Origin of the sequence: Vibrio penaeicida (assembly GCF_019977755.1) — a bacterium.
Lineage (GTDB): Bacteria > Pseudomonadota > Gammaproteobacteria > Enterobacterales > Vibrionaceae > Vibrio > Vibrio penaeicida.
Map to the genome: position 1 here is coordinate 692,059 of NZ_AP025145.1, position 115,343 is coordinate 807,401.

Here is a 115,343-nt window from a genome sequence, read left to right on the forward strand (position 1 = left end):
TACGGATGATCACGTAGAAAGCTTACATAAGAAAATGGCAGCGGTTCTATTAGGGGCTGATAATGCCTCTCAGCTAACACTGATTTTGGCTCACCCAGATTTGGCGGGCAAAGCGGCAATCAATGGCGAACTGACGCAAGCCTCCACATCAGAACAAGCTGGTGCAGGTATCGACCAATGTACTGCCGAAGAATTTGAAATGTTTAACGACTTCAATCAACGATACAAAGAGAAATTTGAATTTCCTTTCATCATGGCGGTTAAAGGAGCAAACCGCTTTCAGATTTTAGATGCGTTTGAACATCGACTAGACAACGCTGTGGAGACTGAGTTTTCAACAGCATTGAATGAAATCAACAAAATAGCGCTATTCAGATTATTAGAGATGTAGCGTTTACCAAAGGAGGGATAGGGATATGCCCTTAAATATCAGTAATTTTGTCAACTTAGCGGATGAGAAGTTAGGGGCGAAAGCGATTTACGCTACCGATGATTTTTTCGCAGATAAGAGCCGGCTAATCCAGCGACAAGAGCCTGTTTGGAAAGAAGGGCTGTACGACGACAACGGAAAGTGGATGGATGGCTGGGAGAGCCGTCGAAAAAGGGAAGAAGGGCACGATTACTGCGTGATCCGGCTTGCAATGGCGGGCGAGATTTCAGCGGTAGACATCGATACGCGTTTCTTTACAGGAAACTATCCGCCTTCTGCATCCATTGAAGCATGCTATTGCCCGATTGGCGATCCAGACGAGCACACCTATTGGGCTGAAATTCTGACTTCTGTTGGGCTACAAGGCGATCAGCAACATCTATTTCCTATCGAAGCTGGCAGCAATTTCACCCATGTCCGTTTGAACATTTTCCCAGATGGTGGCATCGCACGTCTTAGAGTGTACGGTTTGCCAGCGGTGGACTGGAACCAGATAGACGTACTACAAAGTATTGATTTGGCTTCGGTTGCCTACGGAGCAAGAGCGCTATCTTGCAGCGATGAGCATTACGGTAACAAAAGCAATTTATTGGGTCCTGGTCGTGGCGAGAATATGGGAGACGGTTGGGAAACCGCCAGACGAAGAACGCCAGGTAATGATTGGGTGATTGTGGCGTTAGGTCATGCGGGAAATGTTGAAAAAATTGTCGTGGATACCGCGCACTTCAAAGGTAACTACCCCGATACGTGCTCTATTCAGGCGGCCTTTGTTAAAGGTGGAACTGACGAGCAAATCGAAACGCAAAGCCTTTTTTGGCGTGAGTTGTTACCTTCACAAAAACTCAGTGCGGATGCCATTCATGAGTTTGAGTCGCAAGTTAACCCAATTGGACCCGTCACGCATATTCGCCTCAATATTTTTCCGGATGGAGGGGTGAGCAGGTTGAGAGTGATTGGGACAAAAGTGGGAACATCATGCCAGCTTGCAACGGGTCAAAGCTCGGCTGGCTTGTCTCATATGGTTGAAAGTGATTGATATGTCGAGCACAACAAAAGCAGCGAATGAACTCAAAATCGAGGTGCTTTCAAAAGAAGCCTTTGCCCCTTTTGGTGATGTGATTGAAGCCGATAATCGCGAGTTTTTCTTTATCAATAATGGCTCTACCAAGCGGTTTCACCAGTTAGCAAAGGCAGACACAGAAACCTTTGGTGGAAATACCATTATCAGTATTTTTGAAGCCACCCCACTCGATTACCCTTTGCAGATCCGAATGCTAGAACGACACCCTTTAGGGTCGCAAGCGTTTATGCCTTTGCTTAGGCACCCGTTTTTAATCGTTGTTGCTCCTTTCGCTGAGAAACCCGAACCAACAGCTATCAGGGCATTTATCAGTAATGGCAAACAAGGGGTGAACTATCATAAAGGTATATGGCATCACCCAGTCTTAGCGCTGAACTCAGATGATCAATTTTTGGTGGTCGACCGAAGTGGGGAAGGGGATAACTGCGATGAGTACTTTTTCCCTGAATCCGACATTCGAACGTTATCGCTTTCTTCCGGAATATTACCGAAGTAACTCGCGACTAAATGACTACCGACCACAAAGGAGTGTGAGATGGATCCACATGTAACAGAGTGGCTGAACTTAGTGATTCGCTGGGTTCACATGATTGTAGGCATCGCATGGATTGGTGCTTCTTTCTATTTTGTTTGGCTTGAAAACAACCTCAACAGAATCAACCCCAAAACGGGGTTAGCTGGCGATTTATGGGCTATCCATGGCGGGGGGATTTACCACCTAGAAAAATACAAATTAGCGCCTCCGCAAATGCCGGAAAAACTGCATTGGTTTAAATGGGAAGCGTATTTTACGTGGATAACGGGCGTACTTCTCCTCGCGATTGTGTACTACCTAAACGCCGAAATTTATTTGATTGCGCCCGGTTCTGGGCTCAGTTCCATGCAAGCTATTGGCATCGGTGTGGGCGCACTTGTGGCCGGTTGGTTTGTTTACGACGTTTTGTGTGATTCACCCTTGGGGAAAAAACCGTTGTTGCTCGGTATCATCATCTTCGTTTTGCTGGTGGCATCAGCTTACGGTTTAACACAGGTGTTCAGCGGACGCGGTGCCTACATTCATGTTGGGGCGATAATAGGCACCATCATGGTGGGCAACGTATTTCGAATCATCATGCCAGCGCAACGTAATTTAGTAAGCGCTATAGAGAAAGGTGAAACTCCTGATCCCAGCTTACCTGCGAAAGGGCTGCTTCGATCACGTCATAATAACTACCTCACGCTGCCAGTGCTGTTCATCATGATCAGCAATCATTTTCCTAGTACGTATGGTTCTAGCTGGAATTGGCTGATTTTAGCAGGGCTTGCGGCATTCAGTATTTTGGTTCGTCACTACTTTAACACTCGTCATGGAAGTCAAAAGTTTGCGTGGACCCTGCCTGCTGCGGCAGTTGGGATGATCACGTTAGCGTTTGTAACATCGCCAGTTAGCAAGCCAGTTGCTACGCAATCTGCTTCGATAGAGCGATCCGTTACGAAAGAGCAGTCCGCTACGGCAGAGCAATCGGCGGCTAATCCCGTGAAAGTAAAAGAGACAATGTTCACCAAGGTACATTCCGTGATACGCGAGCGCTGTACGGTGTGTCACTCGGCTAATCCGACACACGTGGCGTTTCAAACGGCACCAGCAGGAGTAATATTGGATACGCCCACAGAGATCCAAAATAATGTTGACCGCATTGTGGCGCAAACTGTCACGACACAAGTGATGCCGATAGGTAACTTGACTCAAATGACGGATGAAGAACGCACCTTGATTGGGGATTGGGCTTCAAAGGGGGCTCAAATTCACTAGGGTTTACTGAGTTTTCTCGGTCAAATTTACTTCACTTCATTGATATAGCAGGGTTAGGCAGTAGCCAAGCGTCGGCAAGATGCTATATTACTTGAATATATTCATATTTATTCAAGTGAGGGAGTGGAATGATTTCTAAATGGGCGCAGCGTTTTTTTCAAATGGCGGAGCTGGTGGGGTCTTGGAGTAAAGATCCGTCAACGCAAGTCGGCGCTGTGATAACAAAGCATAACCGAATTGTTTCAGTTGGCTTTAATGGTTACCCACATGGTATTTCAGACAGTGCAGGAACCGATGAGCGCGACATGAAGTATTTGAAAACACTTCACGCCGAAGAAAACGCGATTCTATTTGCAAAACGAGATTTGGACAATTGTGAAATTTGGGTGACACATTTTCCATGCCCTAACTGCGCCGCCAAAATCATTCAAACGGGCATTAAAGCAGTACATTGTCCGGAACAAACGGAAGATTTTCTTTCGCGTTGGGGCGACAAAATTCAAGTTAGCCAAGGAATGTTTGAAGAAGCTGGGGTTGAAGTGGATTGGTTACCGCTTAATGACCTGAATTTAAAAGACTCTTAACTGGCTAAAATATTCTTAGCAGAAAAAAATGCGGCTCATGAAGCCGCATTTTTTGTATCGTGATTTTTACGGTGATTCTTTCTGAACATAGTCAAACAGTTGGTCGGCTAAACGAGTCAACGTCCCCTTTGGTGGATTCGTGTGGGAAAAGGTACGAATGCCGTAAATGCCCATCACCAAAAACTCCGCTATTTCGTTGCAGTCTCTTTCATCAGCAATTTCACCCTGCTTTTGAGCCTGTTCGAGTTTCAACTTAATAGCGTGTCGCCATTTACCCATTAAACCTGAAATAACGCTTTCTACTTCTTCATCTTGCTGAGAAAGTTCGCTAAGTGATTTTTGTAGTAAGCAATCTTTAATTTCTTCGCGTTCACATTCATCAACGACCGAAGCCAAATACCCTTTCAACGCGCTTAATGTCGAGCTTTGCCCTTCAAAGTGTGCTTCAAAAGATGTTTGGCTCTCGACACCGTATTGATCCAGTGCGGCCAGCAGCAATCCACGCTTGTTAGTAAATGCGCAATAAATAGACCCTGGGTGCAACCCCGTGGCACTTTTTAAGTCTTGCATACTGGTTTTGGCGTAGCCCTTAGAAATAAAGACTTCCATTGCCGATCGTAATACTTCCTCACGATCGAATTCTGCACTGCGCATCTTGGTACTCATAAAAAACGTAATAGGCGCATTCTAATTGACTTTGAACAATCATTCAAAAAAAATACTTGAACAATTGTTCAAGAAAGTACTTGAATGAATGTTCAAGAAAGGCTAACTTGAACGCGTATTCAAGAAAGGACAGAACAATGACCGAGAAATTATTCGAATCGTTTCAACTAAATAGTACGATTACCTTACAAAACCATATCTTGATGGCACCGCTAACTCGTTGTATGGCAGACGACGAATTAGTCCCAACCGACGCCATGGTGGAATATTACGCAAGGCGTGCAAAATCGGGTTTGATTATTTCAGAAGCAACAATTATTCGACCAGATGGTCAGGGCTACCCGAACACACCTGGAATTTACACGCCAGAGCAAATTCAAGGTTGGCGCAAAGTAACCGATGCAGTTCATGCAAAGGGCGGCAAAATTTTCGTTCAGCTTTGGCACACTGGTAGAGTCGCACATCCGTATTTTTGGGGTGGTGAGCATGCTCTCGCCCCTTCAGCAATTGCTGTAGAAGGCACAGTGCCTAGAATGCGCGAGCTTTCGTATGTCGTTCCTAAACCAGTCAGTAAAGATGAGATCAGCCAGCTTGTAGAGGATTTTGCTCAAGCCGCTTCCAATGCGATTGATGCTGGATTTGATGGAGTGGAGATTCATGGCGCAAATGGCTATTTGATCGATCAATTCTTACACTATTCTAGCAACACGCGAGAAGATGAATTTGGCGGCAACGCTGAAAACATGGCGCGTTTCCCACTGGCTGTAGTGGATGCGATTTCAGCCCGAATTGGTGAAGACAGAACGGCGCTGCGCGTTTCTCCTGCGGCGTACTTTAATATCGACAGTGATCCACGAGATCGCGCTGTGTTTGATTACTTCCTTGCAGAGCTAGACAAACGTGATATTGCTTACCTGCATATTGGGATTTTTGATGACAGCACAGAGTTTGATTATTTGGATGGAACGCCAACAGCTTATTTAAGAAAACACTACGGCAAAACGTTGGTAGGAAATGGTAGCTACAGCGCGGAATCGGGCAGTGCGGCTATTAAAGCCGGGAAATTTGATCTATTAGCAATTGGTCGCCCATTTATTGCTAACCCAGATTATGTGGAGCGTGTGGAAAGTGGAGAAACGCTGAAGGAGTATTCAGAAGAAATGCTGAGTACTCTTTATTAAAGGTATCTAATAGCGCTAACTGTAAAAGCTTTCTATTAGAGTCATTTTCTAATGATTCCAAGAGCCGTTTGCTTTCCTGCAAACGGTTCTTTTTTATCGGCTCTTTGAAGCACTATGAGAAAAATGCGATGAACATATTTTTGATGCTCTCAAGTCGTCCCATTTTTAGGATCTAGAATCCAAACCTCAGAATTTTCCGCAACTTGGAGATATATTGACTATCTTGAAAATGGTAGATAACCGTTAGTAGAAGGGCAGCCAATGGAAGCATTAAAACTGTCGTGTCAATGTGGCAAAGTGACAGGGAAAATAAATCATATTACCCCAAAGCTAGGTAACCGCTTGATTTGCTATTGTGCGGATTGCCGGCAATTTGCGTTAGAGATGGATAGAGAAGAAGAATTGACCTCGACAGGCGGTGTCAATTTAATTCAAGTGCCTTTAAACCATTTTGAATTGGAATCCGGTCAGGAGCATGTCGCTTGCTTGCGTTTATCTCGCAAAGGCTTATATCGGTGGTATACCACCTGCTGTAACACAATGATGGGTAATACACTCAAACCAGAAACCATTCCGTTCATCGGTATTCTTGAAACATTCGTAGACGATAGCGAAAACATAACTCAAAAAGCCGGACCGATATTGGGCGGTGTAAATATAAAAAGCGCATTGGGCGATCCTTCATCTGAGCTTGTGGAAATGAAGGGAGAGAAGAGAATATTGATTCGCTGTATCCGTAAAATGTTGGGATGGAAATTAACCAAGAAAGGGCATCCCAACGTGCTTTTTGATGATGATTCTAAAGCCATAGTAAAGCCTAATGTGTTGGGCTAGTTTAGCGGCTTACACCATGTGGCTTAGTTCCACGTGACTTATTTCCACGTAACTTGGCGCACTGGAACGCTTCTACCCACGGCAAGTAAAAGGCTTGCCATTCATCTTCACAGCCAAATTGTTCTCTGAAATCGGCATAAGACCAAACCCATAACTCGGTAGGCGTCATGGTTTCCATATTGAAAGGCGAGGGTTGATTGCGGAGCGATTCAGTAACGGGCCACAAAAAATCCTCGTCAGAAAAAAAGGCAATATTGTGTTCGTCCTTGTTCTTATCTCTGGTGAATAGCCGTAATGTTCCACTCTTAACCCAAATCACAGTGAGCCAACGATTTCCTGAAGCCAACAAAAGTTCACCGGTAGTCAAATGCCGATGTTGGGCTAGGGCATAAATCTTAGACTGTGTTGGTTGAGGTAAGCCACAAAAGTGTGGGCAGTGCAGCAAGAATGTGTCACCCATAGTCGCTCCATGCTTGTGTAAGGGCTAACCTAAGTGTGACACATAAGGCTGAAATTTCCTGTGATATTGATGTTTTTGTAATTTTTGAGAGGCGACGCTTTAGCCACTATACCTGATAGCGACAAACAAACATTTCCGCAGATTCTTCCGCAATGATGCGCATTTCTTCCTTGGATAATTCGCTTTTCATGCCCATCAGTTGGGGCCAAAATCCACTGCCTTTAATGAGGCTGTGAAGCTGACTGTTCGCGAATTCGACATCCAGAGGCTTAAGACGTTTGTCTTCTACGGCGGATTTTATCCAGCGATGAATAGCGGTTTCCTGAGCGGAAATCTTTTCGATTTCTTTTTGGAGTTCTTCGGAGTTGTAGAATAGGTGCCCAAAGGCAACACGAGACAAATCTAAATATTCTCGTGATCCAATGAATTCTAGCTCCATATTAAGCAGCGCGACCAATTGCTCTTTCAAAGGCTTATCTGACTGATATTGAACTTCGATATCGACCATGGCTCTTTGCCAAAGATCCGACACCAAATGCATCACCAATGCTTCTTTAGATGCAAAGTGGTTATAGACAGTGCGTTTCGAGACGCCTGCAATGTGGGCGAGTTTGTCCATGCTGGTGGATTGAACACCAAATTCTTTGAATGCGCTTGTGGCTGCTTCTAATATCGCTGCCCGTTTTATCTCACTGCGAGTCTTCTTTTTTTCAGCCATGTCTTTCTTCTCGATCATGCTTACGTCGTATAAAAGTGGGAATTGAAATTATTTTACACTGATCAGTTTACTTTTTAAATCCTCGTTAGTAAACTGCACCGTGTAGTTTACTTTTGTTGTGTGTGTTTGGTATTTCAATATGAAACGTAGAATCTTATTAGTTATAGGGGTAATAGTTATGGCAACTGCTGGCATTACAATCATGTCGTCGAGTAATGAAGATGGAAAATTTGTAAATACGGATACTCGCTATGAAACGGATTCTTCGAACATTTGGCAAATCACCAAAGCGTATGTAAAAGTGAATCGAATTACGCCTACACCGTCTACAGAAATTCCGGTATTACCAGTAACACCAGAACAGCTCAGTGCATCGCATGACGCTATGTACAGGCTGGGTCACTCGACTATTTTGATGAGGTTAAATGGCAAGTTGATTTTAACCGACCCAGTGTTAAGCGAACGAGCATCACCAGTGCAATGGGCGGGTCCAAAGCGCTTCCACGAAAGCCCGATTAGTGGGGAAGACTTACCTGAAATTGAAGTGGTGGTGATAAGCCATGACCATTACGATCACTTAGACAAAGACGCAATCAAACTGTTAGACAGCAAGGTAAAGCGTTTTCTAACGCCTCTTAAAGTTGGTCAGAGAATGATTGAATGGGGAGTTAGCCCAGATAAAGTGATTGAAATGGATTGGTGGGATGAATACTCCGTTGAAGGCATTAAATTTGTGGCGACGCCGTCGCAACATTTTTCAGGAAGAGGGTTGTTTGACCGCGATAAAACGTTGTGGGCGAGCTGGGTGATTCAAAGTGAAACACGCAATCTGTTCTTTAGTGGAGACAGTGGCTACTTCAAAGGCTTTAAACAAATTGGTGAGAAGTACGGTCCGTTTGATGTCACCATGGTTGAGACTGGTGCGTATAACGAACTTTGGAGTGATATCCATATGATGCCAGAAGGGAGCATGCAAGCTCACCTAGATTTGAAAGGTCGTTATATGATGCCAATACATAATGGCACCTTTGATCTGTCACTTCATGATTGGTACGAACCGTTTGAACGTGTATTAGACTTGGCAACACAAAATGAAGTGACGCTTCTAACACCGAAGTTCGGACAAGAGATTGCGCTAGATGACGTGCCAGCCACACCGCATTGGTGGCGAGAAGTAGAAGCAGAAAAACACTGGGATGAAGGTGAAGTCGCGAAAAATACATTAAGTTTCAATTAATTTTGGTCTATTGAATCTTAATTAGGTTTTACCAAAATAGTATCCTTGTTGCGTATGTATACCCAAGCGTCTTGAGGCGCTGGGTATAAGCTTTGCTAACGCATCTATTGAAATGCAAGGAGGCTATTATGATGGACCAGATGGCGATTTCGAGTTACTTAGGTTGGTTTCTAGCGTTATTGTTCGGTTACCCATTTGTGCTCGTAGGTTTACAATTAGCCGTGTACGAGGAACAAAAACGTAAGCGTGTAACATTCTGGTTTAACTTGGTATTTGCCGTCGTCATTTTGAGTGTCTTGGCATACCACATGCAAACAGAGATCGTCTATGGTGAGTCTTTGTTGGAAGCCTGGTACTCACTTAACCCAGAAGACCGACCTAAATAGTATCAGCTATGAACAATAGAACATCTTTCTAGTCATAATTTTATCGCGAACTCAAGCCTATTCAATCGGTAATTCAGACAGGCACTTTCTACATAGGCAAGTACCTGTTTTTGTTAACGCACTGGTGTCTCTTTTTTCTAATTCGAAACACCAACAATGCGAACCGCCTGCACTTATTTCACAAAACGTCGAGCTGCCACATTGGGAACACTCGTGTGTGGTTTGCTGACCCGATAGTTTATCCATCACATCGGATCGTTGTTTTTCTGATTTATCTTTCCAACCAATAATTTCATCGATTGTTCTTAAACAGCCGCTGCAAATTCCAGCGTTATTTTTGCAGGCTGCGACACATGGTGACTTCATTTTTGTATGCTCAGGGCTTTATTTTGTATGCTCAAGGCTATCGGTTAAATGCTAAGAGCTATTGATTATTTACTCACGCCGCGATTATATACCGAGCGTTGGTTTGGTGCGAGGTCGATTCGGTTGTTTAACTTGTGCAAGTATGGCAAGACTTGGTCTGGCTCAAGCACAGGCTCAGGCTAAATAGATAGGAAAGGGCTATTTATCGTCGTGTATTCTTTCTAGTGCTTCCACACGTCGAATTTCTGTTTCGGAGAACGTTTGGCTTCTAAGCGAGTCTATCGATTGTTGTTTGTCTGATTCGTTACTGGGTTTGTTATTAATGGCGTCGCGCTTGGCTAGATAATCCTTCATTCTTTTGTCGAACTGAGCTCTTTGAGAGTCTAACTTTGCTAATCGGTTAGCAGCTTCTTCCCCCACTAATTCTACTCTCGCTAAGTGCTTTTGTTGGTCGGAATAGCCATCAAGCGTGTTTAATCGTTGTACCAAGGCGGCATTTTTTTCGCTTCGTTGGATATAATCGGGTTGGTTGGCAAGGTATTGCTCCCATTGACGTTGGAAATCGGCTTCACTTGAAGCTTGATTTCGCAGTTTCAATTTCTCTAGTGCCATTTCTCGAATGAGGTTTTCGTCGGCAAAGTAATCTTGCTGTTCCTCTTCACTAAACAAGCTGTTTTGAACTTCTAAAACCTGCTGGTGAATCGCCAGTAATGCATCGTAATTTAATTGCTCAAATTCCAAAGGTTCCAACTGGCTGAGGGCTTCTTTGTAAGCAATAAATTGATCAAATGAATCGCTGTTCACTTGGATACTTGGGTCTAACGTCGAAAATCCAGTACTGCTTTGTTTTATCTCTTCTAATGGCTGCTCTCCCATTGTCGCCAAGAAATAATCTATTACTTTACGGGATGATTCTTGATCAACTTCAGTACCTTGAAGTGAGCCAAATTTCTTGTTTACTGCATCGTTACCCTCTCCTATGTCTTGAGAAAGAAAAAAGACCGCCGCCAGACTCCCCGAGGCGATTATTATTGCGATGAATAAGGCGATCTTTTTCATAATTAGGTACCTTTTTGCATTAGCGTTTACGTTTTACTTAACGAGAGTACAGGTTACAGCCCTTGATTCTTCAACCTGTTCGCTTGTTGCCGATATACAGTAACAGGATCGGTTTCAAAGAGGTGATGAATACCCAGCAAACCGTTAACTTCATCTAGGTGGTTCATTCTGTAGTTGTCTCTGATAACGTAGCCCAAGCGGCTGCTGCAGCGTCCGACTAGTCCATCATTAGGTTCACTAAATGCTAACCCCAATACACCTAAAACCGCATCGGATGGATCCAATACATTGGTTACTGTCGAGGTACCACTCCACGAGTAGTAATAAACGCCGTTACTTGCTCGTTTTGCACCTTGACCACAGCGCGATGTAGGAACACCTTCGGGGTAATGCCTATTGAATTTCAAAGAGCCTTTAGTGGTAAGCGATGCCAAAGAACCCAATGGATCTTGTGGCAGTGATGTTCCGCCAGACAGCACACTAATTAGGCCTGAAAGCCCTCTAGCAATTTTCACTGCCAGCGCTTCCGAAATAGAGCCCGATGGTATTGTTCCTCTGACAATATCAGCAATAGTCGAGCCCTTATTTACTCCACCAACACTGGTGACAGAAGCCACTATGTCGGGGCGAACAGAGGCAACATAACGTGAGGTAGGGCTGCCGTGGCTATGCCCGATCAAGTTTACTTTTTGTGCGCCAGTTACAGCCAGAATAGCTTCTACCTGCGACAAAAGTTGTTCGCCTCGGGCTTCTGAACTGTTCGTTGCAGAAACTTGTGCGACATAAACCTTTGCGCCACTTTTGGTCAACGCTTGAGGGACGCCGAAGAAGTAATCGACCCCCGCCAGTCTGTCGAATCCAAACAAGCCATGTACAAGGACGATAGGGTAGTGAGTTTGTGTATAACCGGATTGGGTTGCCCCTCCGGCGCTAGCACCAGCCCAACTGAATGCGCTAGTGGAGAGCAATAGAGCGATTGTGAGTATCCTTTTCACTTCGTTTTCCTCTACAAGTTAGACCTCGGATGAGTTAATAGAATGTATATAAATTGTTAGTGAAAGTTTGTTTTAAAAATGAGAACTGTGAACGAGACTAAATTTTTGGCGAGTAGAAGTCGGAATATTTCAATGAGAGTGACAATGCAAAAATAAATTTATAACAGTGAGTTATCGACTTACTTAAACGTAATTGGGTAGATGTTCGCCAATAATGCGTGTTCGAAGATAGGAGAAATTGAGCTAAAAAATAAAAACCTACTGGCAAGGTTGTGTTTGAAACATCACCAGTAGGTTGAGAATGTGAACTCAGATTAGCGTTTATAGGTGGCTAGCAGCGTGACACTCCTAGCAGCAGTTTGATGTTGAAGACGTGCGTTCTGCTTTCTTAATATTGAAAGCGGGTTGGGCTTGGCAGCAATCGCTGTCTTGCGTGCAACATTCTGCTCCTTTGTCGTCGCAACAGTCTTCATTTGGGTTACAGCATACTTTTTTACCTAACTCTGTTTCATCAGAGAGATAAAACTGAGTGAACTTGTTCAGGAAGTCATCAGCGACAGACTTTTCTGCTAACCCCGTTTCCATAAGTGCTTTTTGCCACTTTTGTACTCGTGGCAGACCACTCAAAAAGTCAAAGCGCGTATGTTGTTTCACAATGTCGGTACGGTGCAACAGGGGCAACCATGCGATGTCTACGTTACTTAACTCTTTGCCATTGAAGAATGCACCATCAGATAATGCTTTCTCAGCAGATAGGAACTTCTCGGCTTTTTCAAACACCGAAACGAGTTTTGCACCACGTTCTTGCAGTGCTGATTCGTCTTTGCTTCTCATTGTGCCGCATTGAGTCAGGTAGTGTTTTGTTGCTTGGTAGCTCCATGCACGGCTAATAGCTTTTTGTTCTGGTGTTAATGTTGGTTGCAGTGGTGCCGCGATATCGTCGATGTACTCCGCTATCGCATCAGACTCAAACAGCGCTTGACCTGAATCTGTAACCAGCAAAGGGACTTGCCCATTAGGAGATAGTTCTAGGAACCAGTCAGGTTTGTCTTTTAAGCTGATGTATTCGATCTCATACGGTAATTTTTTCGCTTCTAAAAGCGCGGTGACACGTTGAACAAATGGGCAAATAGTGAAGCTAATAATTTTCATATAGTTAACTCTTTTCTGATTAGTGGGTCGAGAGACCCTAAACTTGTTTGTATATCTAAGACGAACAGGTTTCAGAAAAGACGAAAAAAAGACGATTTTTTAGAAAATTAAATTAGGTCAACAGACCCTAGCAACTCTTACAACCTTTTGATTTTGAATCACAATCGACTAGACTCCCTTGTTTGTTCAACGTGAGGTGACAGCAATCTTCAAATTGTTTCCTGAGTTCTTGGCGTGCTTTCGATACTCGTGACTTTAATGTGGAATAACTGAGGTTTTGAGAAAGAGCGACCGCTTTTTGAGATTCTTGCTCAATGTCCACCGCCCAAATTAATTGGGCACTTTGCTCGGGTAAATTTTGTATAAATGGTAACAAGCACTTAGAGAATTCTTTTTGCATTTGATTCGCATCTTGTTCATACCAAAGATCTTTTTCTTCAATTGCTGACTGGCGCTTTGAGCGGCGGTAGAAATCCATGATGGCATTATTGGCAATTTGAAATAACCAAGACTTTAAGCTGTCCCAGTTTTGGACTTTATCCAAATTCTCATGCGTTTTAATCAGCACATCCTGCAAGATGTCATCGACATCATCAGGGTTAGGTACTCTGGAATGCAAAAAGGCTTTTAACCCCTGCTGATATTCGTGCCAAATCGTTTCTATATTCTTCATTTCAGTATTCACATTTTGAGTGCTTAAGGCTAACAGCTTCTAGCTTTCTTGAACGGGCTCAAAGTCATTTTTTGTTCTGTTCGCAAATGCAACTAAAGAGAGCATAACGGGCACTTCGACCAATACACCCACGATAGTGGCTAATGCTGCCCCAGAATGAACGCCAAACAAACTGATGGCAACGGCAACAGCCAACTCAAAAAAGTTTGATGCTCCAATCATTGCACCTGGCGCTGCAACACAGTGTGGCTGACGTGTTTTCTTCATCCAATAATACGCGAGAGCAAAGATAAGATACGTTTGAATGAGTAACGGAACAGAAATGAATAGGATGTCTACTGGATTACTTAAAATGGTGTTCGCTTGAAAACCAAACAGCAAAACAACGGTGCCGACTAAACCTAAAATTGATAAAGGTTTAATGGCTTTGCCAAGCCTATCTACTTTGGTCGGGTTATTGAGCACTTTTCGAGTCATTGCCCCCGCGACCAATGGCACAATGACGAAGAGAGAAACAGAAAGCAGAAGTGTGTCCCAAGGCACCGTTATGTCTGTCATGCCCAGAAGAAGGGCTGCAATCGGTGCGAAAGCGACGACCATAATGATGTCGTTAATCGCGACCTGGACAATGGTGTAATTCGCATCCCCCTTGGTTAGTTGGCTCCACACAAAAACCATGGCTGTGCAGGGGGCGACGCCAAGCAAAATCATACCTGCGATGTATTGTTCTGCTAAATCCGAAACAATCCAGCTCCCGAAGACATAGCGCATGAAAACAACGGCAAGCAACGCCATCGTAAAAGGTTTGATTAACCAGTTAATGACAATGGTGATCAACAACCCTTTTGGTCTTTTATGAACACTTTTGACTGATGTGAAATCGATTTGCATCATCATTGGGTAGATCATTAGCCAAATGAGAACAGCAATAACCATATTAATTTGTGCATATTGCATGGCGGCTAGATACGAGAAAAGCTCTGGGAATAGGTACCCACTCACTATGCCCAGAATCATTCCTAGACCAACCCAAACACTTAAAAATCTCTCGAAAATTCCCATGGTGAATCACTCTTCTTTAGATAAAACAGACGCGCATTTGCGTTTTACTACGCAGGCTTACGTTAGACGAACTAAATGACAATTTGATGGTGTCTGGGGACATCTCAACATGCATCAGTATGGCATCTACTCACTAGTTAAAATTGCATATATGTATATCCATATATTATGCTTATCATATTGCTTGTCAAACTTTAAATGATGACGTGATGATGTCGTAGGCTACTTGACGATAAGTTTGTATTTTCGGTATTTTGAAAGGAGAACTGCCTTGAAGGTGTATTTCTTCTCCCTTGTCATAAAAGATTAATAATTTTTAATAAGTTAGCGTGAGTCTATAAGCAATAAGGATTTTTGGGAAATAGAGGTCTGCTTATGCTGGTCTCATCGGTATGAGTACATTTGCAAAATAACGATATTGTAATTACATTGAAATCATCTTGTAATATTTAAATGGGTGGGAAAATGCAGCATCAAGAAATGATCCAACATTCACATTTTGGCGTGATCAGCCGAACCGTTCTGTTTTCACTCATATCTGTCATCGGTGTTTTGACGCTTATATGAGTTTAGAAGAAAAGTGAAATGAGTTTAGAAGAGAAATAACCCCCAGACTTCGATATCGAGCTCTGGGGTTTTTTATTGCCTGTTACCTTGAATGCCACTTAAGCTGCTCTGGTTGGTTTTAAGTCCAGTAGTTATTTGCAGCAGCAACCGTTTGAAAGTTGATTGCAATAACTTGAGAGGCGGCGATTAAGTTCTCGGCGTTGTCAGCGTAGACAGGTCGGATCTTTTCTCTTACTTCTTCGGACGGTTGCGTGTACTTAACCCCCATCCTCGACATTTTTATTGCAAGTTGGTAGCCATCTTCAGGCGTACTCGTTTTTAATGTCGCTAACCATTTATCACTCATCACTTCTTCCTTTTTGTATTCATTTTGCTCGCTCACTATGTTGTTAGTGTGCGAACAGTTTGTCAACTAATAATAAGCTTACGAATATTTTGTCTATGATAGTGTGCATGCGTATAATGATGGTTACGAATGAAAACTTGGAGAATCGGGTGGCAGTAGCAGAATTAGATCGACAGCTGTGTTTTGCTCTATATTCAACATCCAATAAGCTGACATCAACGTACAGGGAGTTACTTGAACCTCATGGTTTAACCTATACGCAATTTGTGGTGCTGATGGCATTGTGGAAAGAAGATGAGATTTCAATTAGTCAGCTAGCGAAGACAACAGAACTCAGCAAGGCAACCATGACGCCGCTGTTGAAACGAATGGAAGAGAAAAATCTTATTCGTCGGGAGCAGCTTGCGAATAATGAACGCCAAAAATCCATTGTACTAACGGATTTAGGGAGGGAGCTTTCTCAAAATAGCTCCGACATTACAGATAAGGTTTTTTGCTCAACCCGTTTAACTCAGGAAGAGGCAAATTCTATGATCCAGCTGTGTAAGAAGGTCAGAATACAAACAAACGAATAAAATTTGCTAATCGATACAGGCGTATTCAATTGCTGCCCGTGCTAAAAGCCGAGTGGAGTCTAATGTTGGGAGCGGGGAGTTTTCGTCGCCCAGTACAATGGGAAGCTCGGTGCAACCCAAAACAACGGCTTCACAACCCTGAGATTTAAATTCTTCAATCACCTTAAGCAAATATTCGGTGACATGGCTTGGAGTATGACCAAGTACCAGTTCATCCATGATTAAACGGCCAATCTCTTTTCGCTGCAATGCATTGGGCAATACCACGTCTATATCTACGCTTCGCATACTATTTGGGTAGACATCGCTTTCGGTTAGCCATTGCGTGCCTAAAACGCCGACTTTACGGTAGCTTTGATGTTTGGCGTATTGAGACACCACATCCGCAATATGTAACCAAGGAAGTGATGAGGATTGCTCTACCAAATCGAAAGCTTGGTGAATGGTATTGTCCGGACAAATAACAAAATCAGCGCCAGCGGCCTTGAGCTTTTCAACGGAAGTTAACATAAGGTCGACAATTTGTTTCTTCGACCCTTGATTCAGAGCATCAACATATAAAGATAGAGAAGGGGTGTGCATCGCGATATCTGGATGTTGATAATGCCCCAATTTGGCAATGCTTTCGCTACAAATCGTTGTATAGCAGAGCGCAGCGCCTTCTGCTGAACAACCAACAATTCCAATGCTCTTCATTTCCGATCTCCTTCATTGATGTGTCTCCTGCCTATAAACAGACATGGGGATGTGTCGTTTATTTTCAATACAAACGGGCTAACAAGGTATTAATCTAACGTTCTCAAACAAGCCTGAAGGAAAAGAAAATGAAATTAAAATATACCATTCTCTATGTAGAAAATGTGGCAAAAACACTGGCGTTTTATGAACGCGCCTTTGGGCTTTCACGTGCGATGCTCCATGAGGGGGGAGACTACGGCGAGTTGGATACGGGTACTATGACCTTGTCATTTTCGTCGCTTGACCTGATGGGTAAGCTTGGAAAAGGGGCTGTACTGCCCAAGCGAGGACAACCCAGTTTTGAAATAGCATTTGAAACGGATAATGTGCCGGAGTCGCTACAGCAAGCCTTGGATGCGGGCGCAGAACTTGTTCAGCCTGTAGAGCACATGCCTTGGGGGCAAACTACGTCTTATGTACATGACATAAATGGCTTTTTAATTGAAATTTGCTCACCAGTGGCAGAGAGTTAATACCCATCATCAAAAAGCTGTGCTTTGATGTCTTCTCGATTAAAAAGCTGAGTTGGCGTAACACCTAACCAGCTTTTAATCTCTCGGCACATATGAGCTTGGTCTGAATATTGAAAATCGTAGGCAATGTCGGAGTAATTTCCGCTCAATATTATCGCTTTGGCACACTGGCGAACTCTGGCTAATCGAAACCAAAATAGCGGCGTTTGATCGGTGTGCTTTTTGATGGTTCTTTGCAGCGTTCTTACATTTACACCAAGCAACAATGCTATTTGCTCAATACTCCCCATTTCCTTGCGAATGCATTCAAGTGCTTCAGCAACGTTTGAGTTAACTGTGGTTGCTGATTCAATTCTATCAATAAGTTGATCTCTTGAATCCCAGCATGGAAGCAGTTTATTCGTTTCAACGTTGGAAACATTGCATCCTGGCTGAAGTCGAAATCCCACCATTGCGGTTCCCGCGGTTATATCGATTGGTGCAGTATTCGTATAAAGAGGAGAGACATTGATTTGCGCTGGCGTATTACCCGTAAGCGTAACGATGACATCCTGACACCCATCTGGAATGATGAAAGCTCTTTTATTTTCAACGGCTTTTGATTGCCATGTGTCTATAATGTGGGAAGAATACATGCGCTTTTTGGGTGTCTACTGAACTATAGTAAGGTTAACACATCATCGAATCTAACATAGAGATAACGTAAGTGAATGACGATATTGCAGTGATCCACGATATTCAAGCCAAAGAATTTCGAATTGAAGTCGCCCCTGAGAGTTGGGCTAAAGTAACCTATCGCCAAGAGGGGGACGTCTTTTATGTCGATCATTCCTCCGTGCCTGAAGCGTTGAGAGGTCAGGGTAAAGGCGCGGTGATGATGGAAGCAGCGTTGCTGGAAATTGAAAAGCTAAATGTGAAAATAGTGCCGGAATGCAGTTACGTTAAGCACTATGTCAACAAACATGAAAACTGGCATCATTTACTGGCTGAGTAAACTCATCTGTTTTTCTTAAAAAATACGAGTAATAAAAAGGATGGGATCCCATCCTTTTTTGTTTTCGATAGCTCTAAGAATTGAGCAAGTAGTCCAATCCGCCCTTAATTGAAGCGACTTGCGCATCGTTACATTCTTCGTCTGTCACTTTTGGGCTGTCGGGGTACACTTCTGTCGTAGTGCCGTATTCACAACCAGTAAAGCCGCTGCACAGCCCGAGTTTACTTGTTGGGTAATTGATCACACCATGCTGCACGACGGGCGAGCCGATAATGTTTCCATTATCGTCTGGTGGAGCAATATGAGTGACCTTTTCAACCGCTTGAATGATGGCAGTTTGAAAATCTTCGTTTGGATTTTCTGTATCTCCAACCAAGTAAAAGCCATCTGGAACCAGGTCCTCGATGTAATCTAAGCCGTCGCGTGCGGCAAGTGCGGGACGAAACTCGGACTCGTCTGTGTCTGTGGTTTCATGCAAATCAATATGGGCGTAGATGTCGACACCTAGTGATTCCACCATCGACATTAGGTTTGCTGATTCCTCTGCAGGAGAATCTTTGTAAAAGGAACGATTAGGATCCACTGCGTTTGGATTCCAACGGTTTATGGTTTCGTAACCCCATGGGCTGACACAAGGGGCAACTACAATATTAAAGTGCTTTTCATATTCATTGCCGAGTAGCGCTAGGAACTTAAGTGCGCCATGAACACCGCTTGTTTCATAGCCATGCACACCACCAGTGACCAAAATGGTCTTGCGGCTAGCATCCCAAGTTTTACTTTTTACCGCGTATAATGGGAATTGCTCTGGGTTATAGCTTAGTGCACCATATTGGAATACATCGTATTGGTTGCGTAACGCATCAATTTTAGTGACGACGTCACGTTTGTAGCTGCGCTTTATTGAAACTGAATCTAGCCATGCTTTTTTTTCTTCTTCTCCCCAAGCTGTTCCTTGAGTGCCAATAGGGTATTGGTAGCCACTTTTCATTGTTCACCTACACGTTTATTACGATCCATTTGTAAGGCAACAAGTATACTGAAGCCACCTCAAGATACTAGGTTCAGTAAACTCTTAATCCTATATATTGAGATAGGTGGGTATATACATCAGTTCCACATAACAAAGACCCCCAACGATATTGGAGCAATACCATTGGGCGTCTTTGTTAATGAACGGCTTGAAAAGCAACACTTCTTAGAAAGCTAGAAAGCTAGAAAGCTAGAAAGCTAGAAAGCTAGAAAGCCTATTGAGTGACTATTTGAAAGGTATTCAGCTCTTTACGGCTCATATAGTGCATATTATCTGCATCAGCCGATTCTAGAGTGAAGAAATAAAACTCTTCCGGTTTAGGAAGCTCAATGAGCTTGTAAAATTGAATATAGGGTTGATGGTCACGGTGAGTTTTCGGTAGCTCATTTCCCTGATAGTCACCAGAAGCCCAACTATGAACACCAATATAAGCGTTTTTGTCTGCGGTTCGAGTTGTACCGGCTAAAAACAGATCCGTTCCACCAGAGGCGACACCACCTCGAACAACATTACCTTCATCGTCTTTTTGATTTAACGCTCCAGAAACGTGCGTATGTAACTTTAACGAGTGAATCAGTGTTGCGAGCTTCAAATTGGTTACGTCGTCTACCGAACCACCAACGTCTAAAAAGATCAGTTTATTCAGGTTGGGGTGGTCGTCTAACATTTCTTGTGCAGCCAGCAGTGTTCCATCACATATTACGCCCGTTATTTCGGCTGTTGAGCCCGACTCCATAACGCGAAATATCGTGGCATCCAAATTACTCATACCAACTTCTTCCAATAATTCTGGCGTACAGGTTGATGCGTATTCCTTGGGGGGTAATTCAGCGTATGCAAAGTTGGACAACCCAAAAAGTGATGCAAGAATAATAGTGCGTAAGCGCTGTGGCTTTGGTTTTAGAACGCGCAGAGGATTCAGAATGCGCAAGGGGATCAAGTGGCATAGCGGTTTCATGATGAAAATCTTCGTCTGATAAAAGGACAATGTTTTTTTTAACAGATCACAAGGTGAGAAACTATCAGCGTGGTGTAAGCCTTTGTCAGGATTACAAACAAGTTTTGTATCCAAACTATTCAAATAGAATTACTTATCTTTAGCTCGCTTGAATATCGATGAAGTAGGCAGCAATGTTGCTGCCTGTTATGAGGAGATACGATCTAAACATCGTAAAATGGTGCAGGGTCGACTTCTATGTCTCTGGGGGAGATAGCGCTTTCGATTTTGATATTGCCGCTCTTAAGATCCACAAATGCAACATCGGTAAAGCGCTTAAACTTGCGAGAATAGAAGCATTTCACCACTGGTTTAAGAGGTTGTTGGCTGTTCGAAGTCCAAGTTATGCCTACTCGACCATCGCTTAATTCCACTAACGACCCAACTGGGTAGACACCAATACAGTTGATGAATTTGTACACCAACTCCTGATCGAGGTGGAAGGGGGTGAGGCTCAGCAGTATTTTAAACGCTTCGGCTGAACTCATGCCAGCCTTATAACAGCGATGTGCAGTAAGGGCATCATAGATGTCAACAATACAACTCATTCTACCGTGAATAGGAATCTCGTCGCCTTTCAAACCATTTGGGTAACCATTGCCATCAAGCTTTTCATGGTGCATTAAGCAAACGTCTCTGCTGACTTGGTTTAATCCCTCGACATTATCGATGATCTCACCTGCATAGACTTGATGAAGCTTCATATGCTCAAATTCTTCAGGCGTTAATCTGGCTGGCTTGTGGAGAACTTTATCATCCACTTTGATTTTACCCACATCGTGAATGATTCCGCCAATCGCCATATCACGAAGCATCGTTTTATCCATGCCCAAGGATTTGCCAAACGTTACCAGTAAACATGCGACATTAACCGAATGTTCGAGTAAGTAAGAGTCTTTGTTTCGAAGGGCTGAAACACATTTAATAGCATCGGAATCAATTAGCACGGTTTCAATGACATCATCAGCCCATTCTTCGAGCGCATCAACCTCGAAACTGTTTCCTTCAAAAGTCTCCGTCAACAATTTTTGCGCTAAACCTTTGGCTTCGGCAATCAGCTTTTTTGCTTTGTTTTGTCTGATCTCGCGGCTGGGCATTTTTTTTGAGCGTGCAGGTGCGACCTCGCTTGAGGCTTTCTTATCGTCTGAACTGCTTGCATTGGCAACAGGTTTGAAAACGCAATTGCTGGCGGACAATTTTTCATCCACCCATGCGAAACGAACACCACTGTCCACCAATTGAGCTATGGCTTTTTGAGTTGAAACGCGACCAGCATTGGAGAGGTTTACCCGTTCACTTTGCTCAATTCCCGTTACAAACATTCCTATATTTAAGTGTTCAATTGCGATCTTTATAGAGTTTTCAGGTTTGTATTGCATCAATTGATAACCAATAAGCGCCATTAAAATTAGGAAAATACATGCTATGTGAACAGTATTTTTGTGGTCCTACTACGGCTTAGTTGAAATTATTCTGAATCCCGAGATTCCATGCTCGGTACATACTCAAGTTTAGGTGATCTCTCACAATTTTGGAGAGAGCCATTACAAAAAAACAAATCTTTATTGAGATCTATATCTTGTTTCTCATATATGTGATGAGCCGATTAATAAAAACGAAATAATGTAACGGAAACTAACTGTTGTTATAAGCATTAATATAAGCAATAGAAAAGTCACATATTTTACACGGTTTTATATAACTATGCTGTTTAAATAATGTTTATCTAATGTATTTTGAGTGCATATTTATGTACCAGTGATGAACTTTTCCATCACTTTTTTGAACCCAAAGATCGTTGTTATAAAGCACTATTTTGCCAGTCACTGAAATGTGTATGGTGCTTTCATCAAATGTATTCAATTTAACGAAAGGATCGGCAGTGATTAAGAAGGGGGGTGTGTCATTGAGTTTTTCATCTTCAACAACGAACTCACCACCAACAATATAGTAGTGGTAAATAGGATCGATAGAAGGGTCACTTGATATAACTTTATACCCAACAAAAGAAAAAGGTTGTTGAAGCGGTTGATTCACAACTTGTTTGTCTAACCGGTTTGTCGGTGGAAGAAAAATCCACGTAGAGATTAGACCAATGACTAAGGCCAGCAAAGAAAGCCCAATTTTTAGTGAACGCATTGTTTACTTACTCAATGCTTTGAGATGTATTAAAACATCGTTCAATGAAGGCATGACGTGATGTCCCATGGCTTTTATTTCTGAACACGGCTGCACTAAGTCAGGAATTTGGAAGGTACTCATGTTTGCTCCAACAGCAGAACGCACACCGTTATTGGAATCTTCAAATGCGAGGCAGTGCTTAGGATCTACCGCAATTCGATTTGCGGCTAATAAGTAAATCTCTGGATCTGGCTTACCATTTGTTACTTCACAGCCTGTTGTGACGTTTTCAAAATATGTATCTAGACCAGCCAAACGCAGTTTGACTCTTGCGACTTCTTTACCTGTCGATGTTGCAACAGCCAACTTAATATTTTTACTTTGAAACCACTCCAGAAGGTCGAACACTCCTTCTTTGACCGGGATAGCTTGATGCAGGACAACATCGTCGTAGTGTTTTTTCCATTCACCATGCAACTTGGAATATTCGATATATTGGTCATAAGCTGCACGTAAAGTTTGTTCAATACCCGCTGAATTTCGCCCGATGATCGAAGGATAAACATCGTCCAGAAACGGAATATCCAATGTATCGCATGCCTGTTTAAAAATGGACATACACACACGCTCCGTATCGAGAAGGAGCCCATCCATATCGAAGATTGCTGCTTGATAATTCATATATGATTGAGTTAGTTGGGATTGAAGTCACATTGTGACACAGATTATTACAAAACCGCAGAAAAAAGTGACCTATCACCATCGGGTGTTGATGACCCTTTCCACACCTTTAACATTTGATATAGAGCAATAAATACCGGCGTTAACATACCCCCGAATTCAGATGTTATGAGCGGGTCTTCTAATTTGTACTTCAAACTTGTATTTGTCTGCTCGGTAAAGAGTTTTACAAAATTCAATGGGGGTATTGTTAGCGGCCATCATTCTACGTTCTATCAATAAGCCAGCACTATAGGGGGCAACATTGAGTAAAGCGGCTTCTTTAGGCTCGACAACCGTTGCTTCAATAAACTGATCGGCTTGATTTAAGGACAACTGGTAGTCACGTTCCAAAATGGTATAGAGCGATTCGGATGTAAGGCGCTCTGGGTCGAATTTAGGCAAAAGTTGGCATGGAAGGTAGACGGTCTCCATCGCCATTGGCAGTTCATTCGCGTAACGAATTCGTACCACTTTATAGACCAGCTCAGAGGGTGAAACATTAAGCATTTGGCTTATTTTTGCACCAGCAGAAATCGTTTCAGTGGAAATGATTCGGCTTGATGGCTTTAGCCCTTTTGCCAACATCTCTTCCGAGAACGAACGCAGTGATAGCTGTTTTGTTTCGGGTCGGTCTGCTACGAAATTTCCAGCTCCAAGCTTTCTTACGATCCGCCCCTCAGCTTCCAATTCGAGTAAGCAACGCCTTAACGTCTCCCTTGCCACATCGAATCGCTTACTGAGTTCACGCTCGGAAGGCAGCCGCATACCCGGCGAACTATCCGCAATAAACTTCATGAGCTCGTTTTTAACATTCGCTCTCTTTGTCATCAATATTTCCTTAAATCGGTATAGACCAATAACATCATCCTAATGAACGTTAGAGCATGACTCAACCCAAAATTAGCCATATTTTATAGAAAGCATCAATTAAAATGATTCTTGTATCAATAATGAAACATTAAAGAGATGTAAAGGGATTGTAAAAATAGACCATATGATCTAATTCTATAGGTGAAGTATTGAGCAATGTGTTTTAAGTGAAGCTCAATATGCAACCTACAATTAGGGTTATGGACGAAACGGAGAATGGACATGATTCGTAAATCAGTAATGAAAATCGCTACACTTTCTCTGGCTGTTATGTGTGCCAGTCAGGCTTCAGCGACAGTCACGGTGCTTGGATGGCCAGGTGGCCCAGAGGAAACGGCATTAAGAAAAGCCATTGAAATGTATAACGCGCAGAGTAGCGTGAGTGAAAATGACAAAGTTGAAGCGTTATTCTTCAACCGCGAAGGGTTCTGGGATAAGTTGCAATCCGATCTTGCTGCTGGAACTACAGAGTTTGATATCAATCTTACTGCGACCTATTCACTCGGGCGCTACTCACCTTATATGGAACCGATTACGCTAACCACAAACGAAGCGTATGACGATAAAGTGCTTACCACCATGCAATACGAAGGCAAGCAATATGGTGTTCCTACCGACTTGTCGCTTCATTTCATGTACTACCGCTCCGACTTAATTGACACATTGCTTTCGAATGAAAGTTGGAAGAAAAAATACCGTGCGCTTGCTAAAGAAGAGTTTGGTAAAGAAATGGACCCAGTTGCGCCGCAAGATTGGACTTGGGATGACTATAAAGTGACAGCTCAATTTTTTGCCAAAAGACAGAATTCAAAGAGCCCTGTTCGCTACGGCACGGTTTTACAAATGAAAAACCTATTGTTCAACATGATGGTTTGGCATTCGGCAGCCAAAGCGTATGGCGGCAATTGGTTAGATGCAGACGGAAAAGTGGTGGTGAATTCTGCGGGTTACCGCAATGCGCTTGAGCGATACCGAGATCTTTACGATGCAGGCACTTCTCCAAAAGATTCACTCTCTTATGAATATGCAGAAGCCAACGCTGCCTTTGGTGCCGGCCAAGCGGCGACAATGCTCCAGTGGAATGCTGCGGCAGGCGACCTAACCGACGCCAGTAAAAACCCAGCCATCGCTGGAAAAGTAGGCATTGCGCCACCACCGAAAGGTCCAAATGGGCGATTCACTCATGTTCATGGCCTTGGTTTTGGTTTGAACAAAGCATCCACTAACAAACCTGGTGCACTTAAGTTCTTGAATTGGCTTGCGACAGCTGAAGCTGCCAAAGCCTATGCATTGGCAGGCGGTAACCCTGCGCTGAAAGAAAACGTTGTCGACGATATCGTTGCGCAAAGACCGGATCTGAAAACATTGGGTGAATACGCGGGCAGTTACGGCTTCGTAATGAATGGCGGTACATCTGGCAATGCGCTTACGGTCTATGAAGTGCAAGCAAGGGAGTTTACTGGGTATTGGGCTGATCAACAGAGCTTGGATCAAGCCTTAGAGAATACCGAAAAAGCCATGAAAGAGCTGCTGAAGTAGCGAATAATCGGAGGTAGGTCATGTTGTACTGCCTCCCAGAATAAGAGTGGATAGTATGCTTCAAGCCCCTAATCACGATAAACAAAGCCGACTGTTTACGTTGCCTTTGGTGTTGTTCCTGATTTTATTTCTGGGATTTCCTTTGGTTGCCGACCTTGTATACAGCGTGTCGAGAGTCACATTTGAAAACCTTCGTTCCCCCGAATTACAAGGTTTTAAGAATTTTGTTGATGTTGTTAACGACCCGCTGTTTTGGAAGGCAACCCATTTTTCATTCAAATTTGGTTTTGTCACCGCACTGATTGAATGCAGTTTGGGATTGTTTCTTGCGGTGTATTTAGCCCCATTGCTGAAAAAGCACCCCTGGTTGATGGCAATACTCATGATGCCAATGATGGCAGCGCCCGCGTTGGTCGGATTGATGTATCGCCTAGTGTTACATGAGTTTGTTGGTCCTGTTCCGTTTTACTTGTGGGAATGGTTTGGTGATAGCCCCGCATTCTTAGATGCAAACAATGCCATCTACACATTAATGACGATCGAGATCCTGCAATGGACGCCTTTTGCCGTTCTTTTGTTTCATGTTGCCTACCAAGCCATACCTGAAGACGTTCGCAAGGCAGCCACATTAGATGGTGCCCATGGTCTGAAATTGTTTTGGAACATCGAATTGCCCTTTATGAAACTTGCGTTATTTACCGCACTGTTTGTTCGGTTTATTGATGGATTTCGAGTGTTCGACAACGTTTATGTGTTAACGGGAAGTGGCGCAGGGGGCTCGACCACCAGCCTTTCTATATACGTTTATCTCGCGTTCTTTAAGCAAGGCAATATTGGTAAAGCGGTGGCGGCTTCCATGTTGCTATTGTTTGTGACTTTTGCGGTGCTCTTTGCACTCAATTACTTCTCTTCGAAGAAAAAAGGAGCGCAGTAATGATAGGTCGTTGGATTATATTTATTGTCGCAGCGCTGTTGATGAACTTCCCCGTGCTTGTCACTTTGCTGACGTCGTTTAAATCAAACGCGGAAATCGCAAGCAATGCCAGCTTGTGGGTGGAAAGTTGGACAATGGAAAACTACGTTCAAGTCTTTGCCATCTCTGATCGATTCGATGTTATTGCGTACTTAATGAATAGCGTTGTGGTTGCAACAATAGGGGCGGTGTTGCCGTTGCTGTTTTGTTTTCCAGCCGCTTACGTCATGGTGCGAAAGGGTTATGGCACACGCATTCTTATGCCGGCTGTCATTAACCTGAGAGCGGTGCCCCTTATTATTTTCGCGATTCCTCTTTATATGATGTATCAACCTTTGCACTTACTCGATAGCAAATTGGGATTGGGTTTGATACTGGCGATTGTGAACTTGCCGTTAGCGCTCATGATGTCGATAAACGCCATTCACGACATTCCAGCCGAACTCGATAAAGCCTCTTTAGTGGATGGTGCAAGCCCATTTACCTTCTTGAAGAGTGTCGCCATTCCTATGTCCAAACCTGTGCTAGCGACCACGTTGATTTTCGGTTTCATTACGGCATGGAACGAATTCTTATTTGGATTAATGCTGACAACCAAGGATGCCGTGCCATTAACGGTGGGGGCTTCGTTCTTCTTTGCTGCTGGGGGCGGTGGCGTCCAATGGGGAGTAGCCGCAGCCGTGATGGTGATTGGCACGTTACCTCCGACTTTATTGGGGCTTTTGATTTATAGGCAAATTGGTCAGTCCGTTATGGGCGGTGCAGTGAAAGGATAACAGTATGAAAAAGGATCATAGTGAAGCAGTACCTGTAATAAATGCGCTGTGTGGTGGATTGGTTGTATCTTGTCAGCCAGTTGAAGATAGCCCAATGGATCGCGATGACATCGTACTTGCTTACGCAAAAACGGCGATCTTAAGTGGTGCGAATGGGTTACGGATTGAAGGGGTGAATCGTCTTGCATTCGTACGCCCTCATGTTGAGGTGCCAATCATCGGGATCGTTAAGCGCGATTTTGAACAGTACCCAGTACGAATTACAGCCATTGAGGACGATGTGCTCGGCTTAATTAACGCAGGTGCAGACATTATTGCGATAGATGCGACGATGCGGAAGCGACCGGTCCCGTTTACCGAACTTGTCACGCTTGTTCAATCGCAAGGGAAGTGCGTAATGGCGGATTGTTCAACGTTTGAAGAAGGCGTAATGGCCTCGGAATTAGGATGCGACTTAATCGGTTCCACGTTGTCTGGATACACCACAGATAGTGTTCCAAATGACCCCGACATTTCCCTTGTGGAGCGGTGGGTTGAGCAGGGATTCAGAGTGATGGCTGAAGGGCGCTACAACTCGCCGAAAGCCGTCGAAAGTGCACTAAAAGCAGGCGCATGGAGTTGCACTGTTGGTACCGCAATTACCCGACCAGAGTTGGTGACGGAATGGTTTGTTGAGCATGCTCGATCAGGGTATGAACAGAGGAAAAACAACCAGCAAGCCAATTCGCTTAAGGGTTAAGCAGCGAAATTGTTTAAGCAACGAAATTCTTTAAGCAACCAAAAGTTAATTAGCCCAATAATTCGGTAGCCAATAGAACGAGCAGCCAATAAAAAGTAGTAAAAGGAAAACACGATGTCATCACTTCGATTGCAGCAAATAAGAAAAACGTACCCCAATGCAGAGCAAGAAACGCTTAAAGGGATCAATATCGCCATAGAATCGGGAGAGTTTCTTATTCTGGTCGGTCCTTCTGGCTGCGGAAAGTCTACCCTGATGAATACGATTGCTGGGTTAGAATCCATTAGCTCCGGCGAAATTTTTATTGATGAGCAAGAAGTGAGTGCCGTTGAGCCGAAAGATCGCGACATTGCTATGGTCTTCCAATCGTACGCGCTGTATCCAAACATGACCGTGTTCGACAATATTGCTTTCGGGCTGAAAATCCGGAAATGGGAAAAAAGCCGAATAGAAGCTGAAGTTCGTCGTGTTGCCGACATGCTGCAAATTGACCATTTATTGGATCGCAAACCTGCGCATTTGTCCGGAGGCCAGCGTCAGCGGGTGGCGATGGGGCGAGCACTTGCACGTAAACCCAAGCTCTACCTGTTCGACGAACCTTTATCAAATCTCGACGCCAAACTTCGTGTGGATATGCGTACGCAAATTAAGCGCTTACACCAGCAGCTGCAAACCACCATTGTCTATGTAACACATGACCAAATTGAAGCCATGACGCTGGCAGATCGCATTGCGGTGATGAAAGACGGCGAAGTGCAGCAGCTTGGTACACCAAAGGAAATCTATAAGCAGCCTAACAATCTGTTTGTAGCCGGATTTATGGGGTCGCCCTCGATGAATTTTATTGAGGTAACAGTAGAACTTGATTCGTCTGATAACCCCTTATGTCAGCTTAACGGAGCGCAAGGCAGCAATAATCATATCCAGCTACCTGTTGGGCTTCGAAAGTATGATGGTGAAACACTTATCATGGGTGTGCGACCAGAGGACATCCAAGTGGTCGAACCTAGTGTTGTTAATGCGTTGTCACTAAGCGCAGAAGTGTTAGAACCAACCGGACCTGATGTGCTGGTTACGTCAAAGATAAATGAGATGGAAATTATTGCGCGCTGCCCTGCGGAAGCTGACCTAAAAATGGGCGAAACATTTTCAGCGGTATTGGATATCAGCAAAGCGGTATTCTTCGACAAAGCGACTGAATTGAGAATCGAAACCTAGTGAGTATGCGTGTCTCTAGAGCCAAAATAGTTCAAGAGACACGGGCATGTTTAAGTGGAACCTGCATATGCTTTTTACGAAACTCTCCTATACGCATAGTGCTTACAAGTAAAGTAAATAGTCCGAATAGAAGCCTTAGTACGTATCAAAAAGCCCCGACTGATAATCTCGGATGGTTTGCTCGATTTCTTCCATCGAATTCATAACAAAAGGCCCGTAGTGAACAATGGGCTCATCAATAGGCTGCCCAGCAAAAATTAACGTTCCTGTTTGCCCTTGCGAACGAATTTCCACGGTTTCTCCTGCAGACAATAATGCCATGTCACCTTGTTTAACAATACGATCGCCAACGGTAACGTCTCCTTTGTAGGCATAAACCATCATGTTAAATTCAGCAGGCGTAGCCAACGTGACTGAAGCGTGCTGTGGGGCGCGCCAATCGGCTACAGTTGCTGGTACACCGGTCTTACTGAGTGGACCTTGTAAAGCTTCGCCATCTACGACCAAATCGCCAGCAAGTAACCGAATCAGGCTACCATTCTCCGCGTCAAACTCTGTCACCATTTCGGGTTGGAAGTCGAAATACTGAGCGGGTTTCATTTTGTCTTTCGATGGTTGGTTTATCCAAATTTGGAAACCATGCAAATTGCCGTCTTCCATAATGGGCATTTCGCTGTGTATCACACCTCTGCCAGCGGCCATCCACTGTGCTCCACCGCTTTTTAACTCACCGACGTTTCCCATGTGATCTCTATGCTGGAAATGACCTTCCATCATATACGTGAGTGTTTCAATGCCTCTATGCGGATGCGGTGGGAAGCCGCCAACGTAGTCTTTTTTGTCGTCGGACTTTAATTCATCAACCATCAAAAACGGCGAGAACGCCTGATTGTTGAACCCAGCTACACGGCGAATTTTTACTCCATCTCCATCGGATGTTGCCTTTGAAGAAATGATCTGACGAATTTCTCTGGTGGACATATTTCACCTCATATGAACTGCGATTAATGCTGTCAGTATAAGGTGCCAACATCATCAAGATGATAGGAAGACTTTGAGAGAGTTGTTCGAAAAATTTGAATGACAAGAGACGGCTTGTCATTCAAAAATCGCAGTGCTTACTTTCTTTGGTCTGTTTTTTTACTTCCTATTACCAGCTTCTTGCACCTTATTTTCTATTTATCCGCCACACAGAGAAAACCACTAAACCCATGCCTATCGCATGATAAATCGTAAAGGCCTCATCGAGCAGCGTGATGGCAAACAGAGCAGTAATGGAAGGACCGATGTTGCTGGTTACGCTCAAGATTGAAGGGGTTAAGCGAGCCATGGCTGCCGCCATAAAATAGGAAGGCACAGCGGTGCAGAACACTCCTATGGCAATACCAAGAATAATCAGTTCTGAGCTGAGTTCGGACAGTGCCACATCTTGATAAAAGTGCTGGCCCATAATCGCGACACCAGCGCTTGCCATACCGACACTGTTGAACAGTTGGCTACCCATATTGCTGATGAGCTTTTTGCTTAGAATCAAGTAGATTGCAAAAATCAGTGCTGAACCCGCCGCCATCAAACTGCCCAACCACACTTTGTCGCCCATATGCTGCATGTCGTGAGTTACGATAAATGCAACACCGACGTAACCCAAAAAAATCGCGGTGAGTGTTTGCGGCTTGGGTTTCTCCTTCATGAATATCCAGCTGATCGCGACAACAAATGATGGGAATAGGAAAATCACCAATCGCTCCAGTTGCGCTGAAATATATTCCAGAGCAAGAATGTCGAGCAGGGCAGCGAAGTAGTAGCCAAGCACACCGATCAGCGCAGCTTGCCAACCAAATTTTTTAAGAGATTGTCGAGACGATGGGTTGCGACACAGCCAGAAAAGAATAACCAGATACAAAGGAAGCGAACTCACTGCTCTCAGGCTCATAATAGACGTGGCGTCGCCACCAAAATCATAAGCGAGCTTGATTAAGACTGGCTTAATCGAAAACATAGCGGTGCCCGCCAAAGCAAACATAATGCCTTGTCGATATTGTATGGATGGTTCTGATATTGCTGTGGTGCTCATTTCTCATTCCCTAGTTAAAGCGTTCCCTAGTGTAAGAACGGTGGGCTGTGAGAAATGGCGCTTGATTCCGGCTGCTTCACTCACAGCCAGACATAGAAAACTCTACCGACTGATTGGCATTAGTGAAAGGAGCCAGAGTGATAGAGTGCAAGGGTTCATGGGTAATAGACCTTAATGGTAGTCACTTTTTAACCTACCGAAGCCCATCCATGATGGCAAGTGTTTTATGCAAGGTAATTAACTTGTTGCACAGTAAAGATCAAACAAAGACCACTGACGTCGCCTTTTTTTCTCGTTACTATAAATCCGCAATTAAGTTATTGAGCTGATTGCGTAATACCCATATGGGTAGTACCCAAGCATTTTAAGATCAATTGGGTAGATAAATAAAACATAGGTAATTACCGATGAATATAACTAAAGAAGAGCGGGAAGCCGTTTACAAGACCATTTTTTGCCGCCGGGACGTTCGCAGTGATTTTAAACCAGATGTCATTCCTGAAGAGGTGCTTATGCGTGTGCTTACTGCCGCGCATCATGCTCCTAGTGTCGGCTTTTCACAGCCATGGGACTTTGTATTGGTTACCAATCCGGAAATTAAATCGGCGATAAAACGCGATTTTGAAGAAGCGAACGCATTCTCAGCAGAGCAATTTTCTAAAGATAAGCAGTCGCAGTATAAATCGTTCAAGTTAGAAGGAATCATGGAAGCGCCAATGGGGATATGCGTAACGTGTGATAGAGAACGAAACGGACCAACTGTGATTGGTAGAACGGTTAAACCAGAAATGGATCTGTATAGCACAGTATGTGCCGTTCAGAACCTTTGGTTGGCTGCAAGAGCGGAAAATCTAGGGGTTGGATGGGTGAGTATCCTTAATGATGACGCGTTAAGAGAAACACTCTGCATTCCTGAAAGAAAAGCCATAGTCGCGTATTTGTGTATCGGTTATGTCGATCAGTTTAAAAGTAAACCAGAGTTAGAAACCGCAGGTTGGCTGCCTAGAAGTAGCTTGGATTCTGTTATTCATCGCGATTATTTCAAACGCTAGTTTTAGATAAGGAAGTATTTGAGCTTTTAGTGTAATAAAACACGGGAGTTCCCGTGTTTTATTTCGACCATGTTTTATTTCGATATAGCACTCTAGCTGTATTAACGACGTCATGGCACGCTTTATTAAACAGCAGAGGCAATGCCGTCATTCGGTTTATCCAAATCCAAAATCAGTGGAACGCGGATTTTAAAACACGCGCCTTGCTCGTTCTCTGTAACGCATTGGATGCTGCCTTTTAGAAGTTGTACAACCATATTGTAGACAATGTTAGCGCCTAAACCACTGCCTCCGCCTCCGCGCTTAGTGGTCACAAATGGTTCGAATATCTTATCTTTCACGGAATCGGCAATGCCCTTTCCGGTATCTCGGTATACGATATTGAGATGCTCATCCTCAGTACTGATGTGAATATAAACGTTTCTAGGACCATCCCAGTGGTCAAATCCATGGCGAATACTGTTTGTAATTAAATTGGTGAATATCTGAATGTAGGAACTTGGATAACTTTCGATATCGATATCGTGAGAACAATCTAGGTGCACTGCCATTTTTGCCACTCGAACTTCGTGAGATAAAGACAGCAGCAGTTTTTCTAGGATGTCTTTTAGGTTGAATTCATACGCTGTCTGACTGGTTTGGTCGACGGCCACTTCTTTAAAACTACTCACCAGTTTTTCAGCTCTTTGAAGATTGGTGGTTAAGATTTCGGTTGATTGTTGCAACGAAAGAAGGACTTTAGAAAACTGTGCCTTTGAAAGGTTACCGGATTCGAAACCTTTACGCAGTGTTTGAACGTTCTCTTCGAGAAAACTCGTCGCGGTGACACTGATACCAAGAGGTGTGTTGATTTCATGAGCAATACCACCTACCAAGCCACCGAGTGACGCCATTTTTTCTGCCTCGACTAGGTTTTGCTGCGTTTCTTGCAGCTTTTTCAAAGTGAACTGGAGTTCTTCGTTTGCTGTTTCAAGTGATTGAGTGCGTTCCCTAACTTTCTTTTCTAAGCTCAGGTTGAGCGATTCAAGTTCGAGTTGCGTGTCATTGAGTTGAGTAACGTCAGCGCCAAAGCAGAGTACTCGGTTAGAATGATCATCTAGGCTGACAAATCGCCAATGCACGGTCATGGTATTACCGTCACTGTCTCGGTTGGTGACCTCCAAGACATCGGATGGCAAATTCACAATGATTTGATTTTCTTGTTCAGGAGTCCAATAACCATTCGCGAATACGCGAAACCAATTTCTAGCCACAACGTCGTCTTGTTTTCGCCCACAACGTTTGAATGCTTCTGGGTTTAACATTTGAATATTAAATTCGATTCGATCAACAACGCAAAGTAGGTTAGGGGAGTTATCAATGATAGCTGCGTTGTATTGCATTTGTTGAATGAGGTTTTGTTTGTCTTTGATCTGCTGGGTGACATCCGTAAAAACATAACATTTGCTGCCACCTTCTAAATCCAGCTCCTTGTAGCCAATAAAGGTGTCGTGTTTTGTCAGTAAGGAGTGAGGTTCAAACACTTCTTTTGAAGCACTGCCCGATACGAATTGGCTAAATTCAGGGCTGCGTCGCCAGCCTATGTCACACAAACAATCCACTAAACCAAATGGATGATTTTTTAGTAAACCGTTTATTTCGCTCAATTGCTCCCCAACAATTCGGTGAAAAGGAGGGTTGCTTGAAACGAGTTCGCGTTCCGTATTTACTATGGCGATCCCATGCCCAATGGAATTGAACGTGGTATTGAGGTACTCCTGAACGCGCTGTTTCTCTAGTTCCGACTTTTTTAGCGACGTAATTTCTATACCGCTCATTACGACACCGACTTGGGTGCCTTCTATATCCAAACGGGGTTGGTATTGAATATTGATGAATCTTTTATTGTCCGTTTCGGTAGGCAACTCAACTTCGAAACTGATTGATTCGCCATTCAGTGCTCGCTCAAGCAAAGGGGCGGCATTGGCGTAAACTGGGGGAGGTAACGCTTCTTTTACGGTTTTATTGAGGACTTTCTCGCTGGTGGAGCGAATAAAATCCAAGTACTGTTGGCTGACAACGATGTATCTTAAATCACTATCCAGTACTGCAACCATAATAGGGATGCTGTGAAACACGCTGGCAAGAAGTGGAAAGCTCATTGAGCTGTCGACAGCATCCGTTGCTTTTGGCGGCATAATATTCCTCAATCCCTACATGATTCATCGATCTTAAACGTATACGTTATCTAATGATAAAAGTTAGTTGACGAATTGCAGTTATACAACTTGATCAAGAGAATGAGCTTGTATTGAATTACAACATTCCTTCGGTAATGATGAAATAAATAATAGTCTCTAACCCTATTCCTTGTTTAAGGTTGGTAAATACGTAAGGCTTATTCGATCGCATTCGCGATGTATACTATCCATACCCTCCAATGACGACATAGACTTGTTCTTTTTCAATTAATTCGTGGACTTTTCTGCAAAAGAGTCCAGTTTGAAGCGGGATCGACAACGACAGCTTCCAGTTTTTTGCCCAGTAATCCCCCTTTTGTGTTTGTAGTTTAATATCAATGGGTTAATTTTGAATGCTTTTGGTGCAGTTGCACTGATAGGTTTCACTGAAATTGTGAAACCTACATGGTGAACATTTCGAAAAGTGAACGTTAAAAGCAGCTAGTAATTGAGCGGCTGTTTTTAGCGTGGAGTTTGTTGTAATAACGTTTGACTATATCGTTATACACACCGGATTGTTTCAATCTGATCAGAGTTTGATTGATGGCGGTGACCAGTTGTTCGGCTCTCGGTGAGCGCTTCGATATCACAAAGTAAAAACGGACATTCTCTTCATCGAGTGACTGACAAGCAATGTTGTTGGGTAGGGTTACCTCACCCGTTGCGATACTGCCCGCGATAATAGGGGCGGGGATTTCCATTATCTCGCAGCGACCATGTTCTAACATCATGATCATGCTGCTTAGTCCAGATTTGTGTATTGAGATAATTTTGTCATCAAGATGAGTGTGTTTTTCGATGTAATTTTTAACAACGCGCCCATCTGCTTCACATACATCAAAATGTTTCAATTCACGCAGTGTTGTTAATCTACCCCCCGACATTGGATTGAAGAGTCCTTTTGGGAACTCGTCTTTAGAATAAAATATGGCACGCGAGAGGGTGTATATGGGCCCAATGAAATAGAATTCTTTTGCTTTCTCTTCACTGTATGTAACGTCTGTGGTGATTTCAAAACTGCTCTCGTGCCCGAGTTTCTGTAAGTTATGGAGGCACCGCTTATTCGGCATGAGTTTATACTGGAATTTAAACTGGTGTTGGGTTGCTGTGGCTTCCAATATATCTATATTGACGCCAACAATATTGCTCGTTGTTTGTTTGTTTTCTTCTTTTACACCTGGCTTGTGTGGCATTTCGTAGTAAAACGGTGCCCAGGTATCGCTGCAAACTTGAACTGGTAGTCGATTATCTAAATTCGACTCTGATTCGAAAGGATCGTCAGCCTTTGCACGATTCTCTGCGTTCACGACATTGAAAAAATTCAAAAAAACAACACAGATTAAAGAGTACAGCCAAAAATACCAGTGCATTTACCCATCCAATAAAAATGTAATAGACCAAGTATAGTCAAGCTACTGAGCTGAACAGAAAATAATCTATGTCGATACTCTAGAAAAGAACGCTAAACCTGAATGGTTTGTCCGTTTGATCAGGTTTACAACGGCTACACCTCAAAAATGAAACTAAATAGAGACTATTGGTTAACTTTCTCGTGACTTCTTTAGGTTTTGTCTATTATTTAATCAGTTGTAAAAGTGACCGATTGGAGTGGATGATGGAACAGACACCGCGACACATTATGATGGAGCTTGGGTACTTAGGGCTTTTGCCCTTTCTTGGTTGTTTAGTTCTTATGGTGGCGGATATTTCGCTATTTGGGCATACCCCATTGGGGCTTTTTGTTACTTATAGCGCGATTATATTGAGCTTTTTATCCGGTGCTTTGTGGGGAAATGCGATTGATCATTTCTCTCATGCATTAAGCCGTAATGGAATGCTATTAAGCAATTCTTTCACATTTATTGCGTGGGCGGTTTTATTGCAATCACCGGAAAATCATTGGATTTCTCTGTTCATGCTGGCTTTTGGGTATGTAGCAGTTTGGTTCACTGAAGCGACATTGCGAAACTCTGAAAATGAAAATAATGCGAAAGGCTACAATGCTCTTAGAACAAGGTTAACCATCGGGGTTGTCGCATTTCATGGGGTTGCACTCGTGGTATGAATATAATTGTAAATGATTCTCATTGAGTTTTGTTGCTGTGTTGGTATTATCTGGCGGCTTTTGGTTATATTCAATTAACCTCAGCCAAGGATAAGGATAAACCTTTTGCATTTAAATCGAAGTAGCGATGTTTGAATGGAGTGTCTTTGCTCAGCTTATCCTAAACTGAGGTGCATTTAGGTAAGGAAACCACAATGAGCCAAGTTTGGCATCCACTCACCCATGCTCAGCAATCCTATTGGGATGAGTTCTTGCACCACCCTGATAGCTCTGGATCTGTCGTAGCCCATCGTATTGAAATTAATGGTCCTTGTGATACTAATTTGTTGCTGCGCGCGATTCGCCAAGCTGTTGATGAAGCAGATGTATTAAACTTATCATTCAAAGTCGAGGAAAGTGAATCTTATCCACGTCAGTCCGTTATTCCTTCGCTGGGTTCGAATGTAGAAATCATCGACCTTAGAACAAAGTCTAATAGTGAAGCGTTGGCTAACGAGATGATGCACAGTGACTCAAGTACACCCATTAACCTAACCAACTCTACGCTTTCTTTACAAAGGCTGTATCTACTATCTGATGAAAAACGAATTTGGTATTCGCGAGCACACCATATTGCAGTAGATGGTTACAGCATGAGCTTAATCGAGGATCGATGTGCAACGTTATATCGATGTTTTGTATCAGAAGAAATACCACCTGCTGCATACAAAAGGCTCGATACTTACATAAAAGAAGATCATGACTACTTTACAGGCAAACGTTTTGGTCTAGATGAAGCGTTTTGGCAAGAATATATAGAGAGTTCCGATCTCGAAAAAGTAGAGAGTAATAGCTTGTGCTTCGATACGGTAGAAAAAAGGTTAGAGTTACCGGATGAAATAGGCACGGCATTACTGGCTTTATCGAAAAAGCTCGTGATTGGGTGGACAGATATTTTACTGCTTTTAACTTCGGCGTACTTATATTCCCATTTCCGCACTACACAAGGGCAAAAGGAAGATGGATTTCCGGTATGGATTCCTTTTATGAATAGAATGGGAAATCCTTGCGCTAATACACCTTCGTTAATGGTAAATGCCATTCCATATAAAGTGTGCGTTAAACAGAATGAGAGTGTCGAAGATTATCTTCTGCGATCCGTAAAAGAGTTAAGAAAGCTTTATTCACATGGTCGATATAGGCTAGAGAGTAAAAATATATCTGAAGGTAGTCATTATTTTTTGTCACCTTTTATTAATATATTGCCTTTCGATCCACCCGAATTTCATTTGTGTCAGACAAATCACCAAGTCATTGCTGGTGGTATAGCAGATGGCTTTAATATTACCTTTCGATCTTCAAAGGATGCCTCAGGAATGAGCGTGTTAATTGAAGGGGAGTCGGCACTCTATGATCAGTCCGCAGTAGGTGTTCATGCCAACGGGCTGAGGGAATTTTTGCATTCCACATTGTTTAGTTTTCCTGCCAATTGACACCAAATATCCTGTTCATATTTACGAAATATGTTGCTCTAGATTAGGTAGAGCTTGCCTCTGCCTAATTTTAAGAAATCTTTAAGGGCTTCTATTCCTTAAATAAAATCCATTAATGATAATAATAACTATTAATATATATAAATGAGAATGCTTTACATTTATATATGCTATCGATAGAGTACGAACCTAAAATCGTCAAGCTACAGATAGAAAAAAGTTCACAAGTATCTGCATATTGAATTCTGATGCTTTTTTGTTCTGTCTGATAAGCGGTTTTTAGTCGGAATACTCGCTCTCAAATACACAACGTAGTGGTTAATGGGAGTCACAAGGAAGTCTAGTCGAATACTCAGTTAACGAGTCCATCGCCTTTTCACTCATTTGAACAGCTTCCAATTTGGCTTTTATTTTTTGTTAAATCGTATTTGAGCGCACCAATTGTTAATGCTTAGTTAAGGAGAATTTTAAATGACAGCATTACGTCCAGCGCAGATGAATGTAATAGGAAACAAAACATTCAAATTGCGCACCTTATCCGCAGTTATTATGGGACTCTGCGTGGGTGGTCAGGCATTTGCAGAAACAAATAATAAAAACGAAGCAAATTCTGAAGAAGGTACTATTTCTGTTGTCACCGTAATTGGTGAAAAAACAGAGCGCTCTATTTACGACACAGGTTCAAGTGTTGAAGTTTACGATGAAGACCGCATCAACACGACTCCAGGTGCGACGGAGGTTGCTGATTTACTTCAGATCACTCCGAACATTGTGGATACCGGTAAAGGAAATAGCTTACCAACTATTCGTGGTCTAGATGGCTCAGGGCCATCTGTTGGAGGTGCCGCAAGTTTTGCAGGTACAGCCCCACGTTTAAACCTTTCTATTGATGGTCGATCTTTAACTTATTCTGAGATTGCATTTGGTCCTCGTTATCTATGGGATATGCAACAAGCAGAAATTTACCTTGGTCCTCAAAGCTATGTTCAGGGGCAAAATGCCTCTGCTGGTGCCATAGTGATGAAATCAAAAGATCCAACGTATCACTTTGAAAGTGCTGTTAAGGGCGCAATAGGTGAACAAAACTATTCTCAAACTGCAGCAATGGTTTCTGCCCCTATCCTTGATGATGAGCTTGCGTTTCGTTTGAGTGTCGATCAGCAAAAACGCAAATCTCATCTAGACTTAGCTACTTATGATCCTGTGGGTGATTCACGCCGTGTTGAAACGACAATGGCTCGAGGTAAGTTTCTATTTGAACCTTCGGCGTTAGAAGGGTTTAGAACGACTTTAGCAGTAACTTACATGGACACCCGTGCACCTCAGTCAGAAAATGTGGTGGGTCCAAACTACCCAGCTGAACGCCCTGTTTATGAAAGTAACAGTGTAAGTACCACATGGAATGTATCATGGAAACTGTCTGACACAACTACGATCGAAAATAACCTTGTATACGCTAAGTTTGATTATGATCGTATGACAGATCCTACGGGTCGCCGTGCGGACTTTACGACTAAGGGTAAGGAATTCCATATTGAGCCTTTGGTTAAATACAACTCACTTGATGACAAGATCGTAGCTCTTGCAGGCTTACGTTACTTTAGCTCTAAACAAGACGATCTATTTATTACTACTAGCGAAACGTCAATGGAGGGAAGTACAAAGACTCAATCAGCGTTTGCGGAAGTGACTTATTCTGCAACTGAACAGGTTCATGTAACATTTGCTGGTAGATTTGAGAAAGAGAATAAAGTAAGAGATGTTGATCTTTTCTCACTTGATTATGATGAAACTGCGACAGTATTTCTTCCTAAGTTTGATGTAGCGTATAAGCCAGAAAGTACTCAGACTATCGGCTTCAAGGTCGCGAAGGGTTATAACTCTGGTGGTGCTGGTTTGGCATTCAACCCAACTCGTAGAGCTCCAATGCTACCATATAGCTTCGAACAGGAAGATATGTGGAATTACGAAATTTACACTCGTCACCTTTTGCAGGGCAGCACCGTTGAGTTGACTACCAATTTATTCTATAACGACTTCAATAATATGCAGATTCAGCAGACTAAGCCGGACGGATACGTATTTGTAGAAAATGTGGATGGAGCAAATTCATATGGTGCCGAGGCTGGAACTCGCTGGCTAGCGACTTCCGATTTGGAAGTATTTGCTAATATTGGTTTGCTAAAAACAGAATATAAAGAGACTGACCTTCAAGGTGGTAAGACTCGAGAATTACCTCGTGCTCCATCTCTAACTGGAACATTGGGTGCTCTTTATACATTTGCAGATGGGTTTGAGTTGAGTGGTAATGCTAACTATACTGGCTCGTACTTCTCTGATAGAGAGAACAGCGCCGCGCAAGAAATTGACCCATTCTGGGTGTCAAATGCGCAGCTAGCCTATGTATTTGATGGTGGTCGTGCATCTCTATTCGTGACAAACGTATTTGATTCACAAAAGAAAACACTCGTCACTTATGCACCTGCAGTTGATGAGCCATTAGAACAAGCGCCTCGCCAAATTGGTGCTTCAATAGAATTACACTTCTAAATTTTTAGATATAAACAAAAAACGCCTTGCTTAAAGTAAGGCGTTTTTATTTGGTAGTAAAAAAAGCAGCTTAGGTGAATAACCAAAGCTGCTTGATTTTTGATTCGTGTGGTTAGGCGGACACTTCACTTGAGGCGATGATTTCTTTCCATGACTCCAACGTTGGTGTCTCCATCAACTGTGCAAAATTGATATCCAAACCAGCATTTCTAAACTGACCTGTAAGACGCATCATACTGATTGAATCCAAACCTAACTCAATTAAGTTTACATCAGGTTTTATTGATTCGGCCGGAACGCCCAAAAGCTGGCTAATCGTCGCTAACAAATCAATACTCGCTTCTTGCTTTGACAAAATAATATCCTTTTTTTTCGGAGGGTTACGTAAAACTTCCAATGTGTGATTCAAAGTCGTCGTACACAATATCATTACTTGATTGTCGCATTCAAATGATTATTATTAGCATTTGAGAATATACTTATGTATAAGTTGCACTGCGTGTGCTTGATTATGCTTTTCAAGCAAATACTCACGTCATCAGTAAAGAAACATTAGGGAATGAGATGGACATCGTACTCAAGGAAAATGAAGTACAACAAGATTTGCTTTTCGGTTTTATTGATCAGTCTGAAAGTCAATCTGAAAAATTTAAAGATGCCGATATATGGATGAACACACCTTTGTGGGGGATTTTATCTGAGGGAGTAGATAAACATCCAAATAAGGTCGCAGTTGAAGACTCTCATGGAGTGCTTTCTTATAAACAACTGCAACTTGAAGCGGACAAGATAGCAGTAGGTTTAAAGGAAGATGGCTTAAAAGCAGGCGATAGAGTTGTTTTCCAAGTGTCGAACAGCCTTTATTTTGCAAAGGTTTTTTTTGCTATACAAAGAGCTGGTTTGGTTCCGGTGCTGGCTTTACCTGCTCATGGTGTTGTCGAAATTTTTCACTTTATGAAAATTTCTGGTGCAAAGGCTTATTTGGGCTCCAATCTTGAAAATGAAAGTAAAGCGATAAGTATATCGGATTCATTATCGGAAGCATTACCCGACTTAAAACATATCTATATTGCTGGTGACTCGGGCAAATACCGTTCATTGCCAAAAGGTGACGTTGACCAGTTTATACCTGAAAAATCAAATCCCGATTTTCCGGCTCTATTTCTGGTCTCGGGTGGGACAACGGGTCTTCCCAAGCTCATTCCGAGAACACATAACGATTATCGTTTTAACATTCAGAGTTGTGCCGTCGCGAGCGAGTTATCAAATGAAGAGGTTTATCTTGCGGTTTTACCTGCAGCACACAACTTTACTTTGGGGTGCCCAGGGTTACTTGGCGCACTTCAGTGTGGCGGTAAAGTTATCTTTAGTACAAACCCCAGCCCCGACTATTGTTTCGATGTTATTGAGACAAATAAAGTCACTTCTACAGCATTAGTTCCTGCGTTAGCTCAGTTATGGACAGCAGCTAAAGAATGGGAGAATGCCGATACATCCAGTTTGAGACTGATCCAAGTGGGTGGATCTAAGCTTGCGTATACCGACGCTCTGAACGTTCAGAAAGTTTTCCCAGGTGCACTTCAGCAAGTGTTCGGTATGGCGGAAGGTTTGATTGCCTGCACTCGCTTTGGCGATGCTGAAGAATTAATCGCCACCAAGCAGGGTCGCCCTGTAAGTAGCTGGGACGAGGTTCGCGTCGTTAATGCAGAAGGGAATCCGGTTTTGGTTGGAGAGGAAGGGGAGTTGGTCACTCGAGGTCCATATACTCTTAGGGGCTACTATCGTGCAGAGGAGCATAATGAACGGTCTTTTACTCATGATGGTTTTTACCGAAGTGGTGATCGCGTCGTTGTGGATGAAAATGGCTACATTGTGGTGACGGGTCGGCTTAAAGACGTCGTGAACCGAGCTGGCGAATGTATTGCTACTGATGAATTAGAAGAGCAATTGCTTGCCCATCCAAATGTTGCACAAATCGCTGTCGTTGCGGTACCGGATAAGCATTTGGGGGAAAGAATAGGCGTTGCGTTAGTCAAGAAAGGTCGAGTGCCGACGCTTCAAGAACTGCGAGTTTTCCTTCAAGAGCAGGGTATCGCTTCATTCAAATTACCCGATGAACTGAATATTGTGTCCAGCCTCCCTAAAACGGCGGTTGGCAAGATTGACAAAAAGCGTGTTCCCGGTCCCGACGGTAACCCTTGGGTTAATACTTCCATATAACTGAAATTGGGCTGCTGATTTGCAGTCTAATTTAATGCAAAATCGATATGATACCAATTGAATATGTATTAATAATGAGATACATTCTCATTTATCTTCAGAGCGAGGAATTCTATTTTCTCCATATTCTTCAACAGGTAAGGATTGAAGTTGAAAGTAGGAGACAGATAACAGGGAATGAAATTTAAAGGAAATTAACGTGTCATCTTTAAAGAAGCCAGAAGCTTGCGAAAGTCTTAACGATATCCGAACAGGAATAGACTCCCTTGATAAAGAGATTATTCAACTTCTCTCAAGGCGAATGGGATACGTAAAAGCAGCAGCGCAATTTAAGCCCAATGAAGAAAGTATTCCAGCTCCCGAGCGTGTCGTGGTGATGCTGGAAGATCGAAAAAAATGGGCAGAAGACGCAGGAATATCAACAGAGTTTGTTGGAACGATATTCCCTAACATCATCGATTGGTACATCAACCAACAAATACATCACTGGCGTCATGAAAGAGGGTTTTCAGTAGAGGATCCTGAAGATGCAGCAACTTGATAATGATTTCTTACATTATCAATGAATAAGCGACTAGAGCACGACACATTATCAATCTCAATGTTTTTACTTTAGTTGCTGAGCGCAAAGACCTGATTTATCGGGCTATTTAAATAGGAACGTTAGGCGCTAATTAGAGTATTAAGGACAATCAGAAATGGCTATACCTAAGATTGCGAGTTACGACTTGCCGGAACACAAAGAATTTCCAGGAAACAAAACGAATTGGAAAATTGACCCTAGTACCGCGGTACTGTTGATTCACGATATGCAGGAATACTTCGTGAATTATTATGAGGTGAACGCCTCACCTATGGTTGATGTTTTAAAGAATATCAGTGAACTTAAAAAGAGAGCCAAAGAAGCCGGTATTCCTGTTATTTATACGGCTCAACCTGCCAATCAAGACCCGAAAGACAGGGCATTGTTATCCGATTTTTGGGGACCTGGGTTGAATGGTGAACATACCCCAGTTGTTTTCTCTCTCTCACCGGAAAAAGGCGATATTGAATACGTCAAATGGCGTTATAGTGCGTTCAAGAAAACACCATTGCTTGAATACATGCGAGAAAACAAAAAAACTCAGCTGATCATCTCCGGTATCTACGGTCATATTGGCATTTTGTCTACAGCCCTTGATGCTTTTATGCTGGACATTCAGCCGTTTATTATTGGGGATGCCATTGCGGATTTCTCACGTGAAGACCATGTTCATACATTGAATTATGTTGCCGGCAGAGCGGGAAGTATCAAAACACTTGGCAAAGCGATGAGTGAAATACAGACCGCCAAAGGTTCTGTACTCAGTCTGAATGTATTGCAGTTTGACGTGGCAGAAACATTGGGTGTTCCTTCTGACGATATTGATGTGAATGAAAACTTAATGTTTATGGGGCTGGATTCCATGAGAGCAATGACACTTGTTGAAAAGTGGAATAAGCAGGGTGCCAATGTGTCGTTCTCTCAACTAATTGAAGCGGTGTCACTACAAGAGTGGTGGCAGGCTATTGAACCAACTATCAATCATAAGAAAGAAGAAGTGTCAGCATAACCATGTTTACGTGAGGCAACATTAGCTTCTCCAGCTATACATAAGAGGTAAACCAATGAGCGATAATCCAGAGCGCTTATATCCGATGTTATTAAACTTTGTACGTAAGGAATACGTATCCAAAAACCTACTACGAGTGACGGTAACAGGTGAAGACTTAATAGGGTTCCCTGAAAACCAAGGTGGTACCCATATAAAAGTATTTTTTCCAAATAGGGAAAATGGGATATTGCAGCTCCCGTATAGGGAAGGTGAAACGGTTGTATGGCCAGAACATAAACCGGTCCCTAGAGCATATTCAGTCAGAAAATACCGTGCGGATGTGAATGAACTTGATATCGATTTTGTCACTCATGGTGAAAATTCTCCGGGTGGTGGATGGGCACTCAAAGCAAAAGAAGGTTCTCAAATCGGGCTTGTCGGTCCAGCAGGACCTGACCCGTTAATTGAACCTGCTGATTGGCACATTTTTGCTGGTGATCTTACCGCAGTACCTGCTATTAGCGCGATTTTGGAAGTGTTACCGTCTGACACTGTTGGCTATGTGTTTATTGAGATTGATGATATTGAAGACAAGCACGACATCAAGCATCCAGAAGGTGTTGCAGTCGAATGGATTCTGAGAGAACCGAAAGACGGCCATGCTCAGTTAAGCAAGGCTATCATTAACCTTACCCCTCCGAGTGGCTCAGAGGTTCTATCTGCTTTTATTGCGGGTGAGAATGAAAGTGTTCTTGCTTGCCGAAAAGTGCTCAGAGAAGAATATAAACTGACTAAGAAAAACATGTATGCCATTCCTTATTGGAAACGAGGTAAGGATGAAGAGGCTTATCATGATGAACGACATGAGGTAATGGACGAAGAATACTAATTTCTTCACCAGAACCTAGCCTATCCAACAATAAACCGACTTCACTGAAGTCGGTTTTTTTATTCTTATACTCAAACCACCTCAAGGTGCTAGGTTCAGCGGCTTCTTATCTATAGATTGGGGGCTTGGTTTTCAGGCAAGGAGCCGATTTGAAGATCTAGTGGTTCTAAACCTAGAATCGGTAACGCGGCATGAAAACCAAGCAAACTCGCCCCTGGGAGCTTATCTTCTGTCCCATTTCATCGTCAAAGAACTTGGAAAGGACGCGTCATTCCACTGCGTTCTTTTCCTTGAACTGAAACAGAAGATAAAGCTCTGAATCCTGCACCTTGAGGTGGTTTGAGTATATTGAGAAGAAAGGCTTATATTTAGGCCGAAGTGTACTCTTCTCGAAGCTTTTTCTTGTTGATTTTACCAACGGAAGTTTTTGGTAATGATTCGACAAATTTAATAAGGTCAGGGATTTTGTAATCCGCTAAGCCGCATTCGCGCAAGAAGTATTTAAGTTTGATCGGGTTTACTTCGGTCCCTTTTGCCTTAACGACAACCGCACAACTGCGTTCACCCAGATAATCATCAGGTATGGCAATTAAAGCGACATCATGAATACACTCATGCCGGAGCAACTGATTCTCGACTTCTTCAGCCGCAATTTTTTCGCCTCCTCGATTAATCTGGTCTTTATCTCTCCCCGTTACAACGATGTTGCCATCTTCGGTGAGTTTGACAATGTCTCCAGTACTGTAAAAACCTTCGTCATTAAATGAGCGGCGATTATGCTCTTCTGCGCGGTAATAGCCACGAATGGTGTAAGGTCCTTGAGTAAGAAGGAAACCCTCATCTCCTACTGGCACACTAGCTCCATTTTCATCTACGACCTTTACTTGGTCATGCTCAGAAATAGGTCGACCTTGGGTAGAGGTAATCACTTCGATAGGATCGTCGAGGCGAGTGTAGTTAACTAGCCCTTCAGCCATACCAAATACCTGTTGAAGTCGGCAGTCCAGTTTGTCTGGTAACGCCTTCGCAGCGGTCTCGCTAAATTTTGCGCCGCCCACCTGAACGAGTTCAAGACTTGAGAGATCATGGGTTGTGGACTGAGCTTGATCCATCCACAGCAAAGCGAGTGGAGGAACCAAACCGGACACCGTCACTTTATGATCTTCAATCAGCTTAAACGCCGATTTTGGCGTCGGGTCTTGAGTCAGCACCACGGTTCCACCTGCGAAGAATACGCCTAAAGCACCTGGGGAACTTAACGGGAAGTTATGGGCGACAGGCAGCGCGCAAAGGTAACGAGTATTTTCATCAAATTCACAAATGACGTTGCTGCCAATAACGCTGTAAGCATAGTCATTGTGGGTGCGAGGAATCAATTTTGGAGTCCCCGTTGTTCCACCGGACAATTGAAAGAACGCTAAGTCTGATGCATCTGCAGTTTGAATAGGATCCGGTTGCCCTTCGATATCCTCTAATGCGGTGAATCTATCGTCCTGAATACTTGAAGTATTGCCACGCACAAGCACGTGCTTCAGCGCATTAGCTTCATCAAGTACTTGTGTTGCTAATCCTTGGTAGTTAAACCCTGTATGTTCACCATCGATAATGTAAGCTTTCGCTTCAGCATGTTTACAAAAATAAGAGATTTCAGACAATCGATGAGCGGGCAAAGCTAAAACTGGTCGAATGCCTTTCTGCAGCAATGCAAAGTAGCAGAGGTAGAATTCTGCTACGTTTGTCATCTGCAATACGACGTTGTCACCTTTGACTAATCCTAGCAACTGAAATCCGGATGCGAGTTTGGATACACGCTTGGCTAGTCCTTTGTAAGTGAATTGGCGCTCACCGCATACCAGTGCGATCGAGTCACCATATTGGGTAACAGAGTGCTGAAAATGGTCGAAAAGCGTTTTATCTAACCAATACCCAAGCTCTCTATATTGCGTTTCCAGAGATTCTGGCCACGCTGTAAAATCTAATTGACTATTCTTACCCACAATTCCACCTAAGCAGTCAGCATGTCTTTAAGTTGAATACCTGCCGCCGTCAAAATGGTGTTCATCTTCGCACCTGTTTCATCCAGCTCGCTTTGCGGTTGAGACTCATCAACAATACCTGCACCGGCAAACACTTTCATTTGTCGCTTCTGTACTTCTGCACAACGGATGGTGACCACCCACTCGCCATTACCTCTTGAATCACACCATCCCACCATGCCAGTAAAGTAACCGCGATCGAACTGCTCCAGTTTTCTGATTGCATCGTAAGCTTTTTCGCGAGGATACCCGCATACTGCTGGGGTGGGGTGCAGTTCTGCCGCTACCTTAAGTACATTGATTGCTGGGTCATTGACTTGTCCTTCAAGAACTGTGGAAAGGTGCAGCATGGTCTTTGTTTCAATAACCGAAGGAATCAAAGGCGTGTACAGGTTGTAGCAGTACTTACTCATAATGCGTTCAACTTCTTCAACGACCAAACCGTGCTCGTACAAATCTTTATTTGTATTCAGTAGGGAATCGACGGATGCTTTGTTCAGTTCTTGAGACTCCGATCTTGGGCGAGAACCAGCAAGGGGGTTAGAAATTAAGTGGCTGCCTTTTTTAGCGACAAGAAGCTCGGGGCTTGCACCCATCAGCTTTTGGTCTTTACTGATGTTTGCAGCAAAGGTGTACCCCTTAGAATTGATCGATAAAAGATTGCGAAGCAAAGCTTGCTGCTGAATATCCGTGTCTGTTGCAACTTCGATTGCACGCGAAAGAACAACCTTTGAAAGCTCTGTATTAGCAAACATATCAAGTAGGTCGGATACCCCTTGTTTGTAATGATTGCCACTTGGTGAAGAAATCACTCTTGCGTCAGAAGGTGATTGAGAGTTAGGCCTAAGTGCTCTGGTGCTGCTCGAAACGTACAATTTTTCTGGAATGATAAATTTAGTTGGGTTTTCTTCATTAAACGGCACAACACCAAACAAAACCGGATTATCCGAATCCGACTTCTTTGCTGCCTGAAGCATTTTGTTAGCTTGAGCCGCTAACTGGGTAAATGGAATGGATTGATGAAATTCAATCTCGATACCTTTACCCATCATGGTGTTATCTGGAGAAGCGAAGAAAAACGGAGAAGACAATAATTCACTGTCCAACAGTTCACATTCCATTTTTGAATAGCCAATCACTTCACGTTTCATAACAGATCCCTCTTGAAATATAGATCGTGATGATGGGACGCTATACCAAAAAATCAGAAGTTAAGTTCTGTCTATGGTCGGAGCATCTACATCGGGTTGCTTATTTGGGGAACTAAGATTACAGTTACGAACAGCCAAATGCTAATGATAATAATTACCATTTGATGTTAATTCTCATTATTAAACATTGGTCACAATTATTGCCTCTTTCCTTTAAATAAATGTTACTAAGAGAGCTTTTTTGTTTGTTTTTCATACGGTAATTTTCATATATGTCAAAATTTCTTGAAAGAAATCACGTTTTGCTAACGGGTGCTGCAAAAGGTATTGGATTTAGCACACTAGAAAATTTGCTTGAAGCAGGAGCGAAAGTAATAGCAACAGATATAGATGTAGAATTATTAGCCTCAAAATCGGATTCTCTTTCTACGCAATATCCAGATCAACTTCAGGTGTTCAAACTGGATTTGTCCAAGCCGGAACGTGTTAAAGAAAGTATTCATCAATGGATCAATGACTATGGGGAGTTTGACCATTTAGTCAGCTGTGCGGGCATACTTCACTTAGGTGCCTTGTGTGATATGGCGTTAGAACAGATCGAGAATACCTTTATGGTGAATACGTTTGGCGTTCTATCTACAATGCAGGCTGTATCGGCGAGTATGAAAACGCGACGTAAAGGTAATATTGTGGTTGTGGGGTCAAATGCAGCAAATACACCTCGAGCAAATATGGGAGCGTACGCTGCATCAAAATCGGCGCTGCATACGTTTGTGAAGTCGGTAGGCATTGAGCTCGCACCATTAGGGATTCGTTGTAACATTGTCAGCCCAGGTTCAACTCGTACTGAGATGCAGTTACAGCTTTGGAATGATGATTATGGTGAAGAGCAGGTGATTGCAGGAGACGCAAAACAGTTTCGATTAGGCATTCCACTAAATAAAATTGCCGAACCTAACGATATTGCCCAAACCATTTTATTCTTGATGTCTGATGCAGCCAATCACATCACTATGCATGACCTCCGCGTTGATGGTGGTGCAACGCTTGATAACTGATCTGACACCTTGAGCTCTGGTTGTTTTAGATTTTGAAAAAGAAAATGGCGCTTGATACGCCATTTTTGCTGTCTATTTTCATTTGCCATCTGTTACCACTTACCACTCAATCTATTTTGACGACTATTCTCACTTAACGTGCGTTTTAACATCCGTAATCGATTGCTTAATTGGGTAAGGTTTTAATTCGCTAGGCGACCGTTGAATATTGCTTACGCTCGGCTTCTGCTTTTGCATTCGCAAAAATATCGAGAATAGCGACTGTATCTTCCCAGCTGAGGCATTCATCAGTAATAGATTGCCCTTTAGTGAGTGGGAAATCACCAATGCTCTGTGCTCCTCCAACTAGGAAGCTTTCAGACATCACTCCAGCAATGTATTGCTCACCATCAATAATTTGCTGCGCGATATCTCGGGCTACATTGAGCTGGTTTGTTGCAACTTTTAGGCTATTTCCATGGCTGCAATCAACAATTAAGCTTGGGGTTAAGCCGCTCGACTCTAGTTGTTTTGTTACTTCACATACGTGTTCATTGGAATAGTTTGGTTTTTTCCCGCCTCGCAGAATAACGTGTCCTGCCGGGTTACCTTTTGTCATGGCAGCGATAGGCGCATCTTCAAATCCTGAAACGCAAATCAGGTGGGATGATTTCGCTGCATGAATCGCATCAATTGCGATATTGATATTACCATCTGTACCGTTTTTAAAACCTATAGGGCATGGAAGCGCTGAAGCCATTTGCCTATGTGTTTGGGATTCCGTAGTTCTGGCTCCTATTGCACCCCAGCAAATCAAATCAGAAATGTACGGGTAAATGGTTGTGTCTAGAAATTCGGTTGAGGTAGCCAGTTTTAAATCAATGACGTCTTTTAGTAACTTTCTTGCGACAAACAGCCCTTTTCTCATATTGTGGCTGTCGTTCAAATCAGGGTCGACTATTAGTCCTTTCCAGCCCACTCGGGTACGTGGCTTTTCAAAATAGGTCCGCATTACGATGAGAAGTTGGTCGCTATACTTGCCCTGTAGATCCGCTAACTTACGGGCGTACTCCAAACCAGCTTCTGGATCATGGATCGAACAAGGACCAATGATAACCAGCAGTCGGTTATCTTCCCCGTTTAAGATTTGTGAGATTTCTTTTCGCTTCTCACTGATAAACAGCTCACTCTCTGAATCCAAAGCGATTTCATTCACCACATCTGGTACTCGTGGCAGCGAACCGATCGGGGTAGAGTGAATCAGTTTTTGTAGCTCTTGCATCCTTCCTCCTACAAGAAGTGTTCCTTGATGCTTTACCTTTAACGAAGTTGAATCCAGCTAGGACCTAGCTGGACTAAATTAAACAAATGATAATCATTATCATTTTGGGTGGGAGATTATTAAGATATCAGCAGCATAATGTCAAGCCTATTATCTAAGGGGAATTCGACGCTCTTAGTAAGAAAATCAACGATATGTCAGTAAGTTATTCAAATACTCATTAATCTTCGTTGATATACAACTATTCTCATTGTTATTAGATGATAATAATTATTATTAATATTTGAGTTAAGCCTGAATGTGGTGTATTTAAATACTCAACTTTGCCTTTGGGCACATTTTTAATGGATTAAATGAGTGTGGAACTACAAATGAAAGAACTGACAACGATGCAAGCCGCTTATTTGGTTGGGAGAGAAGCGGGGCAATCTATGGGGGGGGTAGCTGCTCACATTTATGCTGAATTTGATGGAAAAAATATTAACGAGGAGCGGTTAGCACTTGCGGTAACTCGGCTTTATGCTGAGCATCCTATGCTAAGAATGAAAATCACCCGTGAGGGGCAGCAAACCATTTCTCCTTTGTCCTCTATTCATAAGCTTGTTATTGATAGTATCGAACACTTAAACTCAGAAGACACCGAGTCATTTTTACTAAACAAACGTGCCACTAAAACAGATCAAAAGCTCGATTTAGAGAACGGGCAATGCATAGAAATTAGCGCCACCTTTCATTCAAAAGGTCAATGCCGCCTTCATATCGACGTGGATATGATTGCTGTTGATGCCCAGAGTTTTCGAATTTTAGTAGAAGAGTTAGCCAAATTTTACACAAATGAACAACCTGGAAACGACGTCCCGGAAGGGGTTCCTTTTTTTGAATATTTAGAGGAACAAGCCGCAGACAAATACCTAATCTCGAAAAGAAAAGAAGACAAAAAGTGGTGGCAAGATCGATTGGAAAGTGTCGCAGATGCGCCTGCATTTCCTTATGTTAGCGAGAGTATTGACCGTCAACATGGTCACAGTCAGCGATTTACTCATTTGTTCACACCTGACGAGAGAGCGTCTATTGAAACCCTAACTAAAGCGTATCACTTAACTCAGACTCAGCTCTTTTTGACGCTATTCTCACAAGCGATTGGGAGTTCTTGTAACGATCCGGATTTCCGATTGAATGTGCCCACTTTCCATCGAGGGTTTTATAAAGGTGATGTTGACGCCATCATTGGTGATTTTTCCAATTTGCTGATTTACAGCGCCAGTTTAAAAGCGCAAGAATCTACTCTTAACCATTGTCGTCGCACAGCCAATCAGCTTAATCAATTACTTAGCCATGAACACTATTCAGGTGTTGCGTTGATGCGTGATCTCTCTCGTCATCATGGTACGGTGCAAGCTTCACCCGTTGTATTTACTTCGGGTCTGGATTTTGATGGAGACAACCTGTTCACTGATGCTGTCACCGAGGCATTCGGTAAGATGAATTGGGTGATATCTCAAGGTGCTCAGGTAACTTTAGATGCTCAGATAGCCCCCGCATACGATGGAATATTCGTGAATTGGGATGTGCGGATGGATGTATTCCCTGAAGGTTTTGTTCAAACACTTTTCGATAAGTTTGTAGCTATCGTACGATCATTAGCAGCCAACCCTGAAAGCATCCATCTCTCATTGGAACAGACGTTGGCAAATCTGGGATTTGATTGTCCTTCACTACCTCTGAAAAGCGCATCACCTAAACCATTGACTGAACTTCAAAAATCTTACCTCTTAGGTCGTTCCACTCAGATTCCGATGGGTGGCACTGCAATGCATGAATTCAGGGAATACCGAGGTAAGATCGACTCAAGCGTTGTTGAATCTCGTTTAGAAGCGCTAGTAAAAAAATACGACGCACTTCGCACGCATATCGATGAGCTTAAACTGTTGCAACACGTTTCTTCTAAGATTTTCCTTAACTTCCACTCACACGACTTTCGACACCTTTCCATCGAGCAATCCCTGGAAAAAGTCGATTCTATTCGTATGGCAAGTAATCATACGATGCACGATCTCTCAAAGTCGCCATGGTCGGTATCGGTTATCCAATTGCCAGAATCTGATTTAGCGTATCAAACGGTGGTATTTACCAGTTTTGATGCGTTAATCGTTGACGGAAGAACACACTCTCTTATTCTTTCTGAGTTACTGAAAAAGAATAGCAATCAACTGCAAGAGCTCAGCACGAATCAAGCGCCTGTTTCAAACCAAAAAAGCGAAAAAGACGATGCTAAAAAACTTGCAGACGAAACATACTGGGAGAACAAACTGAATTCAGAGTGCGCGCCACCTTCACTTCCTTGGAAGCAACGCATAGAAAACATTAAAGCCTCACGCTATCAGCGAGAAAGTATCGTCATAGAGAAGTCGGTGGTGACTCAGTTGACAATGGCGAGCGCTGCTAACAGTTTGTTCTTAAATTCAGCTCTTTCAGCCTTAATCCTTGAAGGGATGTCTTATTGGACTACCGAACAAGAGATGAGGGTAGGTTTTCCTGTTGCTATCCCGCAAAATGATCGTCCACTGGGAAATGACTCGACGTTTGTTATTCTGGAATACCGTAAAAATGTTGGTACCTTATTAGAGCGTGCTCGAAGCATGCAGAGTGATATGCTTGAGGCTCTCGACCATTTGGATTTCTCGGGTGTTGATATTAATCGACAACTCATGAGTTCCCGCTCGACCTCATTGGCGTTACCTGTAGTGGTCACCAATGGTTTGGCGTGGGATACCTTGTCTGAGGAAGACGATTTGGTGTTCTCCTCCGGTGTGACTCAAACACCTCAGGTTGCTCTCGATATTCGTCTAAATTTCGATGAAAGTAAGAATCTTGTTCTGAGTTTCGACTATGCCGTTGACGCCTTAGATAAGCAAGTTGTTGTTTCGATACTCGCGTCAATTGAACGCCACGTGCAATCGGTGTGTGAGAATAATCATTTCGATGTTGCTCCACACGAGGTTGTAAACCTTGATCATTACAAACTGAACTGCGACCCGTCGGATTTTGAACGCTCTAGGTTTTTAGCCAAGATTGCAAAAAATTTGGGTGAGGACGCGTCGAGTGATATTGCGGTTATATGTGGCGACAGACAGATAAGCTACAAAACTTTTGGGGAAGATGTACATAAAGTGATGCAGCACATTGCTCACCTTGGCTTGAAGCAGGGTGATGTGCTAGCTATATGCATGCCTAAAAGCCCAGAGCATCTGGTGATGACTATTGCTTGTTCATTGGCTGGCATCATTTGGGTACCTATTGATGCTTCATCACCAGAAGAGCGGTTGGATTATTTATTAAGCAATTGCAATGCTAGTTTGGTGGTGAGTATTCAGCCTTCTGGTAGAGCAAACGCCGTGACCTATGAATCGCTCTTGCAGCCCGTTGATGAAACCTACGTTTTACCTTCCAACGATGAGTTAGAAGTGTTGAGTAGAAGTGAGCAAGGGTCTTACTACTTATATACTTCTGGAACAACAGGAAAGCCCAAATGTGTAGTGATGAATAGCCGAGCGACCTCCAATGTCATTGGGGAAACCTGTAAAGCGTGGGAAATTACATCTGACGATGTTTTGATGTGTGTGACGCCTTTCCATCATGATCTTTCTGTGTTCGATATCTATGCGTCATTCTCGACGGGCGCCACCATTGTGTTGCCGGCAGCAGGAGAAGAAAAAGACGCAATCAGGTGGAATCAGTTGGTTGAGCAGCATGGCATTACCATCTGGCAATCGGTGCCAGCACTTATGGAAATGCTGCTTTCCTGTATGCAGGGTGAAAAACTGAAATCTTTACGGCTAGTTTGCCAGGGTGGAGATTACGTTAAGCCTAAGACCATTGAAGAGCTTCGGGCGCTAGAGCAAGATATCCGCATGGTTTCCATTGGCGGACCAACAGAAACGACTATATGGAGCGTATGGCATTATGTGACAGACGAGGACATCACCGTTATTCCGTATGGTCGACCATTCCCTGCAAACCAATACTTCATTATGGATGGGTTAGGGAAGCACGTTCCACAAGGGGTTGTTGGCCGAATCATGACAGTCGGAGCAAACCTTGCTTCAGGCTATTTGGAAGATGGTGAGTTGAAACAAACTGACTATGTGACAATTGTGGATGATCAAGGTAACGAAGCCAGAGCCTTTAGAACAGGGGATTTGGGTTATTACCGTGAAGACGGAAACATCATCTTTGCAGGGCGAGTTAACGGTTACGTGAAGGTTAGAGGAGTGCGTGTCTCGCTTCCTGACGTCGAGAAAGAGCTAAATCGATGCCCTGAGGTTGAACAGGTACTGATCGTGGATTACACGGAGCGTAATGGTGACATTGCTTTGGGTGCAATTTATACCGTTGCCGAAGGTCAATCTGCAAATGCGGCAGATATACGTGAATTTGCCCAACAGTGCTTACCAAACTCTCATGTTCCTTCTCAGTTACTGGAGTTGGATAAGCTCCCACTTTCGCGAAACGGAAAGTTCGATCGTAATCAAGCGAGAGAGATGTTGGTTCGTTCAATGGATCAAGCAGCCTCAAATCAGAAATCCTCACTGAGTTCGTCCCCGGATATGGCGAGCCTTGCTAACCAGAACCGCCACATCACTTCAGCGACTCTGCCAGATTTTGCGAAGATCATTGAAGCTTATGAACATGTAATTGGGAAGCAAATAGAAGGTTTTGACGAAAACAGTGCATTCCTATCGCTCGGGCTAAAGCCTTCTCACCTAAAGGGGGTTTCCACTCAACTTAGCCAGGCTTACGGACGTAACGTGTTCGCGCGAAGCTTAATTAAGTGCAGAAACGCGAAAGAGGTACGTGAGGTCATATCGGGCTGAGTTTTATCTATTGCTATGCCTATGTAACGGTAATGAACTTGGAAAGGATTCATCACTCCAAGTTCTTCTCCTTAAAGTGGACCAGAACATGAGGTTCTATTCTAAATCTTGAGGTCTCTTGGGTAGCTATCAAGCTAACGTTCACTGAGTACACACCTCACATCATTAACTGTAAGACTAAATTAAGTTATAAATAAAATGAGAATCAATTTTATATATAAAATCATCACCTTGCTTATGATCTCAGTTTCGGTATCTGTTTTTGCGAAACCATCATCGACAGCCAATGACTCTTACCCAAGAACCTTTGTTAATGCCGATGGCTCTGAAACGGTCATTCCTACTAAGCCAACCCGAATCCTTTCTACATCTGTAACGGTAAGCGGTACTTTGCTTGCTATTGATGCTCCTTTGATTGCGAGTGCTTCTAGCTACGAAGGGTGGTTTTTTAGGCAGTGGGGGAGTTTGGCGAAGGAACGTCAAGTCGAAAATATATGGCCTGCAGGTAGCGTCGATTTGGAGGCTGCATACCTTCACGAACCTGACTTAATTGTAGTGGCATGGCGCGGTGCCGATTCAGCAAGAGATCAAATTGCGGAGTTTCAACAAATTGCCCCGACCATTGTGGTGGACTATAGCACTCAATCTTGGCAGGACTTAGCCACCAAACTTGGTGTTGCAACAGGTCTGGAGAAACAAGCGAATCAACGTATTACTGAGTTCGAGCAATTTGTCGAAGAGAGCAGGAATAAAATAAAGATTCCAGATGGGAAAACGAACATTGTTGCCTATTTTGGTGCTGGAGCGACCAATGCAATCGCACTGGAAACAGGTGTTCATGCTAAGTTGCTTTCCGATCTTGGGTTCAAAATGGAAGTACAGAATCGCCAATGGCACGACAATAGTGTCCCTCTTTCCGACTTCTTGCGAGTGCATTTTGAACTGCTTACACAACTTAAGGCACAAACTACTTTCTTGTTAGAAGCGAATGAAAAAAGCGCAAAATTGTTTATGCAAGATCCCATTCTCGTCAATCTTCCTTCTGTGAAAAAGAACCAAGTTTTTGGGTTGGGTATGAGTTCCTTCAGAATCGATATGTACAGCGCAACGGATATTGTGAATAGAATTGTTGAACGGTTTGGCAATCAGCCTGATGAAGGCTAATGGATAAAGGTCCTCCGGAATGACGATCATGATTCATAGTCGGTCTTCAGAGTTTTCCAGAGACGCCAAAAGGCGTATCTGGACTCTCATTGGGCTTGGGCTGTTGTTGGTTGTGTCTTGCTTCAGTATTTTTATAGGCACACACACTATCTCACCTAGCGTGACCGTGGATGCCATAGTGGCGTTTGATCACAGCAACAGTGACCATCTTTTGGTTCAGCACTTGCGAATTCCCAGAACACTTCTCTCTATCGTTGTGGGCGGAGCGCTAGGTGTTTCTGGGGTTATCATGCAAGCTTTAACCCGCAATCCATTGGCGGATCCTGGGGTGTTAGGAGTGAACGCAGGTGCAACAGTTGCAGTCGTGTCGGCCATCGCGTTTCTTGGTATCTACGAAGTTGCCTACATTATGTGGTTTGGCTTGTTGGGTGCGGCTATTGCAGGCGCGAGTGTGTTTGTTCTTGCAGGCATTAGAAAGGGGGTCAATCCCGTCAGAGTTGTGCTTGCCGGCGCAGCGCTGTCCGTCGTTTTACTCTCACTTACTCACATGATCACAGTCAATAGCCATGAGATGGTGTTTGAACAGTTTCGTCACTGGTCAGTCGGTTCATTTCAGGGTCGTGGCTATGATGTGGTGATTCCTACCTCAATGCTCATTGCAGTTGGATTACTTATAGCATTCTCATTAAGTAAAGCCTTTGATACCGTCTCGTTAGGGGAAGACGTTGGGCATGCCCTTGGCGTAAACCCAATCAAAATATGGTGCCTTGCTTCCATCGCGATTGTGAGTTTGGCTGGTGCTGCTACGGCAGCAGCAGGACCGATCAGTTTTGTTGGTCTTACCGCCCCTCATATCGCACGAATGCTGTGTGGTCCCGACCATAAATGGTTAATGCCATTTTCATTGCTTATCGCCTCGATTCTGACTCTGGTGGCCGATGTGTTAGGACGGGTTATTGGGCATCCAAGCGAAATCAGTGTTGGAATCATGATTGCGTTGATTGGCGGTCCGTTCTTTGTTTTTCTTGTTAAGCGTTGGAAAATTTCTCAACTATGATTCTTCCAAACTCTCTTTCTCGTCAGCCAAGTCATGACTGTGTTTGGCGTATTGGTGATTACTCTGTTTCTTATCAGCCGCTGCATATCATGGTTGCTTCAGTGCTTCTGTTTATCATTTTTACACTTTCTGCTTATTCGATGACGTTGGGTAAATTTAATATCTCCATGATTCAAGTTGTCGACGCAATAGTGGGAGTGGGAGAAGGTGGTGTCAAAGAGCGAGTGATACTCAATATAAGATTACCGAAAGTACTAACCGCCGTTTTTGTAGGGGCGGCGTTGGGAATATCTGGGGCTGTTTTCCAGTCGGTTTCTAGAAATGCACTTGGTTCACCAGATGTCATTGGCTTTACAACCGGTGCAGCGACAGGGGCAATTGTACAGATTGTTTTGTTTGAACAAGGAGCGCTAGAAGTCGCGATAGCGGCAATCGCTGGTGGTATTTTGACGGCGATCATTGTGTATCTCTTGGCGGTAAAAGCAGGGGTGGTTGGAGGCTATCGCTTAATACTGACTGGGATTGGCATTGGGTCTATTTTAAGTGCGCTGAATGGTTTGATGCTTGTGAAGGGGAGTCTCGACAGCTCAATGACGGCTAACCTTTGGCTTGCGGGGTCTTTGCATGCAAGGACATGGATACATGTATATCCTGTGCTCCTCGGTGTGTGTTTGCTGTTGCCTGTCATGATGATTCTGAAGCGTTCATTGTCCATGATTGAGATGGGAGATGATATCGCTACTCAGCTGGGTATTCGAGTCGAACGTGTGCGCCTTTCGATGATTTTCTTTGCAGTGGTCTTAGCTGCGCTTGCAACGGGAGCTGCTGGTCCTATTGCGTTTATTGCTCTTGCCACCCCTCAACTAGTCTGTAGGCTAAGGCAGTCACAAGCATTGTCATTATTCTCCTCAGCACTTATGGGGGCATTACTTGTCTTGGCAGCGGATATATTGATTCAGTGGCTGCCATTTCAAGCCAGTGTACCCATAGGTCGAATGACGGGCATCGTAGGTGGTATCTACTTGATTTGGTTACTAACTCGGTCTCGCCAGTTTTAGATTCTCGTGCTAACAACAATATTGCATTTAATACAAATGAGAATGCTTTACATTAAGCTTTATTGGGAATAAAGTACCCCACTGACTTATATTTACCCAAGTGATCTCAAGAACTTAAAGCCTCATCGAGCAGTGTTTTTTGCCTGTAAATATGTGGCATTGACTCCCTTAAAGGACAACTCTGAGCATACTCAGAGCAGGAGAAAGGAACATGACAAGTAACAAGCACCACTTGCAGGAAAAGAGTGGGCGTGGCAACGCAGTAACAGAATTTGAAGAACGAGTATGGATGCACCATCAACAGAATGAAGATGGAACAAGTCAATACTCTGCGGCTTATCATCTCACCGGAAAAACCAATATAGGTAGGTTGGTTTCTTCATTAAGTAAACTCCCCCAGTTTGTACCGTCCCTTAATGTTTGCTATCAATTTGATGAAGACGCTGGATTACTGAAACTAGAAGGCAAGGCGGGTTCGCAATCCATCAATATCGAAGCGGTTGACTCCGTTCAAGATGCGATTTCTCATCTTCAAGGTAAACAATCCACTCCAATAGTTCTGGAAATTCAGTCACCAATCCAATTCACCGTGTATATCTGTGAAGAAAGTGAGGTCGTACTGGGCGTAATTTCAAACCAAATATTGAACGGGGAAGTGTCTTGGAAAGAAATTTTCGAGGTACTGAGTTCTTTATACAATCATGGTCTTTCGGCCATTGATAACTTAAGCCAGACACCGCACCGACTGGGTTATACTCCTTTATCAAAATTGCACGATCTTTCAGAATCTCGTTTGCCATGGATTAAGCGCCCCACGCAAGGTATTGATCTGGTGCAAACGGGTGTCAGTGAGGATGTTTCGTCTTATCTACAAGCACCAGTACCAAGAAAATTTTCAACGTCGATTCAAAGAAATAGCTACGAAAAACGTTTTGGAAGAACGATGAGTGAGGTAGAAATCCTTGCTGCAACAGCGGTTCTTTTTGCTCGCTATGTTTCAGAATCTAATGGGTTAGAGAGCTTGGATGTGTTTGTCCCAGCGGACATTAGCCAAAAAGATCGCGAGATCAGCGGGTCCATGATTGAATCGGGTCTAACACACTTGACGTTAGGCGATGTCAACGTTGATCTTGGTCAAGCGATTGCGGAAGTCGTGGCACCCCTAAATTCTGAACGTCCATCCGCTGCTTGCTATGACACATTTTCTGAATCTGCAGCCCTGGTGACGTGGCTTGTTGACCCAGCAAACCACATTTCGATGGAAGATGTCGAAGCGAAAAAGCTGCCAATTGCTCCGCTTCATCCTAAATTTGAAATTTCTTTGGGGGTAGGCATTGATCAACAAGGTGAACTTGGTTTTGAGCTTGTGACTGGTTCGACCGTCTCTCCTCACATCGGTGCGTACTTGTTCGAGCAATTCATCGCATACATTGATGGTGAAAGAGTGGCTAAGCCAGTTGTAGAGGTGCAGAGCATACTTTCAAAAGACGAGCTGAAGCCAGTTATTAAGCAAACTCGTTCCATTTCTGATGTGATTCTATCCGAGTTCCGAGAGGCTCTAGCTTCCGATAACATGACCAAAGACGATGACTTCTTTGACTTTGGCGGGCACTCGCTGATTGCGACCAGAGTTATTGGTCGCCTGCTAACGAATCATGGAATTGAAGTTCATATTAACGATTTGTTCAGTCACCCAACGGCTACAGAATTAGCAAGGCACGCTAAGAGCGACGATAGTATTGAGTCGGCAACGGAAGCTGAAACAACGAAAACCTCCTATGTCGAACTCATTTTGGCAGAATTCCGAGAAGCCTTGGCTTCGGACACAATGACAGCAGAAGATGACTTCTTTGATTTTGGTGGGCATTCATTGATTGCAACCAGAGTGATAGGAAAATTGCTGACAAACCATGGAATAGAAGTCCATATTAACGATTTGTTCAGCAACCCGACAGCGGAAGAATTAGCAAAACTTGCCAAGGGTGACGATGAGATTGATTCGATAGAGACAACTGCAGTACGAGCTGACACGAAGAAAAGATCCAATGTTGAGCTCATTTTGGCGGAATTTAAAGAAGCGTTGGCTTTTGATTCAATGGTAGCGACAGATGATTTCTTCGATTGTGGTGGGCACTCGTTGATCGCAACTCGAGTCATTGGTCGCTTACTGACAAATTATAATCTAGAGGTCAATATTAATGACCTGTTCAGCTACCCAACAGCGCAATCATTGGCTGAACATGCAGTGTCTTGTTCATCAGCGCAGGAGGAAGGTCAAGGTGCTAGTTCTCAGGTGGGCTCGTCCAGTGCACCACTGTCGCTTGCTCAAAATTCATTATGGAAAGCGATCACCAAGTACTCCAAATTCGGTTTAGACAATATTTTCAATTTACCATTCGCACTGCGTTTCCTAGACGAAGTTGATGAGGTGGTATTTGGAGAAGCATACCGAGATATTCTTGTTCGCCACACGGGGTTAAGGACTCAGTTTTTTAATAACAATGGCAACCCCATTCAGACCGTGGTTGATGCTAAAGACATCGACAATTACAAGTGGTTCTGGACGTCAGATGAATGTGAGAGTGAAGACAGAGACGAATTTCTCAAACAAGAGGCAAGTTATGCCTTCGATTTAGAGAATGATCTACCTATCAGAATGCGCTTCATTCGCTGCAAAGAGTCTGGTTTGCAATTTCTATCCATCTTATTCCACCACATTGTTCTAGACGAATGGTCAGTAAACTTGATGATGGATGAGCTGGTACACGCCTACAAACAGCGTTTGCAAGGTAAGTCTCCAGTTTGGAGAAGCGAACCGCTGCCATTCCATGAGTTTGCTCGTCAACAGAGAGGTTCGGATGTCAACCAGAAGCATTTGGATTACTGGCTGAACAATCTGAAAGATGTGCCTTGGGCGACACCTATTTTCCCAAAGGATCATCCTTTGAGTAATACAGCTGAAACGTCTGTTGGAGAAGGCGGCTGGGTTGAAATTCAAATTGAAAAAGAGGTAAGGGAAGGGCTGTATGCACTTGCTAAATCTCAACGTGCGTCTTTATTTAACGTTGTCTATGCGTCAATTGCGACGTCTTTGCACTTTTTAGGTGCACCAGAAAAACTCATTGTAGGTACGCCATCGGCTGGGCGACTGGATGCAGAGTACTTTGATACCATTGGATATTTCACCACTATTGTGGTGCATTTGGTTAAGTTTGCTGACGTTAAGACAGTCGCGGAACTGATCGCCCAAGTGAAAAACAATATCAATGAGTCCATGTCCTACACAGACATTCCTATCGACCTTATCGAAGAGGGGCTTGTTGAAGGTGAACCAGATGTTGATGGCCACATGTTCGAAGTGTTCATTCAGCTTCATGCTAAAAACAAGTTTAATGGTGCTCTTGAACTGCCAAATGGCGATCGACTAGATTTCCAGCAAGTTGATCCGGATAAAAGTGAATCTGGTTTAGGTCTGCAATTTGAAGTGATGGAAGAAGTGGTTAACGGCGAACAAGTTCTGCGTGTAATGATGAGTTACATGTCAAATAACTACAGTTCAGCTCAGGTTGAACTTTTGTCTGACACAGTAAGCTCTCTGTTTGCTGAGTTTGCGAAATCCGCAAAAGGTGACCAATCGCTTGAAGCCATCAAAGGACGAGTTATCGAATCAGAGATGGTGTAACGCTCGTCGTACATTAGCAATGACAAAGTAACAAATCGTTGCGTTTGAGCAGCATTGAGGGGAATATACTCTCAATGCTGCTTTGTTGTTTATATATCGTTAAATCAGGAAGTTATGATCCAAACCACTGCATCGCCATTAAATACGTTGTCTCGGCTAAAAGGCGAGAACCTCAAACTTGCCTATGAAAATCGAGTTATTTGCGAAGACCTGGAACTCTGCATTCCAGATGGAAAATTTACCGTGATTGTCGGACCGAATGGATGCGGCAAATCGACATTGCTTAGAAGCTTATGCAGATTGCTCAAACCTTCAGAAGGGCAAGTTTGCCTAGATGGAAAAAACATACAGAAAGTACCGGCAAAAGAGTTAGCTAGAGAATTAGGCTTGCTGCCTCAAAGCTCACAAGCGCCAGATGGTATTCGAGTGGTGGATTTGGTGGCACGTGGTCGATACCCACACCAAAAGTTATTCAAGCAGTGGAGCCCTGACGATCAAGAAGCCGTCTATCAAGCCATGGAGGATACAGGTGTAACCGAATTGGCAGAAAGGCAAGTGGATGAGCTTTCAGGTGGTCAGAAACAACGTGTTTGGATTGCCATGGTGTTGGCACAGAAAACGCCCATCGTATTACTCGATGAACCAACCACATTTCTAGACGTGGCGCACCAGATCGACCTTTTAGAGTTATTCAGAAGCCTCAACAGAGAGAAAAACCACACGATTGTTGCTGTTCTGCATGACTTGAACCAAGCCTGCCGATATGCGGATCATTTGATTGCGTTTACTGGTGGAGAAATCGTTGCACAGGGTGAACCCAAATCCTTAATAGATGCTGCGTTAGTAAAACAAGTTTTTGGTTTAGATAGCGTTATTATTGATGACCCAGTAAGTCATACTCCATTGATTGTACCCCTTGGGAAGTAACGTATTATGTCTTTTCTATCTGAACTGGAAGTTCGCACACTCGGTCCACAAAAGATCTGGCAACGTCGGTTTGATGTAAAAGCGTACACTGATCTTGCTCCCCAAGCACTGAACATTGTGTTACCCAAAGAAATGGCGCGCGCCGTACCAAAACGTAAAGCGGAGTTTGTGGCAGGAAGAACCGTTGCGCGAGAAGCACTTCAAAGTGTGGGCTGCAATTGTGCCGAATTACCCATTGGGGAACATCGAGCCCCCATTTGGCCAAAAGGCTGGATAGGAAGTATTTCGCATACCGATGACATGGCGCTAGCGACGGTAGGTTTAACGAGTGAAGTGAGCATGCTGGGGTTAGATGTGGAAAACCTGATTGAAGACACTCAAGTGGACTCACTTATGCCAATGTTTGTTAGCCCCATAGAGCTTGAACTGTTACCCGCGACAAAGTTGTCACGTCAGGCATTTGCAACATTGGTATTCTCGGCAAAAGAGAGCGTTTTTAAAGCCATTTACCCTTATGTGAAGACTTACCTAGAGTTTACTGATTCTATACTTATCGGTATTGATATGGTCAGAAGGGAAGCACACTTTAAGTTGTGCGCACAAGGCGAAGCCGAATTTGGGCAAGCATTAGAATTGTGTGTGTATTTCCATTTTGAAGGCAGTAAAGTTTATACCCTCGTATGTGATCATAGAAAACATCGATTGATTCGATAGAAACTACCGAATTTATACCTATTCCTTCCAGCGTTATTCTGTTGATGTTCCTATTCTGCAAGTCATTTACAATCAACAGATCCTAGAAGGTACTTAGGTATGACAGCACAACAAAACATATCAGGTAATCGAGCCCTTATTGTTGAAGGCGGCGCGATGCGCGGCATATTTGCAAGTGGCGTTTTGGATGCTTTTCTTATCGATAATTTTCAACCGTATGATTTTGCCATCGGCGTCTCAGCTGGTGCATCCAATCTTATTGGGTATCTTTCTAAATACCCAAAGCGCAGCCAAAGAGTGATTGTGGAATTGGCTACGCAGAAGCGATTTTTCAATCCGACTCGATTCGTTCGAGGAGGTGATTTGGTGGATGTTAAGTGGCTGTGGGAGCAGGCGAATTCACTTTACCCCATCAACGAAGAAACGTTATTTTCTGCCATTCCAATGTTCGCTGCCGTCACCAATGCCATTACGGGTAATGCCGATTATTACAGAGTGAAGCCCAGTAATATCGCGCATGTTATGGAAGCAACTTCAGCACTGCCGATTGCCTATCGAACAACGCCGTGCTTTTCTGGAGGGTGTTATACCGATGGTGGTGTCGCGGATTCTATCCCTGTTAGAGAAGCGTATAGGCGTGGAGCGCGTGATATTACGGTTATTTTGTCGCACCCTTTGTCGTACACCATGCCTGAAATGAAATTCCCTCGATTGATGGATCAACTGCTGAAACGCTATCCCAATATGGCAGAAGCGATGAAGCAACGCGCTCAAAACTATAATGAGTCGCTAGATTTTATTCGAAACCCTCCTAAAGGTTGTGTTGTTAGGGTCATCGCACCTGATGAGCAATTCAAAGTGGGGCGATTTACCATGAAGCAAAGCGCATTGATGTCTGGGTACGAGAAAGGTGTTGGTGCTGGAAGAACCCATATGGAAAGACTATCGGGTACTTATGGGCTGACAGAAGAGGACTGTCATTTCTGTGTGTAAGATAGAGTATAAATACGATCTATCATAAAAGCGGTTGATTGAAAAAAGCGGCGTTTGCCGCTTTTAGTGTCCAGAGTTAAGCTCGGTCTAATTTTTGTGGCTTGGGTTGATTCGAGCCATATGAAGAACATTGACAAATTCGCCGTCTCGAAATGCACCATCGACCGCTTCACCCTCCACTTTGAAACCAAACTTCTTATACAAAGCCAACGCAGCCTCATTATCGCAGTTTACATCCAACTCTATTCGTCTCAGGTTCAGCCATTTGTCGGCCAGATGAATAACGGTTTCAAGCAATTTACTGCCAACACCCATGCCATGATAATCATCATGAATACCTAGCCCGAATCGACCTACATGCTTTAATCGAGGTCGCTGCATGTGCTCAAAGCCAATATTGCCAACGACTTTCCCATCAACTTCCGCCACATACGTGTATACGTGTTCCGGAATGTTACTAATTCGGTTATGCCACATTTGAGGTGAAGGTAAAGGGAGCTGTAGGGTTTCTCTGTGCGCTTTCGGCTGTGTGTAAATCTCGCACAATGCGTCTACGTCTTTTAATTCTGTCGGTCGGATATTAATGTCCATACTGCTCTCCTTTTTACGCTTGTCAGTTCATTTTTTAGTGTTTTGTTTTATGGGTGAACCTTCAAAATAACGAAAAAAGTTAAGTAAAATCAATGATTAATTTTTTAATTAATTGAAGCAACAACAATGCCATGATCGCTGCTCATCGAATCTTCATCATAATTTGGCTGGACAAGATGCTTATCGAGAGTTTTATGCTGGATTAAACAAGAAGTGAACTCCTGAGATAGCAGAATATAATCAAGAGTATTTCCTTGGTCACCATAATAATGTGACGGTGTTCTGATAGATGTTGGTGAAGAAAGCTGCCAGCTATCAGAAAGGTAGAGCTTATTTTTTTCTACCTGAGTATGTTCTTTTAGTAGCGGCTCGACCAAACATTGTATCGATGGGCTGGTCAGGTTCTGATTCATATCGCCCATTAAAATCATAGGACGGTCAAACTGAGATTTAATCTGTCTCAACTGGTGGCGCAAAGCCATGGCTTCTTCGTTTCGTTGTTGGCTGGATTTTAATGATCCAATAAATTCATCTGAGTAGCGAGAGTAATGGTTTTCTGGGTTTTCTACGTCCATTGGGCGCTGAGATTTCAAATGAACCACAACCACATCGATCGTTCCAAGCGTTGGTGTTTTTATCACAGCGTGAAGTGGCATTCGAGAATAGTTGAATGTTGCGGGTAAACCCAAGGCATGTCGTGTTTGCTTATCTATCGTTAAGCCTTTGCTCTGTACGATAGGGTGCTTTGACGCCAGTCCAGTCACTGGCTTGAAATGGACATAATCACTTTCAACATGAGGTTGCTCCACTGTCGTGAAGTTCATCAGACCGGATGAGTGACAGATTTTTTCCAGTGGTTGTGAGCTAAAAATTTCTTGAAAGCCAACGAGGTCAGCTTGGATGGAAAAAAGTTGGTTAGCGGTCCAAATACACTTTTTCTTCCACTCTGAGACAGTGTAAATGTTATCGAATTCGTAGAACGCGTTAGGCGGTTCGATGAAGTTGAATAAATTAAATGTAGCGATTTTGAACGCTCGATTCATGATCAATAAAAGAACCTATTTTAATAGTAATATACCCAAGTGACCTCAAGATGCAGGATTCAGAGCCTCATATGCTGTTCCAGTTCAAGGAAGAGAACGCAGCGGAATGGCAGGTCCTTTCCAAGTTCTTTGACGATGAAATGGGACTGCATATGGGCTCCCAAGGGCGAGTTTAACTGGCTTTCATACTGCGTTGCCGATTCTTGATTTAGAACCACTAAATCTTCAAATCGGTGTCTTGTCTGAAAGACAGTTAATTCTCGCTGAACCTAGCATCTTGAGGTTACTTGGGTATATACGCAAGTAACCTAAAGTAAAACTAAACCTAGCAATAGATTTAACAGAATCTAGTAACCGTTACTCTAAGCATGGCACGAAGTGAGATAAGGTGTCGAATTTAATGGCATTTGAGCAGCTCGTATATAGAGAGTTCTCAGATATTAAAAGGTAGTACAAGGGATGTTACTTGGGTATAGAGGGCATTTTGGCTCTATTTAAAGGAAACTAAATGCAATTAGATCGGGGCTGTCAGTATGTAATACTCACAAGCAGTAGGATGATGAATCGAAAACTCACAATCAATTTGTCGTGAGTTTTCTTATTAAACGTAAGTTGAGAAGAAGTATGGTTACACACTCAATTCGGCATTACGCAGCGACGTCAAACAATCTGAACAAACGGAAGTGCTCACTGCTCCGTGTGTAGCCAATGCTATATCTCTCAAATTAACATTTACCAAAACTCTTCTTCACGATAACCCTGCCTAACGCACTGACTGTTACCGTCACTCCAGAAGGAATGCCCCAAGTCGTGCAGATGTCTAGACATGCACTAGCCGCAGTACCATTTGGAATAAAAGGGGGAATTGGCAGGCATACCTTTCCAATACCAAGGGGAAGGTTTAAACAAACTTTGCCATTTTCGACAGTCACATTAATACAGGTCGCAGCTGCGAAAGAAATATGCCCATCATCAGCCAAGTTACTACTAGCCAGTGATACTGTTTTCGAGTTGCTACTATGATGGTTTGCCACGTTATCAAGGGAGTCTTGAATCTCTTTTGGATCAAACTCATGGAAAGTACTCATATTGGTTTCCTCAGTTTAGAATGTTATTAGTTTTTATGCGTAAATGCCTTTAGCAACCACTTTCACTTCTACGTAAGGCAGTGAAATTGTACTTCACCTTTTAAATGATTGTTTGCATGATTAGCGGCAGTCTCAAATAGGATGCATAACGCCCTATTTAAGTTGCTGGAAACATATAGAGAAGTCACGATGCGGCTTTTCAAGCCCTAAAGTTGCCGCAACCCATAAGTGACATAATCTGTAACATAAGGTAAAACTAAACCTAACAATTAGGGTCAGCAGAACCTAACCACATCTAATCTAGGCTGTATATGGAACATTCTAAAACACTCAACGGAAAACCTACTTCATGGAAAACGCCTCATAACTTTCTGATACTCATCTCTATAGTGGTGCCTATAGCTTTCTCGAGTTGGCAGGCACTGCTGAACAATTTTGTAATAGAGAAGGCAAACTTCGATGGCTCCGATATTGGGTTGCTACAAAGCGTGCGTGAAATTCCTGGTTTTCTAGCGTTTACCGCTGTCTTTGTTTTGCTGTTCCTCCGTGAGCAACGCTTCATTATTTTATCTTTGATCATGTTAGCGGTGGGTACTGCCATTACTGGCTTTTTTCCATCGGTAGCGGGTTTACTTTGTACTACGTTGTTGATGTCGATTGGTTTCCATTACTTCGAAACGTTAAAACAATCCTTATCGCTTCAATGGTTAACAAAAGACGAAGCGCCAGAGTTTCTTGGCAAACTCATTTCCATCGGTTCTTTGGCTGCTCTGTGTACCTATGGCGGCTTGTGGGTCGTGTTAGAGCTGATCGAATTGGATTTTAAGTGGGTATATTTGCTCGCTGGTGGCTCCGCCCTCGCGATTGTTATCTTTATTGCAATGTCATTTCCTGAATTCGAATCTAGAACCCCCCAGAATAAATCTCTGGTGCTTCGAAAGCGTTACTGGCTCTATTATGCCTTAACCTTCATGAGCGGGGCTCGTCGGCAGATATTCGTGGTTTTTGCCGGTTTTCTTATGGTCGAAAAATTTGGCTACAGTGCGGCAGACATTACGTTGTTATTTTTGGTTAACTATCTATTCAATTGGTTGTTTGCAAAGAAAATTGGTCGATTAATTGGTCGGTTTGGCGAGCGGAATGCACTGCTGTTTGAATATGCAGGGTTAATTTGTGTTTTCGTCGGGTACGCCTTTGTAGATTCAGCGGAGTGGGCTGCAGCGCTATATGTTGTTGATCATTTGTTCTTCGCATTTGCTTTAGCCATTAAGACTTATTTTCAAAAAATTGCCGATCCCGCAGATATGGCTTCAACGGCAGGTGTCGCCTTCACCATCAATCATATTGCCGCTGTTGTGATTCCGGTAACATTCGGCTTTTTGTGGTTGATTTCCCCTGGGAGTGTTTTCTTGGTTGGTGCTGGCATGGCATTGATTTCTGGCATTCTTTCTTTCAATGTACCAGCCGCTCCGGAAGAGGGTAACGAAGTGCGCTGGGGGCAAAGCTTTTCTTGAGTTCTTTGTTGATTATTGGATTTTGACACAGACAACCAGCCTTAAGTAAGGCTGGTTTTTTTGTTTTAGAGCACAAAAATATATACCTGAAATCATTGGCTATACTTAACATTATATTTCGAGTTCTAATGAATATTTTTGCAGTTGATCTGAGTTTAGTTTAAAAACTGCGCATATTTTAAGGTTATTTTCGCGAGGATTCATTATAAAAGGTGAATTAACCTGTTTTTTTGCTTAGTACTCTAAATATTGTTATTTTACGCACCCAGTTAAGAGAGGAAGGAAACTCAATGAAATTTAAAATGACCGCACTAGCGTTATTGTCTTTAAGTACTGCATCCACAGCTTACGCTGAAGAGTGTGGAGATGTCGCTATTGCCGATATGAATTGGAACTCTGCGAGTCTTATCGCCAATATCGACCGCTTCATTCTGGAGCATGGTTACGGATGTGATGCAGAGCTCGTACCTGGTGACACAATGCCAACAGGTACATCTATGATCGAGAAAGGTCAGCCGGATGTTGCGCCAGAACTTTGGAGTAACAGCCTAAAAACAGCTCTGGATAAAGGGGTAGAAGAAGGGCGTTTGCGTTATGCCGGTAAAGCACTCGTGGACGGTGGTGAAGAAGGGTTTTGGGTTCCATCTTACCTGGTGAAGAAATACCCAGAATTGGCAACAATCGAAGGTGTGAAAAAGCACGCGAAATTGTTTGAACACCCAGAAGATCCAGACAGCTCGGCATTTTACACTTGTCCAGCCGGTTGGAACTGCCAAATTTCATCAGGTCACTTGTTTAACGCTCTAGGGTTAGATAAAGCGAAATTCAGTATTGTTGACCCAGGTTCAGGTGCTGGTCTTTCTGGTTCGATTGCAAAAGCGTATGAGCGTGAAGAAGGTTGGTTTGGTTACTACTGGGCACCAACCGCTATTTTGGGCAAATATGATATGGTGAAAGTGGACTTTGGAAGTGGTGTCGATAAGGATGAATTCGTAAATTGCACAACATCTGAAGAGTGTGCAGATCCTAAAGTCACCATGTATCCGCCTTCTCCTGTTCACACAGTAACAACGGAAGAGTTTGCTTCACGTGCTCCAGCAGCTTATGAATATTTCACTAAGCGTGGTTTTACAAATGCAGACATGAACCGTTTACTGGCTTGGATGGAAGATAACCAAGCTGACAGTGAAGAAGCGATGACTCACTTCTTAGAAGAATACCCGCAAATTTGGCATAGCTGGGTATCTAAAGAAGTTGTCGCTAAAGTTGAAAAAGCACTTTAAGCAAATCTTTCTAGAAGTGTTATTTGGATTATTTTATGACGCCAACAGACCCTAATAAGGCAATGTTGGTTTCAGAAGATCATCTGAATTTGCTTAAGCAATATAGGCCTGTTTGACAATGCGGGTCGTACAAAGATGTACATCGGGGCAGTCTAGGAGCGTCTAGCTGCCCCGTATGGTAAAGGAAATATTATGTCTGACAGTAGCTGGTTAACCAGTTTCCCTGAAATGGATCGCGCTGACCTCAGAACGATTCGCAAAACATTAGATGGGGCTTACAAAGAGTTTTCCCGTGAATACGGTGACTTGATTGAAGCAATTTTTGACCCTCTTCTCTCTTTTTTAATCTGGTTTGAAAAGCTCCTCATCTCAACCCCATGGTTTGTTGTACTCGCAGTGTGTACGGGGCTGGTCTATCTCGCGAGTCGTTCCTGGAAGCTAACGATAGGGTGCGCTGTTTCACTCTTGCTTATTGGGTATTTCGGCATGTGGGAAAACACCATGCGAACACTTAGCATAATCACCGTCTGTACGGCGCTTGCGATTATAATAGGTATACCGATAGGTATCGCTATGGCACGCTCTAATAAAGTGCAATCGGTCGTCACACCACTTCTTGATGTAATGCAGACGATGCCTGCATTCGTTTACCTCATTCCTGTCGTTATGCTTTTGGGTATCGGTAAAATCCCTGGTCTTATCGCCGTAATTATTTACGCGATACCACCCGTTATTAGGCTAACCAACCTCGGTATCCGCCTTGTGGATAGTGAAGTGCTGGAAGCGGCAACAGCCTTTGGTGCTAACCGCTCTCAACGTTTATGGGGAGTACAGCTTCCACTGGCGATGCCAACAATTATGGCTGGTATTAACCAAACAATCATGATGGCACTTTCAATGGTCGTTATCGCTTCGATGATCGGGGTTAAAGGATTGGGTCAACCTGTTCTTAAATCGATTACCAACCAGTATTTCACTTTAGGGCTTTTGAATGGCTTTGCCATTGTGGCCTTAGCCATTTTGTTTGACCGATCTTCACAAGCTTATGCAAAACGTACGCAAGCACACCTAGGAGGGCTTAAGCATGACTAAGCCACTCATTGAAATCAGCGATTTGTCGAAAGTTTTTGGCTCTAACCCAATGTCTGTGGTTAAGCGAGTTGAAAATGGTGATTCAAAAGACGACATCTTAGCGGAAACCGGTCACACCGTTGGTTTAAGAGACATCAATCTTAAAATCAACAAAGGCGAGATATTCGTCATTATGGGGTTATCTGGATCGGGTAAATCCACACTTATTCGTCATTTCAACCGATTGATTGACCCTACCCAAGGGAAGATCATGGTAGAAGGCATTGATGTGATGAGCTTAGATACCAAAGAATTGGAAGACTTCCGTAGGCATAAAATGTCGATGGTTTTCCAGCGTTTTGGTTTACTGCCTCACAGAACCGTTGTTGATAACGTTGCTTACGGCTTGGAAGTACAAAAAGTTGATAAAGCACAACGTATCGCTAAAGCCACTGAGTGGCTAGAAACCGTTGGTTTAAAAGGGTACGAAAAGCAGTATCCTGCTCAGCTTTCAGGTGGCCAGCAGCAACGTGTTGGCTTGGCTCGCGCGTTGTGTACGGATGCAGAAATCTTGCTGATGGACGAGGCTTTCTCCGCCCTCGATCCGTTGATTCGTAGTGAAATGCAAGATCAGCTGATTGAATTGCAAGAAAAGCTGCATAAAACAATCATCTTCATAACGCATGACTTGGATGAAGCACTTCGCCTTGGCGATCGTATCGCGATTCTAAAAGATGGCGTACTGGTGCAAGAAGGGGCACCAGAGGAAATTCTTCTGCACCCAGCCGATGAATACGTTGAAGCCTTTGTAAAAGACGTAAACCGTGCTCGTGCGTTAACCGTAGAAACCGTGATGCAGCCGCCGGCTTATCGTGTTTCTGCCAAAACGATTGAAGAAGCACTCATCCAAATGAAGCAGCTTAAGAATGATTATGCTTACCACGTAACGGATGAAGGTTATCAAGGCTTGCTAACCCAAGAAGGGTTGAAAGACGCTGCCGCTATGAAGGATAGAACCGACATTTGTGAAGAAATTTACGAATCTGTGCCTTCTATATCTCCAGATGCCATTATTGAAGAAGTGCTCCCTGAAACAATGTGTTGTGACTACTCGCTGCCGGTTGTTGATGATGAAGGTAATCTGAAGGGAGAGTTAGAGCGAAGCGCTGTGGCCGATATTTTTTCAGAAGCGTCTGAAGAAAATGACTCACAAGAACGCAAGTTAGCCGCGAACCTCTAATGGTTAGTTTTGATACATTTAGGATGTATCAATGTTTTTAGATAGAGCCGACGAATTTGTGTCGGCTTTTTTTCGCTTCTCAAAAATGCAAAAAAAAATCTCAGGTGAACGTAATTGTGCCTAATTCCGGTCTATATTTGTATTGATAAGTTTATTATGGAAAGCTTATATAGACGAGGGCGAGGATGTATTCAAATATTTACAAAACAGCCTTAAACACTCTTCCGGATGGTGTCTTGATCACTGACAGTACTCGGTCTGTCATTTATTCGAATGCCCGATTTGCACAAATGTGGGGTATTCCGGACCAAATCATCCAAACGAAAGATGATGATCAAATGCTGGATTTTGTCATTGGTCAACTTGAAGATCCCGATGCATTTATTTCTGAAGTTAACCGGCTTTACGACTCACTTGAAGATTCACAAGACTTCCTAAAGTTCAAAAATGGTAGAACGTTCATGCGTCGCAGCCAACCCTATGAAGATGACAATATGGGGCAAGGTCGAATCTGGGTATTTTCCGATGTCAGTAAACTTTTGGAATTAGATCAAATCGCGTATGTAGATTCCTTAACGGGGCTGCATAACCGAAGGATGCTGGATGAAATGAGCCAAAGCTTGTTTGATCGCTTTCTGCAGTCGAAGAAGTCGTCTTGTATTGTTTTGTTCGATTTGGATGGATTTAAAGAAATTAACGATAATTTTGGGCACCAAACGGGTGACAAGCTTTTGTGGCTTTTGGCTAAAGCGATAGATGAAACATTACGATCGAAAGATATCGCTTTTCGCCACGGTGGGGATGAATTTTGCCTTGTACTTAAAGCAACCGGTGTCGCAAGCGTAGAAGGTGTGATGCAGCGGCTTTACAGCGCGTTTGAGCAGTTGCAGAAAGAAACGCTAAACCTTCCAAGTCCAATCAGTTTTTCGGGTGGATGCGTTTGTTTTGACGCTAAAGACAATTCCCCAAGAGACGCACTAGCGCGCGCCGACGTTCTTCTTTATCAGGCCAAAAAGCAGGGCAAAGGTAAAATCATTTATGGGGATTGTGTTCGCTGCGCTTCATGATTTTCTTAAAATAATGGTGAAATCTTCTTCCATGTAATCGTCGATTACTTGTACTTCATTGGTCAGTTGGCGACACATTGAAATAACATCGCTCATATTGTGTGCTTTGAGTAACCGATCTTCTCGAAAATACTCGCTATTTAACAGATTAAATCCAAACGCTTCGTTGCTGGCTCTATATCCTGCATGTATGGCTTTTTGAAGATAATTTTTGTCGCTGCTTTGGTAATTGAGTGAGCCTGAAGCAATCGATATGTCGTGCTTTGGCAGCTTCATTTGGGAAAAATTACCATGCTGGAAGTGCATAGTGTTACTTGCTTCTAGTTTAGCTTGTTTAATAAAGCTCTTGTGAAAGTCGACGCCAGTATAGTGCTTTAAGCGTTGCTTAACGTTTAGAAAGTGGGCAAGGTCGCCATAACCACATCCCAGGTCCAGAACAGACTTGTTTTGAAAGTCTAATTCGCGTTCAAACACGGTAAACCGCGTAAATTGCGATTGTTCACTACTCCACCCCAAAATCCTTGCAGGATCATGATGCCATTGCTTTTCACGATCTGAGTGATAAAAATAAACATTTAAGCGTTCAAGAAAATTCACGTTTGTCCGGTCTAGTATTGTAAGTGAATTGTTTACCCCCGTTGCAAACAGGGTGGCAGTGCTCAGCCAATCTACGTGCGCCAATGGAGCTAGTGTAGGTTAGGGGTATCCTAGCACTCCGATATTCTTAGGGTATAGCTGTTTTTAACCTGTACGGCAACAAGGAAATTAAAGGAAACGAATCTTCAAATGATTGAAATAGAACCTCTTACACCGCACATTGGCGCGAGAATTCATGGTTTAACACTGTCTCAATGCAGTGATGCTGAATTTGAAGCGTTGTATCAAGCATTCTTGCAGCATCAAGTTGTCTTTCTAGAAAACCAAACGTTATCACCAGAGCAGCATTTGAATTTGGCTGCACTCTTTGGAGAGCTAGAGCCTATTCACCCATTTTTTCCAAACGTTGCAAGCCACCCCCAAGTGAGCGTGATAGAAACAACGAAAGGCAATGCACCTTTTGAGAGCCTTTGGCATACCGACCTTACATGGAGAAAACGTCCGTCTAAATGCTCTTTGCTGCATGCCCAGCACCTTCCACAATGCGGTGGTGATACCATTTGGTGTTCCATGAGTGCGGTATATGAATCATTGAGTTTAGATCTAAGGCAAAAGTTGAAATCGCTTACAGCGACGCATTCCTTGGTAGCTTTTGAAGATATTGATCCTGATCTTGTTGAGTTGGATTGGCATAAAGACGTGGTGAAAACTTCTGAAGAGAACCCACCTGTCACTCACCCAGTTGTCGTAACCCACCCTGAAACAGGTAAAGAGACTCTCTACATTAATGAGCAGTTTACGCGCTCTATAAATGAACTCGATCGCAGTGAAAGCCAAACGCTCCTAAATGAATTGTTTTCAGTCGCAAGACAACCTGAGTTTCAGGTGCGATTTAAATGGAGCAATAACGCAATGGCGATTTGGGACAACCGAATTACTCAGCATTATGCTGTGATTGACTATGGTGATACGCCGAGAAAGCTACACCGAGTGACGGTGACTTAATCTCATTGAGTGCTTTGCAATCAAATAAACCAACATAAACACAATTGACGACCTAAAGTATGGATAATTGATCTGGTTTTAATATAACATTCGGCTCCCTTGTCAATTGCTAGCTGAATCATGATCGATTTATCCATACTTCCGGTGTATTTAACAGCGGTTCTCGCCTTACTTTTGATTCCTGGCCCTGACATGCTGCTGATAGCGACTTCAAGCATGAGCTACGGTCGAAAAGTTGGTCTTTTTGCCAGTTTAGGAAATGCTACTTCTGGCTTGATTCTAACGCTTCTAGCGGCAATAGGGGTATCGACTCTTATTACGATGAACCCATTGGCACTATCGGCGCTTAACCTAATTGGCGGGATTTATCTGCTTAAGATGGGTTGGGACTGTATAAAATCGAATGTGTCCGAAACACCAGACTTGGATGGTCGCAGTAAAATGGCGACAACCTTCTACCAACGCGCTCTCCTCAGCAACTTGTTAAACCCAAAAGCTTTGATGTTTTTTGTGCTGTTTTTACCTCAATTTGTGTCGGGCAAAATTGACGCCAGCTCCGGTGAGCAAATGATGGCACTCGGATTTCTGCTCAATGTGCTTGGGCTCGCTTTTAACCTTATCTTAGTTGGGTTGGCTGGTACGCTCGGAAAGTCTTTAATTGCTAGTAAGAAATTCAGACTCTATCAACACAAAGTCATGGGCAGTGTTTTTGTTTTGCTTGGTCTATGGATGCTTGGTCAGCTTTTGGGGTAAACGTGAAGAAAGTGTTAAACCTTAAAAAAATACATTTAGCTAAAACAAAAAATGCCGATGATTTCATCGGCAAAGGCAAGGTATAACACGTTACAACTTACAGCTAAGGCTGCCCAATTTTTGAGGGGACGAAATAGGGCAGCAACAGGAAAAATGCTTATCTAATATCTTCTACAGCGATGTGGTCCATATCGGTGAACGTTTGGTTTTCTCCGACCATACCCCAAATGAACGTATAAGCTTGCGTGCCCACACCAGAATGGATTGACCAACTCGGTGAAATTACCGCTTGCTCATTGTGAATCAGCATATGACGTGTTTCTTGTGGCTCACCCATAAAGTGGAAAACAGCCGCGTCTTTATCCATGTTGAAGTAGAAATACACTTCCATACGGCGGTCATGAGTATGGCACGGCATCGTGTTCCACAAACTATTCTCTTCAAGCTTTGTTAAACCCATGAGCAGCTGACACGTTGGTAGAACATCCGGCACAATGTACTTGTAAATGGTACGTTTGTTACTGGTAGCAGCGTCACCTAGCGTTACTGGAGCTGCCTCTTCTAGCGTTACTTTTTTGTTTGGGTAATGCGTGTGTGCTGGTGCGCAGTTGTAGTAAAACTTCGCTGGGTTCGCGGCATCTGTACTAGAAAAGGTGACTTCTTTTGCGCCTTGACCAATGTACAACGCTTCTTGGTGGTTAATAGTGTAGCTTTCACCATCAACAACAATCACGCCATCGCCACCTACGTTGATTAAACCCAACTCTCTACGCTGAAGAAAGTAGTCCACACCGATTTGTTCGCCTAAAGCCGGATCGAGTACCACTTCTTGACCGACAGGTTGAACACCGCCAAAAATAATTCTATCGATGTGGCTGTAGGTCATCGTCAATTGATCCGCCACGAAGATGTTTTCAACTAAAAACTCGTCACGCAACTGCTGTGTTCCTAGTGTTTTCGCGTGTTCACTGTGAATAGCTTGACGTACTTCCATTCTCTACTTCTCTCTTGTTTCGATTGAAAGGAAGGCAATACCTCCCTAGAAGAATGCCACCTTATCACTGACTAATCTGTGAATAAATTTTTGAAACGCTATTTTATAATCGCCGTCACATAATTTAACTTGTTTAACAAAAATAAATGAAACGGCTTTTTAAAAATGTTGTTGGTATGGTTTTTCTTCGTATAATGAGCGAAAAGCAGCCTAAGCTCTGAATGGAAACCCCCCATAAAGAAAAAAGGCATTGTATGAATCTTTTTGGGCAAGTTCTGCCAGAATGAAAATGAAGTAGCGAGAGCGAAAATGAACAGTTTGGCTTGGTTAATTCAGAAGTGCTGCCCGTTCTTAAAATGGGGAGAGGGCGTTACACTCACATCACTTAAAGCGGATTTTTGGGCTGGCTTAACGGGAGCCATCATCGTACTCCCACAGGGCGTTGCGTATGCCATGATTGCAGGGCTTCCACCGGAATATGGTCTTTATACCGCAATTATCCCTGCCATCGTTGCTGCGCTGTTTGGATCTTCTCATCACCTTATCTCAGGGCCGACGGCGGCGCTTTCTGTCATTGTATTCACCACCATTAGTCAGTTTGCTGCACCTGGTAGTGCGCTATATATCCAGTTGGCTATCACGCTCACGCTGTGTGCTGGCATCCTTCAGCTGGCGTTTGGGTTACTGCGTTTTGGAGCGGTAGTCAATTTTGTCTCACATTCGGTTGTACTAGGCTTCACCGCCGGTGCGGCTGTGGTCATCAGCGCCAGCCAAATCAAGCATCTACTTGGGCTGAATTACGCGTCTGGCACAACTGCGATTGAAAATCTCTTGCTTGGCATTCAGCACGCTCCTGATTTTCATTTAGCGTCTTTGCTTATTGGTATTGTTACCATTTTAACGTGCGTGGTTTTGAAGGAGCTGTGGTCCAAGCTCCCGCACATGCTTATCGCGATACTTGTCGCTATGGGGCTGGCGTATAGCATGAACAACGCGGGGTTCGAAATTCAGCTGGTGGGTGAGGTGTCATCTGGGCTACCAGTCTTTTCTATCCCAAATCTAAGTAATGTCCCCTTCGAATCTATGCTGAGCGGTATTGTGGCAGTTTCGCTGCTGGGGTTGGTAGAAGCCATATCCATTGCTCGTTCGGTCGCACTGAAATCCAAACAGCACATAGACAGCAACCAAGAATTCATCGGGCAGGGGCTATCCAATGTTGCAGGATCATTTTTCTCCTGTTACGTGTCGTCGGGTTCGTTTACCAGAAGTGGGGTTAACTTTAGTAGCGGAGCGAAAACGCCACTGGCCGCCGTTTTTGCTGGTCTCTTCCTAGCAGTCATCATGGTCTTTTTTGCTCAATACGCCGCTTATATCCCTATTGCAGGTATGGCGGGCATTCTATTGGTTGTGGCGTTCAACCTCATTGATGTTCCCCACATAGCCGACATCATCCGTCACGACAAAAAAGAGGCGATTGTTCTGCTGCTTACTTGTATTGCTGCGATGACAATGCATTTGGAATTGTCCATTTACGTAGGTGTTGGAGCATCGTTGTTCTTCTATCTACGACAAACATCGCGCCCCGTTGTCGACTATTTGGATAACGACGATCTTGCCATGGACAGAGACGTGTCTGGCTTGGTACAGGTTGTTCGTATCAACGGGTCCATATTTTTTGGCAGCGTTCAGCACCTTCACAGTGAGCTGCAAAGTATCTCTGCGCCTAACGTCATCATTTTAGGGAGAGGAATCAATTTTATTGACCACCTAGGCGTTAGGATGCTCGCGGAGTTTTCCCAATCATCGGGGAAACAAGTCTTCTTTTGTCGTTTCAAAAATGCACCGCGTGAGCACCTCCTTAAAGGGGATAAGGTGTTCAATGAGCGGCAGTTTTACCCAAGTTTGACTCGATTAACGTCTGAATTCTCATCAATTATTGACCCGTCTCTTCGAAAGAAGCAGGTTCACATTTAAATGGAAGCAGTAATGAGCGATATGTTCTCCGAATTTGATGCTACCGAGCATCCGCACCGACGATTTAACCCGTTAACGCAAGAATGGGTGTTGGTTTCTCCTCATCGCGCTAAGCGCCCATGGCAAGGCCAGCAAGAGGAACAAACTAAGGAAGCGTTGCCGAGTTATGAGGCAGAGTGCTTTCTTTGCCCAACCAACGTTCGCATAAGTGGTGACAAGAACCCAGATTATACAGGAACGTTTGTATTTCAGAACGATTTCGCAGCGTTAACACAAGCCGTCCCTTTCGCCGATACGACAAGCGACCCGCTATTTAAATTGCAAAGCGCAACGGGCGAGAGCCGAGTCATTTGCTTCTCGCCAGACCACAGTAAAACACTGCCAGAGCTTCCCGTGAAAGCGATTGAAAAAATCATTGATACGTGGAACGAACAACTTGGAGAGCTAGGCAAAACTTATGCTTGGGTACAAGTTTTTGAGAACAAAGGTGCCACGATGGGGTGCTCTCAGCCGCATCCGCATGGTCAAGTTTGGGCGAACAGTTTCATTCCAACTCATGTAGCGAAAAAGGATCAATCACAGCGCGAGTATTTCACCCAGTATGGATCCGTGATGCTTCATGATTATGTTCAGCGTGAACTGATTGCAAAGGAGCGCATTGTCGTTGAAACCGAGCACTGGGTGGGGTTAGTCCCTTATTGGGCTGCGTGGCCATTTGAAACCATGTTATTGCCAAAGGCCATAACCCACCGTCTTACGGCTATTTCTCAAGAACAAAAAGAAGATTTGGCGATAGCGATAAAAGAGCTTACTAGCCGATACGACAACTTGTTCCAGTGTTCGTTTCCCTATTCGATGGGGTGGCACGGCGCACCTGAACAATCTGAAAACCCTGAACACTGGCAAGTTCATGCCCTGTTTTATCCCCCGTTACTGAGAAGTGCATCGGTAAGAAAATTCATGGTTGGGTACGAAATGATGGGTGAAAGCCAGCGCGATTTAACGCCAGAACAAGCGGCGGAAAAACTGAGAGCGGTGAGCGCAACACATTACTTAGCTTGAGTAGAGACTGCTTGGCGTGGAACCTAAGAACTCTAATTTATTTGATAGAGAAACATTAAAAATTTAATCACATATCCGTTATTTATATTTTTTTGCCTAAAAACTCGAATGAAACGTTGTTTCAATATGAATTCTTCCAAATTCATTTGTTTTTATGAATGTATGAGAATCGGATAACTATAAAAATAGGAAGAAGAACATGGTGTTAGATACCTTTAACCTGAAAGGAAAAGTTGCCCTAGTCACTGGCTGTAATACAGGTTTAGGACAAGGTATGGCAGTTGCACTGGCTCAAGCAGGCTGCGATATAGTTGGCGTCAATTACTCCGATCCAGAAGACACACCTTCGCTTGTTGAAGCGACAGGTCAGAACTTTTACTCAATCATTGCCGATCTTAGCAACAGCGACGTGATTGCTCAGGTCGTTGATAAAGCCATAAGCATGGCAGGTCGAATTGACGTTCTGGTGAACAATGCGGGCATCATTCGCCGTGCAGATGCTCTAGAGTTTTCAGAGAAAGACTGGGATGACGTAATGAACCTCAACATCAAGAGTGTTTTCTTTATGTCTCAGGCGGTTGCCAAGCAATTCATTGCTCAGGGAGAGGGTGGCAAAATCATCAATATCGCGTCTATGCTTTCTTTCCAAGGCGGTATTCGTGTGCCATCGTACACGGCTTCAAAAAGTGCGGTAATGGGGGTGACCAAGCTTCTAGCGAATGAATGGGCATCGCAAGGCATTAATGTTAACGCGATTGCACCGGGCTACATGGCAACCAACAACACGGCGGCATTACGTGCGGATCAGAAAAGAAACCAGGAAATACTAGAGCGAATTCCAGCTCAGCGCTGGGGTCTACCAAAAGACTTGGCAGGACCTGCTGTCTTTCTCGCCTCACCAGCGTCTGATTACGTAAACGGGTACACGATTGCTGTGGATGGTGGCTGGTTAGCGCGATAATCAAAATCACACGCAGCCTAAGCCTGGGTCAATGCTCAGGCTTTTCAACATAAGGAAACCTTAAAAGTACTTAATTGAGATAACCTGTTAGGCAGCCAACTGGAACAAAGGTTATCTACCCACCGCAGAATCTCCACGCAGAGTCATGACTGTACTGGATGCAAGAGCAACCACCTGACCATCTAAACGATAGATTTGACATTGATAGTGGCTTATCGTTTTACCCAGCCTTACAGGGCAAGCCTTGGCTGTTAGTACCGATTTCCAAACCGGACAGAAGAACTTTATTTGCAGATCGATACTTGTGAATGATTCACCTGAGTCAATCGCTGTTGAATGAGCTGTCCCTATAGCCGCGTCGGCGAGCTCACTCAGAAACCCCCCATGTACAGTACCTTGTTGATTTCCATGGATGCTAGGCTCTGCGTCTACTTCTATTGCTGCGTGACCCTTGTCAATATCGACAATTCGGAAGCCTAAAAACGTTGATATAGCTGTAGGATATCGCAATTCAGTGGTCACATTAGAAGACAATTTACCTTCAATATGTTGTTGTAGAAATTGCAAAGTAGGAAGTACGGTTGTCATAAATACGCCTTGTTTTATTGAGCATATACCTAACAAAATATCAATTCTTATAATATAGTGATATTCAATTGTTTCTCTTGGTTGTTATAGGAAATTTCTATGTTAAAAATTCAGCACTTGAGATTTTTAGTCTCAGTTGTCGATTATGGTAGCGCCATTAAAGCCTCGGAACGGCTACACGTCTCCCAGCCTTCAATCTCTGCCGGACTAAAGGCTTTGGAAGACGAATTGGGAGGCGCATTGTTTGACAGAAGCGGACCAGCTAATCGACCATTACGCTTAACCCCAAAAGGGCAAAATTTTTATCGTCGAGCGATTGAGATCCTGAATCAATGCGAATCTGCTCAAGCAGAATTTGCTGGTAACTCTAATCAAACATCAAAGTGGATATTGGGTGTCCTTGATACACTTTCTCAGGATGTCGTTGTTAAGGCACTTCGAACGTTTGAGCGTGGTGAACCCGATACCAGAATCGATATATGGGAAGGTTCAGCAACTAAAATTGAAAGCTGGTTTGCAAAGAAACGCGTAGACATGATTTTAGGCAATGTGGGCAGTTTAATGCCGAATGAAAAATTGCTTTGGAGAGAACCATTAGTTGCGGTAGTCGCCCCCGACCACCCTTGTGCAGGAACGACCAATGTCATTTCAATCCGAGACCTCACCCAGTTCCCTTTTATCCATCGTACCAATTGTGAATTAGATCAAATTGGCAGAGCGAGGCTTAAAGCAGAAGGTGTTAAGTTGAATATTCATGCTAGGGCAGAGCGCGAAAGCTTGGCGTTTGAGTTAATAAGAAATAGCCATAATATGACTCTGGCACCCCAAAATCTTGTACCTGAAAACCTCATCAGTATAAGAGTTTCAGGGCTAAATATTGAAAGAAGCATCGGTTTGAGATGGCAGGAGAATACACCCATTCAAGTCACTTCTGCACTTTCTGAATCCATTGTAAAAATTATCGGGGAGCCTATCGGCATTTAATTATATGGGACTGAATGGGCTTTTCTATTTTATCGGCGACAAGCGAATCGACATTTCCGCCGAAATACTTTCTCCGTTCGATAACGTCACCAACCCCGGAAAGCTTCGCTGATTATGTGCATCTACTGGATGACTGACGGGCTCTAAACATAGAAACTCAGCACTCTGTTCAGGGGAATAAAGAATAAGGTAAGACAACAGATCTGACCCCGTCACCCGAATCGAAAGCCCGTCTTCCGGTTGCACAATGGTGGCGACGCCATTCCATTCGGTATATGCATTATTGATTAGGTGTTCTGGCACTGCCCTGAACTCATTAAAACTCCAGTTAGCAGCTTCAACCAAGCTCAGGTGTTTAGTGGGCAGATGCTCTTCGTCCTCCATCCATATTCCTAGCGCCTCGAAATAGACTTCCGTTCCTGCATGCCGGTAGAACCATGGGTGAAAACCCATTCCAAATGGTAAAGGCTTACTGCCTCTGTTGGTCACCTTAAGCTCGCAGTTAAGGGTGTTGTCTTGAATCGAATATTTGAGCTCAGCGTCGTAATCAAAAGGAGGACAAGACGCGTTATCTAGGCGATAAAAAATTTGAGACTCGCTTTGTGACACCAGATCCCATTCGGATTGCCAGGCGTTTCCGTGAAGAGGGTAGGGTTCGGCTTGTACGTTTCTGTTCACTGGGTGTTTAACGCCTTCGAACTCAAAACCGCCTTTCGATATTCGGTTCGAGAAAGGAGCTAACACATACATGCCATTGGCGTTGGTTTTGCCACTCTGGGACTGGTCGGAATACAAAAACGGTACCCACTGCTCATTCATTTTTGCCTCACCTTTGGTGATTGCAGCGCCATGCTGAGCTGAGCACTCTATTCGCAGGAACTCATTTTCCAAATATTCCATCAGGACCATCCACCGTCTATGCCTATATTTTGACCAGTGATCATACTAGCGCAGTCAGAACATAAAAAAGCGACCAAATGTGCGACAGATTCCGGTTGAATACGCACCTTTAGGCACTGCCTGTCCAGCACCCAGTCACTGTATTCCTGAGCTTTATGACCAAAAACGCGCTTTTCCGCATCCGAGACAATGGCACCAGGTGCAACGGCGTTAACTGTAATTCCAAACTCGCCCAACTCCCGAGCGAGAGACTTAGTTAACCCAAGTAGCGCCCCTTTGGATGCCACATACGGCACATAGCCTTCTACCTGCCCATTTAAGGTAATTGAGGTGAAATTGATGATTCTTCCCCAACGGTTCGTTTTCATATGGGGAGTCACGCTGGAAAGTAAGGCAAAGGCAGAGGAAGAGTTGACTCGGATCTGGCTTTCGTATTCTTCCATCGAAAAGTCTTCAAACGGACGATTGATGATCAGCGCTGCATTGTTGATTAGGATATCCACGCCACCCAGTTTTGCGATGTAATCAGACACAGTTTTCTGTGACTCTTGCAGTTGGCCCAAATCGCAGGGGATAAGCGTGACATTTGGGCTTGCTGATGAGTGAGCGGCAACAAGCTCTGGTAAATCCAATGCTAATACGTGAGCACCCAATTCTGTAAGCTGTTTGATTTGCGCTTGCCCGAGCGTTCCTAAAGCCCCGGTCAGCAAAACGCGTTTTCCTTGTAATGAAATCATGGTTGCTCCTTACTATCAGTCTTGGCTAGGCAATCAACTCAAGAAAGCTGGGTTATAGCACCGACTGAACTTCGTCTATATTGGTGTCTTCCACTCGTTTATCCAGCACGATTTCCCCGCGTGCCATGGCGACAATTCGGTCGCAACAGGCAAACACGTGATGCATGTTATGGCTGATGAAAATACTGGTGATGGATTGATGTTTGAGCCCTGACACAAAGTCGATCACCTTATTGGTTTCTTTTACCGAAAGGTGATTGGTGGGTTCGTCCAGAATCATGACTTTGGACTTAAAATGCATGGCTCTGGCAATTGCGACGCCTTGTCTTTGGCCTCCGGATAGCTCGCCAACCAGTGCATCAGGCGATCTTAGATGCAAATCGACATCGGCAATGGCTTTCACACTTTCGGTGCGCATTTTTTCCTGATCGAGAATACCAAAGCGGCCAATAGCGAACTTAAGTGGCTCTCGCCCGATGAATATGTTTCGAGCGATGCTCATGGTGGGCACCATAGAGTTGTATTGGTAGATGGTTTCGATGCCTTTATCCATGGCATCTTTGGGCTTTCGAAGCGCAAGAGGGCGCTGATCCATATACAATTCACCATCATCAGGCACTTGCGTACCTGACAAAATGTTGATCAACGTCGATTTTCCTGCCCCGTTATCACCAACCAAACCGACGGCTTCATTAGCAAAGATATCCAAGCTCACGCCACGTAAAGCGTGAACTCCGGAATACCATTTGTGGAGGTTTTTGCACTCTAAAATGACGGACTGCATATTACACCTCTACCTTCATTGATTTGGCTCGTTTGCGTAGCCAAGCATTGAGCACAACGGCGATAATGGTAAGCAAGCCAATCGCCATCTTGAACCAATTGGCGTCGACTCGGCTGAGCACCAATCCGTTATCAATCACCCGAATCAACACGGCTCCAACAATGCCGCCTAATATGGTGCCAATGCCTCCAGTGAGTGCGGTTCCACCAATCACGGCCGCTGCGACCGCTTGCAATTCCATCCCTTCACCGATGGAGGGAAGAGGGGCTCCAAGCCGCATTACTTGTATACAGCCCGCAAACCCTGCCAGCAGAGAGCACAATACGAAACAGGTGATTTTAACTTTGGCCGTTGGGATACCCATAGACTGCGCAGCGGGAAGAAAGCCTCCTGTGGCTCGAATCCAATTGCCGAAATTGGTGCGTGACAGCAATACCGACACTAGTATGGCGATGGCAACAAACCAGAATACCGACATCCTAAAGAAGTCGTAGGGACCAACGTAGTCGGTGAACAGCCATTTAGGTAGGACGCCCAATGGCAATAGCGGTGGAAAACCACCGGAGATCACGATAGTCAGGGAGCGAACCACAAACAGCATACCCAGTGTGGCGATAAAGCTGGGGATGTCGAAGCGTATGGTTAAAATGCCGTTGATGAGCCCAATCACCATCGCCATCAGCAATCCCAACGGAAAAGCCAAGCCAAACGCCCAGCCTTGTTCCAACAAGACAGCCATAAACATGGGGGCAAAAGCAAAGGTGGAACCCACAGAGAGATCGAACTCTCCGCTGATCATTAGCAAGGTAACCCCTATTGCGACCAACCCCATTTCTGGCAGTAATCCCAATATGCCTCTGAGGTTTTCGGTATTGAGAAAGGCACCATTTGATCGAACTTCGAACACAATACCAAGCAGTATGAGAAATACGATCCCAACGAGCTCAGGTTTTTCCATGCAGAGCTTTATCAATCTTTTCATCGTGATATCCGGTTAGGTTTTATCCGCGGCAGTCTGGGTTTTCTTTGCGGCAGCCTAGGTTTTATTCGCGGCAGTCTAGCTATTGCTAGCGCAGCCCTTTGCGCGCCAAATCCCAAAGCTGATCAACATCTTCTTTCACCACCAAGCCTTGTCCGGTATCGATGTCGGTCGGTGATAAGCCGAAGTTTTTCGCAAGGTAAGCTTGCATCACTGGCATAAATCCCTGCATATAAGGCTGCTGATCGACTTGTACTTGGATGTATCCTGCTTTCATCTGCTGAAGTACTTCGGCCACAATATCAAAGCCGCCCATTAAAACTTTGCCTGGGGGAACTCCCTTATCAGCAAGTGTTTGAGCAACGTACGCATGCCACAGCCCCGTGTCGAAGTAGACGGTTGTATCTGGATTAGCATTGATGTAAGCACCTACGCGTTCCGCCACGACGGCGCCGTCTGTGCCTGTGTCTAACCGAACAATATTGACCTTACGAGATGGGTTAGCTTCTTTGAAATCGTTTAGGAAGTTAAGTACGCCAGCCCCTCGCTGTTCCGACCAATTCTGACCCGGAGCAGAAATACCAACAACGGCGTGAATAGGCCCTTTTTCAGGGAAAAATTCCGCCATTTTCTTCGCTAATGAGTAACCAGCAGGGGCAAACCCTTGACCAATAAAGGCTTGCCTAGCGTTACCGCTCGCTCCTTCCAAATCATCCACGTTCGCTGCCATGACGATGGTGCCATTTGCGCGAGCCCGAGCGATGATTTCATCAAACGCGTTGTTATCCACGATAGAGGTGATGAGAACATCCGGCTTCGCGGCTAACGCTGCAATCATGTTGCCCGCTTGCTGATCAATAGCACCTTCGGTTTGGGTGAAAATCATTTGGCATTTTGCATCAATCTTGCCGCAGGCATCATCAAATCCTTTTTTGACGGCTTGCCAGAATGGGTTAGACGCCGAGGAATGGTGAGTAAACACAATATCCAATGGCTTTGACCATGCAGCACTCGTTACTAGTGCCGTGCTTAACGCAATCAGTGTTGTTAGTTTCCTCATTGTGTCCTCCTAATTGACTTTCATTGGGAAACGTTGGGTTACCTTTAGATCAACCGATCTTAAGTAACTTGCTACCGTTTGCTGAATCGGCGTGAAACGGTAAACGCCTTATCGAGATCGGGATTGAGTTCTATCCCCAAACCGGCTCCCTGCGGCACAGTAATGGTGCCGTTATTGACGGCGGGTAACGCCGTGACTAAATCTTGATACCAAGTGTTGTAATACGCGCGTACACTCTCTTGAATTAGGGCGTTGGGCGCATTGAGTGACAGGTGGGTCGAAGCCGTGAGTACGACAGGACCTGTGCAATCGTGTGGAGCAACAGGCAAGTGCCACGTTTCTGCCATGGTCGCAATTTTTTTGGCTTCGGAAAGACCGCCACACCAGCTCACATCGAGCATGACGATTCCGGCTACACCCGTTTGCAAATAGTCACGAAATGCGGCGCGCCCCCCGAGCGTTTCAGATGCGCATATTGGTGCCTTTGATGCGCTGGCATAACGTTTCAAATCGTCGAGATTTTCCATCTTGATGGGGTCTTCATGCCAGTAGGTATCGAACTCTGCCAGCTCTCGTGCGATTTCCATGGCAGGCAACAACTGCCACATGGAGTGAAATTCCACCATGATGTCGATTTTGTCGCCCACCGCTTTACGAATTTTCTCGAACGGAATTAACGCCTGTTTCAGATCAGATTTGGAGATCGACAGCCCACGGCTTTTTTCTGCCGCCATATCAAAGGGCCAGATCTTCATTGCGGTGATGCCGTCATCCAGCAGAGATTCTGCCAGCTCATCTGCCCTGCGCAGAAACCCATTCAGGTCGTCGTATTTATGTTTTTTTCCTGCCAGCCCGTAGTTTTCGGTTCGCTGCCCTTTGGCTTCTTTCATGTATTCGATACCTGCGCACGTGTTGTAGGTTCGAATTTCATTTCGGGAGAAACCACCAAGAAGCTGGGCGACGGGTTGTTGCGTTAGCTTGCCAAACAAGTCCCAAAGGGCAATGTCGAAAGCGGAATTACCGCGTGTTTCAACGCCTGTCGAGCGAAAGCCTAAGTATGTGGAAATGGACTGGTTGAGTCGATCAATCTGACGGGGATCTTGCCCCAACACCAGAGGCGCTAACGTTTCATGAACATACGCTTCGACCGCTTTTGCGCTAAAAAACGTTTCTCCTAATCCAACAAGTCCGACATCAGTATAAACTTGAACCCAAAGCAAGTTCGGGTGTTCTGCGACAGTAATGGTTTCAAGCTGGGTAATTTTCATATCCTACCTAACCTTTATTGAATGCCCGCTTCCAGCAGAGCTCGAACACTTTCATCAAAGTGAAGTGCCATTTGCTTATTGGCTTCTTGTGGGTTGCCATCTCTTATGGCTTCGGCAATCGCAAGGTGAACATTCAGCATAAATTCTTGTTTGTCTTGCGACTCTCGGCTTTTCCACCCTACCGGCCATGTCAGTTTAGTGACCCCTTCAAACGCACCAATCATCAACGCGAAAATAGGGTTGCAGGAAGCCATGGCGATAGTCTGGTGGAATGCGATATCGTGATTCATGATGTGCTCTGGGTTATCACGGTGCGCCATCATGGATTTAGCGTGAAAAAGAATGGTTTCTGCCTGCGTGTCACTTCGCCTTAAAGCCGCTAACGTGGCAGTGCGCATTTCAATGGTTCGTCTTACGTCGTACACCTGCTGAACGGAAATCTGTTCAGTATGAATGCCGTGCTCAATCACCGGTGAAATGGTGGAGTAATCCAGCGCCGCCACTTCAGCCCGTTTTCCCGCGTTCAGCTTGATCAGGTTCAACGCCGCCAAAGAGCGAAACGCTTCTCGCACCACGGTTCTGGATTTGTTCAGCTCGCGTGCAAAGTAAGATTCGCTGGGTAACTTATCACCGGGCGACAAATCCGCCCCCCTCATAAAAGTGGTGATTTCTCCAATCGCTTCGCTCACTAAGCTGCTGTTTGTGGTTTCGATGTAATTCATGGCAATAACGGAAATTCGCACTCAAAATTCTGCAATTTGTATGGCTACCATCCGCCAATAACCGAAAACCTGTCATACAGGTTTGTGGCCAACTGTGAACTGTTGCTCAGAAATTGAGCGGTGAAAATGGAGGGAGTTGCTTAATGGTGTGGGTGTTTTGTTGCTTATTTCGGTTGGTAGATTTTGTCATTTCGACCATTGGTATCGTTTACGACAAATAAAAAAGGCTCTCTTACTGCGATCTCACCGCTGCCATTTTTCTAAACTTCTGTACCAATATGGAATGGTTTTGTTATTTTAGTCAGTAACTTAGAGCGAGCAACGAAAAGCTGGGGTTTGAATTGTATATAAAAGAAGCATCCGAATTATCAGGAGCCACTCAGAGAGCGATCAGGCTTTATGAATCGTTGGGTTTACTGACGGTTTCTCGTTCAGGAAAGTACCGAATTTACACCGAAACTAACGTCAACCTGATAAAAATGATCAAAGAGGCGCAGACTCTGGGGATCAAGCTTTCAGAAATTGTCGATTTGAAAGACGACAAAGACAATTTTGATTGGCAAACCGTCAGGGATTTCCTAATTGAAAAGCAAAAAGACATTGAACTTCAAATCCAGCAGCTCGTAGAGCAAAGAGATCGACTTGTGCAATATCGTGAATCCATCACTATTTGCATTGAAGGGGTTGACTCTCACCTATAGGTAAGACTTTAGACTGTACTTTCTTAACGTAAGGAATTCATATAATGAAAAAAGTACTGGTCATAAATGCAAACCCAAAACGAGAAAGCTTCTGTGCATCTATAGCAGAAAACTATGCAGAAACTGCTGCACTAGAGCATGAGGTTAAACAAGTTCATGTCCGTGATATGAACTTTGAAATGAACTTAGAGCAAGGATATGACCAAATGCTTTGCTTAGAGCCTGATTTACAGCAGTTTCAAGAGCTCGTTCTTTGGTCTGAACATATTGTTATTGTCACGCCTGTCTGGTGGGGGTCTTTACCAGCAAAGTTTAAGGGGCTGATAGATAGAGTGTTTCTACCCAACTTTGCATTTCGATATGTAAAAGGTAAGTCTTTCCCGGAAAAGCTTTTATCGGGTCGCAGTTCGGAGTTAGTCGTTACATTAGACACGCCACCATTTTGGTATAAGTACGTTAAAGGCAATTTGATTTATAAACATGTAAAGAAGGAAATTTTAGATTTTTCAGGAATTAAAAATCGCTCTGTAACGTATTTTGGACCCGTTATCGGTTCTAATTTTGAAATAAGGCAATCTTGGCTTGAGAAAACATCAAAGCTAGCAAGCCGATTAAAATAACCTATTGTTCAAGTTTCGATGAAATAAGGTGTGCAGTAAGCGTCTAACTAGCTATCAAAACGATATCACTGTGTCGCATTTTGTAAGCTTTTTTATAATCGAATTCTTATCATTATTCCTTTAACTTCCTATTTCAGTTAGAGTTTTATGCCAGTGACTAATGTATTGTCTGCGGCTTAGGTTAAGCGTTAAATATCTATCAAAGGAAGGGTTATGAAAACACTATTAAGCGTATTTTTATTTACCGTCTCATTTCAGACTTTTGCAATCGAAAACTGGACCGGTGAGGTAAAGTGGGTAAATGTCGATGAAAACGGTAGTGCCTATATTTTTATCGATAATCCTAGAAGTGGACCAAAATCAAATTTTACATGTGGTAATCATAATATTGTTTACCTTGGCACAAAAAATCGTCCTGCAAATTCAGCTTTTTTATCTCAAGCCTTAATGGTCTATACGACGGGGAATACGATAAGGTTTGGTATTAGGGGGAATGGTGACTCGTGCGAGGCTACTTATATCTCAGCAAGATAAGACATAACAATCGAACAGAGAAATGCACCTGTTCGCTCTCGGTACAATTATTTTCAAATTTCGTCAATCAAATATGTAATTTAGGTGGTTCAATGTTTAAAAAATTATTGTGTGCTTCTCTGTTTGTTCTGTCAGCCAGTTCATTTGCTCAAGGGTGGACTGAGCCACTAACTGTTGAGTCGGTTTTTACTGAAGGTAAAACAGACCTCATTGTTATTCAGACAAGCGGTGGCTCAGTTTATACGAATTCATGCGTAGCGAACAAATGGATGTTTAAGTCAGATACGGACGCTCGCAGAGGAAGGGCCTATAGTACTGCAATGTCAGCGTTAGTTAGTGGAAATAAAATTAAACTCTGGTTCACAGATTCCTGTGAAAGCTGGTCGTATCATGGTGCAACATCAATTATGCTTATAAAATAAACACAACGTTTAAAGAGACACCCGTATTGCAGAAAAGGCCGAAGAATTAGTTGTTTAGCCTTTTCTTTCTTCTAAAATCTTTTTTGAATCGAGTTCAATAGTCCTTCGAATCCCACATTCCTTTCTCCAAAACCCGATTTGAAAAGCAAACCAAAGCTAGAATAATCTGAACGGATTGCGGTAACACTTGTGTGTCTTTCCAAATAGAGTAGGGCGAGATTGAAAAACTTTCCCCATCCTCGATATTAAACCGTATCTCCCTTGTTCAGATCGCGTTAAAAACAGCAAGGCAGCGGAGTGGCGTAGAAACTGACCAGAATGGTATGAAGATTCTGCTCACTTTGATTGGAGCAAGGTCTTGGTGAATTAGTGCAGGATTATCGTGGTCGAATACCCCAATTTGATCTCAATCTTAAGTGATAATGATAATCCTTACTATTAAGTCTTTTAATCAAAATTTATAACTTGTATATTCAACGGGATGTATTTTGACGTATTGATTCGGAAATCCCTATTATGAGCCCCCTCAAGCAATTATTTATATTAAACGCGGTTTGCATGACTGCAATGATGTCCATCATTCCAGTGATCGGTCCTATCATTCGAGAAGTAGGTTTGCTGGAATGGCATGGTGGACTGGTGGTGGCTATGTCGGGCATCACTTGGCTACTCAGTGCAAAAAAATGGGGTTCCATCAGTGACAAGAAAGGACGAAAGCCTGTGTTGCTGATAGCCACTTTCGGTTACGCCATCTCCTTTATATTGATGACGGTATGGTTAGATTTATCATTACAAGAAACGTTTAACACGTTTGTTATCCTTGTGGGTATGATAATCGCTCGCGCGTTGGTTGGCTTATTTTTAGCGGCTATTACACCTGTTAGTTCGGCGTTCGTTGCGGACATCACCAATGCTGAAGAGCGACAAAGCGCAATGGCAAGCATTGGGGCAGCAAGTGCTATAGGTTTGGTTGCAGGCCCTGCGTTGGGTGGGTGGTTGTCACAGTACTCCCTTACACTGCCTTTGTATGTATTGGCGGCATTGCCAGTTATTGCGTGGGTATTTATTAAGCTTCTACTACCTGAAACGAAAGCACGTGTCGCACCTTCAGAGAGCACCATCAGCTTTTTTGATGCCCGCTTACGTTTCCCTGCGTTAGCCATGTTCTTTTGCATGTTTGCCGTTATTACCGCCCAAATCATCATTGGCTTTTTTGTCTTAGATCGTATCCGCGACACAGCAGAAGAAACGGCGCAACTTTCAGGCATTGTTTTAACCATTACTGGAGTCACACTGGTTATTACCCAAGGCTTTTTAGCCAAAAGTAAGAGTGACTTGCTGCTTAAAAGTTGCATGATCGGTCCCTTAGCTGCGCTCGCTGGTTTGTGCATTTCATCGTTTGCACAATCGGCTGTTGTCCTTATTCTAGGATATGTATTTATGGCGATAGGGATAGGGCTTCTGTTTCCGGCGATACAAGCGATCACTGCAAACTCAGTTGGAGAGGATGAACAAGGTGCAGCGGCGGGAACCATCTCTGCTGTTCAAGGGCTATCTTCCATTGTGGTACCGATTGTTGCCACGGTTCTATACCAAACTAATCAAAGCTTACCATTTTGGTTTGCAGCGTCACTTATGGTGGTGTTGTTTTTACTTGTGCTCTCCAATCAAACCAAATTCAACTCTCAGCAATATCAACCCGAATAGTTGTTTAAACGAACAGCCTCGGTAAGACAAGGCTGAGGAGCAAGACAAGGCTAAAGATAGGATTCTTTAGCCTTTTTTGGTTTTATCAAAACATCATGATAATTGCGCGTTGTTTTTGTTTTGTGAGTTTGGGTTAGTTTTAAAGGGTCGTATTTGTGGTGGATATTTTGATCAAATAAACTTCGCTTATTGCACGAAATTCAAGCAAGGCAATAAAATACAGAACTTTTTTGGAAGTTCTGTCAGGCAATTTGCTGGGACTAAGGAATGGTCATGAAGAAAGCAACAATTATTATTTTTTGTATAACAGCAATAATCGGAATTGTCGTTTCTTTAATAGGGAACATACAAAAGAAAACGTTAAAGGATGCAATAGCGTCAACTTTGAATGTTGAATCCAGCAAGCTAGTTCTAAATCTTCCCCCTAAGAATGTTCGGTATCCTGGGACAATACTTTCACCAAACCGATCATCACTTATGGTTTACACCGCTGGTAATTTAGATGATGAATCTATGCTGAAAGGCGAACGCTTTTCCATAGAAGCGGTTGTGAATGATATGTCTAATGTTCAAGCCTCGGGGCAAAACACGCTAATAAACAGTGCATTTTCTAATGGTGAGCAGTTGGAAGTCATGCTCAACATTAAAGATGCATACATCGCAGAGCTACCCGTTGGTGTATTGAAAGAGCGTATAAATTCAAACGATCTAGTACGAGCTGCAATGAAGAAAGAGATTGATCCAATCATTGTCAGCCGTGCCTATGTAGGAAAGGTTGAGTATGTCATTCGCGCACTGAGTGAGGCGGGTATAGAAGCGCTCGTTGATATGTCGAAAACAGCCTACAACACGCGGAAAACAAGGCTTGGTTCTTTTAAGTTTTCTGACAATATTGAGGGGAGAAAAGAAATCTCTTTTTCAATTGAATCACCGATTATTTTTGCTTACGAAGTAATGGAAGCAAGTCGCGTGGCGACAGATTTATCTGATGAGGGAGAGTTGGCGTTAAATGAATTGAGCGCTAGAAGGCTGAAAGAAATCCGAGAAGAAAATGTGTTGCGAGATCAAACAACGCGTAAAACATTTGGGGCAGTAACCATCGCTAATGCTCACTACGAAAACTATGGCTCTCTAAATGTTCCACAAGCCAAAGAAGCCTCTGGTTTGATGAGCCAATTTTTTGAAAGTTATAACCCCGCTTTTGTTAAACAGTTTAATAGTTCCAAAGAAAAGCCAATTACCGATGACAACCTTCTAGACTGGAGTATTGATCTGACACTCGATCTTCTCGAAAACCCAGTCGACCATTTAGTTGTTTACTACACGGGGCATGGTTTGTCTTTACCAAATGGAGAAATTGTACTTCTTCAAGGTAACGTCAATAAAGACTATGCAGAACGTGCTGCACAGAGCTATAACCCTTCTAGCAGCGAGTCGGGTGATGGGCTTATTCTTGTAGAACAATTATATAATGCAATTGCCATGACGAACGTGCCTTTTACTCTAATTATTGATGCGTGCTACCCAAACGATGAAATGGCTGATGCACTTACTAGAGTTAGTATGCTTCTAGGGGATAAGGAAGGAAATGAACTTTACTACGTGGGTGATAATGCGCTTATCACAGACGAACTTTCAGACATAGGTAAAGTGATGCGGCAAATCGGTAATAGATTTGAGTACCGTCAACAAGATAACGCTGTCATATTCTCTTCAAAACCTGGCGCTAAGTCGGTTTTTAAACCCAATCCTATCGATCCATACGGTTTAGATTTACCACCATTGGCAGCAAGAATATTGAGTTTTCATGATCATATTGATGGTAATGGTAGGAAAACAAATCTAGCGGATGTTATTAGAAAGAGTACTGATTCTGTAAATGGTCTCGGTGAAATCAGCTTAAATGGATCAATTACATGGAGCAATTTGGAGGTTATGAGGGGATCACTAAGAGAGCCTGAGTAACGTCTACTGTCTACTTGAACTGCTGAAAGTCGAATGATCCAAACGCTTTTGAATCATTCGACTTATAACAGCTAGTCGCTTTGACCTTCCTAGTCACACAGCCAATCTATCCCGGTCAGAGTGACCATCATCGTTGCTTTGTCATCACAGTTACTAAACATAATTATCGGTAAAACCTTTAGATTTTCGCTACTCTCGTGTTGAAATTTATTTTTAAATTAAATTTTGAAACGATGTTTTAAAAATGTGAGCGAGCTGCATTTTTCTTTCCCTGATCTCAAGTACTATTCGATTTATCAAAAACACCGCCACTTGATGCTGTGTAAAGTGAAAGATAAGAGAGTAGTAACTTCATGACTGACAACGTTATTTTGCCGGAGCTGCCTGCAACGCTTGATGAGCAGCGCGTGTTGAATCATCTACCTGTTGTGGTAGAAGCCATCAAACGAAACATCCCTAAAATCGGTGAGCGAAACCCTAAAATCGGTACTGAAGAAAACCAATGGCAGTATTGCGATCAATTTGACTGGGTGTCCTCTTTCTGGACGGGTGAACTTTGGCTTTGCTACCAGATGACTGCGCAAGAGCAGTTTAAAAACAGCGCCAAGCTACGTAAGTCTTACTTTGCCGACATGTTACTTGACCCGTTTTGGCTGGATCATGATTTAGGTTTCCAGTACAGCTTAAGTTGCGTAGCGGATTACAATCTAACAGGCGATGAAGAATCCAAAATGATGGCGATTCGCGCCGCGGACCATTTGATTCATCGTTTTAGAAAGATTGGCGGATACATTGTTGCGTGGAATGATACTCATCCGTTAGGACCAGAAATTACCCAAGGTAAGTCAATCATCGATTCATTGCAGAACACGGCATTGTTGTTCTGGGCTTCCAAGGTGACGGGGTCACCGGTGTATGCGCAAGCGGCAAAGCGCCACAGTGAAACCTTGGCTAAATACATTGTCCGTGACGATTACTCTACTTATCACTCTTACAATTTCCACCCTGTGACTCAGGAGCCAATCAAAGGTGAAACCTTCCAAGGTTATGCTGATGAGTCATGTTGGGCTCGTGGTCAGTCTTGGGCGATTCATGGGTTTGCACAAACCTACCTGTACACGGGCGAAACGCACTTCTTAGAATTGGCGAAAAAGCTGGCGAAATACGCAGTAGAGCATATTACGCCAGATGGTGTCCCTGTTTGGGATTACTCTTTACCTGCAAATGAAATTCAATATAAAGACAGTTCTGCAGGTGCCATTACAGCGGCTGGTTTACTGCTGATTGCGCAGTGTATTGAAGATGAGGAAGAAGCCAAACCGTATCGAGATTGGGGAATGTACATGCTCCAAGGTTTGATGGATAGCTGTGATTTAACGGCAGACCATAACTCGCTTGGTTTACTCGCTCACGGCGCTTCATTTGTAAAGGTCGGGTTGTGCGACAACATGCTGCCTTATGGTGACTACTATTACTTAGAAGCCTTGATGCGTGCGAACGGATACCAAAAGTTCTTCTGGTAGCAGTTCTTTTGGTAACAGCTTTTTTGGTAACACAGTCTAAATCGGGCGACATCCGCCCGTTTATTAGCGGTTTTCTATAGGGCTATAACTTAGCCCACATCCAGATTTGATCCGATAGTATTTTTGGAGCCTATGATGACAACACATGCCTCTCGTAAAGGTCATATGACCCTGCCTGTTGAAACAGGTCAGGAAGACGTAGTTTTGGATTTATTTCAGCGCTGGCAGGCCGATACCCTTCGAGATAGCGATGGTACAACGATGCCAGATTCTTTAGCGCAGCAAGACAGCGATATTTATTCCGTGATGTGTTTGGTGCGAGCGGATCAAGAGTTTGCTAACCTGCACCCGGAATACCTCCATCGTAAGTATTTGATGTCGTTCCCTGTTACTGCAATGTCTGAGGATATTGTTATCCAGCCGTTGGATGGGTACAGCAAAGACAAATACGAGCTTGATGACGACAGCGATCCCAAAACATGGTGGGAAGTACGAAATCGCACAACGAACGAAGTCGTCAGTCCTGAACTTTGGGCATTTGACACGGCGAAACAGCAAGTCGTTGTCAGTAACGCTACCCTCTACCATGAATATGCCGTTACCTTTATGGCTCGCCAAGTTTGGGACAGCGTTTCCATGTATAACGCACTGACCAACGACTGGAAGGGTCCAAGAATTAAAAGCCTTGACCCGTATCACCCAGAATGTCGAGCACACTTGATCAAGCATTTTGCCCATTGGCTTGAGACACATCCGAACACCTCTGTGGTGCGCTTCACGACGTTTGCTTTCTTGTTTGTTATCGATACCGGCGAAAAAAATCAGGATATTTATCGAGACTGGACGGGTTATGGAGAAACCGTTAGCCCTAGAGCTTTACAGGACTTTGAAGAACGTTTTGGCTACGCATTAACACCGGAAGATTTTGTAGATGCTGGCTACTACAACGGGACGTATAAAGTGCCTTCAAAGCGTTACCAAGACTGGATGACTTTCGTGCAGGATTTTGTTGTGGATTTTGCTGGTGAACTGGTGGAAATGGCGCATAAGGCTGGTAAAAAAACAGCCATGTTCCAGGGGGATCACTGGATAGGCACAGAGCCATTCCTAGCGAGTTATCAGAAAATTGGCTTGGATATTAATATCGGTGCGGTTGAAGATGGTGTCGCCTTGCGCAGGTTAACCGATTCATCAGGAGACCAAGTTCGCGAAGCTCGTTTTTACCCATATTTCTTCCCCGATGTGTTCCGTGAAGGAAATGATCCGGTTATTGAGTCGATGTCTAACTGGACGAAGATTCGTCGAGCCATGCTGCAAAAACCGCTAGACAGAATTGGCTATGGTGGATACTTGTCGCTTGCGAATAAATTCCCGCACTTTATCGATCATGTAACAGAGGTTTCGGCGCAATTTGGGGAATACCTAGAACACACACAACGAACCGAATCACAAAAAATTCCGGGCAAAATTGCCGTACTCAGCGCATGGGGTAAAACGCGCAGTTGGCTGCAAAACCAAGCGAGAGACCAGCGTTTCTATGTCCCGCCTCGTCCAGATGTGATGGAGTTTGTTGGCAATAATTTGCTTGAGTGTTTGTCAGGTCTGCCATTTGAAGTGGAATTCATCAGTTTTGATGATATAGCAGACAAAGGCATCTCTAGTGACATCAAAGTCATCATCAACACAGGTGATGCGAACTCAGCATGGAGTGGGGGAGAACACTGGGACAAACCAGAAGTGCTGGTGGCATTGCGTAAATTTGTCGCGCAAGGTGGCGGGCTATTGGGCGTATGCGATCCTTCTGCGTATCAAAAAAACGGGCGATACTTCCAGCTGGGTGATGTATTTGGGTTGGAAAAGGAAACGGCACTTACAATGGGACGTGTCGCCATGCCTGTTCAGGTAAACCGAGATCACTACTTGTTCAAACAGCTAAACGGCAGTATGGACTTTGGTAACCCAAGCTACGTGTACCCTCAAGCAGATGATATTGATGTAATTGCTGCGCAAGGGCAGCATTTGGCGTTAACGGCACGCGAGTATGGGCAAGGGCGCGCGGTGTATCTTGGTAATCTACCTTTTTCGATGGATAACGCTCGATTACTTCAGCATGTTCTGGTCTGGTTAGGACAGAATGAAAATGGTGAGCATGCGTGGTTGTCTTCGCATCCAGATGTTGACTGTGCTTATTTCCCTGAAACTGGTAAAGCGGCCGCCGTTAACTTCAGTGATGAACCCCAGTCCTTAGAAGTGCTGGATCATTTAGGCAACCTTAGGTTAATTCAACTTAAACCTTATGAGTGGCGTTGGTTTTGATAATTAATTAACCATCAACGATCGTCTTTTCAAGCAAGCTCATTCCTGAGCTTGCTTACATTTTCCGCCTAAAAATTGCTCATTATTCTGTCTCATAGGCGAGATGAGTTACATCACAAAACGCAACTCAATCAAGATCAAAATTCCATTTTTTATATTTTGAAATGGCGTTTCTTTATTGTGTTTGATAGTGTCTCGATTGAACTCAAGCCAGCAGTATTGGCATGAGATAACAATATATAACTTCATAAAATTAAATCGAAACAAGTTGGCTTCTTAGGCTGTTTTCTTTTGGGAATTCAGCACCAATGTACCCTACAAATCAGGAAGCACTAATGATAAATACACTCGCCTCCAAGTACATAAAACACATTTGTATCGTGCCTGTTTTACTGGCTAGTCAGCTGGCATTTGCGAATGATATTTCCACCTTAAAGCAGCGTGTCGCCCCCGATTATGCCGATCAGGAATCTGCATCTGCAATAAGTAAAGGTGAAACTCTATCGGGTTTGGTTCAACAATACATCTCAACCCAAAACAGCGATGGTAGCTGGCCCGATATCGATTACAGCATAATGGCTACGGAAGAAAAACCGATTCGCCAGCATTTAGATCGACTAAAAGCACTAGCAGCAGCGCACTATTTGAATGTCAATCCACAAGCATATCAAGCCGTCATTAATGGTTTAAACCATTGGTATGCCATTAACCCAGTCAATGACAATTGGTGGTGGAACGATATTGGTAAGCAACTCCGCTTGGGACCAGTTGCCATGATGCTTGGCGAGCAACTGCCTACCAATCTGGCGACTAAAATCGCACAGGACATGCCGTCTAGCCCTAGCAAAACAGGTGCTAACCGAACCGACCTTTCCAAAGGCGTGATTTGGGGAGGATTGCTAAATGGCGACTCCGCCCAAGTAGGAAGAGGGTTAGATGGTATTGAAGAAACCATTGTGGTTACCAGTGAAGAGGGCATTCAAGCCGATTTCTCTTTCCAGCAGCATGGTCCACAGCTGTACACTCGTGGTTACGGAGAAGTGTTCTTTGGTACGGCGTCTTTCTGGGCATACCAAGTTCGCGATCTCTCTTGGAAATTCTCAGCTCAAAGCCATGAACTATTGGCCAACTATTTTCTAGAAGGTGTGCGTTGGTCTAACAGTAAAGGCACGCTCGATTACAATGCAATGGGACGTGGAATTGCGCGAGAAGTGACGCCGAATATGTCCAAGTTGATTAAACAAACCGACTATATTGCCGCGCTAGATCCACAGCGTGCCAGTGAAGCAAATGCGTTTAAACAGCACATTCAAGGTGGAAGTTCAGGGTTAAACGGTTTCAAATCATTCTGGCGTTCAGACTACTCGACGAAAGTGGGCCCTGAGCATTTCATTGGTATTAAGATGAACTCCGCCCGAATAGAGCCAACCGAAGCGGGCAATGGTGAAAACTTGCTGGGCTATTGGCTCGGTTTTGGTAGCACATTCATTATGCAAACAGGCGATGAGTACCACAATATTTTCCCTGTTTGGGACTGGGCGCTTGTACCCGGTGTAACATCACCAAATATCGCGCCTAAACCAAAAGATTGGGGACAAATCGAACAACGAACTACGTTTGTTGGCGGTGTTTCTAATGGGAAATATGGTGTCTCTGTAATGGATATGAATATCCAGAACACCCAAGCCAAAAAAGCGTGGTTTAGCTTTAACGATGAGCTAGTTGCGCTTGGTGCAGGTATCTCTTCGACTCACGAAAAATACGTGAGCACCACAGTCAATCAGACACGATTAAGAGGACCCGTTACCGTAGATGGTCAAACCTACACAAAAGGCAGTCGTAAGCTGGTAGAGTCGGGCTGGGTACACCATGACAATGTAGGCTATATCTTCCCAGATCGTTGGTACGGTCACATGGACAATGAGACCAAGACGGGTAACTGGCGAACCATAAATACGGGAGGAGAAGACAAAGTCGTGACTGATGATGTGTTCATGTTGCGCATTGGACACAGTTGGCAGCCTACCAATGCGACCTATCAATACATTGTCGCTCCGAATAAGACTGTGTCTCAGACCGAGCAATACGCGTCAGCCATTCCGGTTGCTGTATTGAGTAATACTTCCTCGATCCAAGCGGTTCGTCATAACGGGTTAAACGTAACTGGAATTGTTTTCCACAATGCAGGTTCGTTGGAACTGACGAATGGCTCGACAGTAACGGTGACAAAACCAAGTGTTGTGCTGGTTGATCAATCGGGTCCTGTTGAGAAAATCACGCTATCTACACCGGGAGCCAGTACCGGAGTAGGTATTACTTTCAATAATGGGACATCTTCTAAATCGACCACCGTGTACACGTTTGGAAATGCAAATCAGCTTGGACAGAGTGTAAATGTGGATTTTAATGCCCCTGTCATTGTTCAACCAGCTACGGTCAATGTAAGCGCAGACGCGTTTGTTCGAGACGGAATGTACGCTAGTAACAGCTATGGTGTAAACAGTTACCTCACCGTTAAAAAGGATGGATTGAATTACAGCCGTAAAGCTGTCTTTAAGTTTGATTTGTCGACACAAGACATTTCACCTTCGTCCAAAGCGACATTGCGACTTCACGTGAAAAATGTGAACACAGACGCTAACCGCACCCTTACGGTATCTCGCTTAGCAAACAGTCAATGGCAAGAAAGCAACGTAACGTGGTCTAATTTACCTTCAGAAGCAAAAATTGGTTCACAAATTCAACTGCAACCCGCAGACAAAAACTCGTGGATTGAAGTGGATGTGTCTGATTTACTCCAAGGCACGTCGCTGAGCTTGTCGGTTGAAAACAAAGGTAACGCCAGTGATAAATCGGATGTCGCTTTTTCTAGCCGAGAAAGTGGGCTAGGGGCGCAGCTTGTTATCACACCGTAAGTGGCGGCTACTATCCACTGCCTAGAGTAGGCAATAACACTGCTAGAATGAATGCAACGGCTCCTGAAATGGAGCCGTTTTCTGTGCTATCAGCATTCTTTGACTACAATGTTTACATCTTCAACGTTTTTGTAGCTGCTATGGATAGACGAATTCAACAATCACTTTACGAACAATTTCAGGTAACTGAACTGGAAGTAAATTTGCGTAAGAGATTGTTTGAGTTATCTGATCTCGAATTGGAAAAGCTTCATGCCTATCGCAGAAAAATAGAGCCTCATGTCCACGACTTAATTGGTGAGTTTTACGATCTCTTGGTTCGAGATGAATATGTCCCCCGTTTAATTGGCGACAGTGAAACTTTTAACCGACTTAAAACTGGGTTACATCGATACATCCTCGACCTGTTTTCGGGTTTTTATGATTCTGAATACGTTAACAACCGGCTTCGAATTGGTCTCGTCCACAAGCGTATTGGGGTAGAACCCAAATATTTTCTATCGGCAGAACGTTTTCTGATTCGATGCATATCCAACAAGTTAGAAACAATCATAGAAAACGCAAACGAAAGACAATCAACGATTAACTGCGTCAGTAAACTCATTGCATTCGATACGTCATGGATTCTAGATACTTACATAGGTGGGTTAATGGATGAAATGCAAGATATTAAGGCAAAAACCGATACTTATGTAAAAACTCTAGAATTGAAAGTAGAGAATTTAACGGCACTCGCGAACAGAGACCCATTAACTGAACTTTATAACTCTCGAGCATTCCGCGATTCATTAAGAAAAGCACTGTTACTGTCGAAGCAAAATCGTACGTCGGTTTCTGTTGTGTACTTAGATGTTGATGATTTCAAAGGAATTAATGACGATCATGGACACCAAGAAGGGGATAGAGTGTTAAAGCACATTGGCTTCTTACTGTCAGAACTTCCGTCTGATTATGACATTGCTTGTCGCCAAGGAGGAGATGAATTTTGTTTAGCAATGATCAATTGCCGAGCTTCTAAAGCAGTGAAGTTTGTCGAAAGCTTGATCGAACAGTTTAAAAAGGAATTCCCCAAATACTCTCTAAGTATCGGTATCGCCCAACATGGCGAAGATGGAGATACTGACGTTGATGCGTTAATTCATAATGCAGATAAAAAAATGTATATAGCTAAAAAAGCGGCAGGCTTTAAGGTTTGTGCGTAAAACGCGCTTTTACATTCGTGCACTGTTTTGAAAACTGAATTACCCAATTTATTCCAACTAAAAAGCCCTTTAGCATAAATCTAAAGGGCTTTTGATTATTTCAGACCATAAACAAGTATTAGTTTACGGCTGTATGTGTTTTCAATTACTTCACTTCTACAGAGCGACCAACACGACCATTTGTTGCAACGGTACGAACTTTAACGCCCGCAGTTACAGATGGTTGGTTAGATGCATCGTAGTCAGCCCAAGTTGTGCCATCCTCAGAGTACTGGATAGTTACACCAGGGAAGCTAGAGTTAGCAACCAATTTACCTGCTTCGATTTTCGCACCTGGTACAGGTAGACGGTAGTAAACGCCAGCCTGGTCAAGTTTCGCAAGTTCTTTGTAGCCCAATGCGTTTGCAAAGGTTTCCCACTCAGCATCACGTGTTGCTGTATCCACGTGAGAAGTACCTACAAATCCATCAACGTTAGACTTGAACGTGGTAGATGCATTGTAATCCAATTCCCAATCAGCTTTAGACCATGCGCGCTCAGCCATTGCAAGAACACGTGGGAATGCCATGTAATCTTGTTGACGTGCTGTACGGATTGTTTCAGACCATAGGTGACCTTGAATACCTTTGAAGCTTCTGTTCAGTGCAACACCGCCAGCAGCGTACTCCATTGGAGCGCCCATACGGTCAAGCATTGTTTCAGAGTTTGCAGGTAGGTTTTCAGGCATGAATCCAAATACTTCACGAGTATCAGTTTCACGAGAACCCCAGTAGTATCCTGGCTCCGCAGGGTCAACTTCGTATGGGAAGTCGAAGTAAGTGGAATCTGGAGATGAAACAACCACTTCGTAACCTGTGTTAGCGATAGTGTGTGTTTCGTCTGCGCCACCCCAGAACAATGTGCTCCATGCGTAAGCCGACGTTCCTTCACCTGCCAATGTATGCGGGTTGATGTATTCGCCGTGCTTCAATCCATCGTTCCATGCAGCCAGAGTTAGGCTGTATTTCTCTAGGATCCAGCTAATACGTTGGATGAAGTAAGGACCAAGGTCATCAACGTTGTTGATACCGTTCCACTCAACCGCAAACATCTCTTTACATAGAGGAGACTCTACCCAAGCGCCCGCTGTTTCATCTGCACCGATATGGTAATCAGTAAGAGGCTGACCAGCATCACGGTGTTGGTTAACGATCTCGCCAATCACTTTATCCATGAACTTGAAGCTAGACTCCATACATGGGTTGATGGTGTTGTTTGTGTAGTTTTGAACAGAGAAGTACTTAGTTGTGTCATCTGGGTCAGTTAGCAAGTACTCTTCAGCCTTCACCAAATCGCCTTGTGCTGCATAAGTATTGTAACGTGCTTCCATTGCAACAACTGCTGCTTTGGAGTGACCAGGCATATCCATAGATGGGATGACTTGGATATTACGAGCGTGTGCGTATGCTACGATTTCTGCATAATCCGCTACAGAGTAGTATTGCTTTTCTGCAGCTTGATCAGGACCAGAACCTAACTGAGGAAGAAGACAAGTTGTTTCGTCTAAATCGTGACAACGTTTTGCACCAACATCTGTTAGCTCAGGAAGCCCAGGGATTTCCAAACGCCAGCCTTCATCATCTGCTAGATGGAAGTGGAATTTGTTCATCTTGTAAGCAGCCATTTGGTCTAGGAACTTAAGAACCTGCTCTTTAGTTTGGAAGTTACGAGAAACATCCATATGCATGCCGCGGTAGTCGAAGCGAGGTGCATCGTAATCTACTGTTACTTTTGGAAGTTCAGTACTGCCTACAGTCACGAGTGAAGCCAGTGATTGAAGTCCGTTGAATACACCGTAGTTATCACGACCAACAATGGTTACGCCACTTGCATCAACTTGTAGTGTGTAAGCACCTTTCGCTTCACGACCGATAAATGCTTGGTGACCAGCGTTGCTGATTAACTTAACTTCCACACCGGCGTTGGTTGTTACACCAAGTTGGGAAAGACGAGCGTTCACGGCTTCAACTTGGTCAGCGCGAACTGCGTTGTTAACCACTTTTAGGTTAAGACCATCAGCAATATCGATAGAACCAGTTTGAATGGTTAATTCAACAGGCGTAGGAATAATGGAAGCAGAAACCGCAGACTGGCCTAGATCGGCAACGTCTGAGTTTTTATCAAAACGAGATTGAGTTGTTGCAACGTTAGTTTGGTCGCCAGCGAAACGACGCCATTGATCTGTATCTGCAGGGTTGTTGCTAATTGGCGTTAAGAAACCAGAGAGATCTTCGAAGCCAGTATCCGCTTCTTTAACAGCTGTGTTTTTAATTAAAACACCTTCCAAACCTTCAGAAGAAATATAGTAGTTTGGCATGAAGTCGCTATTTACGATCTGCCAGTACTCTGCATCATATTCAACAGTTACAGATTCGCCAGGTTGCAAGCCTTTAAATTTTGCAGTTGGAGAAACGCGATGCAAATCACCATCGATATGAGTAATAGTAAATAAATCTCCACGCGTATCTAATACGCGATGAATACTTGAGAAATACATATCCCAATCTGTATTTACAGCATTGGTGCTTGTGTTTGTGATCGTTACTTCAGCACGGTAGCAAAGTCCCCAAGGACATTCTGCTTTCGAGTCTGCAGGTTGGTTAACCACAAGTGAAGTGGATACATTCAGAGAATCAGCGGTGGCTTGAAGACCTTGTTGTGTTTGAGCGTAAACGCCAGAACTAGCAAGGGCTAGAGCCATGGTCAAAGCAGTTACTTTAAAGTTCAAAACTCAATCCTTTATGTTTTCATACGTGTTGAAACAATGTCAGGCTACTACTTAATCCTGTTACCAGAATAAACCTGATAATATTGATGAGCTTGTCATTGCAAACTCATTCCTACTTCCTATTTAGTGAAATTATCAAGAGACTTTCAATCGTTTAATTCGCGAAGCGAAATAAAAATATTAAAAATATGGTGTACAGCAAATAAAGGAATGAAATTTGTAATTGATATTAATGACAGTAAAGTATTAAATTGATTTATAACAACTTTCGCTTGATGTTGATATTAATATTTATAATATTTTATGTTTATAAAATAAACATTTTTATCAAAGTTTTTACATCAAAATATTAGAGGGTAATTGTTGAGTTTTTCATTTTAATTAATAGACCTCATTGTTTGAATAATATTACCGAATGCATGATTCTATAAGGAAAAAACTGACTGAATCTCACAAAATCACATGGCAATTATTATGAGGGTTGTTTCATTTGATGAATTAGCTCGCAAACTATAAAAACACTTCTTTCTTATGACATCGAATGCAAATGTTGGTTCTACGCTTATTTTCGAATTATTTGAAAGAAGGAAATTCAATGAAACGTTTAATAGGGTCTTTAACGTTAGCACTTTCATTCTCATCGGTCGCTTTGGCTGCTGCGCCACCGATTATCACGTGGGAACCGGGTAAGACAACAGTAACGAATGGCGATGTCGTCATTCATAACAACATTTGTTATGAAGCGAAAAACAGCCCTGGTGCATGGGATTCTCCAGGAACCAGTGCTTGGTTTTGGACAGAAGTACCTTGTGATGGCAAACCACCTGTTGATCCAATTGATCCGCCGAAACCTGATCCAAACGGGAAAACTGTGATTCCAGACGGCAAAGGTGGCTACCTGATGCCACGCTCTGAATTACTGGCACGTGAAACCAGTTTAACAAGCACTCCACTGTTTGAATTGGTTCGTGCTGATATCCAAACGTTGGACAACGCATCTGTTGAAGCGGTATCGCCACTTCTTTCAACAAACCCAGAAAACGTACAAAGAGTTGAATCAGTAGTGAATGAAGCGATGTGGGACTTCTTATTCCCAATTCGTAATGAAAAGTACACTTACGTCAATTTATTAAAAGGCATAGCCAAATTCCCAGCGTTCTGCCGAACTTATACCGACGGCAGAAATTCAGACGAAATCTGTAAGCGTTCGCTTGCCACCATGTTTGCGCACTTTGTTCAGGAAACAGGGGCACACGCTCCTGGTTGGGACGGTGCGAAAGGGAACCCTGAATGGCGTCAAGGTTTGTACTTCCTGCGTGAGCGTTACAAATCTGAAGACGTTTACAACGGAACCTACAATGCTTGTACGGGCTGGCAGGGTGAACGTTGGCCATGTGCACCGCAAAAAAGTTACTTTGGACGTGGTGCAAAACAGCTAAGTTGGAACTACAACTACGGTCCGTTCTCTGAAGCCATGTTTGGCGATAAAGATGTACTGCTTAAAAATCCTGCTTTAGTGGCTGATACATGGCTGAACTTGGCTTCTGCGGTGTTCTTTTATGTGTACCCACAGCCGCCAAAACCTAGCATGTTGCATGTTATAGATGGTACTTGGCAGCCAAATGCAGCAGACAAAACACAGGGAATTGAGCACGGTTTCGGTTCGACCATTCAAATCATTAACGGTGCATACGAATGTGGCAAAGGCACAACAACGCCTCAGGCCGCGAATCGTATTAAGTACTACAAGCAAATCACAGCAACGCTTGGTTTAGACATTACAGGTGAGAAACTGGATTGCGCAGACATGAAAGCGTTTAACACTGATGGTTCTGGCGCGATGATGATTTACTGGGACAAAGAGTGGGGCTGGGATGCCAATACTCCGGGGAACCACAGCTTCAGCTGTAAGCTAGTCGGCTACCAAACTGCATACAGTGCGTGGTTTAGTGGTGATTACGAAAACTGTGTTGAAAAACACTTCAACGTAAGAGCGACAGACGCGAATGGCCAAGTGATTCCAGACGGTCAATAATCAAGCCTATATGTTATAAACACAAAGTTGGGGTAGGGATATTTTTTCCTACTCCAACATTTCTTTTATTAAGAACACGATATTTACTTCATTCTACGATTATTAGACCAGCCTTTTATTAACCCCCTTTAAATCACCCAGCATTTAAACAAACCCTCCCGTATGTTCAATTCATATATTTAATATCTACCTTTTATTTTCAACCTAAGATTACGCTAAGTAGTTTTGTTGAGTTAAATCTATAAGAGTAAAAAGTTAACATTTCAAATATAAACGGTATTAACAAACTGTTAAAAATATTAATTACTGAAGTATCTTGATGGTTTTTTGTTCTATGTCATTTTTCTCTCCATAGTTTCGTCAATATTTTGTCAGAGTTAGGTCATTATTTATGTAAGGTGTTTTTGTGTTTTAACTTGTTGAATTGTAGTGGTTTGGTTGATGTTTGATCAGGTTTTGTAAGTGTATATTGCTGGTTCTTACATATAAAAATGTGAAGTGCGTTGAATAAATCTGCTGTGTCAATAAAATGAACACCAATTACCCAAATCATCAATAACTTCTTATTGATGTTCATTAATAAGGACAAACAACATGCTTACTAAACTATTTGTTAACGCACAACTTGCACTAGAAAAATTCAAAAAAGACGAGCGCGGTGTAACAGCGATTGAATACGCTGTTATTGCAGTTGCAATATCAGGAATCGCTTTTACGGTATTTAGCCAGACTGGTCCATTAAAAGTTGCACTTGCCAAAGCAATTACAACAATTGCAGGCAGACTCTAACTTTAAGTTTAGTAGTTAGGTCAAACATAGACATTTGACCTAACTGCCCTTTTAACTAATTAAAGGTTGTACCTTGAAAAATAAAGTTTTCGCTGTAATTGCACTTCTTTTTATTCTGTTTGGCCTCTATGGCTTAGCAGGAAGCTTGAGTCAAAGCGACGAAACAATTGATGCCGCTAAGGTACAAGAAGCAAAAGTCAAAACGTGGGTGCTCAAGTCTTCGGTTAGCAAGGGTGATTTTGTTAAGCAGGACCTCCTTAAAATCCGCTATATTCCTGAATCCGAAGCACTTGAAAATGGAATATCTGAAGATGTTGAGTTGGGTCATGTTACCGGTTCAGTTTTTCGTTCTTCCATGCCAGCCAATCAAATGTTGTATAACGCCGACATCATTAACCCAGAAGATGATGGTTACATCCACTATGTCATTGCAGCGAATCGTGTGCCTTATGCGATTGAAGTGTCGCCTTCCGACGTAATTGGTGGAGTGATCTCACATGGAAGCATGATTGATGTCGTTGCTTTGTCACTCCCAGACAGTGAATTGGCATCGAACAACTCGCTTCGCAGAACCATGTCTATAACTCCGGTGTTAATTGGTGTTAAGGCATTACAAATCAAAAAACCGATTTCTACTCAATCTGACGACGTGGACAACTCCGATATACAAAAAGTCAGCGTTATCTTAGAGCTAACACGCAAGCAGGTTGCCAAACTGACGGTTGCCAAAAGAATTTCAGAACTTGAAGTGCATAAATCTATCGGGCAATACGCTCCAGAAGATCTTCAAGCCGATGCGGGTGACGTACTCGCAGACTTTCGCTCTATCACCGAATTCCGCGCTGGCGAATCTGCCATTAAATAAGGGAATACCTCAATGTTTTTAGTGCTTAAGCGCTTCGCGCTTATCTTTGTGGCTTTGCTTGCCTCATTTCCCGGACAAGCTGCCCGTATCTGGAACCTCGCTGAAGGTGAAGCCAGAAGCTTATCTACTGAACAAGAAATCACATCAGTCTTCATTTCAAACCCTAAAGTGGCGGATTATCAAGTTATCGATAAACATAAGGTTGTGGTATTTGGTAAATCCCTTGGGTCGAGCTCTTTGCTTGTATTTGATGAAACGGGCAAAACCATCGCTAGCCGTAATCTAGTCGTCAACAAAAGCTTGGTGCACATTCAGCAACAAGTTCAGCTTAAATACCCTCACGCGGAAGTCACCATTTATAACCTAGGTAAGCAAGTTGTACTTAGTGGTGTGGTAGCGACCGAGCAAGAAAAAGACGAGATCAACATACTGGTTGGCGAGTTGATGGGCAAAAAGTCCGCAGACTACCAGCTAGAGTGGGACTTAGGTGACAACCAATACGAAATGGAGTTTATGAAGCGCCGTCATTTTGAGGGCATCGTAAACAACATTGAAGTCGCCTCAACTAAGCAGGTCAACGTTAAGCTTTCCATTGCCGAAGTATCGCACTCGTTTTTAGAGAAGTTTGGTGTTGAATACGGCAGCCTAGGACATACCGCGGGCAACTTTGCCGACATGATCAAGAATTTCAGTGCGGATGATATCGTTTCTATCATCAGCGCCAGCGGCGATGACACCGTCGGGCAGATTCTAGCGGAACCCAACCTTTCTGTTATTTCAGGTGAAAGCGCCAGCTTCCTAGTCGGTGGTGAGTTGCCTATCGTTTTGGTGCGTGATGGCACCACCGAAGTTCGTTTTAAAGAATTTGGTATTCGTTTGGAGCTGATGGCAAAAGTACTACGTGATGAGAAAATCAAATTGTCCCTTATGCCGGAAGTGAGTTCACTCGATACCCAATACTCAAACGACAAATACAACCTGCCAGCATTAAAAACACGTCGCGCAAGAACGACGGTAGAGCTTGGCGACGGTCAAAGTTTTGTTCTTGGTGGTCTATTAAGCACAGAAGACATTGAATCGCTGAGAAAAATTCCTTACATCGGCGACATTCCTGTGTTGGGCTCGCTGTTCAGAAAATCCGACACCAAACGCAACAAAACCGAGCTGATCATTGTGGCGACTGTGAATTTAGTGAAGCCGATTCACCCATCTCAAGTTCAGCTTCCAACCATGAAGAAATCCAGCACCTTATCTCGCTTCTTTGCGTTAGACAAAGAGTACCAAAAGGCGAGCGAAACATGGGCAAATGAAATTCTGGCTACCGGAGGCTTTAAGCAATGAGAAATCTAGGATTAGTCGCAGCAATCTTTCTTTTTTTAAGCGGTTGTGCAGACAAAGCAATTGAACGCTCAGGCTCCGATATTCATGTTGTTCCAGTAACGTACTCCATTGCGCTGAACATTGAAAAAAACAAGAGAAAGAGTGCGCAAAAGAAGCTGGATGAATTTGTAAAAGAGCATTGGGACGTCATTGTTAACCAAACTGTTGAGCTCAGCTGGCGAACGCGTGAAGGCAAAAAGTGGGCACAAAAAACACAAGCTCAACTTCAAAAGCAAGGCGTATCGCCAGAGCAAATCCGCATAATTCAAACCGATGCGGGGTTTGGCGAGCGTTTTGATTTTGAATTCAAAACGGTGGTCTATAGAGCGCAAGTTGAAAGTTGCGATTACGAGCAAGTCGGTTCTTATGGTGGAGTGAAGTATGGTTGCTTTGCCGAAAATGCTCGCTGGCAGTCGATGGAAAACCCAGAAAAAATGTTGACCAATTCACCACAAAAAAACGGTGAGGGTCAGTAATGTTTGACTTAGTTGATCTGCTTAAAACAGACAAGGCACCCGTCGAGCAGGAAGAAAAAATCACCTCTGTGCTCTTCCATCAAACGCAAGAATGCAAAAATTTGGTGGAAGAAGCGTACCGCTTTGAAGGGATCAGCGCGCCAGCAGTGTTGGAAAATACCGACGCTGAAATACGTAAGCACATTCGTGAATCTACCATCGAAATTGTCATTGTTGAGCTTAATATCAGCGATAATGTGACGGAAGATATGCGCCAGATCAGTCACTTATTACCTAACCATGCGTCGGTTATCGTGATCGGCAGTGAAGATGCAATATCAACCATTCGACATCTCAAAGACATGGGGTTCTATTACCTGTTTTGGCCGGTGACTAAACCGGAATTGATCGACTTTGTTCGTAACGTTAATGACAACCGTCATCGAAATAGTGGCTTAGGCAAAAACAGAAGCGCCAAGAAAGTCGCTGTTGTTGGGGGAAAAGGTGGGGTAGGTGCATCCTTACTTTCTGTCGAAATGGCCTATGAACTGACCACCAAAAAAGACAGCAACTGTGTCTTGGTTGATCACAGTTTCTTTGGCGGCAATCTCGATATTTTATTGGGGATGAAACGTTTTAAAAAGCGTTCCATTTCATTGGGTGCATTGAGTGCCAACCTCGATGCATCGTACGCGCATAGCATGACTACAACAGTCAACCCAATGTTGTCGTTGCTGTCGGTAGATTCGGATGAGCTGAACGAAACCCAGCTAAAAGAGTACACGCGAACGTTGTCGGATCAGCTTTCAGATCAAAACAATTTCATCATTGAAGATTTATCGCGCTCGTCGTTCAGTAAAGCCGATATGGATTACATGGCAAGTGAGTGCGATATCGTTGTTTTGGTGATAGAACCGACCGTTTCGTGCCTAAGAGCGATGGCTTCGTTGGTGGCGAAAATGGAAACGTTGAACTCCACTGCGCGTTTTATCACCGTTCTCAATTACACCATGCCTGAAAAAGCGTCCACCGTTAGCCGCCAAGATGTGGTGAAGTTCCTTAAACAGCCCATTGATGTGGAATTCCCTTATGAACCGAAAGCGGGCGAATTAATCCTAGAAGGTAAGCGACTCTGCGACAGCAAGCTGGGAATCAGTGGGAGCATTCATAAGCTAACGTCGCTGATGTTGGGTGAATCCGTAGTGTCGCAAAAGAGCAGCATATTTAAACGCCTAGTGAAGAGAGCGTGATGATAGACCAATCCAGATCCATATATATCACTATTCGTGAGCAAATCTTCGAAGCGCTAGAAGCCGAAGCGGTCACCACATTAACGAAAAGCCAACTCAGCAAACAATTAGCGAACGCCATAGATGTACTGATAGAACGTCAGAATCTATCGGTTGCGACTATTGTTCGCGAAGAGTTTGTTAAAAGCTTAGTTGATGAATTGCACGGGTTAGGACCATTGCAAACGCTTATGGATGACGAATCCATCAGTGACATCATGATCAATGGCCACAAAGACGTGTTTATTGAACGAGGCGGGCTTGTAGAAAAATCGCCAGTCACGTTTATCGATGAAACCCAGTTGCTTAATATCGCCAAGCGTATTGCGTCACGCGTGGGTCGCCGAGTGGACGATTCTTCCCCGACCTGTGATGCGCGATTAGAAGACGGAAGCCGAGTCAATATAGTTATTCCACCTATCGCGATTGATGGGACGTCGATTTCCATTCGTAAATTCAAGAAGCAGAGCATTGGCTTAGAACAGCTTGCTGGCTTTGGGGCAATGAGCGCAGAAATGGCAAAGCTTCTGATGATTGCTTCGCGTTGCCGACTCAACATTTTGATTTCTGGTGGTACGGGTTCGGGTAAAACTACCATGCTGAATGCGCTGTCTCAGTTTATTTCTGAGAAAGAGCGCATCGTAACCATCGAGGATGCGGCTGAACTTAAAATGATGCAGCCGCACGTAGTTAGGCTCGAAACCCGAAAAGCCGGTATCGAAGGAACAGGGGAGATTGATCAGCGAGGGTTGGTGATCAACTCTTTGCGTATGCGCCCCGACAGAATCATCGTGGGTGAGTGTCGTGGTGGTGAAGCGTTTGAAATGCTTCAAGCGATGAATACGGGGCACGACGGTTCCATGTCTACGTTGCACGCCAATACCCCACGCGATGCCCTTGCTCGTGTTGAAGCCATGGTGATGATGGCAACCAACAACCTGCCACTGGAAGCTATCCGTCGCACCATTGTCAGTGCTGTAGATTTGGTTATCCAAATCAGCCGATTACACGACGGAAGCCGTAAAGTGATGAGCATTTCCGAAGTTGTTGGTTTGGAAGGTAGCAGTGTTGTTCTCGAAGAAATTTTTCGCTTTCAAGCCGCTGGTGAACATGCTGACGATGGGAAAATCAAAGGCAATTTCATCACGGCTGGTTTGATGCAGCGTTCTGTTTTGGTGGAAAAGGCGCGATTTTTTGGCCTAGAAAGCCAACTGAACGAAGCCTTTCAGTTAGGGCAACAGTCATGATCTATTGGATAGCACTTTTGGTTGGTGGGGTATGTATTATCCTACTCAATCGTAACCAAACGTCTAAATCCAATCCATATTTGGAAGAATTAAACCAAACCATTTTGGTGTCCTCCATGGATGGCGATAAGCAGGCGGTCAACCTAAATTCACTAACCAACGAATCCATCTCAGAAAAGCTTCGCCGCTATGTAAAAACAACGCGTAGGCAGCTTGGTGCGTTACCTGAAATCAAAGCGATATGCTTTTGTATCGTATTGGTTCTGGCCGGTTTGTATTTCAATCAAAACTTTGTTCGAGGCAATCAATTGATTGTGATTGCCGTTGTGGAAGTGGTAGGGATTGCGTTTGGTCTCCATTGGCTACAAAAGAGAGAGCGGAACCAGTTTGAAGATTCCTTCCCTGACGCACTCAACATGTTAGCCAGTGCGGTTAGTGCGGGTGAAAGTATCATGCACGCTATCTCTTTTGTAGGGAAGAATTTGGAAGGGGAAGGGGGCAGAGAGTTTAAAGTGATGGGGGAGAGGCTAAAGCTTGGAGAATCGCCAGACACGGTTTTTGCCAAGTCGTGTAACCGTTTTCCGTATCCGTCGTTCTACTTCTTCGTGATTACCTTGCGCGCCAACATGCAACGTGGTGGTCAATTAAAAGACATCATTATGCGCCTCAACCGGCTGATGTTTGATGCGCGAGCAATTGAAAAGAAGAAGTTTGCTCTGACGTCCGAGGCACGAACGTCCGCCAAAATTGTTGCAGCAATTCCATTTATCTTCATTTTGATGCTCAAGTACATGAACCCTGAAAACTACGAGTTTGTCATGTTCAACCCAGAGGGACGCCCCATTCTCTATTACGTACTGGGTAGCGAATTTATTGGGATCACCATTGTTTGGATGCT

Annotated in this window: 101 protein-coding genes and 4 pseudogenes (2 of these 105 only partly in view); 63 read left to right on the forward strand and 42 right to left on the reverse strand. The window is 43.7% G+C overall.

What is annotated here, in order from left to right; all coding sequences use genetic code 11:
* The 6 genes and pseudogenes from uraD to LDO37_RS21445 all read left to right on the forward strand — a co-directional run.
* A protein-coding gene (uraD, locus tag LDO37_RS21425) for a 2-oxo-4-hydroxy-4-carboxy-5-ureidoimidazoline decarboxylase (RefSeq protein ID WP_126608339.1) crosses the window boundary here: on the forward strand, nt 1-391 show its 3' portion. The gene continues 125 nt to the left of window position 1, outside the view; the window shows 391 of its 516 coding nt (coding positions 126-516); the start codon falls outside the window, past its left edge; the stop codon is at nt 389-391.
* Nucleotides 392-416: 25 nt separating this feature from the next.
* Nucleotides 417-1,466: an allantoicase gene (alc, locus tag LDO37_RS21430; RefSeq protein ID WP_126608338.1), complete on the forward strand. Its 1,050-nt coding sequence runs from the start codon at nt 417-419 to the stop codon at nt 1,464-1,466.
* A gap of 1 nt (nt 1,467) precedes the next feature.
* Nucleotides 1,468-2,007 (forward strand): ureidoglycolate lyase, encoded by a 540-nt coding sequence (locus LDO37_RS21435; protein ID WP_126608337.1) that lies wholly within the window; start codon nt 1,468-1,470, stop codon nt 2,005-2,007.
* A 39-nt stretch (nt 2,008-2,046) separates the two neighbouring features.
* Nucleotides 2,047-2,956 (forward strand): annotated as a pseudogene (locus LDO37_RS21440) (urate hydroxylase PuuD); the annotation flags it as partial.
* Nucleotides 2,957-3,066: 110 nt separating this feature from the next.
* A pseudogene (locus tag LDO37_RS30370) lies at nt 3,067-3,303 on the forward strand (urate hydroxylase PuuD); the annotation flags it as partial.
* Nucleotides 3,304-3,431: 128 nt separating this feature from the next.
* Nucleotides 3,432-3,887 (forward strand): dCMP deaminase family protein, encoded by a 456-nt coding sequence (locus tag LDO37_RS21445; protein ID WP_126608335.1) that lies wholly within the window; start codon nt 3,432-3,434, stop codon nt 3,885-3,887.
* A 66-nt stretch (nt 3,888-3,953) separates the two neighbouring features.
* Here the strand turns inward: LDO37_RS21445 and LDO37_RS21450 are convergent, their stop codons facing one another.
* Nucleotides 3,954-4,541 carry a TetR/AcrR family transcriptional regulator gene (locus tag LDO37_RS21450; protein WP_126608346.1) on the reverse strand — a complete coding sequence of 196 codons (588 nt, stop codon included), beginning with the start codon at nt 4,539-4,541 and terminating at the stop codon, nt 3,954-3,956.
* Between the two features lie 149 nt (nt 4,542-4,690).
* Here LDO37_RS21450 and LDO37_RS21455 point away from each other — a divergent pair, with 149 nt between their 5' ends.
* Entirely contained in the window at nt 4,691-5,734 is a 1,044-nt protein-coding gene (locus tag LDO37_RS21455) for an alkene reductase (protein ID WP_126608334.1), read from the forward strand.
* A gap of 261 nt (nt 5,735-5,995) precedes the next feature.
* Nucleotides 5,996-6,568 (forward strand): DUF6151 family protein, encoded by a 573-nt coding sequence (locus LDO37_RS21460; RefSeq protein ID WP_126608333.1) that lies wholly within the window; start codon nt 5,996-5,998, stop codon nt 6,566-6,568.
* Nucleotide 6,569: 1 nt separating this feature from the next.
* On the opposite strand, the gene LDO37_RS21465 is transcribed toward LDO37_RS21460, so the two are convergent.
* Both LDO37_RS21465 and LDO37_RS21470 read right to left on the reverse strand, forming a co-directional pair.
* A complete protein-coding gene (locus tag LDO37_RS21465; RefSeq protein WP_126608332.1) occupies nt 6,570-7,028 on the reverse strand; it encodes a Crp/Fnr family transcriptional regulator in 459 nt (152 codons plus the stop codon).
* A 106-nt stretch (nt 7,029-7,134) separates the two neighbouring features.
* A complete protein-coding gene (locus LDO37_RS21470; RefSeq protein WP_126608345.1) occupies nt 7,135-7,746 on the reverse strand; it encodes a TetR/AcrR family transcriptional regulator in 612 nt (203 codons plus the stop codon).
* Nucleotides 7,747-7,885: 139 nt separating this feature from the next.
* Between LDO37_RS21470 and LDO37_RS21475 the strand changes: the two genes are divergently transcribed.
* A complete protein-coding gene (locus LDO37_RS21475) occupies nt 7,886-8,983 on the forward strand; it encodes an MBL fold metallo-hydrolase (RefSeq protein ID WP_126608331.1) in 1,098 nt (365 codons plus the stop codon).
* 131 nt (nt 8,984-9,114) lie between these two features.
* Entirely contained in the window at nt 9,115-9,369 is a 255-nt protein-coding gene (locus tag LDO37_RS21480) for a hypothetical protein (RefSeq protein WP_126608344.1), read from the forward strand.
* A gap of 57 nt (nt 9,370-9,426) precedes the next feature.
* Here LDO37_RS21480 and LDO37_RS21485 read toward each other — a convergent pair whose 3' ends face one another.
* The 7 genes from LDO37_RS21485 to LDO37_RS21515 all read right to left on the reverse strand — a co-directional run bounded on the left by LDO37_RS21485 (nt 9,427) and on the right by LDO37_RS21515 (nt 15,589).
* Complete coding sequence (locus LDO37_RS21485) at nt 9,427-9,735, reverse strand: DUF1289 domain-containing protein (RefSeq protein ID WP_126608330.1); 309 nt, start codon at nt 9,733-9,735, stop codon at nt 9,427-9,429.
* Between the two features lie 198 nt (nt 9,736-9,933).
* Nucleotides 9,934-10,794 carry a lipase secretion chaperone gene (locus tag LDO37_RS21490; RefSeq protein ID WP_126608329.1) on the reverse strand — a complete coding sequence of 287 codons (861 nt, stop codon included), beginning with the start codon at nt 10,792-10,794 and terminating at the stop codon, nt 9,934-9,936.
* A gap of 53 nt (nt 10,795-10,847) precedes the next feature.
* On the reverse strand, nt 10,848-11,789 hold the full coding sequence (locus tag LDO37_RS21495) for a lipase family alpha/beta hydrolase (RefSeq protein ID WP_185829835.1): 942 nt from the start codon (nt 11,787-11,789) through the stop codon (nt 10,848-10,850).
* Between the two features lie 348 nt (nt 11,790-12,137).
* Entirely contained in the window at nt 12,138-12,941 is an 804-nt protein-coding gene (locus LDO37_RS21500) for a glutathione S-transferase family protein (RefSeq protein ID WP_126607107.1), read from the reverse strand.
* Nucleotides 12,942-13,068: 127 nt separating this feature from the next.
* Nucleotides 13,069-13,614, reverse strand: a complete 546-nt coding sequence (gene sigZ / locus LDO37_RS21505) for an RNA polymerase sigma factor SigZ (protein ID WP_126607108.1) — start codon at nt 13,612-13,614, stop codon at nt 13,069-13,071.
* A 39-nt stretch (nt 13,615-13,653) separates the two neighbouring features.
* Complete coding sequence (gene arsB, locus LDO37_RS21510) at nt 13,654-14,676, reverse strand: ACR3 family arsenite efflux transporter (protein ID WP_126607109.1); 1,023 nt, start codon at nt 14,674-14,676, stop codon at nt 13,654-13,656.
* 685 nt (nt 14,677-15,361) lie between these two features.
* Entirely contained in the window at nt 15,362-15,589 is a 228-nt protein-coding gene (locus LDO37_RS21515; RefSeq protein WP_126607110.1) for a hexameric tyrosine-coordinated heme protein, read from the reverse strand.
* 149 nt (nt 15,590-15,738) lie between these two features.
* On the opposite strand from LDO37_RS21515, the gene LDO37_RS21520 reads away from it, so the two are divergent.
* Nucleotides 15,739-16,164 carry a MarR family winged helix-turn-helix transcriptional regulator gene (locus LDO37_RS21520; RefSeq protein ID WP_126607111.1) on the forward strand — a complete coding sequence of 142 codons (426 nt, stop codon included), beginning with the start codon at nt 15,739-15,741 and terminating at the stop codon, nt 16,162-16,164.
* A gap of 6 nt (nt 16,165-16,170) precedes the next feature.
* Here LDO37_RS21520 and LDO37_RS21525 read toward each other — a convergent pair whose 3' ends face one another.
* Nucleotides 16,171-16,860, reverse strand: coding sequence for an aspartate/glutamate racemase family protein (locus LDO37_RS21525; protein WP_126607112.1), 690 nt, complete (start codon nt 16,858-16,860; stop codon nt 16,171-16,173).
* A gap of 128 nt (nt 16,861-16,988) precedes the next feature.
* Here LDO37_RS21525 and LDO37_RS21530 point away from each other — a divergent pair, with 128 nt between their 5' ends.
* Nucleotides 16,989-17,375 carry a VOC family protein gene (locus LDO37_RS21530; RefSeq protein WP_126607113.1) on the forward strand — a complete coding sequence of 129 codons (387 nt, stop codon included), beginning with the start codon at nt 16,989-16,991 and terminating at the stop codon, nt 17,373-17,375.
* On the opposite strand, the gene LDO37_RS21535 is transcribed toward LDO37_RS21530, so the two are convergent.
* Nucleotides 17,372-18,010 carry a helix-turn-helix domain-containing protein gene (locus tag LDO37_RS21535; protein ID WP_126607114.1) on the reverse strand — a complete coding sequence of 213 codons (639 nt, stop codon included), beginning with the start codon at nt 18,008-18,010 and terminating at the stop codon, nt 17,372-17,374. The two genes, LDO37_RS21530 and LDO37_RS21535, sit on opposite strands and share 4 nt — an antisense overlap.
* Nucleotides 18,011-18,081: 71 nt before the next feature.
* On the opposite strand from LDO37_RS21535, the gene LDO37_RS21540 reads away from it, so the two are divergent.
* Entirely contained in the window at nt 18,082-18,369 is a 288-nt protein-coding gene (locus tag LDO37_RS21540; RefSeq protein WP_126607115.1) for a GNAT family N-acetyltransferase, read from the forward strand.
* A 73-nt stretch (nt 18,370-18,442) separates the two neighbouring features.
* On the opposite strand, the gene LDO37_RS21545 is transcribed toward LDO37_RS21540, so the two are convergent.
* From LDO37_RS21545 to LDO37_RS21570, 6 genes are all read right to left on the reverse strand, one after another.
* A complete protein-coding gene (locus LDO37_RS21545; protein WP_126607116.1) occupies nt 18,443-19,360 on the reverse strand; it encodes a M14 family metallopeptidase in 918 nt (305 codons plus the stop codon).
* A gap of 256 nt (nt 19,361-19,616) precedes the next feature.
* Complete coding sequence (locus tag LDO37_RS21550) at nt 19,617-20,360, reverse strand: hypothetical protein (RefSeq protein ID WP_126607117.1); 744 nt, start codon at nt 20,358-20,360, stop codon at nt 19,617-19,619.
* Nucleotides 20,361-20,563: 203 nt separating this feature from the next.
* Nucleotides 20,564-21,778, reverse strand: a complete 1,215-nt coding sequence (locus tag LDO37_RS21555) for an HD-GYP domain-containing protein (RefSeq protein ID WP_126607118.1) — start codon at nt 21,776-21,778, stop codon at nt 20,564-20,566.
* Between the two features lie 343 nt (nt 21,779-22,121).
* On the reverse strand, nt 22,122-22,538 hold the full coding sequence (locus tag LDO37_RS21560; RefSeq protein WP_126607119.1) for a hypothetical protein: 417 nt from the start codon (nt 22,536-22,538) through the stop codon (nt 22,122-22,124).
* Nucleotides 22,539-22,541: 3 nt separating this feature from the next.
* Nucleotides 22,542-23,201 (reverse strand): HAD family hydrolase, encoded by a 660-nt coding sequence (locus LDO37_RS21565; protein ID WP_126607120.1) that lies wholly within the window; start codon nt 23,199-23,201, stop codon nt 22,542-22,544.
* A 159-nt stretch (nt 23,202-23,360) separates the two neighbouring features.
* A complete protein-coding gene (locus LDO37_RS21570; protein WP_126607121.1) occupies nt 23,361-24,071 on the reverse strand; it encodes a GntR family transcriptional regulator in 711 nt (236 codons plus the stop codon).
* A 264-nt stretch (nt 24,072-24,335) separates the two neighbouring features.
* On the opposite strand from LDO37_RS21570, the gene LDO37_RS21575 reads away from it, so the two are divergent.
* The 5 genes from LDO37_RS21575 to LDO37_RS21595 all read left to right on the forward strand — a co-directional run bounded on the left by LDO37_RS21575 (nt 24,336) and on the right by LDO37_RS21595 (nt 29,358).
* Entirely contained in the window at nt 24,336-25,652 is a 1,317-nt protein-coding gene (locus LDO37_RS21575; protein ID WP_126607122.1) for an extracellular solute-binding protein, read from the forward strand.
* A 55-nt stretch (nt 25,653-25,707) separates the two neighbouring features.
* Nucleotides 25,708-26,586 carry a carbohydrate ABC transporter permease gene (locus LDO37_RS21580; protein WP_101109956.1) on the forward strand — a complete coding sequence of 293 codons (879 nt, stop codon included), beginning with the start codon at nt 25,708-25,710 and terminating at the stop codon, nt 26,584-26,586.
* Nucleotides 26,586-27,401: a carbohydrate ABC transporter permease gene (locus LDO37_RS21585; RefSeq protein ID WP_104399503.1), complete on the forward strand. Its 816-nt coding sequence runs from the start codon at nt 26,586-26,588 to the stop codon at nt 27,399-27,401. The genes LDO37_RS21580 and LDO37_RS21585 overlap by 1 nt, the downstream gene beginning before the upstream one ends.
* 4 nt (nt 27,402-27,405) lie before the next feature.
* Complete coding sequence (locus tag LDO37_RS21590; RefSeq protein ID WP_126607123.1) at nt 27,406-28,140, forward strand: N-acetylmannosamine-6-phosphate 2-epimerase; 735 nt, start codon at nt 27,406-27,408, stop codon at nt 28,138-28,140.
* Nucleotides 28,141-28,254: 114 nt separating this feature from the next.
* On the forward strand, nt 28,255-29,358 hold the full coding sequence (locus tag LDO37_RS21595; protein WP_126607124.1) for an ABC transporter ATP-binding protein: 1,104 nt from the start codon (nt 28,255-28,257) through the stop codon (nt 29,356-29,358).
* Nucleotides 29,359-29,493: 135 nt separating this feature from the next.
* Here the strand turns inward: LDO37_RS21595 and LDO37_RS21600 are convergent, their stop codons facing one another.
* Both LDO37_RS21600 and LDO37_RS21605 read right to left on the reverse strand, forming a co-directional pair.
* Nucleotides 29,494-30,339 carry a pirin family protein gene (locus LDO37_RS21600; protein WP_126607125.1) on the reverse strand — a complete coding sequence of 282 codons (846 nt, stop codon included), beginning with the start codon at nt 30,337-30,339 and terminating at the stop codon, nt 29,494-29,496.
* Between the two features lie 187 nt (nt 30,340-30,526).
* Nucleotides 30,527-31,432, reverse strand: a complete 906-nt coding sequence (locus LDO37_RS21605; protein ID WP_126607126.1) for a DMT family transporter — start codon at nt 31,430-31,432, stop codon at nt 30,527-30,529.
* 407 nt (nt 31,433-31,839) lie between these two features.
* Here LDO37_RS21605 and bluB point away from each other — a divergent pair, with 407 nt between their 5' ends.
* Complete coding sequence (bluB, locus tag LDO37_RS21610; protein WP_126607127.1) at nt 31,840-32,484, forward strand: 5,6-dimethylbenzimidazole synthase; 645 nt, start codon at nt 31,840-31,842, stop codon at nt 32,482-32,484.
* A 125-nt stretch (nt 32,485-32,609) separates the two neighbouring features.
* On the opposite strand, the gene LDO37_RS21615 is transcribed toward bluB, so the two are convergent.
* The 4 genes and pseudogenes from LDO37_RS21615 to LDO37_RS21630 all read right to left on the reverse strand — a co-directional run bounded on the left by LDO37_RS21615 (nt 32,610) and on the right by LDO37_RS21630 (nt 36,073).
* Nucleotides 32,610-34,661 carry an ATP-binding protein gene (locus LDO37_RS21615; protein WP_126607128.1) on the reverse strand — a complete coding sequence of 684 codons (2,052 nt, stop codon included), beginning with the start codon at nt 34,659-34,661 and terminating at the stop codon, nt 32,610-32,612.
* 118 nt (nt 34,662-34,779) lie between these two features.
* Nucleotides 34,780-34,884: pseudogene (locus tag LDO37_RS21620) on the reverse strand (urease accessory protein UreG); the annotation flags it as partial.
* A 9-nt stretch (nt 34,885-34,893) separates the two neighbouring features.
* A pseudogene (locus LDO37_RS21625) lies at nt 34,894-35,026 on the reverse strand (transporter substrate-binding protein); the annotation flags it as partial.
* Between the two features lie 108 nt (nt 35,027-35,134).
* A complete protein-coding gene (locus LDO37_RS21630; RefSeq protein ID WP_126607129.1) occupies nt 35,135-36,073 on the reverse strand; it encodes a substrate-binding periplasmic protein in 939 nt (312 codons plus the stop codon).
* Nucleotides 36,074-36,318: 245 nt separating this feature from the next.
* Between LDO37_RS21630 and LDO37_RS21635 the strand changes: the two genes are divergently transcribed.
* The 3 genes from LDO37_RS21635 (at nt 36,319) to LDO37_RS21645 (ending at nt 40,790) form a co-directional block, all read left to right on the forward strand.
* On the forward strand, nt 36,319-36,768 hold the full coding sequence (locus LDO37_RS21635) for a DUF3429 domain-containing protein (protein ID WP_101109935.1): 450 nt from the start codon (nt 36,319-36,321) through the stop codon (nt 36,766-36,768).
* A 194-nt stretch (nt 36,769-36,962) separates the two neighbouring features.
* Nucleotides 36,963-38,240, forward strand: a complete 1,278-nt coding sequence (locus tag LDO37_RS21640; protein ID WP_126607130.1) for a condensation domain-containing protein — start codon at nt 36,963-36,965, stop codon at nt 38,238-38,240.
* 471 nt (nt 38,241-38,711) lie between these two features.
* Nucleotides 38,712-40,790 carry a TonB-dependent receptor domain-containing protein gene (locus tag LDO37_RS21645; protein WP_126607131.1) on the forward strand — a complete coding sequence of 693 codons (2,079 nt, stop codon included), beginning with the start codon at nt 38,712-38,714 and terminating at the stop codon, nt 40,788-40,790.
* Nucleotides 40,791-40,902: 112 nt separating this feature from the next.
* Here LDO37_RS21645 and LDO37_RS21650 read toward each other — a convergent pair whose 3' ends face one another.
* Complete coding sequence (locus tag LDO37_RS21650; protein ID WP_224055874.1) at nt 40,903-41,145, reverse strand: phosphopantetheine-binding protein; 243 nt, start codon at nt 41,143-41,145, stop codon at nt 40,903-40,905.
* Nucleotides 41,146-41,354: 209 nt separating this feature from the next.
* On the opposite strand from LDO37_RS21650, the gene LDO37_RS21655 reads away from it, so the two are divergent.
* The 4 genes from LDO37_RS21655 (at nt 41,355) to LDO37_RS21670 (ending at nt 45,473) form a co-directional block, all read left to right on the forward strand.
* The gene (locus LDO37_RS21655) at nt 41,355-43,010 is read left to right on the forward strand and encodes a (2,3-dihydroxybenzoyl)adenylate synthase (protein WP_126607133.1); all 1,656 of its coding nucleotides are present in this window, start codon (nt 41,355-41,357) and stop codon (nt 43,008-43,010) included.
* Nucleotides 43,011-43,209: 199 nt separating this feature from the next.
* Nucleotides 43,210-43,551 (forward strand): isochorismate lyase, encoded by a 342-nt coding sequence (locus tag LDO37_RS21660; RefSeq protein ID WP_126606792.1) that lies wholly within the window; start codon nt 43,210-43,212, stop codon nt 43,549-43,551.
* Between the two features lie 157 nt (nt 43,552-43,708).
* Nucleotides 43,709-44,602 (forward strand): isochorismatase family protein, encoded by an 894-nt coding sequence (locus LDO37_RS21665; RefSeq protein ID WP_126606793.1) that lies wholly within the window; start codon nt 43,709-43,711, stop codon nt 44,600-44,602.
* Between the two features lie 55 nt (nt 44,603-44,657).
* Nucleotides 44,658-45,473, forward strand: coding sequence for a siderophore-interacting protein (locus LDO37_RS21670; RefSeq protein WP_126606794.1), 816 nt, complete (start codon nt 44,658-44,660; stop codon nt 45,471-45,473).
* Between the two features lie 368 nt (nt 45,474-45,841).
* On the opposite strand, the gene LDO37_RS21675 is transcribed toward LDO37_RS21670, so the two are convergent.
* Complete coding sequence (locus LDO37_RS21675) at nt 45,842-47,470, reverse strand: (2,3-dihydroxybenzoyl)adenylate synthase (protein ID WP_126606795.1); 1,629 nt, start codon at nt 47,468-47,470, stop codon at nt 45,842-45,844.
* 8 nt (nt 47,471-47,478) lie between these two features.
* Entirely contained in the window at nt 47,479-48,660 is a 1,182-nt protein-coding gene (locus LDO37_RS21680; protein WP_126606796.1) for an isochorismate synthase, read from the reverse strand.
* A gap of 272 nt (nt 48,661-48,932) precedes the next feature.
* Here LDO37_RS21680 and LDO37_RS21685 point away from each other — a divergent pair, with 272 nt between their 5' ends.
* A complete protein-coding gene (locus tag LDO37_RS21685) occupies nt 48,933-49,718 on the forward strand; it encodes a 2,3-dihydro-2,3-dihydroxybenzoate dehydrogenase (RefSeq protein WP_126606797.1) in 786 nt (261 codons plus the stop codon).
* Nucleotides 49,719-49,908: 190 nt separating this feature from the next.
* On the opposite strand, the gene LDO37_RS21690 is transcribed toward LDO37_RS21685, so the two are convergent.
* Nucleotides 49,909-50,979 (reverse strand): 3-deoxy-7-phosphoheptulonate synthase, encoded by a 1,071-nt coding sequence (locus tag LDO37_RS21690; RefSeq protein WP_126606798.1) that lies wholly within the window; start codon nt 50,977-50,979, stop codon nt 49,909-49,911.
* 371 nt (nt 50,980-51,350) lie between these two features.
* On the opposite strand from LDO37_RS21690, the gene LDO37_RS21695 reads away from it, so the two are divergent.
* The 8 genes from LDO37_RS21695 to LDO37_RS21730 all read left to right on the forward strand — a co-directional run bounded on the left by LDO37_RS21695 (nt 51,351) and on the right by LDO37_RS21730 (nt 65,448).
* Nucleotides 51,351-55,853: an amino acid adenylation domain-containing protein gene (locus LDO37_RS21695; RefSeq protein ID WP_126606313.1), complete on the forward strand. Its 4,503-nt coding sequence runs from the start codon at nt 51,351-51,353 to the stop codon at nt 55,851-55,853.
* Nucleotides 55,854-56,051: 198 nt separating this feature from the next.
* On the forward strand, nt 56,052-57,017 hold the full coding sequence (gene fepB / locus LDO37_RS21700; RefSeq protein ID WP_126606312.1) for a Fe2+-enterobactin ABC transporter substrate-binding protein: 966 nt from the start codon (nt 56,052-56,054) through the stop codon (nt 57,015-57,017).
* A 19-nt stretch (nt 57,018-57,036) separates the two neighbouring features.
* Nucleotides 57,037-58,074, forward strand: a complete 1,038-nt coding sequence (locus LDO37_RS21705) for a FecCD family ABC transporter permease (RefSeq protein ID WP_126606311.1) — start codon at nt 57,037-57,039, stop codon at nt 58,072-58,074.
* Nucleotides 58,071-59,132, forward strand: a complete 1,062-nt coding sequence (locus LDO37_RS21710) for a FecCD family ABC transporter permease (protein WP_126606310.1) — start codon at nt 58,071-58,073, stop codon at nt 59,130-59,132. The genes LDO37_RS21705 and LDO37_RS21710 overlap by 4 nt, the downstream gene beginning before the upstream one ends.
* 211 nt (nt 59,133-59,343) lie before the next feature.
* Nucleotides 59,344-62,814, forward strand: a complete 3,471-nt coding sequence (locus LDO37_RS21715) for a condensation domain-containing protein (RefSeq protein WP_126606309.1) — start codon at nt 59,344-59,346, stop codon at nt 62,812-62,814.
* Between the two features lie 114 nt (nt 62,815-62,928).
* Nucleotides 62,929-63,741: an ABC transporter ATP-binding protein gene (locus LDO37_RS21720; RefSeq protein ID WP_126606308.1), complete on the forward strand. Its 813-nt coding sequence runs from the start codon at nt 62,929-62,931 to the stop codon at nt 63,739-63,741.
* Between the two features lie 6 nt (nt 63,742-63,747).
* Entirely contained in the window at nt 63,748-64,455 is a 708-nt protein-coding gene (locus LDO37_RS21725) for a 4'-phosphopantetheinyl transferase family protein (protein WP_126606307.1), read from the forward strand.
* Nucleotides 64,456-64,554: 99 nt separating this feature from the next.
* On the forward strand, nt 64,555-65,448 hold the full coding sequence (locus LDO37_RS21730; protein WP_126606306.1) for a patatin-like phospholipase family protein: 894 nt from the start codon (nt 64,555-64,557) through the stop codon (nt 65,446-65,448).
* Between the two features lie 87 nt (nt 65,449-65,535).
* On the opposite strand, the gene LDO37_RS21735 is transcribed toward LDO37_RS21730, so the two are convergent.
* The 3 genes from LDO37_RS21735 to LDO37_RS21745 all read right to left on the reverse strand — a co-directional run bounded on the left by LDO37_RS21735 (nt 65,536) and on the right by LDO37_RS21745 (nt 68,170).
* Complete coding sequence (locus LDO37_RS21735) at nt 65,536-66,039, reverse strand: GNAT family N-acetyltransferase (RefSeq protein WP_126606305.1); 504 nt, start codon at nt 66,037-66,039, stop codon at nt 65,536-65,538.
* A gap of 104 nt (nt 66,040-66,143) precedes the next feature.
* On the reverse strand, nt 66,144-67,082 hold the full coding sequence (locus LDO37_RS21740; protein ID WP_224055875.1) for an endonuclease/exonuclease/phosphatase family protein: 939 nt from the start codon (nt 67,080-67,082) through the stop codon (nt 66,144-66,146).
* Nucleotides 67,083-67,807: 725 nt separating this feature from the next.
* On the reverse strand, nt 67,808-68,170 hold the full coding sequence (locus tag LDO37_RS21745) for a hypothetical protein (protein ID WP_126606302.1): 363 nt from the start codon (nt 68,168-68,170) through the stop codon (nt 67,808-67,810).
* A 311-nt stretch (nt 68,171-68,481) separates the two neighbouring features.
* Between LDO37_RS21745 and LDO37_RS21750 the strand changes: the two genes are divergently transcribed.
* The 5 genes from LDO37_RS21750 (at nt 68,482) to LDO37_RS21770 (ending at nt 74,345) form a co-directional block, all read left to right on the forward strand.
* Entirely contained in the window at nt 68,482-69,684 is a 1,203-nt protein-coding gene (locus tag LDO37_RS21750; protein ID WP_126606301.1) for an MFS transporter, read from the forward strand.
* Between the two features lie 290 nt (nt 69,685-69,974).
* Entirely contained in the window at nt 69,975-70,967 is a 993-nt protein-coding gene (locus tag LDO37_RS21755; protein ID WP_126606300.1) for an ABC transporter substrate-binding protein, read from the forward strand.
* A 192-nt stretch (nt 70,968-71,159) separates the two neighbouring features.
* Nucleotides 71,160-72,059 (forward strand): ABC transporter permease, encoded by a 900-nt coding sequence (locus LDO37_RS21760; protein WP_101109912.1) that lies wholly within the window; start codon nt 71,160-71,162, stop codon nt 72,057-72,059.
* Nucleotides 72,052-73,278, forward strand: coding sequence for a quaternary amine ABC transporter ATP-binding protein (locus LDO37_RS21765; protein ID WP_126606299.1), 1,227 nt, complete (start codon nt 72,052-72,054; stop codon nt 73,276-73,278). The genes LDO37_RS21760 and LDO37_RS21765 overlap by 8 nt, the downstream gene beginning before the upstream one ends.
* 185 nt (nt 73,279-73,463) lie before the next feature.
* On the forward strand, nt 73,464-74,345 hold the full coding sequence (locus LDO37_RS21770; protein WP_126606298.1) for a sensor domain-containing diguanylate cyclase: 882 nt from the start codon (nt 73,464-73,466) through the stop codon (nt 74,343-74,345).
* On the opposite strand, the gene LDO37_RS21775 is transcribed toward LDO37_RS21770, so the two are convergent.
* Nucleotides 74,340-74,942 carry a class I SAM-dependent methyltransferase gene (locus tag LDO37_RS21775; RefSeq protein ID WP_126606297.1) on the reverse strand — a complete coding sequence of 201 codons (603 nt, stop codon included), beginning with the start codon at nt 74,940-74,942 and terminating at the stop codon, nt 74,340-74,342. The genes LDO37_RS21770 and LDO37_RS21775 overlap by 6 nt on opposite strands.
* Nucleotides 74,943-75,131: 189 nt before the next feature.
* Between LDO37_RS21775 and LDO37_RS21780 the strand changes: the two genes are divergently transcribed.
* Entirely contained in the window at nt 75,132-75,947 is an 816-nt protein-coding gene (locus LDO37_RS21780) for a TauD/TfdA dioxygenase family protein (protein WP_126606296.1), read from the forward strand.
* A 120-nt stretch (nt 75,948-76,067) separates the two neighbouring features.
* A complete protein-coding gene (locus tag LDO37_RS21785) occupies nt 76,068-76,700 on the forward strand; it encodes a LysE family translocator (RefSeq protein ID WP_126606295.1) in 633 nt (210 codons plus the stop codon).
* 157 nt (nt 76,701-76,857) lie between these two features.
* Here LDO37_RS21785 and kduI read toward each other — a convergent pair whose 3' ends face one another.
* Nucleotides 76,858-77,694 (reverse strand): 5-dehydro-4-deoxy-D-glucuronate isomerase, encoded by an 837-nt coding sequence (gene kduI / locus LDO37_RS21790; protein WP_126606294.1) that lies wholly within the window; start codon nt 77,692-77,694, stop codon nt 76,858-76,860.
* Between the two features lie 309 nt (nt 77,695-78,003).
* Here kduI and LDO37_RS21795 point away from each other — a divergent pair, with 309 nt between their 5' ends.
* The 3 genes from LDO37_RS21795 to kduD all read left to right on the forward strand — a co-directional run bounded on the left by LDO37_RS21795 (nt 78,004) and on the right by kduD (nt 81,691).
* Nucleotides 78,004-79,668, forward strand: a complete 1,665-nt coding sequence (locus LDO37_RS21795) for a SulP family inorganic anion transporter (protein WP_126606293.1) — start codon at nt 78,004-78,006, stop codon at nt 79,666-79,668.
* A gap of 21 nt (nt 79,669-79,689) precedes the next feature.
* On the forward strand, nt 79,690-80,730 hold the full coding sequence (locus LDO37_RS21800) for a UDP-glucose--hexose-1-phosphate uridylyltransferase (protein WP_399482019.1): 1,041 nt from the start codon (nt 79,690-79,692) through the stop codon (nt 80,728-80,730).
* A 199-nt stretch (nt 80,731-80,929) separates the two neighbouring features.
* The gene (gene kduD, locus LDO37_RS21805; RefSeq protein WP_126610204.1) at nt 80,930-81,691 is read left to right on the forward strand and encodes a 2-dehydro-3-deoxy-D-gluconate 5-dehydrogenase KduD; all 762 of its coding nucleotides are present in this window, start codon (nt 80,930-80,932) and stop codon (nt 81,689-81,691) included.
* 111 nt (nt 81,692-81,802) lie between these two features.
* On the opposite strand, the gene LDO37_RS21810 is transcribed toward kduD, so the two are convergent.
* Entirely contained in the window at nt 81,803-82,279 is a 477-nt protein-coding gene (locus tag LDO37_RS21810) for a PaaI family thioesterase (protein ID WP_126610205.1), read from the reverse strand.
* A 99-nt stretch (nt 82,280-82,378) separates the two neighbouring features.
* Here LDO37_RS21810 and LDO37_RS21815 point away from each other — a divergent pair, with 99 nt between their 5' ends.
* Nucleotides 82,379-83,263 (forward strand): LysR family transcriptional regulator, encoded by an 885-nt coding sequence (locus tag LDO37_RS21815; protein WP_224055876.1) that lies wholly within the window; start codon nt 82,379-82,381, stop codon nt 83,261-83,263.
* Nucleotides 83,264-83,287: 24 nt separating this feature from the next.
* On the opposite strand, the gene LDO37_RS21820 is transcribed toward LDO37_RS21815, so the two are convergent.
* The 7 genes from LDO37_RS21820 to LDO37_RS21850 all read right to left on the reverse strand — a co-directional run bounded on the left by LDO37_RS21820 (nt 83,288) and on the right by LDO37_RS21850 (nt 89,734).
* Nucleotides 83,288-84,163 carry an aldose 1-epimerase gene (locus tag LDO37_RS21820; RefSeq protein WP_185829912.1) on the reverse strand — a complete coding sequence of 292 codons (876 nt, stop codon included), beginning with the start codon at nt 84,161-84,163 and terminating at the stop codon, nt 83,288-83,290.
* Entirely contained in the window at nt 84,163-84,900 is a 738-nt protein-coding gene (locus tag LDO37_RS21825) for an SDR family oxidoreductase (protein WP_126609335.1), read from the reverse strand. Before LDO37_RS21825 ends, LDO37_RS21820 begins: the two co-directional genes overlap by 1 nt.
* Nucleotides 84,901-84,952: 52 nt before the next feature.
* A complete protein-coding gene (locus LDO37_RS21830) occupies nt 84,953-85,684 on the reverse strand; it encodes an ATP-binding cassette domain-containing protein (RefSeq protein ID WP_126609334.1) in 732 nt (243 codons plus the stop codon).
* A gap of 1 nt (nt 85,685) precedes the next feature.
* On the reverse strand, nt 85,686-86,666 hold the full coding sequence (locus tag LDO37_RS21835) for an ABC transporter permease (protein WP_126609333.1): 981 nt from the start codon (nt 86,664-86,666) through the stop codon (nt 85,686-85,688).
* Nucleotides 86,667-86,751: 85 nt separating this feature from the next.
* Nucleotides 86,752-87,723 (reverse strand): sugar ABC transporter substrate-binding protein, encoded by a 972-nt coding sequence (locus tag LDO37_RS21840; RefSeq protein ID WP_126609332.1) that lies wholly within the window; start codon nt 87,721-87,723, stop codon nt 86,752-86,754.
* Between the two features lie 71 nt (nt 87,724-87,794).
* The gene (locus LDO37_RS21845; protein WP_126609331.1) at nt 87,795-88,991 is read right to left on the reverse strand and encodes a mandelate racemase/muconate lactonizing enzyme family protein; all 1,197 of its coding nucleotides are present in this window, start codon (nt 88,989-88,991) and stop codon (nt 87,795-87,797) included.
* A gap of 14 nt (nt 88,992-89,005) precedes the next feature.
* Nucleotides 89,006-89,734 (reverse strand): FadR/GntR family transcriptional regulator, encoded by a 729-nt coding sequence (locus LDO37_RS21850; protein ID WP_224056081.1) that lies wholly within the window; start codon nt 89,732-89,734, stop codon nt 89,006-89,008.
* Nucleotides 89,735-90,054: 320 nt separating this feature from the next.
* Here LDO37_RS21850 and LDO37_RS21855 point away from each other — a divergent pair, with 320 nt between their 5' ends.
* The 9 genes from LDO37_RS21855 (at nt 90,055) to LDO37_RS21895 (ending at nt 103,618) form a co-directional block, all read left to right on the forward strand.
* The gene (locus LDO37_RS21855; RefSeq protein ID WP_224055878.1) at nt 90,055-90,414 is read left to right on the forward strand and encodes a MerR family transcriptional regulator; all 360 of its coding nucleotides are present in this window, start codon (nt 90,055-90,057) and stop codon (nt 90,412-90,414) included.
* 44 nt (nt 90,415-90,458) lie between these two features.
* Complete coding sequence (locus tag LDO37_RS21860) at nt 90,459-91,034, forward strand: NAD(P)H-dependent oxidoreductase (protein WP_126609329.1); 576 nt, start codon at nt 90,459-90,461, stop codon at nt 91,032-91,034.
* Nucleotides 91,035-91,247: 213 nt separating this feature from the next.
* Nucleotides 91,248-91,568, forward strand: coding sequence for a hypothetical protein (locus LDO37_RS21865; RefSeq protein ID WP_126607273.1), 321 nt, complete (start codon nt 91,248-91,250; stop codon nt 91,566-91,568).
* 938 nt (nt 91,569-92,506) lie between these two features.
* Nucleotides 92,507-93,697: an MFS transporter gene (locus tag LDO37_RS21870; RefSeq protein WP_126607274.1), complete on the forward strand. Its 1,191-nt coding sequence runs from the start codon at nt 92,507-92,509 to the stop codon at nt 93,695-93,697.
* Between the two features lie 273 nt (nt 93,698-93,970).
* Complete coding sequence (locus LDO37_RS21875) at nt 93,971-95,662, forward strand: caspase family protein (protein ID WP_185829768.1); 1,692 nt, start codon at nt 93,971-93,973, stop codon at nt 95,660-95,662.
* A gap of 353 nt (nt 95,663-96,015) precedes the next feature.
* On the forward strand, nt 96,016-97,185 hold the full coding sequence (locus LDO37_RS21880) for a glycoside hydrolase family 88 protein (protein WP_126607557.1): 1,170 nt from the start codon (nt 96,016-96,018) through the stop codon (nt 97,183-97,185).
* A gap of 135 nt (nt 97,186-97,320) precedes the next feature.
* Nucleotides 97,321-99,501, forward strand: coding sequence for a 1,3-beta-galactosyl-N-acetylhexosamine phosphorylase (gene gnpA / locus LDO37_RS21885; protein WP_126607558.1), 2,181 nt, complete (start codon nt 97,321-97,323; stop codon nt 99,499-99,501).
* 335 nt (nt 99,502-99,836) lie between these two features.
* Nucleotides 99,837-102,416 carry a polysaccharide lyase family 8 super-sandwich domain-containing protein gene (locus tag LDO37_RS21890; protein ID WP_126607556.1) on the forward strand — a complete coding sequence of 860 codons (2,580 nt, stop codon included), beginning with the start codon at nt 99,837-99,839 and terminating at the stop codon, nt 102,414-102,416.
* A 47-nt stretch (nt 102,417-102,463) separates the two neighbouring features.
* Nucleotides 102,464-103,618, forward strand: coding sequence for a GGDEF domain-containing protein (locus tag LDO37_RS21895; protein ID WP_126607555.1), 1,155 nt, complete (start codon nt 102,464-102,466; stop codon nt 103,616-103,618).
* 145 nt (nt 103,619-103,763) lie between these two features.
* Here the strand turns inward: LDO37_RS21895 and LDO37_RS21900 are convergent, their stop codons facing one another.
* Entirely contained in the window at nt 103,764-106,385 is a 2,622-nt protein-coding gene (locus LDO37_RS21900) for a beta-N-acetylhexosaminidase (protein ID WP_126607554.1), read from the reverse strand.
* Nucleotides 106,386-106,980: 595 nt separating this feature from the next.
* Here LDO37_RS21900 and LDO37_RS21905 point away from each other — a divergent pair.
* From LDO37_RS21905 to LDO37_RS21940, 8 genes are all read left to right on the forward strand, one after another.
* Complete coding sequence (locus LDO37_RS21905; RefSeq protein WP_126606634.1) at nt 106,981-108,420, forward strand: glycoside hydrolase family 19 protein; 1,440 nt, start codon at nt 106,981-106,983, stop codon at nt 108,418-108,420.
* Between the two features lie 594 nt (nt 108,421-109,014).
* The gene (locus tag LDO37_RS21910) at nt 109,015-109,209 is read left to right on the forward strand and encodes a Flp family type IVb pilin (protein ID WP_126609316.1); all 195 of its coding nucleotides are present in this window, start codon (nt 109,015-109,017) and stop codon (nt 109,207-109,209) included.
* A gap of 73 nt (nt 109,210-109,282) precedes the next feature.
* Nucleotides 109,283-110,074, forward strand: a complete 792-nt coding sequence (cpaB, locus tag LDO37_RS21915; RefSeq protein WP_185829911.1) for a Flp pilus assembly protein CpaB — start codon at nt 109,283-109,285, stop codon at nt 110,072-110,074.
* A 12-nt stretch (nt 110,075-110,086) separates the two neighbouring features.
* The gene (locus LDO37_RS21920; protein ID WP_126609314.1) at nt 110,087-111,415 is read left to right on the forward strand and encodes a type II and III secretion system protein family protein; all 1,329 of its coding nucleotides are present in this window, start codon (nt 110,087-110,089) and stop codon (nt 111,413-111,415) included.
* Complete coding sequence (locus tag LDO37_RS21925) at nt 111,412-111,930, forward strand: hypothetical protein (RefSeq protein ID WP_126609313.1); 519 nt, start codon at nt 111,412-111,414, stop codon at nt 111,928-111,930. Before LDO37_RS21920 ends, LDO37_RS21925 begins: the two co-directional genes overlap by 4 nt.
* Nucleotides 111,930-113,159 (forward strand): AAA family ATPase, encoded by a 1,230-nt coding sequence (locus LDO37_RS21930; protein ID WP_126609312.1) that lies wholly within the window; start codon nt 111,930-111,932, stop codon nt 113,157-113,159. The genes LDO37_RS21925 and LDO37_RS21930 overlap by 1 nt, the downstream gene beginning before the upstream one ends.
* The gene (locus tag LDO37_RS21935; RefSeq protein WP_399481891.1) at nt 113,159-114,445 is read left to right on the forward strand and encodes a CpaF family protein; all 1,287 of its coding nucleotides are present in this window, start codon (nt 113,159-113,161) and stop codon (nt 114,443-114,445) included. The genes LDO37_RS21930 and LDO37_RS21935 overlap by 1 nt, the downstream gene beginning before the upstream one ends.
* Nucleotides 114,442-115,343, forward strand: the 5' portion of a protein-coding gene (locus LDO37_RS21940; RefSeq protein WP_126609311.1) for a type II secretion system F family protein. The gene runs 19 nt beyond the window's last position; 902 of the gene's 921 nt are visible here — the first part of the coding sequence; the start codon lies at nt 114,442-114,444; its stop codon lies off the right edge, out of view. Before LDO37_RS21935 ends, LDO37_RS21940 begins: the two co-directional genes overlap by 4 nt.

Excerpts from the sequence above, each read along its gene's own strand:
- alc (WP_126608338.1), top strand. The coding sequence starts at position 417 with ATGCCCTTAAATATCAGTAATTTTGTCAACTTAGCGGATGAGAAGTTA.
- LDO37_RS21435 (WP_126608337.1), top strand. The coding sequence starts at position 1,468 with ATGTCGAGCACAACAAAAGCAGCGAATGAACTCAAAATCGAGGTGCTT.
- LDO37_RS21445 (WP_126608335.1), top strand. The coding sequence starts at position 3,432 with ATGATTTCTAAATGGGCGCAGCGTTTTTTTCAAATGGCGGAGCTGGTG.
- LDO37_RS21450 (WP_126608346.1), bottom strand. The coding sequence starts at position 4,541 with ATGCGCAGTGCAGAATTCGATCGTGAGGAAGTATTACGATCGGCAATG.
- LDO37_RS21455 (WP_126608334.1), top strand. The coding sequence starts at position 4,691 with ATGACCGAGAAATTATTCGAATCGTTTCAACTAAATAGTACGATTACC.
- LDO37_RS21460 (WP_126608333.1), top strand. The coding sequence starts at position 5,996 with ATGGAAGCATTAAAACTGTCGTGTCAATGTGGCAAAGTGACAGGGAAA.
- LDO37_RS21465 (WP_126608332.1), bottom strand. The coding sequence starts at position 7,028 with ATGGGTGACACATTCTTGCTGCACTGCCCACACTTTTGTGGCTTACCT.
- LDO37_RS21470 (WP_126608345.1), bottom strand. The coding sequence starts at position 7,746 with ATGGCTGAAAAAAAGAAGACTCGCAGTGAGATAAAACGGGCAGCGATA.
- LDO37_RS21475 (WP_126608331.1), top strand. The coding sequence starts at position 7,886 with ATGAAACGTAGAATCTTATTAGTTATAGGGGTAATAGTTATGGCAACT.
- LDO37_RS21480 (WP_126608344.1), top strand. The coding sequence starts at position 9,115 with ATGGACCAGATGGCGATTTCGAGTTACTTAGGTTGGTTTCTAGCGTTA.
- LDO37_RS21485 (WP_126608330.1), bottom strand. The coding sequence starts at position 9,735 with ATGAAGTCACCATGTGTCGCAGCCTGCAAAAATAACGCTGGAATTTGC.
- LDO37_RS21490 (WP_126608329.1), bottom strand. The coding sequence starts at position 10,794 with ATGAAAAAGATCGCCTTATTCATCGCAATAATAATCGCCTCGGGGAGT.
- LDO37_RS21500 (WP_126607107.1), bottom strand. The coding sequence starts at position 12,941 with ATGAAAATTATTAGCTTCACTATTTGCCCATTTGTTCAACGTGTCACC.
- sigZ (WP_126607108.1), bottom strand. The coding sequence starts at position 13,614 with ATGAAGAATATAGAAACGATTTGGCACGAATATCAGCAGGGGTTAAAA.
- arsB (WP_126607109.1), bottom strand. The coding sequence starts at position 14,676 with ATGGGAATTTTCGAGAGATTTTTAAGTGTTTGGGTTGGTCTAGGAATG.
- LDO37_RS21515 (WP_126607110.1), bottom strand. The coding sequence starts at position 15,589 with ATGAGTGATAAATGGTTAGCGACATTAAAAACGAGTACGCCTGAAGAT.
- LDO37_RS21525 (WP_126607112.1), bottom strand. The coding sequence starts at position 16,860 with ATGAAGAGCATTGGAATTGTTGGTTGTTCAGCAGAAGGCGCTGCGCTC.
- LDO37_RS21530 (WP_126607113.1), top strand. The coding sequence starts at position 16,989 with ATGAAATTAAAATATACCATTCTCTATGTAGAAAATGTGGCAAAAACA.
- LDO37_RS21535 (WP_126607114.1), bottom strand. The coding sequence starts at position 18,010 with ATGTATTCTTCCCACATTATAGACACATGGCAATCAAAAGCCGTTGAA.
- LDO37_RS21545 (WP_126607116.1), bottom strand. The coding sequence starts at position 19,360 with ATGAAAAGTGGCTACCAATACCCTATTGGCACTCAAGGAACAGCTTGG.
- LDO37_RS21550 (WP_126607117.1), bottom strand. The coding sequence starts at position 20,360 with ATGAAACCGCTATGCCACTTGATCCCCTTGCGCATTCTGAATCCTCTG.
- LDO37_RS21555 (WP_126607118.1), bottom strand. The coding sequence starts at position 21,778 with ATGCAATACAAACCTGAAAACTCTATAAAGATCGCAATTGAACACTTA.
- LDO37_RS21560 (WP_126607119.1), bottom strand. The coding sequence starts at position 22,538 with ATGCGTTCACTAAAAATTGGGCTTTCTTTGCTGGCCTTAGTCATTGGT.
- LDO37_RS21565 (WP_126607120.1), bottom strand. The coding sequence starts at position 23,201 with ATGAATTATCAAGCAGCAATCTTCGATATGGATGGGCTCCTTCTCGAT.
- LDO37_RS21570 (WP_126607121.1), bottom strand. The coding sequence starts at position 24,071 with ATGACAAAGAGAGCGAATGTTAAAAACGAGCTCATGAAGTTTATTGCG.
- LDO37_RS21575 (WP_126607122.1), top strand. The coding sequence starts at position 24,336 with ATGATTCGTAAATCAGTAATGAAAATCGCTACACTTTCTCTGGCTGTT.
- LDO37_RS21580 (WP_101109956.1), top strand. The coding sequence starts at position 25,708 with ATGCTTCAAGCCCCTAATCACGATAAACAAAGCCGACTGTTTACGTTG.
- LDO37_RS21585 (WP_104399503.1), top strand. The coding sequence starts at position 26,586 with ATGATAGGTCGTTGGATTATATTTATTGTCGCAGCGCTGTTGATGAAC.
- LDO37_RS21590 (WP_126607123.1), top strand. The coding sequence starts at position 27,406 with ATGAAAAAGGATCATAGTGAAGCAGTACCTGTAATAAATGCGCTGTGT.
- LDO37_RS21595 (WP_126607124.1), top strand. The coding sequence starts at position 28,255 with ATGTCATCACTTCGATTGCAGCAAATAAGAAAAACGTACCCCAATGCA.
- LDO37_RS21600 (WP_126607125.1), bottom strand. The coding sequence starts at position 30,339 with ATGTCCACCAGAGAAATTCGTCAGATCATTTCTTCAAAGGCAACATCC.
- LDO37_RS21605 (WP_126607126.1), bottom strand. The coding sequence starts at position 31,432 with ATGAGCACCACAGCAATATCAGAACCATCCATACAATATCGACAAGGC.
- bluB (WP_126607127.1), top strand. The coding sequence starts at position 31,840 with ATGAATATAACTAAAGAAGAGCGGGAAGCCGTTTACAAGACCATTTTT.
- LDO37_RS21615 (WP_126607128.1), bottom strand. The coding sequence starts at position 34,661 with ATGCCGCCAAAAGCAACGGATGCTGTCGACAGCTCAATGAGCTTTCCA.
- LDO37_RS21630 (WP_126607129.1), bottom strand. The coding sequence starts at position 36,073 with ATGCACTGGTATTTTTGGCTGTACTCTTTAATCTGTGTTGTTTTTTTG.
- LDO37_RS21635 (WP_101109935.1), top strand. The coding sequence starts at position 36,319 with ATGGAACAGACACCGCGACACATTATGATGGAGCTTGGGTACTTAGGG.
- LDO37_RS21640 (WP_126607130.1), top strand. The coding sequence starts at position 36,963 with ATGAGCCAAGTTTGGCATCCACTCACCCATGCTCAGCAATCCTATTGG.
- LDO37_RS21645 (WP_126607131.1), top strand. The coding sequence starts at position 38,712 with ATGACAGCATTACGTCCAGCGCAGATGAATGTAATAGGAAACAAAACA.
- LDO37_RS21655 (WP_126607133.1), top strand. The coding sequence starts at position 41,355 with ATGGACATCGTACTCAAGGAAAATGAAGTACAACAAGATTTGCTTTTC.
- LDO37_RS21665 (WP_126606793.1), top strand. The coding sequence starts at position 43,709 with ATGGCTATACCTAAGATTGCGAGTTACGACTTGCCGGAACACAAAGAA.
- LDO37_RS21670 (WP_126606794.1), top strand. The coding sequence starts at position 44,658 with ATGAGCGATAATCCAGAGCGCTTATATCCGATGTTATTAAACTTTGTA.
- LDO37_RS21680 (WP_126606796.1), bottom strand. The coding sequence starts at position 48,660 with ATGAAACGTGAAGTGATTGGCTATTCAAAAATGGAATGTGAACTGTTG.
- LDO37_RS21685 (WP_126606797.1), top strand. The coding sequence starts at position 48,933 with ATGTCAAAATTTCTTGAAAGAAATCACGTTTTGCTAACGGGTGCTGCA.
- LDO37_RS21690 (WP_126606798.1), bottom strand. The coding sequence starts at position 50,979 with ATGCAAGAGCTACAAAAACTGATTCACTCTACCCCGATCGGTTCGCTG.
- LDO37_RS21695 (WP_126606313.1), top strand. The coding sequence starts at position 51,351 with ATGAAAGAACTGACAACGATGCAAGCCGCTTATTTGGTTGGGAGAGAA.
- fepB (WP_126606312.1), top strand. The coding sequence starts at position 56,052 with ATGAGAATCAATTTTATATATAAAATCATCACCTTGCTTATGATCTCA.
- LDO37_RS21705 (WP_126606311.1), top strand. The coding sequence starts at position 57,037 with ATGACGATCATGATTCATAGTCGGTCTTCAGAGTTTTCCAGAGACGCC.
- LDO37_RS21710 (WP_126606310.1), top strand. The coding sequence starts at position 58,071 with ATGATTCTTCCAAACTCTCTTTCTCGTCAGCCAAGTCATGACTGTGTT.
- LDO37_RS21715 (WP_126606309.1), top strand. The coding sequence starts at position 59,344 with ATGACAAGTAACAAGCACCACTTGCAGGAAAAGAGTGGGCGTGGCAAC.
- LDO37_RS21720 (WP_126606308.1), top strand. The coding sequence starts at position 62,929 with ATGATCCAAACCACTGCATCGCCATTAAATACGTTGTCTCGGCTAAAA.
- LDO37_RS21725 (WP_126606307.1), top strand. The coding sequence starts at position 63,748 with ATGTCTTTTCTATCTGAACTGGAAGTTCGCACACTCGGTCCACAAAAG.
- LDO37_RS21730 (WP_126606306.1), top strand. The coding sequence starts at position 64,555 with ATGACAGCACAACAAAACATATCAGGTAATCGAGCCCTTATTGTTGAA.
- LDO37_RS21735 (WP_126606305.1), bottom strand. The coding sequence starts at position 66,039 with ATGGACATTAATATCCGACCGACAGAATTAAAAGACGTAGACGCATTG.
- LDO37_RS21740 (WP_224055875.1), bottom strand. The coding sequence starts at position 67,082 with ATGAATCGAGCGTTCAAAATCGCTACATTTAATTTATTCAACTTCATC.
- LDO37_RS21745 (WP_126606302.1), bottom strand. The coding sequence starts at position 68,170 with ATGAGTACTTTCCATGAGTTTGATCCAAAAGAGATTCAAGACTCCCTT.
- LDO37_RS21750 (WP_126606301.1), top strand. The coding sequence starts at position 68,482 with ATGGAACATTCTAAAACACTCAACGGAAAACCTACTTCATGGAAAACG.
- LDO37_RS21755 (WP_126606300.1), top strand. The coding sequence starts at position 69,975 with ATGAAATTTAAAATGACCGCACTAGCGTTATTGTCTTTAAGTACTGCA.
- LDO37_RS21760 (WP_101109912.1), top strand. The coding sequence starts at position 71,160 with ATGTCTGACAGTAGCTGGTTAACCAGTTTCCCTGAAATGGATCGCGCT.
- LDO37_RS21765 (WP_126606299.1), top strand. The coding sequence starts at position 72,052 with ATGACTAAGCCACTCATTGAAATCAGCGATTTGTCGAAAGTTTTTGGC.
- LDO37_RS21770 (WP_126606298.1), top strand. The coding sequence starts at position 73,464 with ATGTATTCAAATATTTACAAAACAGCCTTAAACACTCTTCCGGATGGT.
- LDO37_RS21780 (WP_126606296.1), top strand. The coding sequence starts at position 75,132 with ATGATTGAAATAGAACCTCTTACACCGCACATTGGCGCGAGAATTCAT.
- LDO37_RS21785 (WP_126606295.1), top strand. The coding sequence starts at position 76,068 with ATGATCGATTTATCCATACTTCCGGTGTATTTAACAGCGGTTCTCGCC.
- kduI (WP_126606294.1), bottom strand. The coding sequence starts at position 77,694 with ATGGAAGTACGTCAAGCTATTCACAGTGAACACGCGAAAACACTAGGA.
- LDO37_RS21795 (WP_126606293.1), top strand. The coding sequence starts at position 78,004 with ATGAACAGTTTGGCTTGGTTAATTCAGAAGTGCTGCCCGTTCTTAAAA.
- LDO37_RS21800 (WP_399482019.1), top strand. The coding sequence starts at position 79,690 with ATGTTCTCCGAATTTGATGCTACCGAGCATCCGCACCGACGATTTAAC.
- kduD (WP_126610204.1), top strand. The coding sequence starts at position 80,930 with ATGGTGTTAGATACCTTTAACCTGAAAGGAAAAGTTGCCCTAGTCACT.
- LDO37_RS21810 (WP_126610205.1), bottom strand. The coding sequence starts at position 82,279 with ATGACAACCGTACTTCCTACTTTGCAATTTCTACAACAACATATTGAA.
- LDO37_RS21815 (WP_224055876.1), top strand. The coding sequence starts at position 82,379 with ATGTTAAAAATTCAGCACTTGAGATTTTTAGTCTCAGTTGTCGATTAT.
- LDO37_RS21820 (WP_185829912.1), bottom strand. The coding sequence starts at position 84,163 with ATGGAATATTTGGAAAATGAGTTCCTGCGAATAGAGTGCTCAGCTCAG.
- LDO37_RS21825 (WP_126609335.1), bottom strand. The coding sequence starts at position 84,900 with ATGATTTCATTACAAGGAAAACGCGTTTTGCTGACCGGGGCTTTAGGA.
- LDO37_RS21830 (WP_126609334.1), bottom strand. The coding sequence starts at position 85,684 with ATGCAGTCCGTCATTTTAGAGTGCAAAAACCTCCACAAATGGTATTCC.
- LDO37_RS21835 (WP_126609333.1), bottom strand. The coding sequence starts at position 86,666 with ATGAAAAGATTGATAAAGCTCTGCATGGAAAAACCTGAGCTCGTTGGG.
- LDO37_RS21840 (WP_126609332.1), bottom strand. The coding sequence starts at position 87,723 with ATGAGGAAACTAACAACACTGATTGCGTTAAGCACGGCACTAGTAACG.
- LDO37_RS21845 (WP_126609331.1), bottom strand. The coding sequence starts at position 88,991 with ATGAAAATTACCCAGCTTGAAACCATTACTGTCGCAGAACACCCGAAC.
- LDO37_RS21860 (WP_126609329.1), top strand. The coding sequence starts at position 90,459 with ATGAAAAAAGTACTGGTCATAAATGCAAACCCAAAACGAGAAAGCTTC.
- LDO37_RS21865 (WP_126607273.1), top strand. The coding sequence starts at position 91,248 with ATGAAAACACTATTAAGCGTATTTTTATTTACCGTCTCATTTCAGACT.
- LDO37_RS21870 (WP_126607274.1), top strand. The coding sequence starts at position 92,507 with ATGAGCCCCCTCAAGCAATTATTTATATTAAACGCGGTTTGCATGACT.
- LDO37_RS21875 (WP_185829768.1), top strand. The coding sequence starts at position 93,971 with ATGAAGAAAGCAACAATTATTATTTTTTGTATAACAGCAATAATCGGA.
- LDO37_RS21880 (WP_126607557.1), top strand. The coding sequence starts at position 96,016 with ATGACTGACAACGTTATTTTGCCGGAGCTGCCTGCAACGCTTGATGAG.
- gnpA (WP_126607558.1), top strand. The coding sequence starts at position 97,321 with ATGACAACACATGCCTCTCGTAAAGGTCATATGACCCTGCCTGTTGAA.
- LDO37_RS21890 (WP_126607556.1), top strand. The coding sequence starts at position 99,837 with ATGATAAATACACTCGCCTCCAAGTACATAAAACACATTTGTATCGTG.
- LDO37_RS21895 (WP_126607555.1), top strand. The coding sequence starts at position 102,464 with ATGAATGCAACGGCTCCTGAAATGGAGCCGTTTTCTGTGCTATCAGCA.
- LDO37_RS21905 (WP_126606634.1), top strand. The coding sequence starts at position 106,981 with ATGAAACGTTTAATAGGGTCTTTAACGTTAGCACTTTCATTCTCATCG.
- LDO37_RS21910 (WP_126609316.1), top strand. The coding sequence starts at position 109,015 with ATGCTTACTAAACTATTTGTTAACGCACAACTTGCACTAGAAAAATTC.
- LDO37_RS21920 (WP_126609314.1), top strand. The coding sequence starts at position 110,087 with ATGTTTTTAGTGCTTAAGCGCTTCGCGCTTATCTTTGTGGCTTTGCTT.
- LDO37_RS21925 (WP_126609313.1), top strand. The coding sequence starts at position 111,412 with ATGAGAAATCTAGGATTAGTCGCAGCAATCTTTCTTTTTTTAAGCGGT.
- LDO37_RS21930 (WP_126609312.1), top strand. The coding sequence starts at position 111,930 with ATGTTTGACTTAGTTGATCTGCTTAAAACAGACAAGGCACCCGTCGAG.
- LDO37_RS21935 (WP_399481891.1), top strand. The coding sequence starts at position 113,159 with ATGATAGACCAATCCAGATCCATATATATCACTATTCGTGAGCAAATC.